This is a genomic window from Brevibacillus sp. FIR094 (assembly GCF_050477165.1).
GTDB lineage: Bacteria > Bacillota > Bacilli > Brevibacillales > Brevibacillaceae > Brevibacillus.
In genome coordinates, this window is sequence record NZ_JBEAES010000022.1 from 1 (window position 1) to 105,617 (window position 105,617).

Sequence of the window (105,617 nt, forward strand, 5' to 3'; positions counted from 1 at the left end):
GTAATGCACTCTTGTGCCCATAAAGAAGCACCTCCTTAGAATCATATTTGGAATACGATTCAGGAGGTGCTTTTTCCTTGTCTCAATTTATTGGGTCACTTCAATCCTCCAGCATAAAGGGATTTTTGAATCGACCTTATTTAAACAAATTAATCGTGGTAATAATGATCGGCATCGCGAACACGTCAATCAGGAAGGCACCTACGATCGGAACGACCAGGTATGCTTTTCGCGAAGGACCAAATCTTCCCGTTACTGCCGCCATATTCGCCATTGCGTTTGGTGTAGCGCCAAGACCATGTCCTGTAAAGCCTGCGACCATAACTGCGGCGTCGTAGTTTTTGCCAAGCAAACGGAACAAGACGAATATCCCAAACAAAACGATGAATACTACTTGAACAAACACGATCACGAGCATTGGAAGCGCAAGATCGGCAACTTCCCACAGCTTGATGCTCATCAGTGCCATGGACAGGAAGATTCCAAGCGTCACATCACTGATCAGGTTGATGCTCTTCATATCGATTGCCTTTGGATTGAGCTTGTCTACAATGTTACGGACAATCACCGCTACAAACATCGCTCCCACATAACCTGGCAAAACAAATCCGGTTGCAGTCGAGAACAGCTCTCCCAAATACGTTCCCAATGCCATACAGAATGTAATCAACAGGACTTGGATGAAGAAAGTATTCGACGTAATCGGTTGTACTTTTTCCTCAACTGTTTCTACTGCTTCTTCGGTTTCAGTCGGCTTCAGATCGTATTTGGTAATCAAATATTTCACAGTCGGTCCGCCAACCAAGCCCCCTGCTACGAGACCAAAGGTTGCTGCTGCGATCCCAATTGCCAACGCAGATTGAATGCCCATGTCCTCAAGCGTTTGTCCAAAAGCGCCAGCCGCTCCATGTCCACCTTCCATGGAAACTGCCCCTGCCATCATCCCGATCAATGGATGAATGCCAAACACGGAAGCCAAAGACACACCAATTACGTTTTGTGCCAAAGCAAGAAATCCACAGGCGATCCAGTAAATAACGAGCAGCTTACCACCAAGCTTGATCAGCTTAAAGCTCGCTCCCAATCCAACGGTAGTAAAGAACGTGAGCATGAACAAGCTTTGCAAGGAAGTATCCAATGTAATCTGTAAAATTCCAGTCGCTTTCAAAGCCGTTGCAATGATAGCGAACAACAAGCCCCCAACCACTGGTGCCGGGATACAAAACTTTTGCAAGAAACTAGCCTTTTTTACGAGGAATGTACCTAATACGAGAAGTGCTACTGCGAGAAAAATCGTCGTTACTTGATTAAGTGCTAACGTCATAGTTGTCTCCCCTTAGTTGTTCTCTAGTAATCCCATGATGGCTTCATTCGTCAAGTAAGCACCTAACTTTACTGTTCTTCCGTTTTCATCTAAAACCGGATTCACTTCACAAATATCAAAAGAAAGCGTTTTCTTATGAGCGGCAACAGTACGGATCAAAGTGCGGACAACCATTGGTGTCAAGCCAAACGGAGATGGTGCACTTACTCCCGGTGCAAAAGCTGCGTTTAACACATCTGTACATAGTGTCAACATGACATGATCGTGTTTTCCGATGAATTCACTTACAGATAAAGTAATTTCATCCATTCGTGCGTCTGTCATCTCTTCTTCATACACATAACGAACACCGAGCTCATCCGCTTTATCAAATAGCTCCTGCGTATTTCCGAAACGCTGAATCCCTAACACATAATAGCTGCTATTTTTGTCATGTTCTAGTATTTGCCGAAACATTGTCCCCGATGAAGGATGAACTTCATAGGAGCGCAAATCGAAATGAGCGTCAATATTGATAATGGCCAGAGAAGCCTCTTTTCCAATATGCTTTCGGACACCTACGTAATGTCCATACAAAGTCTCATGGCCTCCGCCTAAAATAATAGGCTTCATGGCTTTGGAAAAGATTGCAGAGACGGCGTTCCCCAATTCTTCCTGGGCAGCTTCTAGCTCTTCGTTTGGACAAGCAACATTCCCCACATCAACAATCCGTTTTCCTTCCTCTACTTTCCAAGGAAGGCTTGCAAGCGCTTGCCGAATTGCGTTTGGAGCTTTGGCTGCACCTAATCTTCCTTGATTGCGCCTCACTCCCTCTTCGCATTCAAACCCAATGATAGCGACTGTGCGATCCTTGGCAGCTTGCAATGTATCCAAGTCCGTTACTTCTACAATCTGATGGTAGCGAAAACTACTTCTTCTCTCCGTATGGTCAGTCCGGCCGGTCCACAAATCTGCTGATACATTCTTTGGCAAGCTATTCATCCTTTCTGAACCTTTTGTTTATTGATTATATAATGACAAACTTATTATTTCTAATATATAATTTAAATAAATTGATAGCTTCAAGCTATAAATAAGGGTAGGCGATCCAGTTGGACATCAAACATTTGCACTATTTTGTGACAGTTTGCGATCAGTTGAGCTACTCCAAAGCCGCACAAAAACTGCATATTTCACAGCCTTCCTTAAGTAACGCGATCAAAAATCTGGAGCAAGAAGTCGGCTCTCCACTGCTCGAGAGAAACACGAGAAAAATGGAATTAACGGATGCTGGTAAAATTTTGTATCAGAAATCGTTGCTGCTTCTTTCCCAAATGAACATGCTGAAAAAAGAAATGGAAGAAGTAAAGCTAACCGGAAGCGGAGATCTCATCATCGGCATCATTGAGTCCGTGAAGCATTGGATTCCAAAAGTCATTCGCGAATACCAAAAGCGTTTTCCCTCTATTAACATCAAGCTAATCGAGGTGTTGAGTGGGAAAGCTGTCAAGGAATCACTGCGCAAGTATCATACGCATTTACTCATAACCAACCAATTCATCGATGAAGAAGATATCGAATCATTTCCCTTGTATGATGAGCGCTTAATGCTGGTGCTGCACAAGGATCATCCGTTGGCGGAAAAGGAATCGATTCGATTGAAAGACTTGGCTAGTGAGCCATTCATCATTAGTACAGAGGGATTTCAGACGAGGGAGGATATATTAACGGCCTTTTCGTTTGAACAAGTCAACCCGCAAATCAAATTTGAGATTGAGCGCTTTGAAACCGCGTTGACGTTAGTGAGGGAGAATCTGGGGGTTACGATTATTCCTGAGAACTATTTGTCTGGATCAACAGATGCTTCACTTGTTCGGAAAACGATTGATTCGCCTGCGTTGGAGCGGACGGTTTATTTGGCGTATTTGAAAAATCGTTATTTGGCTCCTGCGGTGCAGGCCTTTTTGGAGGAGGTTCGGGGGAAGTTTCCAGCCCGGTGATCGTTACGAAAATGGTTCATAAATAGATTTCACAATTCCCTCATCCTTTTATATAATTGGGAAAGTCTTGAAAAATTTCAAAAGCAGGTGATCCTTTGGTTCAAGTAGGCGATGCTCCCTCTAGCTTTATTGTGTTCCTTCCGTTACTAATCATCTTATTTTTAAACATCATTAACATTGTCATCAGTATTTGGGTATACCGCGATGCAAGGAGACGAGGGAATAGCAAGGAATTCGCTATCATCGGGCTTGTTGCTTCCTTGTTTTTTCCGATTATTGGGTTGATTATTTATTTGGTGATTCGGAAAGATAAATATTGAAACGTATGGAATTCTATTTTCCTTCTCTCCAAATAAAAAAAAGCAGTTGAACAGAGATAACCTTCCTGCTCAACTGCTTTTTTAGAAACGAAAACGGGCAAACGCTAGGATTAGCCTCTGGTCACATTCAGGATTAGATCGTTTTCATATCCACCAATTGAGATGTCAGAGTAGCACTTGATCATTTCTGTTAGCATCACCTTTGCTTCCAGTCTGGATAGTGGCGCGCCCAAGCATAAGTGGCAGCCTTTTCCAAAGGATAAATGCTTATTGCTATTAGGTCGATGGATATCGAATTGGTCTCCTTGTGCAAAGGTATTTTCATCACGATTAGCAGAACCGAGCCATGCCATGACGATTTCGCCTTTTTTCATCATACTTCCGAACATATCCGTATCTTCTTGAACCTTGCGCATCAATACCTGTGCTGGCGGACGGAAGCGCAATACTTCCTCGATCGCTTGATCTACCAGCTGCGGATTCTCTCTTAATTCACGATAGACGCCTGGTCGATCTAGTAAAAAGCAGTAGAAAACACTGAACAAGAGCGTACTTGTCGTTACATTTCCGGCAAGCAGCAAGCTGATGGCAATATCAATAATCTCGCGGTCTGATAGTTTTTGGCCTTTATATTCTGTTTGCGTCAAATCGGAAAGAAAATCTTTTGCCGGGTTCTCTCTTTTTTCTTGAATGATCGGAGAGAGATAAACGGCCATTTCCTTCATAACTTCTTCCTTTTTGAGGTTAATATCCTCATACGTCTCGCGGGTCCCGGAAGAGATGAGCACATCAGACCATTGTTTGAACAGCATCCAATCACTGGACGGTACACCGAGCAAATCGGCAATGACAATCACCGGCATCGGGGTTGCCAGATCACCTAAAATTCTGATGCTTTGCTTTTCTTTTACTTCCTCTAGCAAATGACGTGAAATTTCTTGAATACGAGGTTCCCACTCCTGGAGTGTTCTTGTTGAGAATGCCTTTGTATAGAGAGCTCTCCTTTTTCCGTGATCAGGCGGGTCCATCTCTGTGATGCCCTTTTCTTTCAATGCGAGGGAACCAGCGATTCGTTTGCCGGTATCGCTTGAAAAGTGGTGATAATCGGTCAGCACACGCTCTACATCCGCATACAGAAATACGTTCCAAACCTGTTGCTTTTCATCGTAATGTACCGGGCTATTTTTTCTCATTTCCGCATACCAGCCGTAGGGTTCAAACTGTTGTTGCAGATTCTCGGCACCCGATATTTCATTAGGGAATACTACTTTATTCATTTCATTCACTCCTTATTTAAATGGGTAGGTAATTGCTGTAAGCTGGCTACTCTCGGTATGACTTGATGTCCTCTAACATGGTATCTAGGAGTTTTTCTATTAACCCAATGTCTGTATTCGATTCAAAGAAGGAAATGTTGAGGGTTATGCAATCTTGATACGTACTGACTCCAAGCATCAGTCCTGGAGCGTAATAGGCTGGTGAGACGATATACGCACCTGCGACTTTGACATCATCGAATGTTATCTGATTTGTACCAATCATACCGAAATTGGATAATATTGGTGTGCTGTTTCCATCCGCTACAATTTGTTTTCTTACATCCTGTATGATCTTCAATGTCTGTTGAAACTCAAAATTTTCCACAAAGGCAAACGTGTTTACCGCATCATATAGAATCTCTTTGTTATCGCGTTGACTCTTCATGAATTCCGCCACTTCTTTCACCTTATCTGCAAATGTCCCTGTTGCTTGATTCATGGAAGCGTGAACAACGCCAGACAAGTTGTAAATGGCGTCTGCCTTGCCCGTGGGCAAGAATTTTCTTACATTAACAGTCACCATGACTTTGAGTTGCCGAGCCGCAACACTCTCCATCTGTTGAGATAAAGCGCGCATGTAGGCAGCCAATAACACATCATTTACCGTGAACCCTTTTTGTTTAAATCCTTGCGCTAGCTCCAACCACTCTTCGCGCGGTATTCTGCGAATGGCTTGTCTCCTTTTCACTGGTTCTCCAGGCGTAAAAGGAAGTGTTGGTCCCTGCGGTTCTGGAGCTTGCGGCATCCCGCCATTTGGGATACCCATCTCCTTGAACAAACGACTCTGATCCCTGCCCTCAGGGTTTGACTTGGGAACGTAGCGAGGGTTTTGGGCAAGCTCACTATATAGCGAAGCTAACAAGAGGACATACTCTATCAACCCTGCACCATCACTACATAGATGATTTAATTTGATGCCTACGATATCTTTGGTCGAGGACCGCAGAATGCGAACTTTGACCATCGCATCAGTATCGATGTCTATTGGGCTCGACAGCCACTCCTGTATGGCTTTCTCTTCGGAATCGGACTCACTGAGAAGTTGCAAGGAACACCAACCGCTTGACGCCAAATCGCTGCGTCGCTCCCAATAGGGGAGGACTGGATCTTTTATAAAGTGGCAACCAATGATCGGTTCAGCAATGATGCTTGCCTCCATCGCTTGAAGCAATCGCTGTTGATTCACATGTCCGTCCATTTCCAGCACCATTTGAAGTTGGCAATCGGAAAGATAGCTGACCATGTAATTAAACCTGTCACTTCCGTTTGCAGGCAGTCGTTGTGGGATTGCCATGTTCTGATTTGCCTCACTGACATTCATTTACTACACACCCCTTCAACTAAAATTTTGGAAAGAAAAACAGTCAGGAAAAATCATCCTGACTGTCCTTTTTATCAGCAAATCCAAGGGCTTCTATCGAATGGAAATCTTGTATTCCTCTAGCCACATATTTATCTGAACGAGGTATTCGATCAGCTTCGTTGATTGAGCTAGATTCATAGGTGCTTTTCCATCCAGTACAAATTGGATCACAGACTTATTAATCAATGGTAGTAGAGGCGAATTAGGATTCGCTAAAATTTGTTTCATATGGTCTAATATCGCATGGTAATACTCTGGATGATAGGTCATCGGATATGCGCTTTTGTTGCGGTACAATACTTCTTGCGGCAAATATCCTTTGTACGCTCTGCGAAGCAAGCCTTTTTCGATTTGATCAATATTTTTTACTTTCCATGGGACATTCCATAAATATTCAACCAGACGATAATCACAATAAGGAACACGCACTTCAAACCCCGTATACATGCTCATTCGATCTTTGCGATCCAATAGTAACGGAAGAAAACGTGTGATAAAGAGGTACGACATTTTGCGCTGTTGCGCTTCCAATGCTGTCTCTCCTTCCAAAGGATGCACCTCTGAAATCCCTTCTTCATACCGCCTGCGAAGATAGTCTTGTGGGCGAATCCTTTCGATGGCTTCCTCATTTAAAAATGTACTCCACCCGTCATGCTCCATCCAAGGAAATTTGCCTGAATTCAAGAATTTCTCCTTCTGAAACCAAGGATACCCGTTAAACACTTCGTCTGCCGATTCACCTGATAGCGAAACGGTCGCTTTTTTCTTCATTTCCCGGCAGAACAAATAGAGCGAGGTATCCGTCTCCCCTAATCCCGGGAGATCACGCGCTCTCAACGGCATATGAAAATGAGTAATCAGATCTTGAGCGTTGAAAGTAATCTCTTGATGCTTCGTTTGTACATGCTCTGAGACTGATTTCGCCCATGGCGCATCCAAGCTAATGTGCAGCAAACCTTCTTCAAAATGCTGATCATTGTCAACAAAATCTACTGAATAGGTGTGCAACGTCTTCCCTTTTTTACGAAGCTCTTCAGCGGCTAAAGCCACCAAGCCACTGGAGTCCAAACCGCCAGACAGCATACTAACCAATGGCAGGTCAGAGATTAACTGGCGTTGTACCGTGTCTTGTAAGAGGGCTCGTATCCTTTCTGTCGTTGTATCCATATCGTCAGTATGCACTTTACTTTCCAGTTTCCAGTATGGCCTTGTCCTGATTTGATCCTTCGTAACTGTTACACAATGTCCAGCTCGAACCTCATTTACATTGCGGAAAATTCCAAATCCAGGCGTTCTCGCCGGACCGAGTCCAATAATATCTGCTAACCCATCCGCTTCTACTTCAGGCTTCACTTTTGGATGGGCGAGCAAAGCTTTCAGTTCAGAGCCGAACAAGAACGAGCTCCCTCGTTGGCAATAAAATAATGGTTTAACACCTAAGTGGTCACGCGCTAAAAACAATCGATGATTTTTTTCGTCCCAAATGGCGAATGCAAAAATGCCATTGAGATGACGGACACATTCCTCCCTCCATTCCAAAAAAGCGTGCAGCAATACCTCTGTGTCAGAATTGGTTTGAAAGGAGTGTCCAAGCAGCTCTAACTGGCGGCGCAGTTCCAAATAATTATAGATTTCGCCATTAAACGATAAGACACACGTCTGATCTCCTTCTCGGTAGATCATTGGCTGCTTGCCGCCTTCTGGGTCGATCACGATCAGGCGCCGATGCGCAATCGCTGCCCGAGGAGACAACCAATAGCCCTCTTCGTCTGGCCCGCGATGTTGGATCGCTTGAGCCATTTTGTGCAAAATAGCATGCTGGGATGACAAATCGTCATCCCAATCAAGCCATCCCACAATTCCACACATAGTAACCTCTCCTCTTGTTCGCCAATTTAGTGTTGGGGATGAAACGTTATCGCATTGACTAACTCGCTTACCTTTTGCTCTGGGTTCGCTACCAATCCTTCTAAAAGAGTATTCAAGTGCTGTAGCATACTACTAATCTCCTTATCGTTGAAGAAACGTCGATAGTAGTTGATATGCAAGACTAGCACTTGTTCATAGAAAAGGATTTCCACTCGTAACGGATGCTCCGTCTGAGCGATAGAATCATAGATGGTAGCACCGAGGACATCATTAAATCCTCTAAACACGGAAGAGAAATCAGGGAGCTGCTCGCTCACCAGATAACTGTCAAACAAAAGCTGATCTCGTGGGATATCGCACCACTCGTATATTTTTTTCAACGGCGTGTATTCGTACTGACTCGTCTCTACTACCTTGGACTGCATGCTTTGGAGCCAAGACAAGAACCTCATGTTTTGCTCAATGCTCACGCGAATGGGCAGAATATTGAAGAAAAGCCCGACAGAATGCTCAACCTCCATCATTGCAATGCTGCGGCCGGAGAAAATCGTACCAAAAACAACGTCTTCCTTGCCGCTGTAATGATGGAGCAGCAATGCCCAAGCTCCCTGTACCAATGTATATGGCGTCAGATGATACTTCTTGGACAAGGATAACAGCGCTGAGGAGACCTCTGGCGATACGATGAATCTCTCTTGAGAATAGGGAGGCTCCTCGGCAGAAATATTCTTCCTGCTCGCTTGCGCCCATTCAAGGGTGGAGCTGGTCATTCCTTTCAGATTTTTCTTCCAGAACAACTCGGCATCCGTTAAGTCCTGTCCTTTTTGTAGCGCAACATAATCCCGATAAGGATAGACAGGCACGATATCAATCGCTGTCCCTTGGGAAAACGCTTGATAATATTCGAATAGTCTCTTCACGATCAACGTATAGCTCCAGCCATCCTGCAACATCAGGTTGAAGACATAAATAAAGTAGTAGACATCCTCTCCTACTCGAAGCAGAGCAAGATGTGCATGTGGTGCATGGCCCATCTCAAATCCTTGTTGTCTCAGCTTCTGAATGTAGAATTGCAATTGTTCATGTTGATTATCTTCTGGAATGCCACGCCAATCTTCCTGTTTGATGTGTATATCCACTTTTTCATGCACGATCTGCATCGGCTCATCCAGCTCTTCCCAGATAAAGGAGGTTCGCAATGCAGGGAATTGCTGGATGAGATGCTGCCATGCCTGCTCAAAAGCAGCTACATGGAAAGGGCCACCCTCTATGCGAAAAGCGTGATGAACCACATTCAAACCAGGCTCCGGATGATGTTTATATCGATAAAGCATATTCTCTTGCATGATCGTCAGCGGATAAACATCCTCCATGTATGGGTTATCTGCTTTTATCCGATCCAGCTGATGCTTATCCAATGTTGGTAACTCTACTGCCGTTGGAGTTCGCTTCGCACTTTGGGTGGAAACCCCACCTACAACCTCTGCTAGTTCAGCTATGGTCTGGAATTGGAAAATTTGCTGTGGAGTCAGTTCCAGACCGAATTGTTTTGCTCTCGCAACCACTCGAATGGTATGAATGGAGTCGCCGCCCAATCCGAAGAAGTTATTATGTATGCCAACCTTATCCAAGCCCAATATCTCAGCCCAAACATTGGCAAGAATGTTTTCCGTCTCCGTCGCCGGTGGTACAAAATCTCCCTCCATCTCTGGCACTTCCAAAAGCGGCACAGGAAGCGCTTTGCGATCCAATTTCCCATTCATGTTCACTGGCATTTCCTTGATAAACTCAAAGATAGACGGAACCATGTAATCTGGCAGCTTATCCCGTAAATAACTGCGCAGCTCTGGAATGAACTGGCGAGCAACTCTGTCTGTCAAAGGATCGTTCGCATACGTTTCGATCGGCTGGTAGTTTTTCGCTGGACGATACCACGCGGTGACCACTGTGTTACGCTGTCTTTTTTCTAGTAAATGCTCAGGTCTCAGCACAGCTTCATAGCTGCCATCCTCTCTATCACCCATCCAAGCGATATCCACGCTGTATCGAAGCTCAGCGCCCAACTGCCAAAGCTCCTCTGGGTCAATTCCACTGTATGAATCGTTCTGATCTGTTCTCAGTTCTTCTACCGTTTTGAGAACATCTCTGTCAGTAAGCAACGACTGGTATCGATTCGCCCTGTCCAACCGCAAATTAGGGATATTCGTAAGCCCTAAGATTTGCGGTTTATACTTGGTCATGATTTGACGAAGTCCATCAATATTTTGGAATCCCTCCTCATGCCAATCCAGCCAGGAAAAGTCCTCAATCGGCTGTACTTTTTTGCCGAGATGAAGAACCACATCATAGCGATAGCGAGTTAATTCGTTATGATGACCTCCACGCTTCAACTTGATTTCTACATGGCTGATCTGATGCAACTGCGCCTGAAGCGCATAGAAAAATGCAGGATCTATAACCAGCTCCTGCTCTTGTCTCATTCGCTTCTGCACACGGCGCTGCAATTGATCCATAGTCAACGTCGCCGGTGACTTTTCCATCTCAACCTCAGTGTGGAAGGTTTCCAGTAAAGAAAGATTCCGAACATCCCCGACAAAGATTGCTCCTTTGTCATTCATGGCGTGTATGGCCTTTTTCAGCACATCCAACAGATAGCTCGCATCCGGGAAATACTGCACCACAGAGTTGAGCACGATCACATCGAACTTCTGTCCCTTTAGTCCATTAAAATCATCCGCATAGCTCTTACGCAGTGTGACATTGGATAAATCCTCTCTTTGGTTGATCAGATTCGCAGTAAGATAATCCAACGCCATCGACGAAAAATCCGTTCCCCAATACTGTTCACAATGAGGCGCTATCCGGGATAATAGCAGCCCTGTACCGCACCCGATTTCGAGTACCTTTTTCGGTTGCAAGGCAAGGATACGATCAACTGTCGAATTGACCCATTCACGCATTTCTTCTGCTAAAAGGGGCTGACCCGTATAACTGCTGTTCCAACTGGTAATGTTGAAATCGGCCTCATATTTATTTTCATCATCATAGGCTTTATCAAAGACATCCTGCCATTCTGATACCTGTTCCGCAGGAAGTGCTTCTTCTGTTGTCTTTTTCAGTTTTTCCTTGGTCTGTGAATCTGGCACGATATAAGAAACCAACTGTTTATGCCCTGGTCTCTGCTCGGATTCATGAACGATCACAGCCGCTTTTTGTACATGTGGATGTTCATCTAATACAGCTTCAATCTCACCCAGCTCGATACGGAACCCTCTTAATTTGACCATAAAATCAATTCGTCCCAGATACTCGATCGTTCCATCCGGCATGTAACGTGCCAAGTCACCTGTTTTATAAAGGCGTGCTCCCTCTTTTTTGCTGAATGGATCAGGGATGAATTTTTCTTCTGTCAGCTCAGGTCGGTTATAGTATCCGCGAGCCAGCTGTACACCACCGATGTGCAGCTCACCTGCAACACCCACGGGAACAGGATTCAGGTGCTCGTCTAACAGATAGATTTGGGTGTTTGCCACAGGGCGTCCAATCGGCACGGTTCTAAGCTTGCTTCCTTTTTGACATGCCCAGTACGTGACATCAATCGCCGCTTCTGTAGGACCATAGAGGTTGTGCAATTCCGCATCGAGACACTCGAAAAAGCGCTCCTGCGTTGCATAAGATAAGGCTTCACCACTGCAAATGACTCGTCGCAGCGTATCGCAGCCGCTAATTTCCGTCTCCTCCAGGAATACCTGAAGCATGGAAGGAACAAAGTGCATGGTTGTGATTTTCTCTTTTTTGATCAAGCGTGCCAGATAGGTCGTATCTTTATGACCTTCTGGACGAGCTACTACCATGCAAGCGCCCGTCATTAACGGCCAGAAAAATTCCCATACCGACACATCAAAGCTGAAAGGCGTCTTTTGCATCACCCGATCGGTTTCACTCAGCTGATATTGTTCCTGCATCCATATAAGTCGGTTGACGATACCACGATGAGCATTCATCGCACCCTTTGGCTTTCCAGTAGAGCCTGAGGTGTAAATCATGTACGCCAAATTCTCGCTGTTGACTCCGCTTGCAGGCGCCACACGGCTCTCCATGCTAATTGTCTCCCAATCTGAATCGAGGCAAATGAGTTGTCCACCGTATTCAGGGAGCGTGTTCTTCAGCCCCTCCGCAGTCAAGAGGAAAGAAGGATTCGCATCCGTGATCATAAAGGCAACCCGGTCTTGCGGATAGCTTGGGTCTAGGGGAACGTAGGCTCCACCTGCTTTGAGGATACCTAACAGCCCAATGACCATCTCAAATGAGCGCTCCATATAAATGCCCACAAGCGTTTCCGCTCTTACACCCTGTTTTACGAGATGGTTAGCCAGTTGATTCGCCCGTTGATCCAATTCACGGTAAGTGAGTTGCTCCTCTTCAAAAATAACGGCTGGGGCATCCGGTGTTTTGGCAGCCTGTGCCTCGATCATTTCATGAAGGCACCTATCTTGCTGTGGGTAGTACGTCTTCGTATCGTTCCATTCGACCAACAGCTTTTGCTGTTCAGCAGCGGTCAAAATCGGCAAATCTGAAATCGGCTGGTTCGGATTCGCGACAATGCCTGCCAGCACGATTGTAAAGCTTTCTAACATGCGACTGATTGTCGATTCATTAAAAATATCGGAATTGAACTCAACGTCTAGGTCAAGAATATCCCCTTTTTCTACAACCTGAATCCAGAGGTCAAACTTGGATGTGTTGTTCCGGAACTCTTCAAATTTGACCAAAGAAAAACCTAATGCAGACATGTCCGATTTTTTCGGCATAGGAAAGTTCTGTAACACAAAGCAGACTTCAAACAGTGGATTTTGGCTCATATTACGCTCAGGCTGCAATTCATCCACCAATCGTTCAAACGGTACGTCTTGATGCCTGTATGCGCTGTTCGCTGTTTCTCTCACACGTGACAATAGTTCTCTAAAGCTTTGATTGCCAGAAACATCTGTTTTGAGAACCAACGTATTTACAAAAAAGCCGACCAGATTCTCCAATTCCACTCGGTTACGATTCGCTACGGGCACTCCAACCCGGATATCATTTTGCCCGCTGTAACGGTGCAACAATATCTTTAACGCGGTGATCAAGACCATATACAGCGTGGCATTTTCTTGCTCACTCAGCGCTTTCATGGCATGTGAAAGCGAAGCGGGAATTTGTAGTTTTAGGCTCCCTCCTTGAAACGTTTGGATAGGAGGTCTTGTACGATCTACTGGCAGCTCTAACGCACTGCTTTCTTTTCCAAGAGTTTCTTTCCAGTAAGAAAGCTGTTTCTCCAGCACTTCTCCTTGAAGCCACTCCCGCTGCCAGCTTGAAAAATCAGCATACTGGATCGGAAGCTCAGGCAATGGTGAAGGCCTGTGCGCAAGATAGGCCTGATAAAGCAAAACCATTTCTCTGAAGAAAACCCCGACTGACCATCCGTCTATGATGATATGGTGAACGTTCAAAAGTAGAATATTCAAGTCTTCGCCGAGTTTGAATAAAGTAACACGCAACAAGGGTCCCTTGGTTAAATCGAAAACATACATGCTTTCCTCTTTCGCGAGTCGGCGAAACTCATCCTCCCTTTCCGTCTCGGGATGTCCTGTAAGATCGACAATGGGAAAAGGAATGTGCAAGGCAGGAGCAATTAGCTGATACGGCTCGCCATTTGCGACTTGAAAGGTGGTTCGCAGGGCTTCATGGCGCTTCACTATCTCATTAACGCACTGCTCCATGATGTTTGTGTGAAGCTCACCCGATAGATGGAAAGCGGCAACCACATTATAGGCAGGACTGTTTGGCACCAGCTGATCTAAAAACCATAGTCTTTGCTGGGCAAAAGAGAGGGGCACGAAGCCCTCTCTTGAACGCCGCGGAATCCCAGTCTTTTTCGACTCCAGTTTTGAGCCTTTCAGCTTCTCCAACAATGCCAGTTTCTTCTCGGAAAGCTTCGATTTGCTCTCGGCAAGTATCTCATCTCTTGATTTAGCTGATTCCTTATCATTGATCATCGGATTGCTCCTTCCCACATGGTGATTCTGCTGCCTTTTTTATCGATGAATTCATCAGCTTAATAGCTCCAAAATTGCCTCTTCTGGAAGCTCATCAATAGCAGCAATCAGTTCCTCTTCAATCAGCTCCGCCATCCCTGCAACAGTTGGTGTCGAAAAGAGATTGTCTAAATTCAAATCAACCGGGAAGCTATTCTTCAATCTGGAAATAATCTGAGTGGCCATGATTGAATCGCCGCCAAGGTCTTGGAAGTTTTTGTGGATGTCAACCTTTTTCACGCCAAGTACCTCTTCCCACGCAGCAGCAATTTTTCTTACGAGTTCGTTACGCGGTGTATCATCATCGTCAGCAGGTATGACATCATGATGGATCACCGAGTTTTGGATCTCTGTCTCCCTCCCATCAGCTTCTTCCGCCTGAACACGAGTTACCTCCGTTGAGTTGGCTATGTCTGCTGCTCTGTGTTCATGTTTTTCTGCTGTCAGCTCGGAGGTGGCGGCGGCTTCTTGATGGGTTCGGTTGCCTACGACAACTTTGGGTAAACGGTATCGTTCCTTGGCAAAAGGATAACTTGGCAGACCTGATAGACGGCTCACCATTCCTTTTGGATAGAGAGCTCCCCACTCTATTTCGTTACCATGAACCCATAGCTCCGCCAGCTTTTTGATCTTCTTGTTCAGAGCGAGATTGCGGATAAAATCCCTTCCCTCTTCGGTATCGCCGATCTTGATTCCGCCCGTTTTGTTTATTTCTCCGATAAACAGATCAGCCGTTTTCGCCCCATTACTTTGTATGAATGGCTCTAACTGTGCAATCAGCTGTTCTTTACTGTCGACCACGACCGCTATTCGATGAGACATCGATTCCCTTGCAGTCTGATAGGTATACAAGAAATCTGCCAGCTTCACATCATAATGATTCTCTACAAATGCCTTTGTTTTCTTGGCATAGGCCACCAATTGTTCACGTGTTTCAGCGGACAGCACAAAGACTCCCGTCACTATCCCTTGACCCTCAACAGGAGCTGCCGTTCTGACTTTGCTTTTACTAAACTCTTCGATCACCAGATGAGCATTGGTGCCGCTGAAGCCAAAAGAGCTGACGGCTGCCAATCGAGAGCCTTTGGAATTGGTCTGCCAATCTTGCAGCTTCGTATTCACATAAACAGGGCTGTTTTCAAAATCAATGTGTTCATTCTCTTTGACAAAATGGATCGAAGGAGCCATCTTCTTGTTTTTCATGCTGAGTAAAACCTTGATGACACTCAACACCCCAGCCGCTGCTGTGGTATGACCGATGTTGGCCTTCAAAGAACCAATTGCGCAAAATCGTTTCTTCGGCGTGAATTGGCGGAAGGATTCACTCAGCGCATGAATCTCTACAGGGTCCCCTAATTTGGTCGCGGTGCCGTGTGCCTCGATATATTGAATGTCTTCCACATCCATCTGTTTTTTCGCGTAAATGGATTTTTGCAGGTCGCTTTGCGCTTGGAAGCTAGGCACGGTGATGCCCAATGTCCGTCCATCCTGATTGGTTCCACTGCCACGGATGACACCATAGATGCTGTCGTTATCTCGTAAGGCCTCTTGCAATCTTTTTAAGATCACAACGCCAACGCCATCCCCAACGACAATGCCATTGGCTCCATTGTCAAATGGGCGGCACTCTCCTGTAGGAGAAAGCATCCTTGCGTTACTCATCGAAATAAACGGAGCAGGATGGGAATAAATCGTAATTCCTCCTGCGATGGCCAAATTGACCTCTTCTGTCTTCAGCTTTTGGCAAGCAATATCGATCGCAACCAAAGAGGATGAGCAAGCTGTGTTCACAGCCAGAGCTGGTCCTTTTAGGTCAAGGAAATACGCGATGCGCGAGGCGAGTATACTCGTATCCGACCCGAGCATGCCAAAATGAGAGAAATCTTGTTCTACTGTCATTCCCGCCATTGCGCCAATGACGGTTCCAACGGGTTGTCCTCTCAGCATGGACGGGGTATAACCTGCGTCCTCTAATGCTTTATAGCTCTCTTGTAAAAGGATGCGTTGCGTGACATCCATCGATTGGGCTTCGGTAGGAGAAATTTTGAAAAACGCTGGATCAAAATATTCAATATCCTCCATCGCCCCGTATTTCATCGGAATATCTCCTAATGCATTTTCTTTGAAAAAGGCGCGCCAGTCTGGATTTGTCACTTCTCTGATGCAATCTTTGCCCTGACTGACGAGCTCCCAGAATTCATCTTGCCCCTTTGCACCTGCTGTGCGGCAGGAAATCCCAATGATCGCAATATCATCGGAGGCAGCTTTAGGCGGTTCGTAGGCAATATTCCGCGTTGAGACTCTCTCTGTATAAGCAGGCTGCGCTGATTGGCTCTCTGGTAGATAAGTAGCGATGTAGCTCGCCAATGCTTCTAGCGTATTATGCTCAAACACAACACTTGTCGGTAGTTTTAGATGAAACTTACTATTGATGGCTTCGGATAATGGAACGGCATTGAGCGAGCCAATTCCTAAATCTTTAAGGGATTCTACTTCTTCCAGCTCTTCTTGTCTCAAGCCTAAAACAGTAGAAAAGACCTCGATCAGACTCGCTTTGATTTTTGCCCGATCTGGAATGGACTGATCTGCCGCAAAAGCGCGTTTTCGTTCGGAATATTCAGATGTAATTGATTGATTTTGAGCGTCCGACACGAATGGTTTACTTGCATGGAGCTGGCTAGGCTCGTCTTGCTGCAAATGGCTAGCAATATAGCTTGCCAATGCATCTAGCGTATTATGTTCGAACACAACGCTGGTCGGTAGTTTCAGATTGAATTTGCTATTAATCATTTCGGATAAGGCAACGGCGTTAAGCGAGCCAATTCCCATATCCTTTAAGGTCTCGACTTCTTCCAGTTCTCCTGGTTGAAGACCTAAAACGGTGGCAAAGGCCTCGACCAAGGATTCTTTCATTGCTCGCCTATTCCAATGAAAGCTTTGCTCATGCTGATTTGGATTCGAGATAGTTCTCGTTTGCTTTTTCGGATAAGGAATATAACCGCTGTTTACCATTTCCGCTAATGCTTCTGGGTAAGGTCTTTTCTTCGATATTTTGCTAGCATTCCATTCACAACGCTTCGTATCCGCAAGATGCGGAGCCTTTTTCAGCTTAAACAAGCAATAGCTGATCCACCCTCGTTCGAGTGAGATAGATTGATTCACCGTATTGATATACAAATCTTGAACGGCTTTAGGCAGATGCTTGATGTACTGTTCTACATCAGGATCGTGCAAGGCGTTAGCAATCTGTGGCGATACGTCAATGATTTCATCAATCACCAATTGATGCTCCGCTAAAAGCTCAATCCACTCTTGCACAGTAGGAATGCTGACTTCTACGTTCTGGTCTACGATCGGTCCTCGCGTATTCGCTATGTAATCGATCAACAGAACCGTTCCCTCTTCGTTCAGAGAAGAAGAGATATTTTGAAAAAGTCCATGTTTATTTCGAATATGGAAGCTCACTTCAATCCCGACAATTATGTCGTAGAGATCGGGAAAGGCATCCTTGGAGCTGTCTTTGTTGAAAATTTTCGCACGAGTCCCCAGATTTTTCTTCGTGATTCTTTGATTGCCAAGCTCTGCTTGCGCCTTCGTAATCGTAAATCCGTGGGTTTCCATATGCGGATAAAGCTCTGCTATTTGAATCACATCTGTCCCATGACCGCACCCGAAGTCCAACACTTTTTGCACGCGCAAAAAATTTTCTTTGCAAAAAAGTACTTGGCGCATCTCTACTTGCTTCTCTCTTACCATTTCTCTTTCCAACGGATATTTTTCCGGGTTCAAAATGACACGACTCATTGAAAAGCCTGGAATCTTCCTTTCAAATGGACATACGGTCAAGTAATCCTCTGAGAACTCCGTTTCGCTGCTGTTAGCACTGTAGGTGTAAATCTCAACGGCCTTATTTTCGAATTCTGGATGAGCGGATGTCATGCTCGTCTCCCTCCTAGGGCGATTCGTTTGATTGCGTTCTATCCAGCATGTTCTCCTCTTAAATGGATAGGTTGGGAGCTTAGCTACTCGGGATAACTCCTTCCCTTCATGCAGCTTCTGCCAAGGGATGGGATTGCCTAGAACCCACCATTTTGCCAATTCCTCTATATCTCTTGGTTCGATTGCCTGAGCAACTCGGTCTGGCATCAACTCTTTGTTTTCCTTGAGATCGCCAAAAAAGCAATGTTCCGTCCCTGCTTGATGTTCCAACCAGCGTTCCAGTTGCTGGTAAAGCTCTGTTTGACTATGGGTAATGACAGCCAAACGGGAAGGCATTTCTTCTCTTCCGATTTGAAGGGTGTAGGCTGTATTCGCTAGATCGATATGCTGGTGCTTTTGTAAATAACCAGTCCAGCGATGAATGTACGCTTGCAATCTCTCTTTCGTTTTGGCCGAAAAAACAAACAGCTGAGGTTCTGAATCATTTACGCTGCTTGGTGAATTTCGGTTGTATTCCTCAACGATAAGATGGGCATTCACTCCACCGCCGCCAAAGCTGGTAATGCCTGCTCGTCGGGGGACTGTCTGCCCGTCTACTGTGACATGCTTCCATTCCGATACCTCTCGCTGTAATTGAAATGGGAGTTGATCAAAAGCAATATTTGGATTCAATTCGTCAGGAACCAGGGTTGGAACTAGCGTCTGATGCTGTAACGACATGATCACTTTCATCAGCTGCGACATACCGGAAGCTGATTCACAATGCCCGATATTCGGTTTGACCGAACCGAGTCGATAATCCCCTTCTGTTCCTTGTCGGTTGTGAAAAGCTTTCGTCACCGCTGTCATTTCTACGGCATCAACGATGTCTGATCCATAGGCAGAAGCTTCTAGATAACTAATGGATCGAGGGTCCAATCCGCTTTCTTCCAACGCCTCTTCCATCACGTCTGCAATTGGGTTGGGGCTTGGTGTCATGTAGCCATTGGCTTTGCCCTTATGGTTGACGGCGGTTCCTCGTATCACAGCATAGATATGGTCCAGGTCCTGTACAGCCTGATCGTAATCCTTAAGAACAACAGCACCTACTCCCTCGCCAGGCACAAAACCTATTCCGCCGTTCCCAAAGGCAGCACTGTCAGAAGTATGGGAGATGAGCTGTCCCACTGTCAGACCGAAGTAGGTATGTGGATGGGTGTACAGATTCACCCCACCAGCAATCGCCATGCTTCCCTTCCCGTTTCGAATGTATTCACATGCTTCATGAATCGCTACTAACGCTGAGGAACACATCGTATCGATCGGCATGCTCGGACCCTGTAAGTTTAGATAGTAGGAAGCCCGATTTACCATCGATGAATATGAGGTTGTCGGAAAGTGATGGGTGGTTTCCGTGCTATATAGATGAAAACCTTGTTTCGTAATGCCACCAAATACCCCTGTTCGCTTTCGCAGCTCCGTAGACATCTTCGATGAGGCATAGCCTGCATCTTCTAACGCCTTCCAACACTCTTCTAAATAGAGGCGCTCTTGAGGGTCTATATTTTCTGCTTCTCGCGGAGTCATATTGAAAAATAACGGATCAAACTGATCAAATTCCGCTAAGAAGGCTCCCCATTTGCTATAGCTTTTTCCTTGGGAAATGGCTTCCTCCCGATTTGGATGATAATGCTCTGTCCAATCCCAACGCTCGGCTGGAATTTCAGAAATAGACTTTTTACCCTGTACTAAATGCCCCCAAAACTCGTCCAAGTTGTTCGCTTGAGCAAAGCGCCCACTCATGCCAATAATCGCTATTTTACCGGAGGACGCAGGCTTGGACACCGTCAATTGCGAATGAGCAGATGACGCAAATGCTCGCGTTTTTCCTGGGTTTCGTTTCCCTCCGGTTTTCGGCAATAGAGCAACATCAACATGATCTTCCGTTCGATTTGGCACCTGTTTGTGATTATCCAATCCTGTGAGCGAAATCAGCGCTTCCCTTTGTGTCTCTAGTAAATGCTCGACTAAGTCATCTACAGTCTGATATTCAAAAAACAACGTACCGCTGATCGTTTCACCGAAAATTTTCCGAAATTGATTGATCAGTTGTACAGATAAAATGGAATCCATGCCATATGCCTCTAAAGGCTCGGAAGCATCCATTTGGTTACTTGGCATTTTCAGCGTTTCAGCGATCAGCTGTTTGATGTATTCCGTACTTTTTTCGCGCAGGGCATCCTGGATTGCCCTTCCTTCAGGCGCGGAATGTATGTTCACTCTCTTTGCTTTTGGCTGTTCCGCATTTATACTCGTTGCAGGTTTAGGCTGTTGTTTTTGCTGTTGGCGAATCACGCCGTCGCTTTCGGTAACAATAATCTGCTGCCCCATTACGTGCGCCTCTTCTGTTGGGAAAAAGACCGACTGAAATCCTTCTTCCTCCAATACTCTCTGCCACGTTGACGAAGATAACCCAGGGCAGCCTGAAAGGCGCAGCTCTGGGTCTTCGTACAGCCACCATCCCTCCAGCAAACCAAAGGTAAGATGGAGGAAGATGGTGTTTTTACTCATTTCATTTAGCAGTAGCAAGCCGTTCTTCTTTAAAACAGCTTTCGCGTTACGTAGCGTTTGGCGAATATTTTTGGTGGCGTGCAGGACATTTGCTGCAATGACAATGTCATACCCGCCCAGATCGATTCCTTGTCCCGTCACAGACTCTTCTACGTTAAAAATCTGATAGGTCAAATAAGGATTGCTTGGGCCATACTCTTTTCTGCATGCATGAAAAAGGCTTTGGAGAGGTCTGTGTAGCAATATTCCTGGATATGCTTTTCATGCGCCTTTAGTTTTTGGAAAACGACGGTACTCGTTCCTCCTGTACCTGCACCAATCTCGAGAATGCGAATTCGGACCGCAGAATCTTGGTGCAGCTGTTCCTCAACAAAAGCACCCACTGTATCAGCGAGCACCTCATTGAAGTAGTCGGAAACCGTGTTATTTTTGTATACCTTCTCGACTAATTCCATCGACGAATTGGGAAAGATGACTTCTGTGGCCCGCACTTTTCCAGTGAGAATTTGCGGTAAAGCACGCAGAGTTGCCTCGACTAGCTTGACTTGCGCATTCGTATCCGAGTTTTTTAGCCAGACTTCTTTTTCTTGCTCCCATTCTTGCCAGACAGCCGTACTGGAAATGGGAGCAGTATCGATCACGGTAGATGTTGCGCTATCGTAAACGAGATAGTCATTCCGGGCCAAAACAGAAGCCGTTTCTTCGAGCCACATGTCATATAAGTCAAGTAGACCGCTTTTTCTTTTGAGATCGCTGAGCGCTTGATTCTTTTCCGTAAAGCAGCCAAGCGACTGCATTTGGCCCCACAGTAACTTTAAGAGAAGCTCGTCCATTTTGTTCATTCTAGGCACTCCTTCGGCTTACACGTATAGAACCGGTTTGTCCTGTTCTCTTTCTGATTGAGATTTCAGGGTGGTATTGACTAGAAATTCAGTGATGTGCTTCAGCGTTGGATAGTCCATCATCACAGCAGGTGTCAGTTCAAGCTTGTACGTCTGATTGATTTTGGTAGAAAATTCGGTGAGCTTGACTGGATCGAAACCGTACTCCTTTAGTTCAATATCCATATCTATTTGTTCGCTCTCTACCTTGAGGATTTGAGAGGCGAGTTGAATGATCGTTGCTTGTACGTTATCAAACATGCTCCCGTCGGTATCTGTTTCTGATGTAAAATAGGCTGCACTCGGCATCTCTTTTACTTTTAACTTGTTTTTAATGCTTGCCATGCTGGAAGAAATTTTGGTTGAAACGACTGTAACAGATTCGCCCGTATGGATTCCTTCCATATCGAGTGGCTTGGTAGTTTTCATTAGCGCCAATTGATTCATCGGACCTGATAGCAAAGCTTCCAATGCCTCCATCCCTTCTGAAGGTTCAATCGAGCCAATGCCGATCTGTTCCATTCGTTCCTGATAGCCCTTGGACGCAACGATTCCAACACTGCCCCAGTATCCCCAGTTCATTACTTTCACCGCACATGTCCATTCCTCGGCAAGCTGATGGGCGAAAGCATCTTTAAAGGCGCAGCCTGAAGCATAATTACTTTGTCCAGGCGATTTCGTAAACGAGTTAATCGAGGAGAAAAACAGGACAAAATCCAGTGGCTCCTCGCCAAATACTTGGCTCATCCGCACACTTACCTCTACTTTTGGTACCAGTCCGGCTCGGAAGGTTGCCTCGTCCATATTCGCCAGACTTCTATCAAGGAGAACAATAGCGGAATGAATCACGCCGTTAATCTTGCCAAATCGTTTCTTGCTCTCTTCGTAAGCAGATTGCAGCGACTCGCGATCCGTAGCATCAGCTTCGATGTAGAGCGGTGCGGACCCTAGAGTAGCAAGTTGATTTATTTTGTTCTGAATCGACTCATCTTTTTTGCGGCGACCGATCCAAATGATTTGTGCTTGATAGGTGCGGATCATGTATTCGCTCCACGCGTGTCCAATACCACCCGCGCCTCCAATCACAACATAGACTCCATGCTGTTTGTAGACGGTTTGGTCGATGGAAGGAATCTGCACGGGCATCAGCTGTTGGCGATACCACGCGTGTCCACGGTATGCCCAAGCGTTTCCATGCGCATCGACAGGTAAAGCAAAAATATCACGTTGCGGCCACTCGGCATGCGCTTCCAAATCGACGAGTCTTACCTTCCAGTTCGGATATTCCTTCGCCATCGATCCAATCAATCCGTGGATGCTCGCATGCGTTGGATGAACGATATCTTTTTTGTAGATAGCCTGTGCCTGAACGGTAATGATCGTCCAGCCCAAGTCTCTCGTCTGATATCCCAACGCAAGCAAAGCCTTGATCAAGCGGAAAACTTGAATAACGCCCCGCTCCTGCCCGCTCATCAAGGACTCCTCTTTTACAGATTCCACTGGACTGTTAGGAGCCACCCATATGATATGATCGATCACACCCTGCTCTTCCAGCTTACTTGCGATACCCTCAATAGAGTCATCTGATTGAAGCGGTAAAACAGTCGCTTGAGGGTAATGACGTTGAAGGAGACTTCTGTCCCTTTCTTCGGCGCAAACGATGACTACTTGTTCACTTGTTGCTGGAATGACTTCCCCTTTTTCTACAGACACGGCGTTCCATACTGGAGTGAGCATCGTGGTTCCCATCAGCGGTGGTGTGGAAGTCACTATTTCCTGAGTCTCTCTCACCGTCGCTCCAGGCTTTTCACTTCCAATTGCAAATCCTTTCATCCTCACGCCTATTCTGCCTGCCTCATCACATAAATCGATATCGATTTTCTTGTTCTCCGATTCATCACTGGATCGAATGAGAGCATACATGACAGCAGGATGATTCTCGAAGATCTCCAGCTCTTCAAGGGTAAACGTACCATCTGGTTGGATGGAGCTGATGTTGTCAGATGATATAGACTCCGTGGTGAGATAACGAGACGACTGCAACAGAGACTCCAACAGGCTAGGATGGAGAACGAATAGTCTTGCTGTCTCCATAGCAATCGAAGGCAAGGAGAGCTTTACCAGTACTTGTCCCCGCATCCTGTATACCTGGTCAATCCCTCGAAACAGCTCGTAGCATTGTCGGGAAGTAAGCATCTCACTGCTCTCGTCTTGCATGGCATTCAGATCCAATGTTGGTGCTTCCACGAGCGAAGTGAATTCGACCATACCTTGGCTGTGTACCACAGACCTGGTATCCTCTTCTTTCGATTCGCTGTAGATTTCATAAGCAAGCGCTCCAGTTTCCTCTGGATAGATACCCAGGTGTACCTGAACCAGAGCATCGCCCACCAATAGCGGATGATCTGTAGCAACATGAGTCATTCGGATTCCAGATAAAGTCCCCTCTCGATCTCCTGCTGCCTGTTTCACTGCCGCTCGTGCCATTTCCAGATAAGCAGTGAGTGGAAAGAGGCGCTGCCCATTTCCAAGATGATCTACCAAGAACGGCTCCTGCCCTGAAAAGCTGGAACTGTATCTCAGCGCATAGAGGTCAGAAGTGTTCTTATGAAGCAATGGATGGAGGATATCACCGCTAACGGAAGAAGCTTCCGTCCTACCAGTTGCCATTGGTTTTTGAACGTCTATCCAATAACGCTCCCTGGCAAAAGGATAGGTAGGTAAACTGACGCGACGTGGCTTATCTTCGCTATATAGCTTATTCCAGTCAAAAGAGACGCCCTTGACCCAAAGATTCAGCAGTTTTGCGTATTTCCCCTTGGCAATCCATGTCTCCACTGTTTGCTTCATATCCTCATCAGCAAAAAGAGCTACGGTTTCATGATTGCTCTTCACTCGCCCACGATACAGCTCGGCAATGTTCCCTGTGCCTTCTACAAACTGCGTTAGTTTTTCCTCGAGGTCATTCACTGAACGGACGATAACAGCCAAGCGTTCTTCCAGTGCTTCCCGCCCTACTTGAAGCGTAAAAGCGACGTCAGTCAATTGGGCATCGGTGAATGATTCTTCTTTGATCGCCTTCAATATTCGATTCACTTGAGCGAACAGTCTCTCTCCGTTCTTCGCTGAGAGCACGATCATTTTTGGTTGCTGTGGCTGAAAGCTACCCTCGGGCTGTCTATCTTTTTCGAGATACTCTTCGATGACAATATGGACATTGGCTCCTCCCGCCCCAAATGAAGATAGACCAGCGATTCTCGGATACTCCTTGGTTACTCCGTTGATCTCAATGATGGGTCGTTTCCATTCAGCCAGCTGTTGCTGAACCATAAATGGCGTTTGACTGAAATCAATGTTTGGATTCATTACCTCAGCGTGCAAGGATGGTGCGATTTGACCGTACTTCATCTGAAGCAATATTTTGGTCAATCCTGCAATTCCTGCCGCGCTCTCCGTATGCCCAATGTTCGACTTGGCCGAGCCGATGGCACAGAATTGCTTGTCTTTCGTATCTTGTCCAAATGCGCGAGTCAGTCCTGCAATCTCGATTGGATCGCCCAAAGCGGTCCCTGTACCGTGCGCTTCGATATAGCTGACGGCACGAGCATCCACTCCTGCGCGCTGCAATGCTTCGTTGATTACCTGCGACTGCGCGATTGGGTTTGGAACCGTATATCCATTTGTTTTGCCGCCTGCATTGAGCATGCTTCCCTTGATTACGCCGTATATGTGGTCACCGTCGGCAATCGCCTTTTGCAGAGGCTTCAATACAATCGCTCCCACACCTTCTCCATCTACAAAGCCGTCCGCTTGATCGCCAAACGACTTGCAGCAGTCACCAGCAGAAAGCATAGTCGCTCCAGACAGTCGAATATAGTGGAACGGATCGACAATTAAATTGACCCCGCCAGCGATAGCACATTCACTTGTACCGCTATACAGGCTTTCCAAGGCTAAATGGATCGCCGTCAAAGAAGAGGAGCACGCCGTATCCACTGCTAGACTTGGTCCTTGGAAATTGAACAAGTAGGAAAGGCGATTCGCAATCGACCAGTAGCTCGTTCCTGCTGGGTAATTTCCATTCATGACACCAACAAACACACCAATTCTTCTGCTTTCTCCTAAAGTGGCAGGAGTGTAGCCCGCGTCTTCCATACTGGCGTATGCCGTTTGTAAAAATAAGCGCTCCTGAGGGTCCATCTGCTCCGCTTCGTTAGGCGAAATCTGGAAAAATAGCGGGTCAAATTTATCCATATCCTCGATGAAACCGCCCCATTTGGTGTACATGTATCCTCGTTTTCCTTTTTCTTCGCTGAAATATGTTTGCCAATTCCAACGATCCTCCGGTACTTCCGTGATACAATTCTTCCCTTCTTTCAGGCGAGACCAAAACTCCCAGACATCCTCCGCTTGCGGATAACGACCTGAAAGACCAATGATCGCCACATCCTGTCTGGACGGCGCTGCTGGTTTTTCCGCTTCCATATCAATAACTTGCAGGAAACGGCGAGACTTTGCTTTACGAAATGCCGAGCCAGCTTGCTCGCTGGTTGGCTTTGCAGAAGCTGCTGAGTTGGTTATTTGCTTTTGAACAGACTGCTGTTCATCTATTCCTACTAAAGCTAGTAATTCATCCGTTTGTGTTGTCATGAAATGCTCGACAAGCGCATCAATCGTTTGATATTCAAAAAAGAGGGTCGTGCTGATCTGATGCAATTTTTTCCGTAAGACATTCGTCATTTGCACAATCATAATCGAATCAATGCCATACTCCTCCAGGGCGGCAGAAGAGTCGATCTGGTCAAATGGAATTTTCAGTGTTTCACCGACCAATTGCTTGAAATAGGCGATGCTTTTCTCCCGAAGCATAGCCTCCGTGCTTGTTCCTCTGTCTGTAGCTGGAGGACTTGGCTGAGTAGAAGCTCGTGTCTCTATTGATTTCTGCTGTTGTTTGGACTTGCGGACAACACCGTCACTTCCAGCAATCATCAACTGTGGATAGGAGACAACTCGGTAGCCCTCATCTCTCAATACTTTCTGCCAAGCTTCCGGAGGTAGTGAAAGTTCTATTAGAAGCAGACCATTCCTTTTTAAGAGATTCTTGCAGGTACGCAGGGTTTGGCAAATTTGTGGAGCTTCGTGCAGTTTATCAGCTGTGAGAATCAGGTCGTATTCACCAATATGCATTCCTAGTTCACTTAACGCCGCTTCTGGATCAAAAACTTGGAAGCTCATAAGCTCTTGATAGGCATGTAATTTTTGTGGAATCAAGGAACTGGTAGATTCTGCACCGACCCCGATTTCGAGAATCCGCATTCGCGCAGATGGATCCTGCTTCAATCTCTCCTCGATAAAGGCAGCCGCTACATCAGCAAGCCCTTCATTTTCATGGGCAGACAGCTGTTGCATGGGTGGATAAAGTGCAGGGTGAACATCCACCCATTCTTCTACCTTCATCCCTTCAATGACAATGGGCTTCGTTATCTTCATGAAAGCAATTTGATCCATGGCTCCTGCGAGAAGTGTCTCTATGGCCTGCATAGCTTCTGGAGGCTGAATAAGGCCAATGCCAATTTCCTCCAAACGACGATAGGTTTCTACCATCTCTTGATGAGACTCTTCCACTTGCCCACTGCTCCAATATCCCCAATTGATCAGTTTCACCGCACATGGCCATGCTTGGGTCAATTGATGAGCATATGCATCCTTAAAGGTACATCCAGCCGCGTAGTTGCTTTGCTTCGGAGCTTTCGTAACTGCCATGAGCGAAGAGAAGAATAATACGAAATCCAAAGGTTCCTTCTCAAACACCGAAGCGATGTTCACACTCACATCAACCTTTGACGAAAGCACTGCTCGGAAACCTTCCTCTTGCATATTTTCCAAGCTTTCCTCAACCAAGACCATGGCAGAATGAACAACTCCGTCAATCCGTTTATACGTTTGCTTTATTTGTTCATAAGCTTGTTGCAAAGCGTTCTGCTTCGTTGCATCCGTAGCTATATAGTGTGGTGCTGGTCCAAAAGCGGCAAGTCTATCCATTTTCGCTTGAATCTCTTCATTTTTTTGACGACGACCCATCCATATGATCTGGGCTTGATAGGTACGAATCATATATTCGGTCCATGCTTCGCCAATGCCACCAGCACCGCCAATCACCAAATATATGCCACCTTGCTTCAACCGTGTCTGATCGATCGGAGGATGATCGACGGCAAGCAACTGCTGGCGATACCATTCACCCTGACGATAAACCCACGGACGACCCTGACGATCTCTTGGCAGCCTCAACATATCATCCAACGGCCATTCAGATTCGGCCTCTACATCCATGAGTCGAATCTTCCAGTTTGGATATTCCTTCGCCATCGAACCAATTAACCCGTGAATACTAGCGTGGCAAGGATTCACAACATCTGTATTCCGAATGGGCTGGGATTGAACCGTGATGACGCTCCACCCCAACTCCTTACTTCCGTATCCCAAACGAAGCAAGGCTTTGATCGTTCGGAAACATAGAATCACTCCCTGATCTTGCCCCGCGATTAATCGATGATCCGCCAAGGAATCTATCGCATCAAAAGGAGCGATCCACACCATATGATCAAGGGAACCAAGTTCTTCTAGTCGGTGTACGATTTCCTCAATCGTATTCTCAGCCGTAATGGACAACACTTTTGCTCGTGGATAGTATTGTTGAATCGCGCTGCTATTCGCTTCATTTCCACCCACAATGACAACCTGCTCATCAGCAGTAGGGAAAAGCTGCCCCTTCTCAACGGGAGTCACATCCCACACAGCGGACAGCATGAGATTCCCCACCGGAGGCTCCAGTGCGGCTACGGAAGAAGCTATGCTCGAAGAAACATGGCTCGCTGGTTTCCCGTCCTCCAGCACTCGCATGGAATATCCCTTCATTTGTACACAAATGGTTCCTTGGTCATCGCACAAATCAATATCCAGCTTCTGTACCTTGTCATCTGCGCTGCTGTTGGCACTGTAACGAACGTACGCCCACATCGAGGAAGTGCACTTGTTGTGAATTTCAACTTCCTCCATAGCAAAAGGCAAGGAGGGCTTTCGAATGGAATGACCATCCGTTGATGGGGTATCTTCCCCACCCATCATGAGCCCGATAGATGCCTGCAAGGCAGAATCCATTAAGCTTGGGTGCAAGACAAAAGGGTTCTCCATCTCGGAGACGAAGGCTGGCAAGGATAGCTTGGCTAATACTTTGCCCTCCCCTACATACAAGGTGTCAATTCCTTGATGTGCCGAACCATAATCCATACCTATTGAATGAAAAATGCTGTAGCATTGTTCGGATGAAAACTCACGTTGACCGCATTTTGCTTGTAAGGATGGCAGATTCAAGACCTGTTTCTCAGCAACAGAATGAAGCATGGCGCTGCCCTGACTGTGTACGACGGGTTCTGCATCCAAAGCCTCTGACTCGCTATAGATTTCAAAACGAATTTCACCATTCTCTTCGGGAACAAGACCGATATGTATCTGTGCGGGTTGGTCCCCCACAACAATTGGCCGTGTCCAAACCACGTTTTTAAGTTGAATCTTGGCTGGTTCTTCTGTCAAGGCAGCCGTTGCTTGCTCTGCTGCTGCTCTCGCCATCTCCAGATAGGCAACTCCCGGCAAGATTCTCTGATTCTTCACAACATGATCTGTTAGGAAAAACTCCTGACCTGTAAAAGTGGAGCTAAACCTCTGTTCAGAAAAATCAGAGGTATTCCGATGCAACAGTGGATGAATCGCCGTTTCGCTCGTGAATGGAGCTGCTGTCTTGACGCTTACAGATTTATTTTTGCTCTCTGGAATCCAATAACGATTCTTCGCAAATGGGTACGTCGGCAAGGGAACACGTCTAGGTTTGTTATTCAGATAAAGCAGTTCCCAATCCACTTCATAACCTGTCACCCATAATTCAGCCATTTTTCTGATGTCGCCTTCTGCTACCCAGCTTTGGAATCCAAATGACTCGTTGTTAGGCTTCAAGCTCCCTTCCCAACAAGTATCGATCGTATTCTCGCCTCTCGAATAAGCTTCCAATTTTCCGATCAGCTCAGGTATATCCTCGACGACAAAGGCTACTCGTTCTTTCATCCCTTCTCGTCCAACTTGCAAGGTATACGCCACATTTTCGAGATTGATTTGCGCTGCTGGATCAGCAAAAGACTGAACTTCACCCTCTATATCGTCTCGATGGTTATCCATGAGAGAAGCGATGACGGAAGCAATGGAGCTGCTTTGATCGAACTCCTTGATATCAAGCTGAATATGCAGCTCCTCTTGCAGTTTTTGCTTTAGCTGTGTGATATGAACGAGGTCTACTCCGTATTCATGCCACTCTTGATCCAATTCAATGCTGTTTTCTCCCACGTGAATAATACTGGATAAAATCTTGCGGAGCTTTTGCTCCAGCATTACTTGCAGCTGTTTTCGCTTCTCTTCCTCACTTGGTTGAGGGTGATTGTCTATAGATGCCCCTTTTAGAAACGCCGCTACTTTTTGCACATAGGCTTGCAATCGTTCCTTATTCTTGGCAGATAGCGGAATCATCACTGGGTGATTATTATGACCAATGGCTTGCGTTTTCGGCTTTGTTTTAGCTGGGATGTATTCTTCCAAAATAATATGGGCATTGGACCCCGAAGCTCCAAACGAGCTTACCCCTGCTCGTCTCGGAACGGTGACTTCTTGACCGTTTTTCATGCTCACCGATTTCCATTCTTCTGTCCGTTGCTGTACATAAAAAGGAGATTGCGCAAAATCAATAAACGGATTCACTTCCTTGGCATGTAAGGAAGCAACGAGCGTTTTATGGTGGAGCTGAAGAACAGCTTTTTGCAGACCGCTGATACCCGCAGCAGATTCTGCATGCCCGATATTCGATTTCACCGAGCCAATAGCGCAAAACTGCTGATCCTCTGTATAGTGACGGAACGCTTTCACCAATCCTTGAATTTCAATTGGATCGCCTAAAGAAGTTCCGGTCCCATGCGCCTCCACATAATGAATCGTTCGCGCGTCCACCCCGCTCTTTTCCAGGCATGCTGTAATCACTTCTGCCTGTGCAACAGGGCTTGGCACGGAAGGCCCGCTCACCGATCCGACGTGGTTCACACTGCTTCCTTTTACCACGGCATAAATATGATCTCCATCCTCAATCGCTTTGCGCAATGGCTTTAACACGACGGTACCTACGCCTTCTCCAGAAACATACCCATCGCCATCCTTGCCAAAGGTATGACAATAGCCATCACTAGCGTGCATATCCATCATGCCATAGGACAAGTATTTTCCAGGATGCAAGGATAAATTGACGCCACCCGCCAATGCTACCTCACATTCTCCTCGCTTGATGCTCTCCAGCGCCAAATGAACAGCCGTCAGCGAGGAGGAGCATACGGTGTCAATCGCCATGCTCGGACCATGAAAATTGCAGAAATAGGAAACGCGATTAGCAATCGGTGCATAGTTCAAGGATAATGGGAACATTTCTCCCCGAGACATCGCTTCCGCTCCGATTAGGGAATAATCCTTGTGCATCACGCCAACAAAGACACCAACCTGCCGCCTGTTACTGCTCCCCTGAGGCGGAACAATCGTCTTCGGCGTATAACCCGCATCTTCCATCGCTTCCCAGCACGTTTCCAAAAACAAACGCTCTTGGGGGTCCATCGTTTCTGCTTCCCGCGGCGATATTCTGAAAAATGGAGAATCAAAGCAATCAGGGTCTTCAATAAACCCTCCCCATTTGGACATCTGCTTTCCAGAAGGGGATTTGAGTTCTCCAAACTTCTGCCAATCCCAGCGAGATTTCGGGACTTCTTTGATGCAGTCTTTGCCCTCTTTTAAATTCATCCAGAACTCTTGGAGATTTCTTGCCTCTGGATAGCGTCCTGCCATCCCGATGATCGCCATTTCTTCATTGGCATTCGCTGATTGATTCTCAGAAGGTGCTGATGAATCTACGGCCCTTGCAGGTTGCGGCAACTCTTGACTACCTTCCTGATTCATCAAATCAAGCCCGCTGAATACGGAAGCATGATTCTCGGCAAGATAGGCGGCCAATTCAGCGATATTCGTATATTCAAACAATAAAGTAGGAGCCAACGGCGCTCCTACTTTCGCTTCGACAGCCTTCACCACTTCCAACAAGCCTGGTGAGTTAAGCCCCATTTCATAGTAACCAATCTGGGTATCAATCAACGTAGCTGGAACTTGTAATCGATCTGCCAGCAGTTGTTGCAAGAAAGTTTGTGCTTTACTCACAAAGACAGATGGCGACTCATTCGATTCATGAAGGGGTTCTTTCGAGAGAGATACCGTTTGCTTCGGTGGTTGAATATCCGCTCGAAGCAGAGGTACTTCTTTTTTATTGGGATTGATCAGACCAGGATCACGAACTAGCTTGCCCGCAAAATTTTGCAAATGCGCAATTTTTTTGCCCGAACGATCAAAGAACTCCATCGTCATATACATCAGTTCATTTTTTCGCTGGATGGACGAAGTTTGTACTCTGGCATAGCAATGTTGTTGTAATAGAGCTGTGGCCCGAAAAGATTCATAAAAAAGCGGCAAAAATAGTCGTTGTTCTTCTTGGATTATCGAAGTGAACAATACCATCGAGCCGATAGCGGACCCATCGATCAATGTCGGGTGAAACATGAACCCTTCCGCACTGGGAAGGGCATGTTTACCGAGTGAAATATCCATCACTGCCGCTGAATCAGTTTCGTAAATCGTTCCTTCTGCCTTCATAAAACCTGTATGCACCAATTCCTGACGACGGCATTGCTCATACACGTCATGCAGATTGATCTTTTTGTTTACGGCTTGCTTTAGTATGGGAAGATCCAGTGTTTCATCGAACTGCGCAGAAGCCATTTGATGCATGTCAGCAGTGACATACAGCTTTTTCTCCGAATCTAAAATGCCGTTGCGCTGTATCTGACCCTCCATCCGAATCTGCCACTGTCCTGCTTTGCCTTGCGTGCACCAAATGCTCAGCATGACATCATAATCTTGTCCCACGATGATCGGATGATAGATCGTTAGATTACGAAGCTCAAGCTCGCTGTAATCATGACCATTTTCTCGAAACATTTGATACAACAGATCAATATGGGCTAATCCGGGCAACAGTTCCTGACCGTGCGCTTTATGGTTTTTGAGGATTGGATGGTTGACCGTTATGAGAAACTGATCATGCACTTTTATCCCTCCACTATTTGTAGCTTCCAAATACTGGTCGTATGGTTTGGTTTCTGGCTCAGATATGTCAGTGTTTTTGTTGAACGACCTGCCTCTTCACGGAAGACGTCAAATCGGTTTAACTTCGGAGGTGCAATCGAATGTCGTTTGTTCGGACGTGAGACTGCCTCCTCCCAGGATTGTAAAACGACGTTGGCGTTGGTTCCCCCATCTGCAAAACAATTAATCGCTGCTAATCTGGGCGAATCGTTCCATTCAGAAAGTTTTCGCTGAAAATAAAAAGGCGTTGACTCCATATGGAAATGTGTCATCGGCTCTTGCCCCGACAGGAACGGAACCAATTGCTGGTTTTTGAGCATCAGCACGACTTTTATCAAACTGGCAATCCCTTCTGCACATAATGGATGACCGATATTGGGCTTGATCGATCCTAATCCGCAAGCGGCCATATGAGATGAGCGATAGATAGACTGAATGGCTTTGAGTTCAAGTAAATCTGTCACCTCTGAACCCGAGCCATTCGCTTCAATATAGCTGATTTGTTCCGGCTTCACGCCAGCTTTAGCCAGTGCCGACTGCATAACCTCTTTTTGAGCTTGCAAATTCGGGGTGGCAGGACCTGCTGTTCGTCCATCATTGTTGACCGCTACGCCCTTGATGACGGCATGTATTTCATCACCATCTGCCAGTGCTTGCTCCACAGTCTTCAATAAAACCATTCCTACGCCTTCTCCCAATACGAGGCCGCCCGCACGTTTGTCAAAAATATGGAAGGCTGGCTCTTCACTCAAAATTCCTCTTTGGTGGAACATCTGATGCGCTTCATCACCGCTTAACACGTTAACCCCACCGATGATAGCGGCCTCAATCTCTCCACTCCGAAGGCAATGAATCGCCATATTCATCCCGACCAGCGCCGAAGAGCATGCGGTATCGATGACCATACTAGGACCTCTAAGATCGAAGTACTGGGAAATATTTGTAGCCAAATAGTTTTGTCCCACGGTCATAATCGGGTTTTGGGTTTGATGAAGACGATCTTTACTTGGGCGATGATTACTTCTTGCCCCGATGTAGACGCCTACCGCTTTTCCCTTGACGTCCTTCGTTGTGTATCCAGCCTGATGCCATAGATGAAGACTTTCCTCCAATACCAATAAGGCTTGCGGGTCCATGGCCTTCGCATCTTCTTTTGCTATCAGGAAGAAAGAAGGATCAAAGGCAGTAATGTTGTCCAGAAGTCCTGCATGATAGGAATTTTCATAACCCCATCGTTCTTTGGGTACAGCACCAATGGCTGAACGGCCCTCCGCTAACAAATTCCAATATTCTTCCACGTTACGAGCACCCGGAAAACGGCAAGAGAGCCCCACTACTGCAATATCAGATGGTTTTGCTTCTCCCTCCCTATACGGAGTAGCCTGACTACTCACCCTCTGACTTTTCACAGTCTCACTCTGGACGTGCTGACTCTTCGGATCGTCGTTCATTTCAGGAGAAGTCAGCGTCAGATTGTCTGCGATGGAATCTCCGTGATTGCTAGTCAGCCATTCTGCAAGTGTTTCGATGGTGGGATATTCATATAAAATCGTCGGGTCCAAGTCCTTGTCCAACCATTTACTGATCTCATTCATGACTTGAGCCAGTAACACCGAATCGATCCCATAGTCTGGAAACTCTTTGTCTATCTCCAATCTGGCAGGATCTATTTTCAACTCCTTCGCAAACAAGTCAATCAGTCTTGTTTGTGCTGTCTTCACAAGATCCACTACGCTTTGTGTCGGCTTGCCTGCTGTTGGACGACGAGAAGACAGGTTCGCAGCAGAAGCTTCTTGCTTTTTGTGTTGCATCAACTGATGAGGCTCCCACAGCTCTTGGTTAATGACTGCCGGGAAAACAACAGGACCTATCTTTTCCAAAAGAATATGATCCAGTAATCGCAGTCCTTGCTCGTCAGTGAGGTGTACCAGACCTGTTTGTTGATAGGCTCTGGTCGCAACGGCACCGATTCCTGTTTCCTTCCAACTCGGCCACTGAATGCTCATGATCGGGCAAGAATCTGCATGTGCCTCTGCAAAATAATCCATATAGGCATTGGCTAACGCATAATCACTCTGGCCCGAAGCCAAGGACGGAATGATTGCCGAAACAGATGAAAAGAGAACGAAGAACTGTAAAGGCTCGTCCTTGCAGTTTTGGTAAATCGTTTGCAGCCCAGCCAATTTCGGTTGTAATACCTGCTGAATTCCATCCATCGATTTCCGAATAAACGCAGGATTTTGGTCATCGCTAAAACCAGCGCAATGAATCACTCCGCCAATTGGCCCCATTGTCTGTTTCAACTCATGCAATTGCTGTTGCCAAGCCTCTTCATCGCTTAAGGATACAGATAAGACTTGAACCTGGACGCCTTGCGCTTCCAAAGCTTGTATCGCCTGAATTTTCTTTGCTACAGAAGTGCTTTGCGGCTGATGGGCTCCCCATTGTTCGCGCGGCGGCAGACTTTCTCGCCCTGTGAGCACCAGTTTTTTGACACCGTAACGCTCGACAAAATGCTTGGCGCATAGATACCCAAGCCCCCGTGTACCGCCTGTGATTAATAGAACATGGCTCTCAGGGAAGACAAGCGCTGGTTCTTGACTGTCTGCTACTATCTCTTCCTGAAGATAAGCGCGATAACGCTCACCTGATCGATAGCAAACCTCTGTTTCCTGATCATCAATGAGAAACTCTGCTACAATCTGTTGCGCCAGTTCTTCTCTATCAGCCAATGAATCTAGATCCACATGGCGTGATTGCAGATGCTTATATTCACTTTGCAGCATACGGTACAAACCAACACGTGAGGCACCCGCCAAATTGATCGAGTCATTCCGGTAAGACTCCAAGCCTTTTGTCACACCCAATAGCTTCAAGCCTTCCTTATGACCATGCTCAATGAGCTGTTGCAGCCATGGAATCCAATCCAGCGTATCGGTCTGCTGATGTCCACAACCGACCAAATCTACGATGCCATCATAGTTTTTCCACTCACTCTGATCCTGATGGAATCGTGATTCGAGCTCGTTCAGCTCTAAGATTTCACTCTTAGCGAAATGATTGGACAGTTGAATCGCCAAAGGCTTCGTTTCATCCGTTGTGAAAATACCTACCGTTCGATGAGCTACCTTCGTTGGCATCGCTGGGCAAGCCTTCCATTGCTTTTTCACGATGCGCATGTCTGGACGAAAGAGAAGCTTTTCATCTGTGGATAGGGATGCTCCACCTGTAAATGACGTATGTCCACCTGGCACCCAATACGCTTCTCTGCTAAATGGATAGGTAGGCAGACTAATCCGGCGAGGCTTTCTCTCCCCATACAAGCTACTCCAATCCACGTTCAGCCCTTTGACCCAAACGTCCAGCAATTTGCCGTATTTGCCTTTGTTCATCCAGGAATCAATCATTTGCGGCATATCATCATCTGCGGCAAAGATTGCCAAGGTCTCTTTATGACGTTTTACCTGTCCGTGGTACAGGTCTTCTCTGTCCTTCTGTCCTCCAATGAATTGCTTTAATTTCTCTTCCAGCTCCATCATCGAGCCCACGATCACAGCCAAACGTTCTTCCATCGCTTCTCGTCCCACTTGAAGGGTATATGCCATTTCAGCTAAATCCGTATCGGACAATCCCTGTTCATCAATGGCTCTGAGCAGTCGTTGTACCCGTTGATGAAGCTGTTCTTCATTCTTGGCTGATAAGAGAATCAATGCAGGATTCTGGGGACTTGTCCGTACAGTAAGCTGCTCTTGCATGTTGGGAATATATTCTTCTATCACCACATGAGCATTCGATCCGCCCGCACCAAAACTGCTCACACCGGCACGTCGTGGAACTTCCCGTCCGTCCATGACAGGGCGTTTCCACTCCGCCAGCTCTTGCTGAACCACAAACGGCGTCAAGCTGAAATCTATATTCGGATTCAGGACTTCGGCATGCAGGGATGGTACTACTTGTCCATGCTTGAGCTGCAATAAGACCTTTGTAACCCCAGCAATGCCCGCTGCACTCTCGCAATGCCCGATGTTGGACTTCGCCGATCCAATGGCACAAAACTGCTTGTCATTTGTATACGTTTCGAAAGCCTTCGTTAAGCCCGTAATTTCAATGGGATCACCTAAAGAAGTTCCCGTACCATGTGCTTCTAGATAGCTGATCGTCCGTGGATCGATTCCGGCTTTTTGGAAAGCACGTCCAATAACCCGAGCTTGGGCATTCGGGCTAGGTACATTGTATCCGTTTGTTTTTCCTCCATGGTTAACCGCTGTTCCTTTGATCACACCATAAATTTGATCTCCATCGGCAATCGCTTTCGCCAGAGGTTTGAGCAGGACTGCTCCCACACCCTCGCCAGGTACATACCCGTCACCGCCGATACCAAAGCTTTCGCATCGTCCCTTGCTGGATGCGAATTTGCCCTGTCCAAGCATCAAGTATTTATTCGGGTGAATGGAAACGTTGACACCACCTGCAATAGCAGCCTCACATTCCCCTTGCTGTAGACTTTGGCAGGCCAAATGAATGGTTGTCAGTGAAGAGGAACACATCGTATCGACCGCCATGCTAGGTCCATGAAAGTTGCAGAAATAAGAAACCCGATTCGCAATGGAGGCTGGACTTCCTGCCAGCGCCATCGGTCTGCCAAGCATCGTTTCTTGGGCTCCGTAGAGCTGGTATTCTTCATACATGACCCCGACATAAACTCCGACATTACCGCCTAGACCCATGCCAGGTGTTGAGCCGAGAGATTCACGAGTATACCCAGCATCCTCTAACGTTTCATAGACGCATTCCAAGAACAAGCGCTCTTGCGGGTCCATGATCTCAGCCTCTCTTGGTGTGATATTGAAAAATAACGGGTCAAATTGATCTACACCGTCTAGGAAGCCTCCCCACTTACTGTAGGTTTTTCCTGGCTTTTTCTTATCTGCATCAAAAAACAGGCTGTGATCCCAACGCTCTTCAGGAATTTCTGTGACACAATCCTTGCCATCACGCAGGTTACGCCAGAACTCATTCATATTTCTGGCTTTCGGATAACGACCGGAGACCCCAATTATGGCAATATCCAAGGTGTCGTTTGCTGGTTTGGTTTCTCTCGTCGTTTCTATCAATGCGTTACCTCTGCTCCTACGGTTGTTACTGATCGGTTTTGCCGTTGCAGCAACCATCGCTGGTGCAACGCTCGACTTTTTAACAGGGGATGCCGTTGGTGCTTCTTTCTCATCTATACCAAAGATCCTCATCATTTGCTCTCGATGCGATGCCAGGAAGTATTTCGCAATTTCCTCGATGGTTTGATATTCGAAAAATAACGTTTTCGACAACGAACCAAACGTTTTTTCTAATTCATTTGTTAATTGCATGACCATAATCGAGTCGATTCCGTACTTTTCCAACAAGGCGTCTGCTTCCATGCGGTCTATTGGCAGCTTGATCACGGAAGAGACGAGCTTTTTGAAATAATAGATCGCTTTTTCCATTGGCAAATGATGACTGGATGGTTGTATGACGGTAGAAGCTTTGACGTCTTGTTCTGTTGTCTTCGGTCTTCCCACCACTGCTTCGTGGAGGCGTTGCAGGTCTCCTTCCATTACCATCACCTGATCTTCTCGAGAAGCTACGGCTTCATTAAAAGCACGAATTCCCGTCGCGGTCTGCAAAGCGATCATTCCAACCCTTTGTTTCACCATCTCCTCAACTGCTTCATCTACTTGCATCCCACCCGCTTTCCAGAGTGGCCAGTTGATAGAGACTGTTTGACCCTGACGTTGCTTTGCCTGCACCAGTTCATTCCGATATTTCGCATATCCATCCATAAAGGCATTCGCGCAAGCATAGTCTGCCTGACCAACATTTCCTATACTTCCTGCAATCGAAGAAAAGAGGACGAAGAAATCGAGAGGCTGCTCTTTACTTGCCTCATCTAAATTCGTAAGGCCGGCAACTTTTGGAGCTACCACTTGGTTCCATTCTTCTATCGTTTTCTTGAGGATGAAGTTATCTCGAACGACACCCGCGCTATGGATGATGCCGTGTAACCCTCCGAATTCCTGTTGAATACTTTGGATGAGCTGGACGACTTCCTGCTTGTCCGTCACATCAACTTGACGATAGACAACGCTCGCCCCTGACCTTTGCAAATCATGAAGCATCGCTTGTTTATCTTCTCGCAAAAGGGAACGTCCTGTGAGAATTAAGGTTGCCTGTTTCGCTTGACTCGCGATTTCCCTAGCGAAAATCAACCCTAAACCACCTGCTCCACCCGTAATTAGATAGGTTCCATGATCTCTCCACGGAATGGTGCCCTCATCATGCAATGGCTTGGTTTCGCACCAACCCAGTACATAGCGGTTACCCGCTTGATAGCGAATTCGGTCGTCCATAGGATGGCAGGCATTCTCTTGCAGCTTGTTTACGATTTCTCCCGCATGTTCACCTGGGTTTATTTCCATGAATTGACCGACTACATTTGGATTCTCCTGCTGAGCTGTTTTCAGCAAGCCAGAAAGTCCACTTACGTATGATTGCTCCGCTTTGTCGGAAACGACGACCTGCACCAACACTTTGCCAAGTATCTTTTGTTGAAGGATGCTTTGGATTTCCAAAAATACTTGGGAAGCATAGGCCTCGAACTTGTCCGCAATGCTATCCTGTTGGGACTGCAAGGGAACCAAGCGCACTTCGTTCATCTGTGCTGCTATACTAGCAAGCGACGATTCAAAGCCTTCCGCCATCATCACGATATGCTGTGCATAGGTAGGAGTGTCCGTGTTCTGAACACCTTCCTGTTCCTTCCAGCAAGGATGAACCATCAGCATTCCTTGTTCCTTTGTGGTTTCGAGGTCTTCCACTTTGCCATCCAGCTTACGAGATGAAAATCGCTTCATTCTGACGCAAACATTTCCTTGCTCGTCACATAAATCAATATCCAGCTTCTGCACATGATCAGAAGCGTTGCTGCCATCACTGTAGCGAATATACACCCACATCTGCGGCGTGCATGGACTGAAGATTTCCAACTCATCCAGCGCAAAAGGTAAGATTGGCTTCAGCGAACCAAGATGGTGAGTGAAATCTGCCCCCATAAATAAACCAATCGCCGCCTGCAAAGCAGCATCCATCATACTTGGGTGCAACACAAACTGCTCTTCTGTCCCCAAAACAGCGAAAGGTAAGGACAGCTTTGCCAACACCTGCTCTGTGCCCTTATACACTTGCTCAATTCCTTGCAGCGCTGGACCATAATGGATTCCCATTGCTTTATAACCGTCATAGCATTGGCTGCCACTCAAGATGCCATGGCTACACGCGGCTTGTAACATAGCGAGATCAAGCATTGGCGTCTCGGCAATCGTATGGAATACGGCACTTCCCTGACTGTGAACACTCTCTTCTACTTCATTTCCTATATGCTCACTGTAGATTCGATAGCCAATCTCTCCACTGTCTTCCAGTTGAAGACCAATGTGAACATCGACAGGCTGATCATCGACAGCTATTGGCTTGGCCCACACTATATTTTTGAGCGTCAAGCCATTCTGACCCGCTCTCAAGGCTCCCGCTGACTGATCGATTGCCTCTCGTGCCATTTCGAGATAAGCAACACCCGGCAAGAGCTGCTGTCCATTCACAACATGATCTGCCAAGAAAAATTCCTGTCCCCGGAAGGTAGAACTATACCGCTGCTCCAACAATTCAGACGTGTTTTTCTGGAGCAATGGGTGAAGGAAAAGCGTCCCTTCTGATGTTGCTGCAACTTCGCGCACAAATTGTGTATCCATCTGAGGAATCCAATAACGTTCTCTTGCAAACGGATACGTAGGCAAGCTCATGCGACGAGGTTTCTTCTCACCGTAGAGCTTGTGCCAATTAACCACGCCTCCACTTACCCACAGCTCCAGCAGCTTGGCGTATTTTCTTTTGCTTATCCAAGCATCGAATGCCTGTTTCAAATCTTCATCCGCTTCGAACACCGCAATCGTCTTTTTGTTGCCTTTTACCTGTCCTCGGAATACATCCGTGATGCCTTCCTGCCCATCTACAAATTGCGTAAGCTTTTCCTGAAGCCCCTGAATGGAGCTGGCCATCACAGCCAAACGCTCTTCCATAGCTTCTCGTCCAATTTGGAGCGTGTAGGCAATATCCGCTAAATCTAGGTCAGAAATGGACTGATCCTTGATCACGGCTAACAAACGCTGCGCCTGTTCGTGGAGCTGGCTTTCATTCTTCGCTGAAAGGAGAATGATCGCAGGATTCATGAGACTTACTTGGATAGCTGGACGTTGTTCATGTTCCGGAATGTATTCTTCGATGACGATATGAGCATTCGAGCCACCCGCACCAAAGCTACTCACCCCCGAGCGTCTTGGAATTTCCTGACCATCAATGACAGGACGTTTCCACTCCGCCAGTTCTTGCTGAACGACAAACGGAGTCGAGCTGAAATTGATATTCGGATTTAGTACCTCCGCATGCAAGGTTGGTGCTAGTAGTCCGTGTTTGAGCTGTAGAAGGATTTTCGTTATCCCGGCAATTCCCGCTGCACTCTCACAATGCCCGATATTGGACTTCGCTGATCCGATTGAGCAAAACTGCTTGTCTGTGGTGTACGCTTGGAAGGCTTTCGTCAGTCCTGCGATCTCAATTGGATCACCTAAAGAAGTGCCCGTACCGTGAGCTTCCAAATAACTAATCGTCCGTGGATCAATTCCAGCCTCCTTCAAGGCACGTCCAATGACACTCGCTTGTGCATTCGGATTCGGTACGGTATAACCATTTGTTTTGCCGCCATGGTTAATGGCGCTTCCTTTTATCACACCGTAAATTTGATCTCCATCGGCGATTGCTTTCTCCAGAGGTTTAAGCAGTACTGCTCCGACACCCTCACCAGGTACATAGCCGTCACCACCAACCCCAAAGCTTTCGCATCGTCCCTTACTAGAAGCAAATTTCCCCTGTCCGAGCATCAAATATTTATTTGGATGAATCGAAACATTGACACCACCCGCAATCGCAACCTCGCATTCACCTCGCAGCAAGCTTTGGCAGGCAAAATGGATGCCTGTTAGAGACGAGGAACACATGGTGTCTACAGCAACGCTAGGACCATGGAAATTAAAGAAATAAGAAACACGGTTCGCTACCGATGAGAAGCTTCCGCCAAGGGCCATCGGTCTGCCCATCATGGTTTCTTGTGCACCATACAGTTGATACTCTTCATACATAATGCCTACATAAACACCCACATTACCGTCAAGTCCGAAGCCTTGAGACGATCCGAGCGATTCGCGGGTATACCCTGCATCCTCTAAGGTTTCATACACACACTCCAGGAATAAACGTTCCTGCGGGTCCATGATTTCTGCTTCCAGAGGCGAGATGTTGAAGAACAGCGGATCGAATTGATCAACACCGTCTATGAATCCGCCCCATTTGCTGTAGGTTTTCCCTCGTTTGTTCTTATCCTCATCAAAATACAGGCTGTGGTTCCAGCGCTCTTTAGGGATTTCCGTAATGCAATCCTTGCCATCGCGCAAATTGTTCCAGAACTCTTGTGTATTCCGTGCTTTCGGATAACGTCCAGAAACCCCAATGATCGCAATGTCCAAAGCTCCTTTGACTGGTTGGGTTTCCTTCTGTGTCGAAATGAACCGTGAGCCTTTGCGACTTTTTCCTCGATAGCTGTTCCTGTACCTTTTAGACGTGTTTTCTTCTTTTGTCACGGATGCTGTTTCTTGGATAACAACTGTTTCCTGCTGTTCCGTAAGTCCCAAGATTTCAATAAATTTGTCTCGATAGGCGTCCAAGAAATATCCAATCAATTCTTGAATCGTTTGATATTCAAAAAATAACGTTTTCGGCAGTGAGCCAAAGCTTTTCTCTAATTGGTTGGTTAATTTCATGGATAGAATCGAATCAATTCCGTATGTCTCCATCGCGGCATCTTCTTCGATTCGATTTATGGGCAGTTGTAGAACCTCGGCAAATTCCTTTTTAACAAAATGAGTCGCTTTCTCATGAAGGACATTTTGTTCCACAGTGGTGATCGTTTGTCTTTCATTTGTCGCTGCCCCGGTTGGTGTGATCGATACCACTGGCTGCATCTGTTTGACCAGAATCTCTTCAAATTCTTCAAGTAAATAGGAAGCAAGCTGCTGAAGCGTCGGACACTCCACGAATACAGTCGGAATTAGCCCAATGCGATATTGCTGACTTAGTTTGTTGGCGAATTCAGTCAGTAGAACCTGATTAAACCCGAGTTCAGACAGCTCCACTTTGACATCGATATCCGTCGGTTGAACCTGAAGCAGCTCCGACACGGTGTGCATCAAAGCAAGTTCCACTTTTTGCAACAGACTACCGGTACCCACCGTTACAGAAGCTTCCGATCGGACAGGAGCATGCTTCGATTGAGAACTGTTGACTGGTGTTTGCAAAAACAGTATTTGCTTGAGCTTAGCCAGATCACCTTCCATCACCATGACCTGAGCTTTTCCGGAGGCTAAGCCTTGGTACATAGCTGCAATACCCGTCGAAGTCTGCATAGCGACTACTCCCATACTATGCTTCAACATGTCACCAGCCTCTGCGTCAGCCTGCATTCCGCCCTCTTTCCACAACGGCCAATTCATGGACAATGTCTGTCCGTGACGTTGCTGTAACGCAACCAATCCATTGCGATAGTGAGCGAATCCGTCCATAAAGGCGTTGGCGCAAGCATAGTCAGCTTGTCCGATATTTCCCAAGCTGCCTGCCACCGAGGAAAACATCACCAGGAAATCCAGTTCTACATCCTTGCTGGCTTCATCCAGATTGATGAGACCCGTAACCTTCGGATAGAGAACCGTTTGGACCTCCTCTCTGTTTTTCTTGAGGATATAGCTGTCACGAAGCACGCCAGCACTATGAATAATGCCATGAAGACGCCCATAGTCCTGTTGAATCGTGCGGATCAATTCTGCCATTTCCTGTTTCTGCGTCACATCAACTTGGCGGTATTCAACTCTTGCTCCCGATTTTTTCATTTCCTGGAGTTTACCTTGCTTCTCTTCATCCAACGGGGAACGTCCTGTCAGAATCAGGTTTGCATGTTGAACCTTTTGTACAATTTCGTTGGCAAAAAGATACCCCAGTCCGCCTGCCCCGCCAGTGATGAGATAAACCCCACCGTCTTTCCACGGAATGCTCGCCCCTTGTGTAGCCTCCAGTTCTACCCACTCAGATACATATCTCTTACCAGATTGATATCGAATCTGAACATCCAATGGGCATTGTACATTTTCCTTTATTTTTTCAGCAATCTCGAATTCGTCGTCGCCTGATTCTACCTCCATTACCTGACCAAACACGTTAGGATTCTCCAATTTCGCCGTTTTCAGCAATCCAGAGAATGCAGTGAAAGACGGCTGTTCTGCTCGCACGGGAACGACAAGCTGAACCAATACCTTGCCGCGAACTTTTTGCTTAAGAATCTCTTGAATTTCCTCCAATACCTGCGTCGTATAATCAATGAAACGCTCGGCAATGGCTTCTTGTGAGGAACGCAAAGGATTGCAACGAACTCCATTCAAGTAGCCTTGGAGATTGTTCCAAGAAACGCCATCCGGTTCTACAATCATCACGACTCGCTGTGTATAGTCAGGGGCTTCGGCGTTGCTCACAACCGCTTGTTCCTTCCACTCAGGATGAACCAGCAGGGTTCCGAGTTGCCCTTTTGAATCCACCGTCTCAACTTCGCCTTCCAGCACTCGTGCGGAGAAACCCTGCATACGCACGCAAACCGTTCCTTGGACGTCACACAAATCAATGTCTACTTTCTGTACCTTGTCTCCCGTCCTATTGCCGTCAGCCTGTCGAATCCATACCCACATCTGGGAAGTAGTCTGGCTAAAAATACTCAGCTTCTCCAGTGCAAAAGGCAGGATTGGCTTCAGAATGGCCTTATCGTCTGTACCAAGCAATAATCCGATAGAGGATTGTAAGGCCGAATCCAGCATGCTCGGATGCAAGACGTATTCTCCTTGCGTCTCGGCAACTTTGGAAGGCATAGCTAACTTGGCCAATACTTGTCCCTCTCCCACGTACACATGCTCAATTCCTTGCTGGGCTGGACCATAGACAAGTCCCATTGTTTGAAAAGCTTCATAACACTCACTTGCATGAAGCGTGCGATAGCTGCATCGGGCTTTGATCCCATCGAGATTATGCGTGGGTGCAGCATTGATCGCTGTAAACACCATACTTCCTTGACTGTGTATGACCGATTCAGCCTGTTCTTTCTGTGGTTCGCTGTATATTTCATAACGAAGGTCGCCGTTATCCTCAGGATAAATCCCGATGTGGACCTGAACAGGCTTGTCTTCCACCACGATCGGTTGCGCCCATATTACATCTTTAAGCTCCATCGCGTATTGCTCATCTTCCAGCACTCCCGCTGCTATTTCCGCAGCAGCTCGAGCCATCTCAAGATAAGCAACCCCTGGCAGGATTCTCTTTCCTTTTACAACATGATCCGATAAAAAGAATTCCTGACCATCAAAAGTAGAGCTGAATCTTTGCTCACTGAGATCCGAAGTATTTTGATGCAGCAAAGGATGTAGGGAAGCAGTTAGACCACGTGTACCTTTTGTGTTGGTTGACGGTTGTTTCTTTGGTTCTGGCAACCAGTAATGCTCTCTGGCAAAAGGATACGCAGGCAAGCTAATCCGACGAGGCTTTTCTGCTTCATAAAGTTTATTCCAATCGAAATGCAAACCCTTCACCCAGAAATCGAGAAGCTTGGAGAATTTTTTGCGTTGCATCCATTTTTCAATCGCTTCTTGCAATTCCTCATCGCCTGCGAAAATGTCTGCTGTTTCTTTGCCGCGTTTTACCTGACCGCGATAGAGGTCGGCAAAGCCGTCATCACCTGCAAGAAAGCTACGCAACTTCTCTATCAATTCTGTAAGTGAGCTCGTCATCAGGGCCATGCGTTCTTCCATTGCCTCGCGTCCCACTTGGAGCGTATACGCAATATCAGCCAGGTCCACATCTGTAAAGGACTGCTCCTCAATCGACGCTAACAGTCTTTGCACTTGTTCAATGAGACGCTCCTTATTCTTTGCTGAAAGGACGATGATCGCCGGATTTTGCGGAGTGATCGTAATCGAAGGCCGTTCCTTGGCCTGAGGAATATATTCCTCAATCACGACGTGTGCATTGGACCCGCCTGCACCAAAAGAAGAAATCCCGGCAATTCTCGGGAATTCTCTCGTTTCTCCATTCACTTCCATTTGCGGTCGTTTCCATTCAGCCAAGTCCTGCTGAACGACAAAAGGCGTTTTCGAAAAAGGAATATTCGGATTCAATTCTTGCGCATGCAGGCTTGGGACCAGTTGTTGATGTTTCATTTGCAGCAAAATTTTTGCCACTCCTGCTATTCCAGCCGCCGCTTCTAAGTGACCAATATTGGATTTAACGGAACCAATAGCACAATATCCCGTATCCTGCGTGTCCTTGCGGAAGGCTTGGATGAGCCCCGTAATTTCAATTGGATCGCCAAGCTCCGTGCCTGTTCCGTGCGCTTCTATATAGCTTACGGTTTTGGCATGAACGCCTGCCTTATCCAACGCCTGACGAATCAGCTCTCCTTGAGCAGTTGGATTCGGTACCGTATAGCCATTGGTTTTTCCGCCGTGATTCACGCTGGTTCCACGAATCAATCCATAGATATGGTCGCCATCCGCAATTGCTTTTGACAGTGGTTTGAGCAGCACTGTACCTACGCCTTCTCCCGGTACAAAACCGTTTCCGCCTTGCCCAAAGCTTTTGCATTGTCCATCTACGGAAAGCATATGCAGCGCTGACAAAAAGACATAGCTGGAAGGATGCAAATACAGGTTGACTCCGCCGGCAATCGCCAGTTCACAATCCCCGTTATACAGATGCTCGCACGCTTCATGAATCGCTGTGAGCGAAGCGGAGCACATCGTATCAATCGGCATACTCGGACCTTGAAGATTGAGGAAATAGGAAACACGATTCGTCAGTGAGCTAAAAGATGTGTGCGGGTAAATCAATTCACCCTGCTTCCATAAATCAGGTCCATACAAGCTGAACCCTGTTTTTGTGATCCCTCCAAACACTCCGACTCGTCGATTGTACTTTTCTGCAAGCAGTTGTCTCGTATAACCTGCGTCCTCCAATACTTCCCAGCAAGACTCCATAAACAATCGTTCCTGTGGATCAAAATGCATCGCTTCCCACGGGGACATATTGAAAAAGAGAGGGTCAAAGTCTGCGAATCCGTCTACAAAGCCGCCCCATTTGCCATAGCTTTTTCCTTCTGCCACAGCTTTGTCTGGATCAGGTTCGAAAAAGCCATCCAGTGACCAGCGTTCCTCTGGAATTTCTGCAATGCAATCCTTTCCAGATTTCAGATTCTCCCAATACTCGTTCAACGATCGCGCTTTTGGATAACGTCCGCTCATGCCGATAATGGCAATCGGCTCCCTCGCGATCTGATTTCCTGATTGCACGGCTACACTGCGAGTCGGTTCATAGCCGAATGTTTCACGGTCGTTACGCGCCAGTAGTGTTGGCGTTCCTCGATTGACCACAGCCTGACGATCAAGCCCCGTCCACTTCACGCATTCCTGATGATGATCAGCGACGAGATAATCTGCAAGGGTGTTAAGAGTCTGATATTCATACAAGATGGTCTTGGACAATTCGCTAAAGACATCACCTAGCTTTTTATTCAGCTGGATCACCATTATCGAATCGATTCCGTATATTTCGAACGGTTCATCGACAGCGATTTTACCTGCTCCAAGCCTCGTCTCTTGACCGAACATCACTTTTAGCTGATAGAGCGTTTTCTCTTTTAACACGCCTGCATCGACGGATAGCTTCGCATCCTGCATCGGTGTGGAATCGAGCTGCGACACGACAGGAGTACCTAGCAATTGTTCCTTGAGTGCTGGCAGATTGCCTTCGATAACTAGCGTTTGCACAGAGCCAGAAGCCACCCCTTGATACAGCGCCTGAATGCCGCTTGCAGTCGGCATCGCTACCATGCCTCTACTCTCCATGATCTTCTCTGTCGCTTCATCAACACGCATACCGCCATCTTTCCACAGCGGCCAATTGATGGAGAGTGTTTGGCCCTGTCGTTCACCTGCTCTCACCAAGCCACGGCGATACTTGGCGTATTGATCCATAAAGGCATTGGCAGCAGCATAATCAGCTTGCCCCGCATTCCCGAAGCACCCCACCCCAGAGGAGAAGAGAATAAAGAAATCGAGCGCCATATCCTTACTTGCCTCATCGAGATGCACGAGTCCAGAAACTTTTGGCGCCAGCACTTGTTCCAGTTCATCCGTTGTTTTTCTAATGATGAAACTGTCACGAATGACTCCCGCACCATGAATGATGCCAGTGAGGCTACCACACTCTTGCTTGATAGCTTGGAATAAGTCCTCTACCGCCTGCTTTTGTGTGATATCAGCCTGACGATATTGAATATTGGCTCCTAGTGCTTTCCATTCCTTACATTTGGCTGCCTTTTCTTCATCCAAGGGAGAACGACCCGTGATAATTACAGTCGCTCCCTTCGTTCGCTGGGCGATTTCCTTAGCAAAAATCAAGCCTAATCCGCCAGCACCGCCCGTAATCAGATAAACCCCATCTTCTTTCCATACATGCTCCGCTTGCCCAGAAGATTTCATTTCTGTCCAGCCGCTCACCCAGCGCTTGCCATCCTGATAGCGAATGTGCTTACTTTTCTCATCATTGCTGTCTTGTTGCAGCTTCTGTACCAACTCTATTGGATTGACCTCTGCCACCACTTCAATAAGCTGTCCAATCAGCTTGGAATTCTCCAATTGAGCCGTTTTCAGCAAACCAGAGAGAGCGGAGAAGCATTGCTGTTCCTCTTTGTCAGGTACAACGAGCTGAAGCAGAACTTTTCCCTTTGGTTTATTGGCAAGCACTCGCTGGATTTCCGTGAATATCTGGACGCTGTAGGTATGGAACCGTTCTGCGATACTTTTCTGTTGTGATTGTAAGGCTAGGCAGCGCACTCCGTTCATTTCGGATTCGATACGCTCTCTGATTTCCTCTGCCCATTCACAAAGGATCACGAGATGCTCTGCAAAAGCAGGTGAACCAGCCTTTTGACTGACCTCCTGTTCGTTCCAGCACGGTTGGAGAAGGAGCGTTTCTGTCGTTGGAGTTGCTGAAGAGATTGGCGAAATCTGTACAGAAGCAGCTCCCGACTCCGTATATACATTCATGCTCGTTTTCGTCTCCATCTCAGGAACCCCATAGGACTCCTCAACAAAAGGATAGGTAGGGAGGCTGATGCGACGTGGTTTTGCATCGTTGTACAGGACTTCCCACTCGATATCCAGACCCTTGCTCCACAACTCGGCTACTTTTTCTCCTTTGCCTTCTGCAAACAGCTTGGAAATCAGCTCACGATTATGGTTTGCTTGTTTTACGTTTCCTCTAAAGCTACCTGCTGATTGGCCCTCTCCACTCAAAAAGTCACTCAGCTTTTGAATGAGTTCTGCTGTATTTTTGACAATAAAAATAGCCCTGCTCTCCATCGCTTCTCTTCCCACTTGGAGAGTATAGGCCAAATCTGCTAGATGGACTTGTCCAAGATTTCCTCTAAGGAAATCAACCAGTTGCTGAGCATACGCTAGGACACGATCATCGTTTTTGGCGGATAACGGCACGAAATAAACGTGCTGGTTGTTACCCTCACCCACGCTGACACGCTTAGCCTCTGCTCCATTCTTCCATTGTTCAAAAATCGCATGAGCATTCGTCCCACCAAGACCAAATGAACTTAACGCCGCTCTGTGGGGAACAGGCGCATCCTCCCATTTTTTGAGCGTATCAACCACATAAAACGGCGACTGTTCCAAATTGATATTCGGATTCGGCTTTTCATAGTTTAGCGATGGAGGAAGCTCATTATGGTATAGGCTTAATGCTACTTTAATGCAACCTGCTAACCCTGCGGCTGTATCAAGATGTCCAATATTGGTCTTCACCGATCCAAGTCCGCAGTACTGTTTATTTGTTGTGTATTTTGTATACACTTCATTGAGCGCCGCAAATTCTATCGGATCTCCTAAATAAGTGCCCGTTCCATGCGCTTCGATATAGCTAACTGTTTCAGGATGAACCTTGGTGTCATCTAATACTTGCTGAATCACCTCAGCCTGACCTTTTATACTTGGCGCATAAAATCCGACTTTATCTGCTCCATCATTGTTGATACGAATTCCTCTCATGAGGGCATAAATATGATCGCCGTCCTTGATCGCATCGGAAGCTTTTTTGAGGACAACCACGCCGACACCTTCTCCACCGATCATACCGTCTGCTGACGCGTCGAACGTCTTGCAGTGACCATTACTGGAAAAGTTCAATCCAGCTTGATAGACATACCCTGTATAAGTCGTAGGGAAAATAGTTGCGCCCCCTACTAAAGCCACCTTTGATTCTCCCGATTGCAGGCTGCGATAAGCCAGATGTAATCCAACCAGCGAGGAGGAACAATTGGAGTGGACGGCAAAGCTCGGTCCCTTCAGCCCCATTTTATGAGAAATCATCGTTGGTATGGTTCCACCCTGCGCCAAAACCCACGAGACATATTCATTGGGGTCCTTCATGACTTTCGATGATTCCTTGGTGAAATGCGGCAAGAGTGCTTGATAATAACTATTGCTCGCCGACATAAAAACACCCGTCTGCGGAACCTTTTTCGGTGTATACCCTGCATCCTCCAATGCCTTCCAGGAATGGGTCAATAACAGACGAAACTGCGGGTCCATAAATTCTGCGTCTCTAGCTGAAAGGTGAAAGAATCCTGGATCAAAGTGATCCTTTCCTTCGATGGTGGACTGGACCGGAATAAAGTTCGGATTCTGTAAGTATTCATCAGGCAGGTGTAATTGATCGATTTCCTCATCCGAGAAGAAACGTACACTTTCTACACCGTTTCGTAAATTCTCCCAAAACTCTCTGTGATTTTTCGCTCCTGGGAAGTGGCAGGATATTCCAATAATCGCAATGCTATCCTCATAGTATTCAGGATAAGTCTCCTCCACTTGTCCTTCGCTATACGCCGTTGCCTCTTTTGGATTGACAAAATCCATTTGCTCATCCGATCCATTCTCTTTCCTTGTTGCGATATACTCGCTGATTTCTCTAATATTGACGTACTTAAACAGCGTGGTCACATTTAGATCGCACTGAAACTCTTCCGTCATTTTGGCTACAACCATGGTAGCGAGAATTGAGTCTCCACCCACATCGAAAAAGCCGTCTTCTGTGCTGATCCCCTCTACATTCAGGGCATCCTGCCAAATTTCTAAAGTCCTTTGTTCAATATCAGATTGCGGCCGGCTCTGCTTCTTCGCCTGTGTTACCATAAGCTTTTGATTCAGAAGCTCTGTGCGATCCACTTTTCCATTAGCGGTTAACGGGATTTTATCCATGGAAACAAAAAATGCCGGGAGCATATACTCTGGCAAATTCTTTCTCAAATAATCCCGTAATTTGGAGGGCTCAAGCCGTTCATGGTTCGCACCTGCTTTCGGAACATAATAAGCAACCAACCGCTTATGATCTCCCTCTTCTTTCACCAACACAACAACGCTTTGAATCTGTGGATGAGCCATTAGTTGGCTCTCGATCTCACCCAATTCAATTCGAAAACCTCGAATTTTTACTTGATGATCGATTCGGCCTAAATACTCAATCGTTCCATCAGGGAGCCAACGTGTTAAATCACCTGTTTTGTACAACTTGGTTCCCGATGTAAAGGGGTTATCTACAAACTTCTCTGCGGTAAGCTCTGGGCGATTCAAATAGCCGCGAGCCAAACCTTTTCCTGCGATACAAAGCTCTCCTGGAACACCAACTGGCACGGGATTCATGTGGCGATCAACGATGTACAGTTGCGTATTTGCGACAGGTCTACCAATCGGTGTATTGCTGCTGACCAATTCATTTTCGGAGCAGGAGAACCATGCCGCATAAATAGAGGCTTCTGTTGGTCCGTAAATATTTTCAATCTTTGCCTTTTGAAAAGTAGCAACCGTCTTTTTCACCAACTCTTTTGGAAAGGCTTCACCCGCAACCATCACATATTTTAGCGGACAATGCTGTAGGAATGGCTGATTCTCTCCAACGCCGTTGACGAAAGCATTCAGCATCGCTGGAACAAAATTGACATGCGTCACGCGATGCTTCACGATAGATTCGGCTATCATTTCTGGAGACTTCTCCCCATGTGGCGGAAGAATGACTAGACGTCCTCTACCGATGAACCATCCAAACAGCTCGGACAAAGAAACATCAAACACATAGTTGGTTTTGAGCAAATAAACATCGTTTTCCATGACGGGATAACGGGATTCAAGGAAAAAGAGGGTATTGATGATACTTTCATGACTCACCATGACCCCTTTGGGTTTCCCTGTGCTTCCTGATGTATAAATCACATAAGCTAGATTGGTTGGGTTGACTACCCGGTTGAGCGTTTTTTGTCGCTGGGCTGTCTGCTCAACCTCTTCCCAATCCTTGTCTAACACGAAGCATTTCGCATTTCCTCCTTCCGCTGAAGATACCTTGTCCCAAAGGCGAGCTTGGGTAAGCACCAAACGGCTCTTACTGTCTTCCACCATGAATGCCAACCGCTCTGTGGAATAGGTTGGGTCCAATGGAACATAAGCTGCGCCAGCTTTCAGAGTTCCTAAAATGCCGATGACCATTTCCAAAGAGCGTTCGACACAAATCCCTACTGTAGCTTCAGGACCTGCTCCCTCGGTCTGCAAATAGATCGCCAGCTTGGTAATTTGTTCATCCAGTTCACGGTAGGTCAACGACTGATTTTCATAAACAACAGCCACGGCATCCGGCGTTTGTTGGACTCGCTTCTCGAACAAATCATGGATGCATAAAGCCTGTGGGAATGCCGCTTCCGTCGCATTCCACTCAACGAGCAGCATGTTTCGTTCTTCAACAGAAATAAGTGGTATCTCATCCAAAGCGATGTCAGGATTTTGGATGACTTCGTTTGCGATATTGTGATAATGCTCTGCCATCCGCTGTATCGTCGCTTGGTCAAATACATGTGGATTGTATTTCAGATTCAATACAAACTCGGCTTCCTGCTCAAACACCTCTAACTCAAATTCATACTCGCCCTCTTGATGAACACCCTCCATCAATTCGATGGCAAGCTTGTTTTGACATTCATCATAAAATCGCTGCAAGTTTTGCGATTGCAGGAAATTTTGGTACGTAAAGATGATATCGAATACAGGTGAATTCCCATGAAGTCGAGGAATATTTGCCTCTCGAACCATCGCTGGAAAAGGATATACAGCGTGATCCATCCCGTCAATCAGCGTCAGCTGCAATTCCCGAATGAACTGGGAGAAAGACTTTTCCCCCGTTACCTGACTGCGAATGGGGATCATATTGACAAAATAACCGATCAGAGAATCGAATCTTTCTTCTGGGCGTCCCATCGTAGGCATGCCGACAATCACATCTGTTTGACCTGTATAGCGATACAATAAGGCTTTAAAAATCCCTAACAAGAGAACAGATGCGTTCATGCGGTAATGCTTGGAGAGCTTCTTCACATGTTGACTCAACTCTCTTGAAAATACGTGCGTAAAAACCTGCCCCTCAAAGCTTGGTGCAGAAGAACGCGGGCGATCGGCAGGAAGCTCCAGTTGTGGAAGCGTCCCTGACAATTGCTCCAGCCAGTAAGAACGATGTTCCCCACCTTCCGCGCTCGCCATCATGTCCTGTTCCCACTTTACGAAGTCGGCGTTATTGGTTGAATTCGGTGTTACTTTTGGCTGCTTTCCTTCAACCAACTCGATATAGGTATGGACCAATGCTTGTAGTAATAACAAGGAGGAATGTCCGTCAAAGATCATATGATGAGTCGTAATCAGGACAAAATGCTCTTTTTCCGAACGCGACAATAGATGAATGCGAAGTAAAGAACCCTTCTCCAATGAAAAGGGTTCTTTAACTTTTTGCCTGAGATACGGCAATACATCCTGAGACGTTAAGTGTGAGATGTCCTCCTGCTCAATTGGAAGCGATTGCTCCAGGCGTTGAAGTAGGTACGGAACACCATGGTCTTCCATAATCGAACTCTGTAAAATCGGATGCTTTTTTAGCACAAGGTAGCAAGCTTGTTTCCATAACGCTACGTCTAATTTCTGACGGATGCAAAAGCATAACGGAACATTGTAAGCACTCATCGTAGGAGACATTTTTTGCAACATCCACAATCCTTGCTGCCCGACGGACAGAGGACTTGTAAACGATGGGTTTTCCAGCTCCAGAAGCTTCTCTTGGACTTCCGCAGCAGACAGCTTACCTTCTTTGTAAGCCATGAGGATTTCCCGTCGCATCATAGCATCCCTCCTTTGTCGATTACCTGTTCGATTTCTTCTAGACTTAGCAGGCCTTCTTTGAATTTTTGCAACAGATTCTCTGTCCGTTCACTGCGAATCTGGGACGTTGTTTCTAAATCGGTAGTGGAAGCAATCTCTTTATGACTCAGCTCTCTTATTTTTAATGCAAGTAGATGAGCTAAAGACTTCATCGTCGGGTTCTCCAGCACGTCCCGCCCTTTGATTTTGATATTCCAGCGCTGCTCTAAATGACGAATCAGCTTGGTAACCATGATCGAATCCATGCCATAGTCCAAGAAATATTTGTTTAGCTTGATTTGCCCTTCCGAAAGGTGTAACTCCCGTGAGAGAAATTGTGCCATATCCCGCTGAATGGTTTCCTCTGTTGGGCTGTCCGGGTTGATATCAATCGCTAACGTCGCTTTTTCCATAGGTTGACGGATCGTTTCCGTTCCAAGCTGCTCCTCCTCACCCTCGGAAGTGGGGAGCCAATAGCGTTCTCTGGCAAAAGGATAGGTAGGCAGAGATAGCATGCGACGCTCTTGTGGATACAAGGATTTCCAAGGGATTTTACCTCCCTGCGTCCAATGAAGCGCAAGCTTTTCCAGATTATTTTCTGCTAAAAGAACCTGCAACACCGTATCTCCTACGTTGCCTGAAAGAAGATTTCTCACTCCTGCCTGGTCTTCTTCGAGATCTCCTGTATAGATAGGAATCAATACAGTTGGCTCACTGCCTTGTTCGACCGCTTCCAAATACGCCGATAATCCTTGGATCAAATCCTCTCGATCTTGAACCACCATAGCCAACCTGCATTCCATGGCTTCTCGTTTCACTTGAAGCGTATAGGCAAAATCCGCCAAGGAAAACGCTTGTTGCTTGGCAAATACAAGCATCTGCTGGGCAACGGCTCGCAATCGCTCTGCATTTTTTGCCGAGAAAACCACGATCTGAGGTGGAGTGGCAGAAGTAATCGATTTCATCTCTGTCTGCGGCGGTATATATTCTTCGAGAATCAAATGAGCATTTGACCCGCCTGCTCCAAACGAACTGATCGTCGCCCGGCGTGGAACCTCTCGTTCTTCCCCATTGATTCTCACCACGGGTCGCTCCCACTTTTGTCGATCTTTTTGCAGATAAAAAGGCGTTTCTGCAAAATTGACATGCGGGTTCAATGGCTCCACTTTTATAGAGGGAACCAACTCCTGATGCTGTAGCTGCAAGATCACCTTTGTCAACTGAGAAATACCAGAAGCTGCTTCGGCGTGTCCGATATTCGATTTCACCGACCCAATCGCACAAAACTGAGTATCATCCGTCTGCTTCGAAAAAGCATTTGCTAACGCCTTCAACTCAATCGGATCTCCCAACAGCGAGCCATTAGCGGCGGCTTCGACATAACTGATCGTCCGTGGATCAATGCCTGCTCTAGCAAAATTATCTTCCATCAACTGCGCTTGTGCCTGGGGATTCGGCACCGAAAATCCATTGGTACGTCCGCCATGATTAGTCGCGGCTGATTTAATAACGGCTAAGATGGAATCTCCATCTTCCATCGCTTTGGCTAAAGGCTTCAATAGTACAGCCCCTACGCCTTCTGCTGGTAAATATCCGTCTCCATCTCCAAAGCTTCTGCTGTCTGAGTGGCTTCCAATCATTTGTGCCTGACTTAAGCCTAGGTATTTCTTAGGATGGATCGAAACATTCACGCCCCCTGCGATAGCAAGCGAGCTTTCTCCCTTTATCAAGCTTTCGCAGGCATGATAAATGGCAATAGCAGATGAAGAACACGCTGTATCAATCGCCATACTCGGACCTTGCAGATTAAAGAAGTAAGAGACTCGATTGGCAATCGAATGGTAGGAAGTCAGGGAAATGATAGAGTCCGTTTCCAAATCCGTATCAAATGCGTGATACGGCTGATACATCGCCCCTACATAGACGCCGACCCTATTATCATATTGACGATGTAACATCTCTCGCGTGTGCCCTGCATCTTCGAGCAGATTCCACACGGTTTCCAGGAAAAGCCGTTCTTGAGGGTCCATCATTTCCGCTTCCCGTGGAGAAATATGGAAGAACAGCGGATCAAATTGATCGACACCGTCTATGAAGCCGCCCCATTTGCTATATGCTTTTCCTTGTCGGTTCCGGACCTCGTCAAAATACAAGCTGTGATCCCAGCGCTCTTGCGGAATCTCTGTTATACAATCCTTGCCGTCCCGCAAATTGTTCCAGAACTCTTGTATATTGGCAGCCTGCGGATAACGACCCGAAACACCAATAATGGCAATGTCTAGATCAGATGTTGTTTGTTTATTTGCCTGCTCTCGCGTCACATACCGTGAGAAACGACGACGATGTTCTGTTATGGAGTCAGTAGGAGCAAGTACATTAGCGACATTCTCTGCTGTTCTTGTCTCTGCTGTTTTCCCATCCCCCATGATTTCGATGAATTTGTCTTGATGATGAGCAAAAAGATAGCCTGCCAAATCCTCTATGTTTTGATATTCATAGAGTAACGTTTTCGACAGCGAGCCGAATGCTTTTTCCAATTGATTGGTCAATTGCATCGCCATAACCGAGTCGATCCCGTATTTCTCCAGCGGAGCATCCTCATCGATTTTATAAGTTGGGAGCTTGATAACGGCAGAAATTTCCTTTTTCAGATACTCCCTTACTTTTGCCCGAAGCACATCTTGTTGTCCAACGGAAACAGGCTGTTCGTTCTCCGTTTTTGCAGAGGTATTTGCGCTCTCTGCCGGTTGGAACTGTTGGATGAACCGATTCGGGTAGGCATCCATCAAATGTTGCGAGACAGCAAAAAGCGTCGGGTACTCTACCAATACAGTTGAAGTAAGTTCAAGCTCATAGAATTGATTCAGCTTGTTGGTAAATTCGGTCAGCTTCATCTGGTCAAAGCCATACTCATGGAGCTCAGCGTGGATATCAATATCCGCTCTATCAACCTTGAGCAAATCAGCAACTATTTTCAGCAAAGACGCTTGAACTTCGCTTTGCAAGCTGTTCGAATGAGCTGTTGGTGTCGACGAGGTCACAGCGCTCCCCATCAGCCTTTGCTTCATTCGTACAGGATCGCCTTCCATGACCATCAACTGATCTTGTCCCGAAGCTAACCCCCGATACAAGCAGTTGATACCCGAAGCCGTCTGCATAGCAACCATGCCAAGGTCGTCCCACAATCTCTTTTCTGTCTCTTCGTCTACCTGCATTCCGCCCTCTTTCCACAGAGGCCAATTGATGGAGATAGTCTGACCCTGCCGTTCGCCTAACGCGATCTGTTCGTTACGGTAAACAGAGTAGGAATCCATAAAGGCGTTGGCAGTCGCATAATCTGCTTGGCCCATATTGCCTAAGCTTCCAGCCGCTGAAGAAAAGAGCACAAAGAAATCCAGATTAAGCCCCTTCGTTGCTTCATCTAAATGAACGAGTCCCGCAACCTTTGGCGCGAGAACTGCTTGTACTTCTTCTTTGGTTTTCTTCAGGATAAAGTTGTCGCGAGTCACGCCCGCACTGTGAATGATGCCGTGAAGATCGCCAAACTCGGATCGAATGCCTTGGACCAAATCTTCTACTGCCTGTTTCTGCGTGACATCCACTTGGCGATATTCGACTCTGGTTCCGTTGTCCGCAAGCTTACGAAGCTTTGCTTGCTTCCCCTCAGTCAGCGCAGAGCGTCCTGTCAGAATCAAGGTGATACCACGGGCTTTCTTCGCCATTTCTTCGGCAAAAATAAGTCCCAAGCCACCTGCTCCGCCCGTAATCAGATAGATTCCGTTGTCTTTCCATGGCATGCTTACTTCATGCTGTGGAGCTGCAACCTCATTCCATTCTGCCATGTATCGTTTCCCTAACTGATAGCGGATATGGCTATCTGTTGGGCATAAGCTGTTTGCTCTCAGCTTCTCCGCCAATCCCGCTGAATCTTCTGTTGCATCGATTTCGATCAGCTGTCCGATTACTTTCGGGTTTTCGATCTGTACCGTTTTCAACAGACCAGCGATTCCAGCGAACAGTCTTTGTTCCGATCGGAGAGGAGCAACAATCTGAATCAGCACCTTCCCCTTTGGTTTTGCTTGAAGAAGGGCTTTTATTTCTTCGAAAACTTGAACTGCATACGTTTGGAATCGTTCCGCTATGCCTTGCTGACCGGATTGCAACACTAGGAATCTTGCACCGTTTAGCTGAGAGGAAATGCTTTCCCAAGTAATCTCCCCTGGTTCGCAGAGCATCACCACATACTGTTCATATTCAGGAGCTTTGGCTTCCTTAGGAATGGCTTTTTCGATCCAAGCAGGCTGCAGCATCAATGTACTCGTGATTTTATCTGACTCTCCGGCAGCTTTTTCAACTTCGAGGCTCCTCGTTGTGAATCCCTTCATGCTTACACAAATCTTGCCTTGCACATCACACAAATCAATGTCGAGCTTCTGCACTTTTTGGGTAGCTGCATTGCCGTCACTGTATCGAACCAAAGCCCATACAGCAGCTGTAGAAGCACTGTAAATGTTCAATTGCTCCAAGGCAAAAGGCAAGGACGGCTGAAAGTCGGTCGTGCCCATCATGAAACCAAGCGATGCCTGTAATGCGGCGTCCATGATACTCGGATGGAGGACAAATTTTCCTGCTGTACCCGTAACAGAGGAAGGCAAGATCAGCTTCGCCAGCACTTGGTCTGACCCGACAAACAGCTTCTCAATTCCTTGGTGTGATGGTCCGTATTCCAGTCCTATCTCATTGAACGTTTCGTAACATTGGCTAAAGCTATAACTACTCTCTGTGCACTGTGCTTGAATGGCAGAAAGGTCGAGCGTTGGCGCTTCCATAGCTGATCGTAGTACTGCTCTTCCCTGGCTATGTACTACTAGATTCTCCTGAGCTTCCCTGGACTGACTGTAGATTTCAAAAGCGATTTCACCATTCTCTTCCGGGTATAGTCCTGTGTGTACCTGGATCGGTGCATCTTCCACGATAACCGGTTTCGCCCACACGATGTTTTTCAATTGAATCACTGACTGGTTATCCGATCGACACCTGCTGCCAAATCCACAGCCACTCGTGCCATCTCCAGATAAGCTACCCCAGGCAAGACCTTTTGTCCCTTCACGACATGATCGCTAAGGAAAAACTCCTGCCCTGTAAAAGTCGAGCTGTGCCGTTGTTCCGAAAGTGTCGACGTATTTTGATGCAGCATGGGATGCAGGGTAGTCAGCGCTCCTGCGGTGAAACTAGTTGCTTGTGAATCCATCTTTGGCAGCCAATAGCGCTCTCGTGCAAAAGGATAAGCAGGTAAGCTGATTCGGCGAGGCTTCGTATCCCCGTAGAGTTTGTTCCAGTCAAAAATCAGTCCTTGTACCCACATCTGCAAAATCTTTGCGTATTTCCCTTTTGCGATCCATGTATCGATTGCCTGTTGTAAATCTTCATCTGCGGCGAAAACATCCATCGTTTCTTTATTCCGCTTTACCTGACCCATGAACAGGTCTTGTCTATCATCCTCCTCTTCCAGATAACCCGTTAGCTTTGCTTCCAACTCGGAGATCGACTTGACGATCACAGCGAACCGTTCTTCCATCGCCTCACGTCCTACTTGGAGCGTGTAGGCAATGTCTGCCAGATCGTTGTCCGTCAGTACTTGCTCCTGAATAGCAGACAACAAACGCTGCACCTGCTCCCGCAGACGGTCTTTATTCTTCGCTGACAATACGATGACAGCTGGATTTTTTGCCGAGATGCTGAATGGTGGGCCGTGTTCCTCTTCGATGTATTCTTCCATGACGAGATGAGCATTTGCCCCTCCCGCCCCAAAGGAGGATATCCCCGCAATCCTTGCATATTCTCTCGTTACCCCATTGATTTCAATTACCGGTCGCTTCCATTCCGTCAGCTCTTGCTGCACGACAAATGGAGTCTCGCTGAAATCAATGTTCGGATTCAGTGTGCGGGAATGAAGGGACGGAACTAGCCTCTTGTATTTCATTTGCAGCAATATCTTGGTCAACCCTGCTATCCCTGCCGCACTCTCAGCATGCCCGATATTTGACTTGGACGAACCAATCGCGCAGAACTGATTCTCCTTGGTGAATTCCTGAAAGGTCTTTGTTAATCCGGCAATTTCAATCGGGTCCCCCAAGGAAGTCCCTGTACCGTGTGCCTCTATATAGCTGACTGTTCGCGGGTGAATTCCTGCTTCTTCAAAAGCCCGGCGAATCACTTTTGATTGAGAATGTGGATTGGGAACCGTGTAACCGTTTGTTTTTCCACCATGATTAATGGCGCTTCCTTTGATCACACCATAGATGTGGTCTCCATCAGCGATGGCTCTTGTCAGCGGTTTGAGCAATACCGCTCCGACACCTTCGCCAGGTACATATCCGTCGCCGCCCTCCCCAAAGCTTTCGCATCGTCCTTTGCTGGAAGCGAACTTGCCCTGCGACAAATACAGATATTTGTTTGGATGAATAGAAACATTCACACCACCTGCGATCGCAACCTCACATTCACCGCGTTGCAAGCTATGACACGCTAAATGAATTCCCGTCAACGAAGAAGAACACATCGTATCGACCGCCATGCTCGGACCGTGGAAATTGCAAAAATAGGAGACGCGGTTAGCAATGGAAGCTGGACTTCCCGCAATCGTAAGCGCTCTGCCCAACGCCTGTTCAGCGGACGCATAGAGCTGATATTCCTCGTACATAACTCCTACGTAAACCCCTACATTGCCTCCCAAACCATCGTGCTTGCCAAGAGCATCGCGCGTATACCCTGCATCCTCTATCGTTTCATAGACACACTGTAAAAATAACCGCTCCTGTGGGTCCATCAGCTCTGCTTCCCGTGGGGAAATATGGAAGAACAGCGGATCAAACTGATCGACTCCGTCTATGAAGCCGCCCCATTTGGAATACGACTTACCGGCCTTGTCCTTCGCTTCATCAAAGTACAGACTGTGATCCCAACGGTCTTTTGGGATTTCGGTAATACAATCCTTGCCGTCGCGCAGATTTTTCCAAAAGTCTTGTACATTCCAAGCTTGCGGATAGCGTCCAGAAATACCAATAATGGCAATGTCCAACGCTCCTTTTGCTCGTTGGGTTTCCATGCGCAGGGACGCGAATCGTTGAGACTTGCGTTTTTTGCTCCTGCGCTCTGTCTGTGCGATCCTCTCGTCCACAATCGTTGCTTCTGGCTCTTGCGTGAGGGAGACTTCCGCATTTTCCCCTATCCCCAGGATGCGCATCAGGATTTCACGGTAATTTTCAATGAAGTATCCCGTTAATTCTTTAATCGTTTGGTATTCAAAAAATAACGTTTTTGGCAACGAACCAAATCTCTTTTCCAACTCCTTGGTCATCTGTATAGCCACAATAGAATCGACACCGTATGTTTCCAGCGAGGCGTCTGCTTCCATTTTCGTTGCTGGCAATTTGATGACGGAGGAAAGCAGCTTTTTAAAATAATGGGTTGCCTGTTCCATTTGAGAGGAGGAACCCAAGGCCTTCTCCTCTTTGAGAGTAACGGAAGCTTTTGACGCTTCTACTCCTGATCCGGCAGATTCACCTGCGATCTTGCGCGTAGAAAAGCCCTTCATCCGCACACAGACATTGCCGTCCTCGTTACACATGTCGATATCAAATTTCTCCACTTTATCTCCAGCGCTACTGCCCTCACTATAACGAATGAGTGCCCACATGGAAGCGGAGCAAGCACCTACGATCTCCAATTCCTCAAGAGCAAAGGGAAGGATCAGCGCCAAGTCACTGGTTGCCATCATCAAGCCAAGCGACGCCTGTAGAGCTGCATCGAGCAGACTCGGATGCAGACCAAATTGTCCTTGGGTCTTCATCACGGAAGAAGGCAGAGACAGCTTCGCCAGCACCTGCCCCTGACCGATCAATATTTGCTCTATCCCACGATGGGCAAGCCCATAGTTGACTCCCATCTTTTTGAAAGTCTCATAGCATTGTTCCGCGCTGAGTGTGCTGAGGTTGCACTGTTCCCGCAAGGCGGTGAGATCGATAGGTAGAATATCTGGAATCGAACACAACACGGCACTTCCCTGACTGTGTACAATCTCCGCTCTTTGATCCTGGTCTTGTATGCTATCGCTGAAAATTTCAAAAACAATCTCACCATTCGCCTCAGGATACAATTCGATATGTGCCTGAACGGGCTCTGACCCAACAGCCAAAGGTTGAGTCCAGACCACATTTCTGAAACGAAGCCCTTCCTGTTCTTGCTCCGAACTCAAACCTCCCGTCGCCAGCTGTATCGCTGCCCGTGCCATCTCCAGATAAGCCGCACTTGGCAAGACACGTTGTCCCTTGATAACATGGTCACTCAGGAAAAACTCCTGTCCCGTAAACGTAGAGCTAAACCGCTGTTCCATGAAATCGGATGTATTTTGATGCAAGAAAGGGTGAATCGAGCCCACCCCTGCGCTACTACTAACAGACTTGGCTTCGATCCAATAAGATTCCTTGGCAAAAGGATACGTCGGCAAACTGATACGACTGGGTTGCTCTTCCTGATAAAGCTGATTCCAATTAATAGGTAAGCCCTTCACCCACAGGTCGAGAAGCTTGCTGTATTTACCGCGTTCCATCCATCTCGCAATCGTTTCTTCCCATTCATCATCGGACGTCAAAATATCCAGCATTTCCTGATTTCGGTTTACCTGACCACGATACAAATCATCAATATGCTCTTGCCCTTCTACATAAGCTGTTAGTTTTTGTTGCAGCTCCTTCACAGAGCCAGCAAGGACAGCAAGACGCTCTTCCATCGCTACACGTCCTACCTGAAGCGTGTACGCCATGTCGGCTAAGTTCGCATCAGATAAGGAGTGTTCTTGGATAAAAGCTAACAACTGCTGTGCATTCTCATACAGCCTCTCTGCATTCTTTGCTGACAAAACAAGAATGGCCGGGCTCTGCGGTGTGATTTTTATACTCGATTGCTGTTGCTCTTCCGGAATATATTCTTCAATAATCACATGGGCATTGCTTCCCCCCGCACCAAACGAGGAAATCCCTGCAATTCGTGGATATTCATTGATTGTGCCATTGATCTCAACGATCGGTCGTTTCCATTCCGCCAACTCTTGCTGAACCACAAACGGAGTCTTAGTAAAATCAATATTGGGATTGAGCGTGCTGGAATGTAAGGATGGCGCTAATTGTGCGTGCTTCAGCTGCAATAATATTTTCGTTACGCCTGCAATCCCTGCCGCACTTTCGCAATGTCCAATATTTGACTTTGCTGATCCCAATGCACAGAACTGCTTGTCCCGGGTGTCTTTTTCAAAGGCGCGAGTAAGTCCAGCAACCTCGATCGGGTCTCCCAGTTCCGTCCCTGTTCCGTGTGCTTCCAGATAACTAACCGTTCTTGCATGTACGTTGGCACGTTGTAAGGCATCTGCCACTAATTGCGCCTGTGCCTGCGGATTCGGAACGGTATAGCCATTCGTTTTCCCACCGGCGTTCATCATACTTCCTTTGATGACTCCGTAAATATGGTCACCGTCGGCTATCGCCTTATCCAAAGGCTTCAAGACGATAGCTCCCACACCCTCTCCATCCACAAAGCCATCCGCTTGATCGCCGAAGGACTTGCATTGATCCGTAGGAGAGAGCATCGTCAAAGCTGACAATTTCATATAGTGGACGGGATCGACAATGAGATTGACTCCCCCTGCGATTGCACACTCGCTTGTACCGCTATACAAGCTTTCCAAGGCGAAATGAATCGCTGTGAGAGAAGCAGAGCAAGCGGTATCTACTGCCACACTCGGACCTTGAAAGTTTAATAGATAAGAGAGTCGATTCGCGATCGACCAATAAGTGGATCCCGTCGGGTAATTGCCGTTCATCACGCCGACAAAAACGCCTACTTTTCTACTTTCACACAGAGTGGTAGGCGTATATCCAGCGTCCTCGATACTCGCATAGGCTTCTTGTAAAAATAACCGTTCCTGCGGGTCCATCTCCTCGGCTTCTTTTGGAGAGATTTGAAAAAATAAGGGATCAAATTTATCCATATCATCGATAAATCCGCCCCATTTTGAATACATAGATTCCTTTTTGCCTTTTTCTTCGTCAAAATAGTTCTTCCAATCCCAGCGATCCTCAGGGATTTCCGAAATGCAGTTTTTCCCCTCTTTTAAACGATTCCAGAATTCATCCACATTTTTCGCCTGCGGATAACGCCCGGAAAGACCGATGATCGCCACATCCCGCACCACAGATGAAGGCGAAATGGTTTCCTTGCTTTCTTGCTCTCGAACGGATAAAAAGCGTCTCGCTTTTCTCACAGGAAGATCGGTGTATTCCGTTGAAGCAGCGACGGTCATTTCCTCATTCTCTATCTCGCTCTGATATGTTTCGTCAACTGCTTCTTGTGCTTCTAATCCTATTACCTTGATTAACACTTCCTTTTGCGTCTCTATGAGATACTCTACCAAGGCATCAATCGTTTGATACTCGAAAAATATCGTACTGCTCATATTCGCAAAATCTTTGCGAAGAGAATTGGTCAACTGCACAACCAGAATCGAATCAATCCCATATTGCTCTAATGGGGCTGATGATTGAATCTGTTGCGTCGGTATTCTAAGTGTTTCGCCAATTAGCCTTTTGATATAAGCCGTACTTTTTTCGCGAAGCAATTCCTCAGTGACTCTGCCTGATTTTTTCACTGGTGATGTGCGTACAGGCACTTGTTTTTTGAGTGGCTTCTCCTTCATCTTTGCAGTTTGCTTTTTTACAGTCGGATAGGCAACTGCAACTGCCGACTGCTTCGGTTGGCTGTTGCGACGAATAACCCCATCGCTTTCTGCAACAATAATCTGTTGGCATAATTCCAACTGCTCTTCTGCTGGCAAGAAAACCGATCGGTATCCTACCTTCTTCAACATCTTTTGCCATGTTTCAACCGTTAACAAAGGGCATCCAGGAATACGCCATTCTGGATCATCATAGCGCCACCAACCATCCAGCAGCCCAAACGTCAAGTGAGCAAACAAGGTGTTGCTCGTTAACTCATTCAGAATCAGCAAGCCATTTTTCTGTAAAGCTGTTTTCGCATGGAGCAAGGTTTGGCTAATATTTTTTGTCGCATGCAATACGTTTGTGGCAATCACCAGATCATAAGTGTCCGTAGGAATTCCCTGATCCTCAACAGGCTTTTCCACGTTAAAAATCCGATATGTGAGATATGGGTTTTCTGCTCCGTACTCTTTTTCGGCATGTAGTAAAAAGGCTTGCGAAACATCGGTATAACAATATTCCTCGATTTGCTTCTGAAATGGTTTCAGCCTTGGCAGTACGATCGCACTGGTTCCACCTGTACCCGCCCCGATTTCCAAAATTCGAATCCGTGCAGAAGCATCTTGCTCCGTACGCTGCTTCACATAAGTGACAATCGTATTGGCGAGCACTTCGTTAAAGTAGTCCGCAACCTCGTTGTGTTTATAAATCCCTTCCACCAACTCCATCGAGGAATTAGGGAACATGATCTCTGTAGCTGGAATCTTTCCTAGTAAAATCTCTGGCAGTACACGCATGGTTGCCTCTACCAGAATCGCCTGAGCTTTACTATTCGGGTCGTTGAGCCATGCTGTTTTTTCTTCCTCCCATTTTTCCCATGCTGTATCGAGATTGATAGGCGTGGTATCGTTTGCGATGATTGACTCTCCATCGTACACAAGATAATGGTTTTGCACGAGAACGGCTATGCTTTCTTCCAGCCATTTGCCATACCTATCATGCAATTTGGCTTTGAGTTCTGCTATTGTCTGTTTTTTTACAGTGAACATCCCGATTGACTGTAATTGACCATAGAGTAGTTCACTGAGAAGCTTATCCATTGTATTCATTTATAAGCCTCCATTTCAGATTGTCTGCGCTGAGACGAAAACTCTAGTTTGGGCATATCCTTCTTGACACTTTCGATGTGGGATTCCAGTTTTTCTGGATAGATGTGGATCGATTTATCCGGATTTATCGTAAGCATGGCCTGTGATTTCGTTGTTTTCACCAACGCGACTTGATTCATCGGTCCAGCAAGCAGGTTTTCCAAGGCCATCATCGCTTCGCTAGGTTCAATGGAGCCTAACCCTGCCTGTGCCATCCTCTCCTGATAATCCTTGGTGGCAACAATGCCTACGTTCGCCCAGTATCCCCAATTCATCACCTTCACTGCACTGAGGCTATGCAATGAAAGCTGGTGCGCGAATATATCTTTAAACGTACAACCTGACGCATAATTGCTTTGCCCAGGCGACTTGGTAAATGAGTTGATCGATGAGAAGAACATGACAAAATCCAACGGCTCCCGATCAAATACTTGCGCAATCCGCACGCTTACATCTACCTTTGCCGAAAGTCCGGCACGGAAGCGCTCTTCGTCCATATTCGCGAGGCTTTTATCTAGCAGGACAATCGCGGAATGAATGACTCCGTTCACTTGTTTGTATCGCTTTTTGATCTCTTCATAGGCAAAATACAAGGACTTGCGATTCGTCGCATCCGCCGCAATATAGACAGGTGCAGGTCCGAGCTTGGCAAGTCGATCCACTTTGGCTTGGATTTCTGCATTCTTTTCTCGGCGCCCAATCCAGATGATTTGCGCTTGATACGTGCTGATCATGTATTCGCTCCAGACTTCGCCAATACCGCCAGCACCTCCAATCACAACATAGACTCCCCCCTGCCTGTAGGAAGCCTGTTCCCATTGCGGTTGGCGTAATGGAATTAATTCCTGACGATACCAATTCCCTCCGCGATAAACCGTTGCATTCCCCTCAGCATCTGGCAAAAGGGTGAAAACCTCTTCCATTGGCCAAGCACGATCAGCTTCCAGATCAACAAGGCGGATACGCCAGTTTGTGTATTCTTTTGCCATCGATCCGACTAATCCGAAAAGACTGGCATGGATAGGGTTGACCACATCGTTTTGATGAATCGGTTGGGTCTGGAAGGTTACGAGACTCCATCCTAGCTCCCTTGTATCGTAGCCTAGCTTGAGCAGGGCTTTTAACAAGCGAAACATATGAAATACACCGCGCTCCTGCTCGATGATGAGTGCCTCTTCTGCTAGGTATTCCAAATCAATCCACGGCGCAATCCAGATGATATGATCAATCGAACCAATCTGCTCCAGCTTCACCGCTATTTCATCCATACTTTCTGCGGGCGTAATCTCCATAACAGCTGCCCGAGGATAGCGTTGTTGAACAAGGCTTCGGTTCTCGTCATCTGCACAAACAATCAGAATCTGATCGCTTGCAAGTGGCGTTTCCGAACCACGGTCCATCGCAACCTCTTCCCATACAGGACTGAGCAGCATCGTTCCAATCAGCGATTCGTTAGAGGCCTCAACTGGTGCTTTCGTAGCTGTCCGATCTGTTTGGATGTCCCTTTCCAGTACCCGAGATGTGAATCCCTTCATTCGTACACAAATCGTTCCTGTGTCGTCACATAGATCGATATCGTATTTTTCTACCTTATCCCCCGCTTGGCTCCCGTCGCTGTAGCGCACGTATGCCCACATCTCAGAAGTGCACGGGCTGATAATTTCAATCTCCTCCAGAGCAAAAGGCATCACTGGCTTTCGCTTTGCCATACGATCCGCCGACATTACGCGGCGGGAAGAGAGCGTCAATTCCACAGAGGCCTGCAATGCTGAATCCATCAAGCTAGGATGCAAGACAAACTGATCCTTTGAGCCGGTGACCGACAACGGTAAAATCAGCTTTGCCAAGACTTGTCCAGGCCCGACATATACCTTGTCGATTCCTTTATGTCCGAATCCATAATCAATCTGAATCGCTCTGAAGAACTCATAGAATTCCTCGGATGAAATCACATGCTCGTTGCACTGCTCTTGCAAAACGGGCAAATCAAGCATTTGCAATTCCGAAAGCGGACTAAGCACAGCATTTCCTTGACTGTGTACCACGATCTCAGCATCATTGCCATCTGCCTCGCTATAGATTTGGTAGGAGACCTCACCATCTTCTTCGAGAACGAGACCCGTATGTACCTGAACAGGCTGATCGTCTACAACGATCGGACGAGCCCATACGACATTTTGTAGTTTCATCACCGTATCCCCGTGGACTCTCTCTCCTACAGCGTGCTCCATCGCGGTTCTTGCCATCTCAAGATAGGCAACTCCCGGTAACACCCGCTGCCCTTTGACTACGTGATCCGCCAAGAAAAACTCTTCTCCCGTAAAGGTGGAGCTAAACCGTTGCTCGGAGAAAGTGGAAGTGTTCTGATGGAGCATGGGATGGATCACGGACGCTGTGTTGTTTTTTACTGCAACCCTTGCATTTGCTATTGTTTCACTCTCAAGTACCCAATGACGTTCCTTGGCAAAAGGATACGTGGGAAGTGAAATACGAGAATACAGATCGTTTGCAAACAGCTTGTCATATTCCAATCCATATCCCTGCACAAACAATTCCGCGATCACAGACAACTGTTCCAAATATTCGCCCACCTGACTCGTCACATGCAAATTCTCGATGCTTTGATTTCCGTAACGTTTCAATGCGGTTTGTTCGCGATGGTCTTTTTCATTTAACTCGGAAACAAAAGCCTGAGATGCCTTTCCTGTTTCCAGCCACTTTTTCAAAAGCTGGACAAGCTCGGCTGTATGCTGAACGATGCAAGAGAATCGGTGATGGAAATGCTTTCTGCCTACTAACAACGTATAGCTGATATTTCCACAATCCGTCTCCGGTGCTTTTTCACAAAACGAAAGCAATTGGGCAACCTGCTGGCGTAGCTGTTCAAAAGTGCGCGCCGACAACACCATCAAATAGCCCGGCTTTTTCGCATGATTCCGCTCTACCTGAGGCGCCTCTTCGATTACCATATGCGCATTTGTACCACTGGCTCCAAAGGAACTGATCGCCGCACAACGTTTGGCTTGCGGCTCCACTGACCATTCCTTCAGGCTTGTATTGACATAAAACGGGCTGTCTGCAAACTTAATGTTGGCGTTCCCTTCTTCAAAATGCAGGGATGGCGCTATTTGTTTGTGTTTCAATGACAAAAGGATTTTGATGACACCTGCAACGCCTGCTGCGATTTGGGTATGACCAATATTCGTCTTGATCGATCCAATCGCACAATATTCTTTTTTATCCGTATATGCCCGAAAAGCGCGAGTGAGCGCTTGATACTCAATCGGATCTCCCAGCTTGGTTCCTGTTCCATGAGCCTCGACCATCGTAATTTGCTCAGGATGGATGTCGAATGTATTGTAAACATTGCGTTCCAAACGCTCCTGAGATTTCGCACTCGGTGCAGTAATCCCATTCGTCGTCCCATCCTGATTGATTCCCGAGCCACGAATGACACCGTAAATATGGTCACCGCAAGCGACCGCTTCCGAGAGACGTTTCAGTACAACGACACCAGCGCCTTCCCCCGTCGCAAAGCCATCTGCACGCTCATCAAACGTATGGCAGCGCCCTGTCGGTGACAGCATACCTGCTCGCTTGGCAGACAAATAAAATCCCGGCGTAGATTGAATGAAGACACCACCTGCCAATGCCATGTCAACCTCACCTGTACGCAAAGCTTGGCACGCCATATGAATCGCCACCAAGGAACTGGAGCACGCAGTATCAATCGTGACGGCAGGTCCCTGCAAGTCCAAATGATAAGCAACCCGAGCAGGCACAATGGACTCCATATTGCCCCAAAAGGCTTGGGCAGGAGGATTCTCTCCCACGAGACGATCGTAATCACCTTTGGCACATCCTGCGTAGACGCCGCATTGGATTCCTTGCACGCCTTGACCTGCATAGCCAGCATCCTCCAACGCCTTCCAAGACTCCTCCAAAAAGAAGCGTTGCTGCGGGTCCATATAGTCAGCTTCCAGACCAGAGATGTTGAAAAAAAGCGGATCAAACAAGTCAATATTTTCTACAAGCCCGCCGTATTGATAGCCTTCTGCCTCGTCTAATCCGTACGCTGATAAATCCCAACGAGTCACTTTCGCAAGTAAATCCGAACCGTTCACCAAGTGATCCCATAAGTCATCAGCGTTGCCAGATGAAGCAAACGTACCGCTCATTCCAATAATCGCAATGGGTTCAGTGAGGAACGAAGCTTTTTCTGACACGCTCCCTTTTTCCTCTAAAGGCATACGAGCTGCTTGAATGAATGGCTCGGGCTGAATAGCAGAGACGGAGTCATCCCTCTGCTCGGATAGATTGACTTTCTGCCCCAGCGCATGAGCAATGACCTCTTTGTACTCAGACAAAATATAGCTGGCAAGTTGATTGACTGTACTGTAATCAAAAAGAATCGTCGTCTCTATTTCAATCATCAAGGCTTGATTGATCTCTTGAACCAATCGAACGCCAAGGATGGAATCCAATCCATAATCTCTGAAAGCGTCATCCACATCGATCGAATCGACATCGACTTCCAATGCGGTGACCAGCTCTTCCATAATCATATCCTTCACATAATCCATCACCGTCTGCTCGGTCACCACAGACTGGCTTGGAATGCTTTGGGATGCTGGCTGCGAAGAGACTTTCCCTTCTGCTTTTTCCTGATGGACAGTCTCTCGCGCGATAGGTGAAACAGTCGTACCGATGCGAATATCAGGGTGAAGGACGCCATCACTTTTTCCAAGGACAATCTGTTGTCCCAGATCATGAGCTTTCCGCGCTGGAAAAGAGATCGCGTGAAATCCTTCCTTTTCCAGTACTGTTTGCCAGCATGTCGGAGTTAAGGCAGGAGAGCCAGGAATACGTACATCCGTATCCTCAGACAGCCACCAACCCTCCAAAAGACCAAAAGTCAGATGAAGGAACAAGGAATTACTACTAATCTCATTCAAAAGAACCAAACCGTTTTCTCGTAAAACAGCTTTGGTATGGCGCAGGGTTTTACGAATATCTTTGGTGGCATGCAACACATTAGCCGCAATCACCAGATCGTAATAGCCCTCTCGAACACCTTGCTCAGCAAAAGGCGCTTCCACATTAAAAATTTGATAGGTCAGATACGGAACGTGCGGTCCATATTCCTTTTGCGCGAACATCAAAAATGCTTTGGAGATGTCGGTATAGCAATATTCTTCAATAACCTGCTGATAAGGCTTCAGCTTTTCAAAGACAAACGTGCTCGTTCCGCCTGTCCCCGCACCAATCTCTATGATGCGAATTTTTGCAGAAGGATCTTTTTTCAAGCGTTCTTCCACATAGGTCGCAACTGTCTCCGCTAGCACTTCATTGTAGTGATCTGCCACCGGGTTATTTTTATAAATATGTTGTACCAATTCCATAGAAGAGCCTGGAAACATGACATCCGTAGCAAGTCGCTTGCCTGTTACAATGTGCGGCAGAGATTTCATCGTTGCTTCCAGCAATCTGATCCGCACTTCCAGATTGGCATCTTCTCGCCATGCCACCTTACGTCGATCCCATTCTTCCCATACAGCTTCTACCTCGATCAAAGTCGGATCAACCACCATGCATTGCTCTCCATCAAAGCCATCGAGGTAGCCATGACGTGTTAACATCGCTATACTTTCTTCCACCCATTTTTCATAACGGTGATGGATGCCTGTTTTTGCCTTGAGGTCGGCGACATTCACACTCTTGTTCGTAAACCAACCGATGGATTGCATTTGCCCCCATAACAGTTTGCAGAGAAGCTCGTCCATCTCCTTCCACAATTCAGGGTGGGTATTGGGCAAGCGATCTTGTCTCGCGGTTTTGGGCAGCCAATAGCGTTCCCCTCTAAATGGATAGGCTGGCAGAGGCACCCGGGTGTATTTTCCGTTTTTATAAAAGGAACTCCAATCCAGCTTGTATCCTTTTACGAATAAATCGGCAAGCGTGGTGAACGAGCTGTTCTCTGCTACTTCTGCCATTACTTTTTCTCCGAATTCTTTCAAGCTCTTTTCTAGCCGCACAGAATCCGTTTCATCATGGACAAAATAGTCAGCAGTTGTTCCCGTTTCTTTTACTTCCGCGATTTTTTGCCGCAATTCATCTACGTCCTTGGCAATAAACACGCAACGGTGCGAAAAATGACTTCTTCCGGTGAACAAGGTAAAGGAAATATCTTGTTCGTGAAAGCGTCCCGCTTCTCTTGCTAACCATTGGGACATTTCATCCATTTTTTGCGTGAGAGCTGACTCGCTCTTGGCTGAAAATGGGAACAAGTAATAAGCTCCTGCTTGCTGATTGCTTGAGTGAGGGTGTACCGTCGGTGCTTCTTCCAGAATCAGATGACAATTGGTTCCGTTCGATCCTAAAGCGCTCACTCCTGCTCTTCGCGGAGTCGCTTCACTGGTATTCCATTCGATGAGCTCAGTATTGATGAAAAAGGGACTTCCGCTCAATTTGATATGCTTATTGACTTCCTTGACGCTGATCGTCGGAGCGATCTTCTTATATTTCATCGCCATGACCACTTTAAACAGACTTGCCAGTCCCGATGCCATCGTGGTATGACCGATGTTCGGCTTATGTGAGCCAATCGCGCAAAATTGTTCTTTATCGGTAAACGTACGAAATGCTTCCATCAATGCCTTCACTTCAATAGGGTCACCCAGTTGCGTTCCTGTCCCATGCGTTTCGATATAACTGATCGTCTCCGGGTCAACCCCTGCATTTTCATAGGCATCCACAATCAATTCTTTTTGGGCAAGCATGCTCGGTGCGGTAATACCGTTTGACTTTCCAGTCTGATTTACAGTCGAGCCTTTGATGATCGCATAAATATGATCGCCATCTTCCATTGCTTTCGCAACTGGCTTCAGTACAACCGCTCCCACTCCTTCTCCAAACACCATTCCATTCGCATGATCGTCAAAGGTGTTGCATGTCCCATCGGGTGAGATCACGCCCATTTTGGAGGACATCACAAAAAATTCAGGGGAGCTGTGAATCGCCACTCCGCCTGCAAGAGCCATTTCGGTTTCTCCTCTGCGAAGACTGTCGCAGGCTAAATGAATGGCTACCAAGGCAGAGGAACACGCTGTATCAACAGCAAGACTCGGTCCCTTGAGATTTAAAAAATAGGAGAGTCTTGCCCCTAACATCGACATTTCATTGCCTAGCATCGTTTGGGAAGAGACACCTTCGGCCAACACGGATTTCTCTTTGTAGTCTGAAGAACGTCCCCCGACAAACACGCCTACTTTTCTCCCGGATAACTGTTCCACCGAGTATCCGCTATCTTCAAAGGCTTTATAGGATTCTTGCAGGAACAACCGTTGTTGAGGGTCCATACTTTTTGCTTCGTCAGGCGAAATATTGAAAAAGGCTGCATCAAATTGATCAATGTCCTTGAGAAGCCCGCCGTAATATTGATCTGCTTCCCAACCACTGCGCGATATTTCCTCGATACAACTGTCGCCAGACGCAAGATGCTCCCAGAACTCTTCCACTGAATCCGAGCCAGCAAATCTGCCTGCAATTCCGATGATCGCGATATCCGAGTGGCGAATTTCATTTGCTAAAACAGTAGGCAAGAATTCGCTGTCCTCTGCTGCCACCTCTGTTGCAAATTGCAGAGAGATATACTCAGCCAGCTCACCCACCTCTGTATAATCAAAAATAACTTCTACGCCAAGATGAATCCCCAAGTCGGCATTGATTGCTTCTATTAATTCGACCGCTAGCACAGAATGAATGCCCAATTCTATGAAACTTTTATCGAAATTCAGGGTTTCCACAGGAGTATCTAACAGTTGAGCCATGATTTTACCTATCTTGCTCGCAATCATGGATGAACCGTTATCGGCCTGGGTACAATCTGTTGTTGGAGCGATTTCTTGTAGCGTTTCATTCGCACTTGCTGGCTGATATTTTCGAAAATGTGCGTGGCTAGTTGTTTCGTATTCTCATGATCAAAAACGACCTCAATCCCTAAGTCAATACCTAGCTTCCTATTAATCATCTCTACCATTTCTACAGACAATACCGAGCTGATACCTAATTCCACAAAGCTTTTATCGAAATCCAAGGGATTCGTCGTATCTTTTAATAAGTCGGTCATTACTTCTTTCACTATGGTTTCCATATCATGAAATGAATGAAAAAGTACCTTCATACTCGACTCCCCCCTTTCTTCTACACCGATTTCTCACCAACAGCCATGTATAGCTGTCTGAGAATAGAATGACCTTCCGTATTCAGCATGTTTCGCCATGCCACAGATAGCTTGCCCAACGCCTTGCTGGATAAATAACCGTCACGCACCAACTGCACAGGAATGCCTACACCTTCCGACTTGAGAAACATTTCGTACCCGAGGAGCTCACTGTGAGCGCAAATGACTTCGAAATCTATTTTTCCAAGTCCGCCTTGCTTGAGGACCGTCGGCAGTTCACGACCGATTTTCGGGTTGCCGCCTTCCGCATAGCGTGCCGCACAGTAGGCATCATAAAGCTCTCGCAATTCGGGTACATGTGGGGTGGTCATGATGTGCATCTCGAAGTCATTGTCGATAAATACCGCTTTGCCACCTGGCTTTAACAACCTCGCTACTTCACGAACCGCACCGACTGGGTCGGGTAAATGTTCCAATACGAGTCGAGTAATGGCAAAATCATAGGAATCACTAGGTAAGCCAGTTTCCATAATCGATCCCGCGACTATCTCAAATCGATCAGATTGCTTTTGTGTCAAATAGTTTCTTGAATAATCAACGAGAAGCGGATCAAGCTCCAATCCCGTCACTCTGCAATTAGAAAACTCCTGCATGACCTTTTCCAATACGAAACCTGGCCCAGAGCCTAGCTCTATGACCGACATCCCATCTGTCAGACCAAACTCGATATAATGCTTCAGCTCTTTATCCCAAAACAACTCCACCTGTGATTTCAAACGTTCTATTTCTACCTCAACATTCGTGGCAATGTTTGCGATTTGATAAGAACCTTCCATGTTATTCCCTACCTCCGCCATTCAGATATAGATTCGTTTAAAAAATCCAAAATGTGGCCAGCAACGTCTTCCCATTCAGGATCAAGCATCATATCATGACTGATATTTTGGAACAGAACGGGTTCGATTCCGTATGTTTTGCCAATTCGGCGCGTTGTTTTCTCAGAAATCATCCGATCCTGCTTGGAGCCGAGAACCAGTATCGGAGTTTTCGCACTGACTGTTTTTGGAACAATTTTTCCATTCATCTCGGTTCTTGCTTTCAGTGATTCAGGCTGCAAGAGCTTCACCCACTCGTCCTTTTTTTCAATCGGCAGCTCCTTGGAAAAAAAGACATTGGCGAGCAATGAGGCATCTCTTTTTTCGTTATATGTAAATAATCGCATAGCTTCTTTAAAATTCTTGAACATCAACCGGAATAAGTCACCCATTCCGCCATGCGGAGGAATCGAGGCAACCAGAACGGTACCTGAGATGATATCTGGATGCTGGTGCAAGATCTTCTGCACAATTCCACCACCCATGGAGTGTCCGACCAGCACTGGCTTGCTTTTTAGACGCCCGATCACTTCAAGAACATCATCCGTGTAATCCTGTAGTGTGTAGGTATGTAGATTTTCATAGCCGTCACTTTCACCGTGTCCACGAAGACTCAGCGCATAGGAAGAAAAGCCTTTGTCAGCAAAAAAAGGAAGGAAGTTTTTTTCCCAACACCATGCTCCGTGACATGCTCCATGCACAAAAAGAAGAGACGCTTCGCTAGAAACGCCTTCAGGATGGTATTCTACTAGTTCCAAGTTCATTTTCGCCGTTCCTTTCTTATTTGAGAGTCATTGCTTCTTTACTTGCTTGAACCTGTTAAGGCGTGAATACGCTGATTCAAAAGGTTAGCTGTCTCTTTAATCATCATTTCACCGATTTGATCAACATGACGGTCTCTCCAGTTTTCAACAGCCGTTCCCTTCACCCATTGATTAAAAGAACCTAACGCTGGACCGCAGTAAATCTGATAATCCACTTTATAGCTTTCGGCTCCATCCAAAGCCCAGTCAAAACAGCGGTTAAAATACCATTTGAAAAGTAACGCCATCTTGTACTTAGGTGTTCGTTCCGCTCTTTTCAGTTCCTGAGGTGGGCAAGTCGTTTTCATCTGTTCATACACCTCTTCAAAGCTACGTTTAAAATACTTTTCCTGGAGCTGCTTCTTGGTTTTCTCATCGATTTCATCAAGCGAGTTGTATTGACGATAGAGGTCGTGCAATTTGTTCGCTCTCGCTGGAAAGAATAATCCTTTTTTCAACACTTGAATTTTGGCTCCCATTTCAAACATTTCACCGGCAGGAGCATACTCTGTGTCTTGAACATTGGCCAACTGCAACGAATCCTTCACCGACTCGCTGGTTGCCGCTTCCACTGTGCACTGGTTAATCGAGCCTGTAACAATATAATCTGCCCCAAGCATGAAAGCGACCGCTGCAGCCTCAGGAGTTCCAATCCCTCCCGCAGCCCCGATTCTGATCGGCCTCCGGTATCCATACTTGTGCATCATGTTATCTCGTAGCCTGATCATCGCTGGCATCAAAGCAGAAGCTACACCGTGATCGGTATTTCCGCCCGAATCGGCCTCTACCGTTAACTCGTCCGCCATCGGAACTTCTCGTAACAGACTCGCTTCTTCCGTCGTAAGCTTATGTTCTTGCACCAATTTTTCTATGAGGTACTCAGGTGCGGGACTTAAAAAGGCTTCCGCTACCTCAGGCTGTGATACCTTGGCAAAAATTTTGTTTGCCGCCTCCACTTGCCCGTTCATCCCCCGCTTTAATCCCTTGGCCCGATAGATGATCAACGCAGGGGTAATCGCCATAAACGCAGATGCTTCAATCACCCTCACTTGATTGGCAAGATACAGCTCGACGATTTTTTCTTCCATGGACGTGTCGCTTGGATGATGGAACAAATTCATACCATACGGCTCGCCATGCTGTAGTTCACGTTGAATCTGTTGGATGGCACGCTCGATTCTATCCAGCTGTAAGCCACCGCTTCCGAAAAAGCCCATCATCCCGGCTTTCCCCATTTTAATGACCAGCTTTTCTGATGAGATTCCCTTGTACATCGCTCCTGCCAGGTAGGGATATTTCAGATTGTAGTCCTGTTTAAATTGCTGATTTCCCAGCGAAAAAGCGGTAATCCCTTTTGGTTGCTCCATGTTTTCTTTCTCTGCTTCCTCTTCTATGATCAGCGGTTCTGCTTCATTTCGGATCGTAGTAACTAATTTGGTCAACACAGTACCAGGGCCAACCTCTTCTATTTCGTTTTCTCCCAAGGCTAGGAGATATCGAATGGTGTCATTCCATTTCACTGGGTGTGTAATTTGTTCCACCAAATTTCGTTTTACATCGCTCTGTTTATAGGGTCTTGCGTGAACATTAGAAATCACTGGAATGGTCATACTGGAATACGCAAACTGATTCAAATAGTCCTCAAAGCTCTGCTTCGCATCACTCATGTAACGGGAATGGAATGCTCCGCTCACCTTTAGCGGTATGTATACTTTTACGCCCGCTTCCTGAAAAACAGGGTTAGCACGCTCTATATCTTCTTTCCGACCTGCAATCACAAATTGGGAGGGAGAATTGTGATTGGCAATATCGATGCTGGTCAATTTATTCTCATGTAATACGCGTTCTACTTGCTCCAGAGTAAACCCGATCACAGCCGCCATGCCTCCACCGACTGCTAGACTCATCAACTCGCCTCTTTTTTTCACCAAATGCAGCCCTGTCTCAAAGTCAAACACCCCTGATGCAAAAAGTGCGTTGTACTCACCCAAGCTGTGCCCCGCCACATAATCTGGTTTTTTCCCGGTTTCCTGTACCCTTTTAAGATAGCTAAGCGCATTTACCACGTACAAAGCAGGCTGGGTAAACTGGGTTTTACTTAACTCTTTGTCTGGATCATGCAGACAAAGCTCTTTGATGGAATAACCTAATATCTGATCAGCTTTGGCCGTTATTTCTGGAAACTCATCAAACAGAGAGCCCCCCATTCCTTTTATTTGGGAGCCCTGCCCTGGGAAAACATATGTGGTCATTTTTCTGTCTTCCTTTCTGTTTGTATGCAAACTTTTAGTTGAGAACAGTTGCTTGATGCGCTCTACATTTTCGCCATCCTTTTTAAAAGGAGTGATAATCGAGTAGCATTCTGATTGTGAATCTTGCCTCAGATTTCGCTTTGTAAAATTACTCAAATTTCCTGCTGGTCCCAAATCCAAATAGATGTAGCTTTGCTGTTTCTCCAGCTCTTGAACAGCTTTTGGAAGCTGCATTGGTTTTCTTACCACTTGCCAAAAGTAGTCAGCTGGCAGTTCCTTCATGATTTCACCGTGAACACACGAAACAAAGGGAATCTGGGGAATTCCAAACGATTTATGTTTCAATACCTCCCGATAATGTGGTTCAGCTGGATCGATGTAAGCTGAGTGAAAAGCATACGATACGGGTAGTCGTTGACAAATAATCCCCTTGCCTTTGATATAATCCTCCATTCGTTGTAGCTGATGACTGCTCCCGGCAATGACAAAATGCGAATGAAAATTCACCGCTACCAATTCACTATTTCGATGCAAGAGCGGGTCTTCATCATACAAATCGGGATTGTGGAGAATCGCAAGCATACTCCCTTTCTGACAATACGTTTCGTAAAGGGTGGCTTGTTCAACCACAAGTTGTAGCAATTCTTCCACAGGCATGATCCCAGACACAGCAGCCGCCGCAAACTCCCCCAAACTGCTCCCCAGACAATAGTCAGGCTTAATTCCGCTTTCCATGAGATCCTGGGCCAGAGCGTATTCCACCATAAAAATGGCGGGATGCGTAAAAAGGGTGCGATCGAATATATTGTCTCGACGCTTCGTGTCATCATATAATTGGGCAAGGATAGACTCCCCGATCAGGGAATGTACCTTTTCATCTAACCTAAGCATCCATTTGCGAAATACTGGATTCTGATCAAAAAGGTCTCTCCCCATCTGATAGTACTGAGACCCCTGTCCAGAAAACATAAACACAACAGGCTTTTCCATGTATGATGCACCCCTTGTTTTTAAAAAGGTTTTTATAAAGAAAACTCCCCACAGCCTGGTCAATTGACCGCCTGTGGGGAATTCATAAGCGATTTGTCATGGATTGTTCTATCTCCTGAAGTACATCCTTTATGATAGCAACACTCCACTCTGTCTTTTTCGGGTAGGTGATCGAACACACATAGTCACCAAGGATAAAGGATGCTGTACGGTATTGAGGGAAGTTTTCAAAAAGACTATAAACAACCCCATCCCTTGCCTCCACTTGGCTTATTTCATAGATATGAAAAGAAGTGGTTAAGCCTGTTTTTAGAATTTTGGATAACGCTTCCTTGACTGTCCAGAAAAGAGTGAGAGTCGCTTCATAGGAATAAGGCAAGCATGACAACAAGCTGTTCTCTTTCAAAGTCATTTGCGTCTCCAGCACTTTATTTCTATCACCGCTAATTCTCTCTATATCAATCCCCATCGGTAGTTCTTCCGAAAAAGCAATGGCGGCTGCAAGGTCGTCACAATGGGTGATACTCACCTGGACATTGGTTGTATTCGGTAAGCTCACGACAGGGTGATGAAAAATGCCCTGTTCAATACATATTCGCTCTAAGCTTTCTTCTCCAACCAAAAACGAAACGGCTCTTTTGGCGACATATCTCCCTGTCAGGTAGCTTTTTACTCTCCGCTCAAACTCTAGATGAAAATAGTACTCGAATTCTGTTGGGTGCAGAAATTTTACTATTTTTAAAAAATCAGCTGGAACAGAAAAATGGCCCATGCACAAACTGGCACGAAACTCTCTATCCATACCTTTTATAACGAATTCTTTCGTAAAGATCTGTGGAAATACATGCAATTCAATCTCCGCCTTCTCTCGTTCTACTACTATGCCAAAGGGCAGAGCTTCCCCGGTTCGTGGGTAAATAATTATACACACTACCGTTTCTCCGTATGACCTCCCTACGTTCCTTTAACGTGCCGAAACATCGGTTAAATTCCCCAAGGGATTTTACTTTCGATAAGAAACTTCCAAAGATCGTTATCCATTTTTATCCAACAATACCATAATACTACATTTATTGCATAATAAGAAAGTATTGGATATATTTAGTATACTACCACAATTTTCAAAAAGATATCTACTACATCATTCCTATTTTTGGGGGCTACAAAACTCATAGAAACAGCGATCAAGATACTTACGAATACACTTCAAAATGAAAGGATGACTCACCTTGAAATGGTATGCCATCTTTGTAGAATCAGGTAAAGAAGAAGTCGTTCAAAAGTACCTCAAACTCAATTTTAATGAGCAGTCTTTAATGTCCTTTGTACCGAAGAGATTGGTTCCTGAGAAAAAGTCAGGCATTGTGTATAAAGTCGTGAAGAATATTTTTCCTGGATATGTACTTATTAAGACTGAAATGACTAACGATATGTTCCATAAAATCAAAAAAATTCCTGGGAGTTTACGTTTGGTCAATAACGGTAGTTACTATTCGCAGGATGAGGGCGCTTATTATTCGAGCATTGACGAAAAAGAAATCACCCCGATACTCCAACTCATGGGAAACGGTGAGGTTGTCGATTATTCAAAAGTCTATCTGGAGAATTCAAAAGTAATCGTAGAGTCTGGTCCCCTAAAAGGACTGGAAGGCATTATCAAAAAAGTGGATAGGCACAAAAATAGGGCGAAAATATTTTTAACCTTCATGGGAGTAGAGAAAACAATTGATGTGGGGATTGAAATCCTTTCAAAACCTTTGTAAATGGAGAACGTTGCGTACGCCTCCCCTTTATTTTTGCTTCATACAAGCACGCATTCCATCGTAAAAACATAGGCTCATGGTAAGCGTCATTCGAGTAGGGTTCCCCTGCTTTCATTTGGGAGAGACAGACAAGAATTCCGATGTAAGACCTTTCAAAAATGTTAAATCTTATTCTTGTTTGGAAAGGAATTTGTATGCATGGTTTTTTCGGACGAAAACAACATGTTTACTAGTCAAGCTGCCATTTTCCTTGCAGCCATGAGCTATCAGACCTATCCATTATATTTTGAAGGGAAGCTTACCTTACCCAAAGGTTTTCAACTGCGATACACAATACAGGCTTTCGCAAATGTAGAGAATCCAACAGAACATGTATATGGTTTTGTGGCAGAATCAAAAGATGAAATCATCATTGCCTTTAGAGGGTACGCAGCATATCCGGCAGACCTTTTGGCAGCCTATGACATCCTACAAGTCCCCTATCCTTTTGTTACAGATGCAGGGAAAACCTCACGTGGATTTACATGCCTATATCAATCAACACGGGATCGGTTCATTAGAAAAATCAATCAGTTTCCTTCATCAAAAAAGCTATTTATAACTGGCCACAACTACGGCGGCGCGCTAGCTGTACTGGCAGCTTTAGATATTGCGGTAAACACGAAGTTTAGGCAACCAATCGTTTATACCTATGGCAACCCACGTATTGGTGACCCCCACTTCGCTTCACGCTTCAATAAAGTCGTTGCAAATAGTCTACGCATTGTAAATGTCCACGACTCTTTTCCTACATTCCCCGATCAAAAGTATCCGCCTCCTTTTACCCAGGAAGGTATCTATTATCAACATGTAAAAAACAAGTTTTCGATCTCGTTTCAACTGAATAATACGCCTCGCAACGATAGTATCGCCTGCTATTTTCATAGCCTCACTCAGCTTGACCCTGATTATGCCCAAACGCTCTGCGTGGAAAACCCGGGGTTTTGTCCCGCTATCGATACGTGTATTCCGTTTCAAGGCAAATGCTAGCTATTACAGCTTTGAAACTCAGAAAGGGAGACACATCAATGATCGATCGTATTTATAAATGCAAAGATGCGATTTTACTTGCGGCCATGGTCCATCAGGCCTATCAGCTTTTTGAAACAGATTCACTTGTCTTGCCAAAAGGATATCGTCAGCGCTCGACTATTCGAGCACTGGCTGGTGTTGAGACTCCGGAGCCAGAGGTATTTGGTTTTGTAGCCGAGTCATCCGACAGTATCGTTGTTGCTTTTCGGGGAACACGCACGTTTAACGATAATGAGTCTGATCAAGATTTGTATCAAGTCCCTTATCGATTTGTCAGAAAGGCAGGAAAAACCCATCGTGGGTTTACTTGTATTTATCAATCAGCGAGAGATGACTTGATTCGGGAGTTGAGCAAGCTCCCAAGATCGAAAAGACTATTTGTCGCGGGGCACAGTTTAGGAGGAGGGTTGGCCGCCCTTGCTGGTTTGGATATTGCGGTGAATACGAAGTTTGCCCATCCTTTTGTGTATACGTATGGGAGTCCTCGTGTCGGAGATCCTGTCTTTGCTTCACGGTTTAATGAAACTGTAAAGAACAGTGTTCGGATCGTGAATGTTCATGATATTATTCCGACTTTGCCGTCCAAGGTGTATCCGCCTCCGTTTACGAAGAAAGGATTGTACTACCAGCATGTGGATCGGAAGTATTTATTGAATTTCCAGTTGAATAGTTTAGCTGTAAGGAATCATGAAATTGTTTGTTATTTTAAGTTTCTGGCACAGGAGGAACCTGGGTTTACGGAGAGGTTGTGCGGGGAGAATGCGGGCTTTTGTCCGGATACGGGGATGTGTGTGCCGTTTTTAGGGGGATGTTGATTCAATTGAATCACTCTCTTTTTTTATGCCCTCTTTTTCACGGCGTGAGAGGTAATCTACAAAAAAACTTATTGATAACTGTTATCAGCAGGATTATAATGGATGTAATTTCCAAATATTTACTTTTACTCTAGGATGATTAAAAAGGGAGGCATTACGATTATGAAAAAAGCCATTTTAGCAGGTGCATTAGGAATTGCAGTACTTACGGGTGCAAATTTGCCAGGATTGGAAGTCTCAAAAGCTAGCGCAGCAACAACGGCATTAGACATTCAAGAGGTTACGAAATACTATTCTCTGAGTTCATACGAAGTGACGCAAAAAGAATCTTTTCCGCTTAAAAAGGGAGAAGAACTTACGATATTTGTAAACAATTCAGGATTCCCGATCTCTTATACAGTCTTTGATGCGGATAATCAAGTGATTGGTACATACCATGCGAATTCACCTTACGGACGAGTATTCCAAGCACAAAAAGACGGCAATATTTCTGTACAATTTCAAGCCGGAGCGAATTCTTCCTATATGAAAAAAATGAATTTCACAGCTAAATTCGCTCTTTCCAAGTTTTAATCAGCGTTATGCGTATGTAAAACAGTAAGGGGCTGTCTCAAAAGTGGATTTCTCGCCAGAGAGACAGCCCGCTTGGATTCATTAACAATTCGAAAATCAACGTTGTTGACGCCAATGAACTAGGCGAAAAAAAGAACCCCTCTTGTCTACCAAGGGGTTGAGGTTATTAGTCACGATCTGAAAAGAAGCAGTCGATAAGTACAATACAATCATACGAGGAACCAGTTTTCCCCGTTCGAAGTTAAGTCGAGTGAGATATGGTCTGTGTCGTTCATTGCTCCTTATTTCTTTAATTCCTCTGGAATCTCAGGTTTCCCCACGAAACCAAAGGATGCTGTAGTTACCGCCAATACCGCAACAAATGAAGCAATTGCAGAAACATGTTTCGCTACGAACATCATCGCTTTATTTTTCATCTTTTCCACCTCCTTTCAGTGGAATTAGCGTCAGTGATTGCACAAAGAAGGTCTTAACCAGTGTCTCGCTGTCTATGAAAAATAATGAACTGACGATGAGAATTGAGATGGTCTTGAGGAGCAACGTCTGATTCTGTTTGAATAGTCGTGATTGCAATTCCATTTCTTGAGGTGCAAAAAGTGCTACTAGGACTAATGTGATGATAATAATCGGGGTGACAAAATCATTAGGTAGGGGAATTAGAGGGATTAATACAGCTCCCACTATACTTGTCATGGTGCAGTAGACAGACGATGAATAGTGAAATCCTCCTGAAAATTGGCGTAGTACTAAAAATCCAGCCAATGTGATTACTGTTCCTTGAAATGTCCCTATCATGAGTGAAATGGTAAGGCTACTCGTAATGATGAGAAGCATGTTGATGATAAGGATTAACCCAAATTTCATTGTAGGCACTGACTTCGTTTCATGTGGATTGATCGACTTTAGTTGGATTGCTATTCTTTCAGCAAGAGTTTCAATCATATTCCCCATCCCTTTTTATAGCCAGCCATGCCAGTATCGTGATTCCGATGGCCATCCCAAAGAAAATCCAGACTATGGAAGAAATTCCATATGTACTTGCTAATTTAAACAAGACCGTTATCAACACACCTGTTACAATGATCAGCGACAAAATAACCATGTTAATTCTATGGTAAATAAAGAAAGGCGCTCCGTCTCTGACAAATGTAAATTGTAGTCTACATTTCCGAAGTCCATAGCATAAGGCAAAGGTAAGTAATGCGGAGATTGTCTGGAATATGAACCCCGTGTTGATGGTTCGATCCCGTAACGATTCAATTGTCTCTAGTGCTCCTATGATGGTCAGGAAGAACACCTCCACCATCTGAATTCCCAAGTAGATTCCTGATGTTATCATAGTCATTAAGGCAGCATGTCCCCAATTCACGTTCCATACCAGGATTAATGCCCCAAAGATTATGACGACTTGGGCTATAGTTGCATAGTCTCCATATGGCGTAAATTGTCGTAGCCCAAACGAGAAAAGCATTAATACCAGACTCACAAAGAGAATCCGGTTGATATGCACCAAAAAGCCAAACCTAAATAGCGTAGTCAGAAGAGCAAATATCGCGAGGTATTCCAATGTTGAAAATAGGACAAACAGCATTTAACTTTTTCACCTCAATTACTTATTGAGTGTAATATTCTACGAAAAACGACAGATTCCTGCTTTTATTTACCAGTTTTGACATTTTAGAGTGATGCTGCGTCACACCCCCAAACTCGGCAAGTAGAAGCTCTATATTGCTACGTCATTTCGTTTCTGTATCGAGGTTAAATTGCACAATTTATACAATCGAGTACTATTATAGGCTCTCTATTGAATATCTGAGATAGCCCATTCACGTTAAATCAGCATTCCACAAAAAAGAATGCCATTTTGGCATTCCTTCTTCTTCATAATAATTCATTTAGGTGGAGCCCCTATGTTCTTCATTATTTGCGATAACATTCCGTCTGGCATTGCAGGACTTGAATCCCCCTTCAAAAGCCCCGTATCAGCACGACTAAACAGTGCCTGTAAAATAATTGATCTTTCAGCCTCAGATGCACCTTTTTCTTTGATTAATGCAAGGTACACGTAAGTCAATTGATATCTTTCCTTGGCATCTCTTGATAGATGGTAGGCACTCTGGGCAAGTAATACAAATAATCTAATCAGGTAAATTGCTATTGAAGTAAACAACACCAGCAATAAGCTAGCTTTAATAGAATTTGCTGTAAAGTGATTACCTTCGAAAATAGTTTCAGGTTTCCAAAACAGAATCGAAAGTAGCACAGTTGATAAAATGCTTGTCGCAACAATAGCCCATAGTCGCCACTGATTCCCCTGAGCATTATAGTGTTTACTTAACTCATCCCAATAAGTTGCTGGTGCTTCTAGCATTAATTTCTGCTGATATAATGACTCTAATTCTATTAGTTCTGCTTGCTTATCTAGTACAAATTGAGATAATTCATTTTGATTATGATCTACATATTCTTTGGTGCTGACACTTATTTCATTGCGCCATGCCTCCAACTCATCTTTAAAAGCTTTATATGTATCAGAGACTTCTCGGTGTTTCATTTTGAAGTCGCCATATAATTCGTCCCTATCTTTCGAAAAAGTGCTCTTTAATTGAGTTAAAGCTTTCTTATGCGCAGTGAGCTTTGGGTTAAATGTATGATCTTGCTCCTCCCACACATATGAATTCATTATCCCTTTAAAATACTCCTTATTTGTTATGCTATTGGTTGAGTTTTCAATTAGATAATTTAGCGCCGATATTCCCTGAGTAGTATTTTTTTCACATTGCTCCTTTAAAAATTGAGCAACCGCTGTAGAGGAGTAAATACGGTAATTATTGGCTTCATTCATCTTATTAATTGCGTTCACTATTAATCCTTGAGCGTGATTAACATTACTATCTTGATAGGAAACTGCTTGGTTAAGTTGATCAACTACTGCTCTAAAATAATTCTGTATATAAGTAAATCCCCCACCGCTTAAAAATGACCAATATTCAACTTCTTCTTTCATAAATCTATAAAAATATTCAATATCTCCATTAAAATCCTTTTCAATGTCTTCTGGATACAGAATGGTTTTTACTTTTAGCTCTTGAAAGTGTTTTTGCATTGCCTCATTAAAAACCTTCACTTCTGTAGTAATCGCCATCTATCTCCCCCCTATATCAGTAAGCTATGATGCCTTACAATTCGACAAGGCAGGGAGTTTTCCCTACATTTAGCATAGACATATTGGCTATTTTTCTGAATACGCGCACAATAGTCACATTCTAATGTAGGAGAGTTTCCTTAGGAATTATTGATTTGAATACGTAAGTGAACAAATCCATCATGTATTTGGCAAGTAAAAAGTGCAGAGTTCGGCAACCATTTTGTGCATAGCCTTGCCAGGCTAAATTTTTCATTATTAACGATGGGAAAGAGCATGCCGAAGGCGATAACTCTCTCCTGTGAAAGCTACGATGTGAGCATGATGCACAAGACGGTCAATCAAGGCAGCGGTTAAACGGTTATCTCCGAAAACCGTATTCCATTGGCTGAATTCCAAATTCGAGGTAACAATGACACTGATTCGCTCATAACATTCTGAGATTAGCTGGAAAAGTAGGTCAGCACCATCCTTGTGAAACGGAACAAATCCTAACTCATCTAAGATTAGTAAATCAGCATCCATTAATTCCTTCTGAAATCTCGGTAGATTACCAGCATGAAACTTGGTTTGCAAAATGGAAACCAACTCTGCAACCCGATAGAACCTCACATTTTTCCCCTGTTTACACGCCTCTACACCAATTGCCGTGGCCAGATGCGTCTTTCCTGTGCCTACGGCACCCAGCAAAATAACATTTTCCTTCCGTCCTACAAACGAGCCTCTCTTCAATTCCTCAATCGTTACACTGTCAGGTAACGAAACCGACTCGAAAGAGTACCCTTCAAAAGTCTTTATTTGCGTAAATCTTGCTTTCTGTAACAATCGTCGTATTTTTCCCTGCTCACGGGAACTTCGTTCCGCTGATAGTACCGCATGAAGAAACTGAGTTGGGTGTTCAAATGGTACTTGCTCGTAGATATTCATGACATGTGCTAATCTCATCTGCTTGCATAGTTGACGTAATTCTTCTCTCATTTTCGTACCTCCGTCCGTTGAAGTTGATCATATCTCGAAAGATCTGGCTGATACCCAACGAAAACAGAGGGTGTTTGATTGTCTTTCATAGGTGTTGGGATGATCTCTGGATGACGTAAACGGTACAGAACATGCTCCAAGCGACTCGCATCATCCTGCTTTTCTTGTGTTAGGCATCTTTCGATCTCCTCAATCTGGTATGTTTTTAGCATTCGAATGATCCAGCCGATTCTTGTTTTGCGACTTTTCCCTTCCACAGATTGAAGAAAAGCTTTTGTTTTGCTAGGAAGCAAAGCAAGGACAGAACTGTAATCGAGAGCCCTCGGCTTATTATAAAGTGGCTCTAACAGCGTTTGCAGATCAATTGGGATTGGCTCGTCTATATATCCCCTTGGCAGTGAAAGGAGGACTTCATAGCTGTCACTTAGTACATCTACTTTGTTCCACCAATACTTCAACCATACTCGTTCGTGAGAACGGATAGATGGAACCTTTAACGTTTTTTGATCAACGAGAACCTCACCGTATCCATTGGCTTTTAGAATTCTAAACGGAAAGCCTCATAAGATACGAGAGGAAGTTCCAAAAGCTTGATTTTCTCTTGCTCCCAAAGCTCTTGCTGTAAGACTCCCTTCGCATTATGGAGTCTTTTCAAATCCTCAAGGGCTTGCTGATTAATAACATTTTGTAGTTGTTCCATATCATTGGCTACAGGTAATGGAACACACCAATTTCTTCGAGCATAACCAACTTTGTTTTCAACATGTCCTTTTTCGTTCCCCTGAGCTGGATTGCAAAAGACAGGCTGGAAGCGATAATGGAGAGCAAATCGTTGAAATTCATCTGTAAGCTTTCTCTTTCCATCGGTTCCTACAGATACAACTGCAGCTGAAAGATTGTCAAACCAGATTCGATTGGGCACTCCGCCACACATCTCAAATAACTGCCGTAACCCTTCCAAGAAACACTCGGTGTTCTCCTTCGGAGTAACAAAGACAAATGCCGCATTACTGTAAGGGTAGGAGAGGATTAACATTTTCCGCTCTACCAGTTCACCGCCAATAATTGCTTGAAAGGTTCCAAAATCCGCCTGAGCTTCTCCCCCTGGATGTTCTAGACGAATATAAGGTTCCGACTTTTCGATTTGCAGTTCTAACTTCCGTTTGGCAACGTAGTACCGTACGGTACGGTCTGATCCTGCAAAGCCAAATTCGGAAACAAGACGATCATAGATACGTTTTGCAGTGTGCCTCTGCTTTTTGGGACGGAGACGGAATTGATCTTCTATAAGCCAGGTATCCACTTGCTCACGGTAAGCTTCCATGATGGGGAATTTTCCTCTAAGAGGACGCTCTGCTTTGTTCCAATCCGAACAGTCTGCATATTTCTTCGCTGTTCTCCAATTAACACCCGTTTGCTCTGCAATCTGGGAGATAGATTGATCTTTTACATCCCTCAAGTATTTGATATAGTGTTGTTGAGCCATTGCCAGCATTCCTTTCATCCCTCTCCTATCTGTTCGCCAAATAGAAGAGTAGGGGGTTGTTAGTTAGCTGGCAAGGCTTTTTTCATTTTCGGAAATGGCCTGCACTTTTCGGTTGCCAAAGTGTGTACTTTTATTTTGCCAAACACATCCATCACCCTAAAACAAAAGAATTCTTTAAAGAAGTATTGCAATCTTATCAATCTGGAAACTATCTAGTCGTTTACTCCTTGATTAATAGTAAAATTGGTCAACAATCCGTCAACAAGTTCTAAAAACACAGTTGTTGATGCGAATGAAACATACGAAAGAAATAACAAAAACCCTTGATTCCTCAAGGGTTCTAACGTTTGTATTATTGTGATCCGGACTGGGTACGAACCAGCGACCGCCACCCTGTCAAGATGGTGCTCTCCCAACTGAGCCTTGCTGTCATTGATATATCAGGGTTTCTCCAATGTCAACCACTTACCTTGCTGTTTCGTACACAATCATAAGGTGGTCTACTTAGTTAGTCAATCTTTAACCAACTATAATATTCCATGCTTGTTTAGTTAAAAACTTATTCTCCATTGCACACCGTAAATCAAGTAAAATTAGTATCTACTCCTCTTCATAACCGCCTCTCTCTCCGTACTTACCTTATATTCATTCAAATAATTACTACAATCACCGATTATTGAATGGATGTCTCTTCTTATATAAACTATGAACTGATTCTGATTTTGACATCTATATGAAAAATCTGAACCAAGTGTTTTTAATATTAATCCGCTTGGAATACCCGTATCTCTTATGTATTCGAACTTAAAGGTGACCCTTGCTTCATCCTTCCAAATATCTGTTAACTTAATGACTATACCATTTTTAGGGTTCTTGCTATCATTATAATAGACACCCAGTATTGTTATATCTTTCAAGCTTCCATTTTCTTTACATAATAAAAGGTGATTAACTGCTGAATTGCTAAGTTCATTTGCAATATAGGTTAAAGCATAGTGCCCCGAATCCAATCTATGCCATATATCCGAAAAGCTTGGATGTGTTGCACTTGCATAAAATATATATGTAAGGTTTTTTCGACTATCATAATTGCTCTTTGCTTGGATTGTTTCTTCAATACTTTTAAACTTTCTTGCTTCTGCAGTTAAATCGCTCTTAACTTTATCTCTTAACTCAGCTTTGCTGTTAAAATCTTTATATATACCCTTATTTGCATAATCTCTTTTAAATTTTCTTAGTCTTTCTAGCTCAATAGTGTCAACATTATCAGGATGCCCTTCAGTCGAGAAGTAAAGTTTAATGGGTTTATTCAAACTAATAAATTCCTCAATTTCCTCCACTGTTCCTGATTGTGACTTTCGTGTTGGTGTCCCCAGTTTACTTCTCATAGCACCAATTAAAACGTCACATTCTCTCACAAATTGTCTATTCAGTATTTCTTGTGTACTATAACCATCATATTCTGTGTTAGCATGAGTCTCCCATCTTACAGGCATAAAAACAATACTATAGTCCTTAGAATGCTCAGTATTCCAATCACGAATTGCTTTTGTAATAACATCGCGTTCATCCTTTACATCAGATGGAGATGCGATTAGTACTTCTATCACTTTTGCAAGATACCCCATTATTTTGTCACTCCTGTATAAAAGTATCCCTCTGAGTGGATCAATGCGACCTTACAAGCAGAAGGAATGTAGAATTTATTAAGAAACTAGTTTAGAATACACACCAAATATATAATCGAATGGTCAGTTTGCAAATAGAGAAGCGTGCGTTGGCAAAAACGGTGACGTATTTCAATTTGGCTTGTAACCTTGTTCGAAAAGTTGTATTCATATTTTGACCATACCCCACGCTTTAAATTACTGTCACCCCAACACAAAACACACTTATCGCTACTGTTCAGGAGATTAAATATCTGCTCTCTTCAAAAATCCAGATTCCTCTTGGTATTCAAATTCCTCATTCGTAAGAAGTTCCAACATAACAGCAATGGACTCTTCAAGTCTTTGTTGCTGCTTCTTATTAAAGTTGTTCTCCCCTGGTCTAAGAGGAAAAGCCCCAATCGATGGTAGACTAAACGAGTAGTCGGACTTTGGATGACGAGTAAATATACTTGCATTCTCAATATTATCTGGATAGAGAATAAATACACCTCTTGTTCCTAATATTGCATCTCGATAAGTATGTGCAGTATGAATATCATTTCTTTTGAAGTTTCCTTTCTGAAATTTTAACAATTCAGAGTCAATGGAAACACCGCTTTCATTACTTCTAAACATTGAAAGAAACTTGTTGTAATCCAGTTTGTACTTTGCGTCGAAATGAATCCAATGGGTTTGACTTCGACTAATTACTTCTAAACTGAAATCTGGATGGTACAATCCACCATCGTAACTACCATTCCAATCTTCGTTAACAAAATTCTTGAAATCACGATTGTAATAAAGATTGATCTCCGAATCATTATAATTAAAACTGACTTTACTTTCACTTTTTTCTCTTAAATTGAGCGTAAATCCCCTATCTGCTCGTTTTAGTAAATTTGAATATGTAGTCTGTCCACATATGCTTTCCAAGATTCTTATAAGTGAGAAAAAACACCAATATTCATAAAGTTTATGAATTGGACGTAAGTCCCCATTGACATTATCAAATTCTGAAGCATCTGTTTCTAACTGAAGTCCTAATTCAAACTCTTGAATCAATTTAACAAGCTCTTTATAGCCTCTGCTTTTCTGCAATATCATTGAATTGGATATGCGCCTAAAAGGACTAATGTTTCCAAAGAAAGGTTCATTCAAATACCCCATTAATTCATCCAAACAGTTCCCTAAAAAGAGCTTACTGTTTTGAAATTTTAAAGGTAAGGTTATTAAAATCATTTCAATGTTATTCACTAATTCTTCAAGACAAAATTTTACAAATTGGTTTTCAAGTGTATCAAATGTAAAATCAATATACTCTTCTGGTAACGATCTAGGTGTATATCCTTTGAAATGTCTACTCAAGTTTCCACCATACCCCCACTCCAAACTACTCGGATTTGAAGTGATCTCGTAAAGATTAGGGGCTACAATCAGAGGGGTATTATCTATAAAAATGTCATGACTTTTCTTAGAATGTGGATTTGCTAGTATCGTTTCAATTGCTAGTGGTAGGTTATTTTTTTCCATCAATCTTCGCAATTGGAAAATTAAGACCTGTGGTGAGCTTTCAGCCATTTGATCTAAACCTAGCGAGACTTCAGATGGTTGATCTAACGAGAAAATCAGCTCACTATGATACTGTGCTAATTCATATAAAAGAACTCTAAAGTCGTCCTCGTAGTTAAGTTTATAACTTACTACTTCAATTTCTATAGCTTCAATCGCTAGATGAAATTCAAATATAACAATACCCGCAAAACTTCTGAAATTGAGTCTACCAGATATTCTTGTTACATCATCTGCGATCTCTTGCCATGCTAATGGATTATTAAAAGAGATATAGTTCTTCAATTTTCCATTTGTAAAAGGAAAGACTTCATAATGTGGTACCCTACGCTGTTGCAGAATCTCCTTTTTACTCATGGGATAATCAAGCACAAAATCAAATTCTGTTTCTTCACGAACACATATATCTCTAAAAATATCCGAAACTTCATCTCTAATAAACATTAAGGGTGGACTTGTTTTAGTAAACAAAATATCGTTAGCATCCACATAATTAAATTCATATTCACTTAGCCGTTCAAAACGAAATTCTGGACCAATATCAGAAATGTTATTCAATAACAATGAAAAAGTAAGAGGTTTCCCTAACAGAGTTTCGATTCTTCTTGAAAATTTGCTTATTAGCATATAAACCCACAGTAACCCGTAATATTAAGATTTCTCTCCATTGCCATCAACTTAATGTGCGATTTCTTATATCTAATTACATCTCCATCTTTACAAAACGCAGTCAACCTCTTTATTAAATTTGATATCTGTTTCCGATTTCCATGTATCTTAGGCAGTATCTTCTGCATAAGGATTTCGTCGTACAACTGGTCGTCATCCACTAACCACTCTAATTTAACATTTAAATCCGTATGAAGTTCTTTGGCTTTTAAAACGTATTCGCAACACTCAACAACAATTCGATACCCAAATGTAAAGTCTTCAACCAAGTTGTATACTTGGTCTAAAAAATCAGTGATTGGTTTCAATATTTCCTGATCTATGCTAGTAAGATTATTCAATAGCTTCCTTACATTATATTGAGTTAATAGATACTTGTTTACTTCACTGATACTTAGCATTGCTCTGACTTCATTCTTAATAAGCGACTGATTAAAGATAGTAGATGGAGCATCAGTTGCTTTTTCAATAACGAATGAACGATCCAGAACCTTTGGTGAAAACATGTAAGTCGTTTCATCAATATTAACAGTACCGACAAAAAAGAGGTTTTCAGATATATAGAGACCCTCCCTTTGAATTGCTTCATATACATACTCAAGAAATTCATTGTTATTTTTGTAGTATTTTTGCAACAATAATAACTCGTTCTTCGGTAATAACGGTACATTACTTATTCCCTCATGTCTTGATGTTTCAAGAAGAGCAAGAAAACGGGCAAAATACATTTCCACGTGGGATAAATTCATTTCATCAAACAATACAAAAAACGGAATTTTCCTATATTGAATTGAGTTCGCCTTTAGTAACATATTTATCAATGCGGTTGGCTGATACATTTCCCCCTCATCTCCGAAAGGATTTTTATAACCAAGAATGTTTCTACCGTCCTTCCAGCCTGCTTCAACAGGAATAAAGGTACTATTGAAGTTCTCATCAATATGCTTTAGGGGATTTATGGAGTTAGCCAGTTGGCGTATTCCATATGTTTTTCCGGTTCCACTTGCACCTGTTAGAATCAAAAAAGGCTTGGTTGCAAGCGAAACCAATAAATGAGTATCAACCTCAACTCTATCATCCAAATCAAGCTCAATAGGTCTACTGTTTTTGTTTCCAAGTCCCTCCCCTTCCAACCACTTACGAAACTGTTCGGCAGTTAAAGAGAATACTCGATGGAACTCATAAGCTATGCACTGTTCGTAAAAAGTTCTAATGTGTTCTTTATTGTTTCCAGATGGATTCTCCACCCAAAATGTCTTCTTCAATCTATCAAACAAGAGCATTTTTACGATTTTGCCTACTTCACCCGACTTAATCAGTCTGGAAAAATCATATGAAACGATATCTTCTCGAATAGCTGATTCTGGCGAAGCACCTGAAGTAACTAAGACACCCCGAATATTTGTAAATGCCTTTTCATTTTCAAATTGGCTTCTTCTAATTACTCCTTTCATATTTTCAGTGGACGAGGCACTAAAGACATGTATGAAACTTTCATGTGTAAATAGTATTGCTGTTAAACAAAACAGGCCAATTTGTTCAGGATACTGTTGAATTTCATCCCAATATGAAGGGAGTTCATTGGTTTCATTTAGACCTAGTGTAGCACGAAGTTGAGGTTGATCTATTGCTAAGTCACCCCTATATGACCCATTAACGTATTCCCTTAAGCAACCTTCTTTTACTAAGCTGATAATATTTACAATTCCGTATTTTGTTTGTGAAGCATTGATTTTAGAAAGCATTCCCTTTGCCTCCATTACCTTCGTTATGTTCTCAATAGCTTTATAAATCAAAACAAAAATATATTCACAAATTAATGGATTTATGAAATAATAAATCCAGGTAATTGAAAGAGTCTGTTTCTTCCCCAAGCAATAATAAAGTGATATAATTTATCCTTGAAAAGCGAAAGGATGTTCCTATATGAATAACAATATTACCCAACCAATCATAGCTATTAACAACAGAATAGCGTATGACGAGAATGTCCCTCACATAATTAAGTATATGGGTTCAAAAAGAAACATCTTGGACTTTGTTATTCAAGGAATTGAAGACTGTTATTTAGGTGGAGCAGTCTGTGACCTTTTTGCAGGTTCAAGTGTACTTTCAGGTTCATTAAGAAGTTCTGTTCCTGTTCTTTCAAATGATATACAAGTTTATTCTGCTATTCTAGCAAAAACGTATCTCTCAAATTATGATTGGAATAAACATCCCAACATTTTAAATGAGATTGTTGAAGAGGCGACAGAACGTGCAGAAACATTTTTCGCGGCTTTTCCAGACTTGGTCTTTGATTATAATGTTCCTTTAACAATCGAAGAGTTTAATGAACTAGAAAAGAAGCAACAGAAATTAATAGACAAAGATTTCTCTGGGTTTCAATATCACCTGTTTGCTAAAGATTTTTCAGGAACTTATTGGTCATTCAGGCAATGCGTATGGATTGATGCATTACGTTCGGTTGCGGAAGATTACAAGAAAACACCATTCTTTTATGCTATTATTTCAAGTTTGATGTTTGCAATGTCTTACAATTCACAAAGCACCGGACATTATGCACAGTACCGTGATGCAAACACTGAATCCTCAATGAATGACATTCTGATTTATAGACAAAAGGAAATATTGCCTTACTTCATTCGGAAGTTTGAAGAATTTCAACAGGTTCTTGGGGAAAACACTCTACCCCACCAAGTTATTTCAATGGATTATTTGGATTGTTTGGATATGCTTGAACCGGACACAACGGTTTATGCAGACCCACCATACTGTTTTGTCCATTATTCCCGCTTTTATCATGCAATTGAAACTTTGGTAAAATACGATTACCCAGAAGTAAAATATAAGGGAAGGTATCGTACAGACAGACACCAATCCCCTTTCTGCATTCGTAGTAAGGTTACCAAAGCATTTCAAATGATGTTCGTGAAAATCAAAAACAAACATGCAAACCTTGTACTAAGCTATAGTAATACAGGCATGATTGAACTGGATAAGCTTCAAAGCTTAGCAGAAAAATGCTTTGGGAATGCCTATACTGTTGAAGTACGTTCTCAAGGATATTTACACAGTACAATGGGACGCAGAGACGACAAGAGCCGCGAAGTAAAAGAATGGTTACTTCTGGCAAAAAGACGAATATAAAAACGATAATTAGGTCGTCGTGTAATTTTGACGACCTTTTTTATGTCCTTCTAACTCTATACACACTATCTGTAAGTCCAATTACAATAATTGGGCAGCTACACCGGTTTGCTTGTAAAAGTTTATATAACTTGTCAGTATGTGTATGCGTGGAAGCGAATTTCTTTGCTATTTTCTCTCTAGTAGCAATGTAATAACCTAATGTATCAAAGAAAGCATGAAGACTAGTATGTTTTGTAATAATAATGCCTAAATCAATTATTCCAGTTTTATAAAGGTAATCAAACGTTTCCAAGTCGCGTGAATAGAATTGATGCTTATTGTTCCACTCAATTTCTATAGCAACTTTTTCTTTAAATAAATCGATTTCGTGAGTTTGAGAATTTATGTTAAATTCATCTTTTATCTGTTCATTACTCGTTCCAATATTCTTCCCCATTCTTAATGTGTTTAACTCTTGAAATTCAACCGCTTCCCAACCTTTGTGTTTGAATAAATTTTCAAGACGTTGTGTAACTTGCGATTTCCCTCCACCAGCATTGGCAATTTCATCGAAGTAAAGTCTGAAGCCTTTAAGTACAAACTTAACTTCCTTCCATAAGTGTGAATACTTGTTTTGCAAAATCACAAGACCATTTCTACGAGAATCAATAAAATAGTTATTTTGAACCCACCTATCACTAATTAAGGGCATTCGTTTACCTCCTAGTTTTTATTATGCAAACTGTTTAAAATAGCGAGTACCAAAATAGGAGACCCTCAATTACACTAATTACGTCATCGCATTCATTTGGGAAATCTTACTTTAGAATTGCACACTCATGTCTCCATTCATGTACTTCATAAAGTTCCCTAATACTACTTGGTAGTAACTCCTTTCTTCATCTTCCACTCCTAATAATCTGGACAATAACAGGATAATATTACCACACTTTTAATACTGTCTTCGTAGGAAGTCTGTAAAGAAGGCGGTGACTGTCGTCCATCATTAACGATTATTCCGTCACATTAAGACTCGTTAAATTCGCCTTTTCCCTTATCTAGGATAGTACAACAGCTATTAATGACTCAGTTCTTGGATAGACAGGGCTGTACCATCAGTATTTGGGCAAATAAATTCGGCTGAAATTATAAAGATAATTATTTTTATGAGAACTAATCCATTTTATAAATTTATGTATTGGGGTATAATCCCTATGAGGTGGTTTAAATTGACTATAAACTTAAAACTAAAAGACCTTTTGCAAAAACGTGGAATTACACAAAAACAACTTGCGGAAATGACTGGCTTACATGAAAGTACTCTTTCTGACATGGCAAGGGATTCAAGAACTGCAATAAATAAAAAACACTTACAATTAATAATGTCTGCATTGAATATAGATGATTTCAATGAGATATTGGAAAAAAAGTGATATGTATGATTTACGCAAAAAAACTAAGCATTATATTTTTATTTTGTTTTTTAATGCAGTACCTCACATAGCTAAGTATCTTTGAGTCGTACCTATATTATTGTGTCTAAGCATTTTTTGTAATATAAAATCATCAAAACCATTCATCAGCATTCGATGGGCGAACGTATGTCTGAATATATGGGCTGAAAGTCGTACACCCTTAAAGTTCATGATTTCTTTCAGTCGTTTAATAGCATTAGGAGTTAGGGGCATTCCTTCCCTATCAGTAAACGAATTAATCAGGAACCTCTTTGAACTGATGCGAACAAAAGAGTCTGTAGAGGCTTAATTCTTTCAGAAGTTTCTCGGTAATAGGTATCGTACTCTGTTGTCTCTTCTATCCAAACACGACGATACTTCCGTTCATTAAGTCCACATCATTCCAAGGAATATTACAAAGTTCCCCCAACCTCATTCCCGTTCCTCGTCTGAAATAACCAAGCATTTGGTTAATCTGATTAACTGTAAATACACCTTAATATTTATTTCCTCTTTTGCATATCCTTTTTTCTTTGTTGGATTTTGCTTGTCTCCTATGATTTCATTGTATTACAAGTAGTTAAAGAAAATTTTCAGCGTAAGCAGTTTAGAGTTCGTGGTTGCATGGTTATTCTGATTTTCCTTCTGACAATACAACAATTGGTAAACTAAGGGAGATACGATAATCTTTAAAAAGTTGGAGGAAATAACAAGGGAGAAAGAGAGAATCGCAACCTCCGTAAAATTTTCGACAAAGTAGATGAATGTAAAAACACTTCCCGAAGGACTGTTGCCATCATAAGCTATAACAAACTTATCATGTGCCAGAGCCACTATGTAAAGAACAATCAGATAGAGACTTTCGACCAGGTTCATTTTGATATCGCGGAATTTAAAAGTATTTTAGCCAAGCTGCTTGTGTAAGAGAACAACCCGCCAAGATGTTAAGCCTGGCGGGTTGTTTGCTATTGTAATTATTACAAGTCTGTTAATATTAATTCAATGGTGCCCGTGTTTAGTTTTGCTTGAGAATCAAGATTTCTGTAGTAATTAACATAATGGTTATGCTTAAAAACTATCCCTGCATCGTTATTTGTTACACGAACACCTGGTTCATATACAAAGTTACTTTTTGCTGTCCTCGTTCCTAACTTAAAATCGACAATCCACTTCGTATAATTATCGGATAAGCTTGATTCATCCTTAATACTTGCTGATTTAGTGTTGAAAGTCCAACTCACAGAAGGAACTAAACCTGATAATCCAACAGAAGCAGATGAGTCAGTGTCAGTTGTATATGGCCCATATGAGCGAATTGTCTGTTCGTCAGCATCACTACCACTATGTCTATATCTCATTGCTAATTCTCGAGTTTGGTAATTATTTCTTGGTTCTGTTTGATTGAAAAACTTAACATCCCAAACAGAGACTTTCTCTCCCTTTAATGTTGATGTACCCTTTCTTATATAGTCTACATTGCTGGTATAAACACCCGCGATTTCATTTCGATTATCATCTCTCACTCTATACGTGTAAGAATCGGAATATGTATCATCATCAGAACTCGCAGAAGCATTTAATGATATAATATTCCTTGCACCTTCATTTTCAGCAAGTTCAACTTTTTCTTCAATTTCTTCACGAATTTCTTCTAAAGGGACTTCATCTAGTTGATCAAAGATGTAATCAACGTGTCTAGTGCCATCTTGTTTATAAACACCTACACCCATCAGTTTTGGTGCAGCTCCTTCGTCTTCAGACGAGCGATTTATTTTGAGTTCAGTCTTTATATATTCCTTTATATCTTTGGGATCTATTTCTTCACCTTCATTATGGATGAAGTAATAAGTTTCTTCGCTATCATTATTATTCAACGCTTTTAACGATCGCGAGGAACGAGAGTCATCTAATGCGATCTCAACTATTTCTAGTTTTTTCAAGCGTTCTTTTGCCAATACATTGTGACTTATCCCAGGAGTTAACACTAATGTTGTAGCAAGGCAGACACACAAGAAAGATGCCAACTTCTTCATATTATTCCCACCTTTTTCCATTTTTGTTCTGTGTTATTATATACGTCAAATTCTAAAAAAGGAAGATGAATAACGATGTTCAAATTATTAGAAATATTTATAATAGTTGTTTTAGGACTCTTTACCGGATTATTCTTTGGAGGAGGTAGCAACATAATACTAGGAGGTATATTTTGGGTTTTAATATTTATTTTACTTAAGCTATATGACAAATAATTAAAACAGCCCTCCCCCAGACTATGTATCCGAAGGAGGGCTGTGCCACTATTTAGAAATGCCTACTGCATCACGGAATGCCTTCGCCGCATAATGAGCCGCATCCCTTACTTTGGGGTCCGGGCTGGCTGTCCAAAGTGCACCAAGGACTCCGATCACTTTTTCTGCTGATTCTTTATCGAGTTTGGTATTCACAGGTTTATCCTTATTCTGTGGATGAGTATTCCACTAGCCTTCAACACCGAGCGTATCATTGTAGTCTACGGTGCGAGTTACTAGGTCTGAAATGGAAACACATCGAAATAGACGACGGGGTTGGAACAATCGACGTTAGACAATCCTTAACTTATGTGAAGGATGTTGGTAATAAAATCTTAGATCCGAAAACCAAAAATTCTAAACGGAAAGTATCCATCCCGCCATCCCTTATTCCAGAGGTTATGGCCCTTAAAGTGCAATCAGCTAAGACTCGGATGCAAAGTGAAGAATTATGGGAAGAAGGGGAACGCTTATTTGTTTTTTCAAGCATGAACGGAAAACCACTGTATCCATAACATGGTGGAGCCGATTTACAAAGAGACACAACCTCAAATATATTCGTTTCCACGATCTGCGCCATACCTCGGCTACACTGCTCATTAAAAAGGCGTTCATGCAAAGATCATTTCTGAACGGCTTGGACATTCAAATATCTTAACGACAATGAACGTATATGGTCATGCCCTGCGCTCAGCTGATCAAGAAGCAGCGAAGCATTTTGATTCGCTTTTTGATTCCCCAGTAACTAAATCCAAGAAACAAGTCTGATTGATTCCGTCAACAATCCGTCAACAACTCTGTTTTTTGGACTTGTTGACGCGAATGAATCAGGTGCATAAAATAAAAAAAACCCTTGATTACCAAGGGTTTCAGCATTCGATATATGGTGATCCGGACTGGGTTCGAACCAGCGACCCCCACCCTGTCAAGATGGTGCTCTCCCAACTGAGCTACCGGATCATGGGATATGTGTGTGATCGTTTAATGGTGGGCCCTGTAGGACTCGAACCTACGACCAATCGGTTATGAGCCGACCGCTCTGACCAACTGAGCTAAGGGCCCGAATCGTATCGGACGTCGATCACATTTATTACTATACAGCATCGTAAAATGGATTTCAAGAGGAAATGAATAATTTCTTGTAAAAATTTTCACTCGTACCAAAAGAACACTAAGAAACCCAGTGATATCAGTCTTGCTTTTACCTTGCAAAAAGCCAAGACCATCTCGTTTCAGCTATATGTGCTTACCCAAGCCCCCAACAAAAAAGCCATTCCTCACCGCTGCTGCCCACATCCCCTACAAAACAGGGGATTACCTACTTGATGGCATCACATCAAACATGACGCCATCAAGCACATGAGCTACACCCGTGAAGAATTGGCTCAGCCAGACAAAAGACTATCCACTAAAGGTTACAACAACAAACAAGATAATTAGGTAACGATCGAAACAAACTCCCTCATCGCAACCCTAGCCTACCCCGCCTGCTCCGTCCCTTTCCCTTTCTCCTCGACACGTAGCTCCGCTTCCTGTTGCTTCAACGCCTCACTTCGTGTCAACTCCGCCTCCTGCTCATCTCTCATCCGATGTGCCATGCGGCTAGATGCATTGGCTGCCACACTCGCCACGAGGTCGTCCAAAAATGTGTGAACACGTCCCTCTGCCGACTTGGTATCCAGCCTTTTAATCACCCCGACCTTGTGCTTATCCAAATGTCCAAAGGTGGTCACCGCGATACTTCCATATCCAAATACGGAGCCTAGTGCCAATGTTTCGTCGCATCCGAACAGTCCTTCATCTGCTGCGATGATGGATTGGAGCGGCTCGGACAAGAGGCCCTTCTCTGCTAACGTATCCAACTCAACGCCAACCAGGATGGCGTGCTGCATTTCCCTTTTTTCCAAGACCGCTTTCACGCTCTCGATGCACTGCGCCATTGTGAGATCTGGATGGTATGGTGACTGCATGAGATAGACGATCTCTGCGATATCATCCAGCGTCACTCCGCGTTCTGCCAAACGTGCGAGAGCAGCGTTTCTGACTTCGATGCTGTGTACTTGCTTCTTCATATAAGAGACAACCCCTTCCACAAATCGAGTGAAGTCGTTTCCTACCATAGTATCACACGCTGGCCAAATTGCGACAATCTTTCGCCCACAGCCTGACTGACCCTGCACCCAAACTGTTGGGCATGCCCGCTCGCTCCTGTATAATGAAAGGAATATCCAAATAAGGAGGACACCGTAGTGGCCCTTGAGGAAATCATCTTGGAAAGCCGGCATTTGGGGACGCCGGAAAAGCTGGTTGTCTACACACCCCAACGCTACTCGCCACTCTATTCGTATCCAGTCCTCTACGTACAAGATGGAGAAGATTACTTGGCAATGGGCAGGATGGCTTCTTTGCTGGATCAATTGAACCAGGACAAAGAATTGCCTGATATCATCGCTGTCTTTCTCCCTGTCGAGAAAAGTAAACGGAATGACCGTTATCATCCGGATGGCAAGGAGCATATGGCCTACCGTCGCTTCCTCGCCGATGAAGTCGTGAGCTATGTCGATACGCATTACTCTACACATCCTTTGGGAAACGCACGAACACTTCTTGGCGAGTCATTGGGCGGGGTTGTCTCTCTTTTTACTGCTCTTCACTATCCACATACGTTTGGACAAGTTGCCTGCCAGTCGATTGCCATGGACGCAAAGTTAAATCGTCTGATAGCTGACGCTGACTTTTCCGTACCGCAAACCATTTATTTGGAGATCGGGACGGAGGAAACGGCAGTAAGCACGGGTCGTGGCACATTGAATCTTCTAGCGGCCAATGAAGAACTGCGCGAGATTTTGGGCACGAAAAAAGCCACCCTCGTTTATGAAACGTTTGAGGGTGACCATACGTGGGGCCACTGGCAGCGCAATCTACCGCGTATGCTTAAGACGCTTTACGGGTAAACTTACCGTGGCTGTTCTTCTTGTGGACCTTCATCCTTAATAGTCGATACGAGTGCTTCTTCGAATTCTCCTTTTCGTATCGCAGTCAAGATCGTGAAGGTCAGCACAGACAGTAGAAGCAGAACCAGAAAAATGAATGTGATCATCATTGCCGTATACATGCAGTGCGGCACCTCCTTGCACTACACAGTCTTTCCTTTGACACAAGGAATATACAGACCCACGCTTAACATTACACAAATGAAGAATTTTCTGTTAAAATAATATCTTGTAGAGCATGATAGATAGTAAGGAGGAGTGGTTCTGATGATGTACAGTATCGTAATATTCCCATCTAGCAAGGTGCAAGAAGTAGCGAACTCTTACCGGAAACGTTATGACCCAGGCTATGCTTTGGTTCCTCCGTATATCCGTTTGAAGGAAGCCTTTGAGCTGGACGAAGCCAAGCTTCCTGAGCTGGTGAGCCATCTGGAGCAGGTTGCCTCCTCTACCGACAGCTTTTCGGCTCATTTCCATCGGGTATCTTCTTTCCACCCTACCAACAACGTGATCTATTTGGCTGTGCAAAACAAAGAACCATTTAACGAGCTGCATTTAAAGATTGCCAATCAGTGTGTGAATGAAAAAGAAACCTACGCATACGTACCGCATCTGACCATCGGGCGCGACCTGTCCGACGATGAGCTGCGGGATGTAACCGGTCAACTGAGCATGGCAAAAATTGACCTGAACAGCGAGATTGATCGCTTCCACTTGGTTTATCAACTCGAGGATGGCATCTGGAGCGTTTACCAGACTTTCCTTCTCAAAAAATAAACAACCTTTCCTCAATCATCAACCCTCCCTGCGTATCCGTCGTAGGGAGGGATATTTTCTAACAAAGGACGAATACCGATGAACCTGCAAACCTACCAGATCCAACGAGTCACCACTGAACAAGAATTGGCGGATGCCCTGTCCGTACGCCGAGCCGTTTTCATCGAGGAACAGGAAGTACCGGAAGAGTTGGAAATAGATGAGCACGACACACTGCATGGCGGAACGATTCATTTTGTGGCCTACCGCGATGGAAAGCCAGTGGGCGCAAGCCGTGTTCGTAACTACGCACCTGGGGTGGGAAAAATTGAACGGGTGGCGGTTGCCAAAACAGAACGCGGTACTGGGCTCGGCCGCCAAATCATGCTCGCGATAGAAGAGCTGGCCAAACAACACGGGTATGACAGCCTGAAGCTGAACGCGCAGACGCAAGCCCAACGGTTTTATGAAAAGCTCGGCTATGAGCCTTTTGGCGACTTATTTGATGATGCGGGTATCGAGCATATTGCGATGGTCAAATCCATTCGCGAATAACAGAAGCTACGTGTAGCTCCATTCCCTCAGATAGAAAAACAACCTCGTTTTCGCTATGATCATCATGCGAAGCGAGGTTGTTTTTCATTGGTACCCGAGATCACCTTAGCCCTCTGCTACTTTCTCCATACACAATTCAATGCTTCTTGACACTTCACACCCGGTGGAATAACATGGAACCAGAAACATACGATACCGTATCTTTTGAGGTGAACCATGCAATACGTACGTGAAGATTGGATTCGGGCAGGGCTCGAGATGTTGGCTGAAGCAGGCATTGACGCTGTTCGTGTGGAACCTCTCGCCAGAAAGCTGAAGATCAGTAAAGGGAGCTTTTATCATCACTTTCCAGATCGTCAAGCGCTACTGGACTCCATGATCGATTATTGGGAGGAGCATGCGACTGAGCGGATCATTCGAGCGCCACACGCGGACAGTATGTCGCTGGAACAGTTGTTGTCGAGCGTTTTTAGTAGCGAGCGAAAAATCGAAGCCGCTATGTACAACTGGGCGAAGCAAAATCCTGCCCTTTGCAAACGTCTCGTGGAAATCGAGAAGCGTAGGATCGACTTCGTTGCCTCTTTGTATGAGAAAAAAGGGCTGGCTCCCGCTGATGCAATGGCACGCGCTCAACTCGCATACCTCCTCTATATTGGTTGGCTCGTGCGCAGAGAGCTAGAAGCGCCTTTTGATATGTCCGAGCCCTTGCATCATTTTATGACTTGGATTTGATTAACCCTCTCTGCCTGACAGACTATACTGCGCAGGGATTTTTTTACCCAAAACATACGGACGCGTATCTTCACAAAAATCATTACGAATCAGTAGGAGGCATTCCCATGATGCATGTTTTTCCTATCTCATCTGCTTTGTTCTTAGTCTTAGTATCCTTGCTCCATTTTTATTGGGCCTTCGGAGGAAAATGGGGGACCGATTCTGTCATTCCCACAACAGCCGATCATTCTCGTCGGACTTTTTCCCCTCGGAAAGGCGGAACCATCGTCGTTGCTTGCTTGTTGACTTGTGCCGCTTACCTTTTGCTTGCCCAGAGCGGTTATCTCTCGCCCGTTATAGCCCCTTCTTTGATTCAATGGGGATGCATTGTCTGTGCCGCTGTATTTGTCCTGCGGGCTGTGGGAGACTTCAACTACATTGGTTTTTTTAAAAAAGTAAAAAATACGAAGTTTGCCCGTCAAGATACGGCATTGTTCACCCCTCTATGCTTGTGGTTAGGGATATCATTTCTGCTCGCATTGTTTTAAGTTCACAAAAAACCCTCTTCCCATAAATGGTCAAGGCCCCGTTTAGTGGACAGTAAGAAAAACCCGGGCCGTTAGGCCACT

At 45.0% G+C, this 105,617-nt stretch carries 46 protein-coding genes and 3 tRNA genes; 13 read left to right on the forward strand and 36 right to left on the reverse strand.

The window, feature by feature from the left end:
* Window positions 1-136: 136 nt before the first annotated feature.
* Window positions 137-1,324 (reverse strand): sodium/glutamate symporter, encoded by a 1,188-nt coding sequence (gltS, locus tag ACQ5DJ_RS19400; RefSeq protein ID WP_429843894.1) that lies wholly within the window; start codon window positions 1,322-1,324, stop codon window positions 137-139.
* 12 nt (window positions 1,325-1,336) lie between these two features.
* A complete protein-coding gene (gene hutG, locus ACQ5DJ_RS19405) occupies window positions 1,337-2,305 on the reverse strand; it encodes a formimidoylglutamase (RefSeq protein WP_429843895.1) in 969 nt (322 codons plus the stop codon).
* Between the two features lie 110 nt (window positions 2,306-2,415).
* On the opposite strand from hutG, the gene ACQ5DJ_RS19410 reads away from it, so the two are divergent.
* Together ACQ5DJ_RS19410 and ACQ5DJ_RS19415 are read left to right on the forward strand one after the other, a co-directional pair.
* Window positions 2,416-3,303, forward strand: a complete 888-nt coding sequence (locus tag ACQ5DJ_RS19410; protein ID WP_429843896.1) for a LysR family transcriptional regulator — start codon at window positions 2,416-2,418, stop codon at window positions 3,301-3,303.
* Between the two features lie 95 nt (window positions 3,304-3,398).
* Entirely contained in the window at window positions 3,399-3,623 is a 225-nt protein-coding gene (locus ACQ5DJ_RS19415; protein ID WP_429843897.1) for a hypothetical protein, read from the forward strand.
* Between the two features lie 110 nt (window positions 3,624-3,733).
* On the opposite strand, the gene ACQ5DJ_RS19420 is transcribed toward ACQ5DJ_RS19415, so the two are convergent.
* The 16 genes from ACQ5DJ_RS19420 to ACQ5DJ_RS19495 all read right to left on the reverse strand — a co-directional run bounded on the left by ACQ5DJ_RS19420 (window position 3,734) and on the right by ACQ5DJ_RS19495 (window position 80,228).
* On the reverse strand, window positions 3,734-4,900 hold the full coding sequence (locus ACQ5DJ_RS19420) for a cytochrome P450 (RefSeq protein WP_429843898.1): 1,167 nt from the start codon (window positions 4,898-4,900) through the stop codon (window positions 3,734-3,736).
* Between the two features lie 46 nt (window positions 4,901-4,946).
* Window positions 4,947-6,263: a condensation domain-containing protein gene (locus tag ACQ5DJ_RS19425; protein WP_429843899.1), complete on the reverse strand. Its 1,317-nt coding sequence runs from the start codon at window positions 6,261-6,263 to the stop codon at window positions 4,947-4,949.
* A 93-nt stretch (window positions 6,264-6,356) separates the two neighbouring features.
* Window positions 6,357-8,174, reverse strand: coding sequence for an asparagine synthase (glutamine-hydrolyzing) (gene asnB, locus ACQ5DJ_RS19430; protein ID WP_429843900.1), 1,818 nt, complete (start codon window positions 8,172-8,174; stop codon window positions 6,357-6,359).
* A 26-nt stretch (window positions 8,175-8,200) separates the two neighbouring features.
* Window positions 8,201-14,212: an amino acid adenylation domain-containing protein gene (locus ACQ5DJ_RS19435; protein WP_429843901.1), complete on the reverse strand. Its 6,012-nt coding sequence runs from the start codon at window positions 14,210-14,212 to the stop codon at window positions 8,201-8,203.
* Between the two features lie 54 nt (window positions 14,213-14,266).
* On the reverse strand, window positions 14,267-20,914 hold the full coding sequence (locus ACQ5DJ_RS19440) for a beta-ketoacyl synthase N-terminal-like domain-containing protein (RefSeq protein ID WP_429843902.1): 6,648 nt from the start codon (window positions 20,912-20,914) through the stop codon (window positions 14,267-14,269).
* Window positions 20,911-21,582, reverse strand: a complete 672-nt coding sequence (locus ACQ5DJ_RS19445) for a hypothetical protein (RefSeq protein WP_429843903.1) — start codon at window positions 21,580-21,582, stop codon at window positions 20,911-20,913. Before ACQ5DJ_RS19445 ends, ACQ5DJ_RS19440 begins: the two co-directional genes overlap by 4 nt.
* 18 nt (window positions 21,583-21,600) lie before the next feature.
* Window positions 21,601-32,853 (reverse strand): SDR family NAD(P)-dependent oxidoreductase, encoded by an 11,253-nt coding sequence (locus ACQ5DJ_RS19450; RefSeq protein WP_429843904.1) that lies wholly within the window; start codon window positions 32,851-32,853, stop codon window positions 21,601-21,603.
* 2 nt (window positions 32,854-32,855) lie between these two features.
* On the reverse strand, window positions 32,856-54,338 hold the full coding sequence (locus ACQ5DJ_RS19455; protein ID WP_429843905.1) for an amino acid adenylation domain-containing protein: 21,483 nt from the start codon (window positions 54,336-54,338) through the stop codon (window positions 32,856-32,858).
* Window positions 54,335-59,371 carry an SDR family NAD(P)-dependent oxidoreductase gene (locus ACQ5DJ_RS19460; protein ID WP_429843906.1) on the reverse strand — a complete coding sequence of 1,679 codons (5,037 nt, stop codon included), beginning with the start codon at window positions 59,369-59,371 and terminating at the stop codon, window positions 54,335-54,337. Before ACQ5DJ_RS19460 ends, ACQ5DJ_RS19455 begins: the two co-directional genes overlap by 4 nt.
* On the reverse strand, window positions 59,368-66,237 hold the full coding sequence (locus ACQ5DJ_RS19465; protein ID WP_429843907.1) for a beta-ketoacyl synthase N-terminal-like domain-containing protein: 6,870 nt from the start codon (window positions 66,235-66,237) through the stop codon (window positions 59,368-59,370). Before ACQ5DJ_RS19465 ends, ACQ5DJ_RS19460 begins: the two co-directional genes overlap by 4 nt.
* Window positions 66,234-74,105 (reverse strand): SDR family NAD(P)-dependent oxidoreductase, encoded by a 7,872-nt coding sequence (locus ACQ5DJ_RS19470; RefSeq protein ID WP_429843908.1) that lies wholly within the window; start codon window positions 74,103-74,105, stop codon window positions 66,234-66,236. The genes ACQ5DJ_RS19465 and ACQ5DJ_RS19470 overlap by 4 nt, the downstream gene beginning before the upstream one ends.
* Window positions 74,106-74,128: 23 nt before the next feature.
* Window positions 74,129-74,458, reverse strand: coding sequence for an acyl carrier protein (locus ACQ5DJ_RS19475; protein WP_429843909.1), 330 nt, complete (start codon window positions 74,456-74,458; stop codon window positions 74,129-74,131).
* Window positions 74,459-74,478: 20 nt separating this feature from the next.
* On the reverse strand, window positions 74,479-75,294 hold the full coding sequence (locus tag ACQ5DJ_RS19480; protein WP_429843910.1) for a methyltransferase domain-containing protein: 816 nt from the start codon (window positions 75,292-75,294) through the stop codon (window positions 74,479-74,481).
* A gap of 8 nt (window positions 75,295-75,302) precedes the next feature.
* On the reverse strand, window positions 75,303-76,097 hold the full coding sequence (locus ACQ5DJ_RS19485) for an alpha/beta hydrolase (RefSeq protein WP_429843911.1): 795 nt from the start codon (window positions 76,095-76,097) through the stop codon (window positions 75,303-75,305).
* A gap of 38 nt (window positions 76,098-76,135) precedes the next feature.
* Complete coding sequence (gene fabD / locus ACQ5DJ_RS19490) at window positions 76,136-79,378, reverse strand: ACP S-malonyltransferase (RefSeq protein ID WP_429843912.1); 3,243 nt, start codon at window positions 79,376-79,378, stop codon at window positions 76,136-76,138.
* An 82-nt stretch (window positions 79,379-79,460) separates the two neighbouring features.
* Entirely contained in the window at window positions 79,461-80,228 is a 768-nt protein-coding gene (locus ACQ5DJ_RS19495) for a 4'-phosphopantetheinyl transferase family protein (protein ID WP_429843913.1), read from the reverse strand.
* Window positions 80,229-80,607: 379 nt separating this feature from the next.
* Here ACQ5DJ_RS19495 and loaP point away from each other — a divergent pair, with 379 nt between their 5' ends.
* The 4 genes from loaP (at window position 80,608) to ACQ5DJ_RS19515 (ending at window position 83,600) form a co-directional block, all read left to right on the forward strand.
* Window positions 80,608-81,141: an antiterminator LoaP gene (gene loaP, locus ACQ5DJ_RS19500; protein ID WP_429843914.1), complete on the forward strand. Its 534-nt coding sequence runs from the start codon at window positions 80,608-80,610 to the stop codon at window positions 81,139-81,141.
* A 198-nt stretch (window positions 81,142-81,339) separates the two neighbouring features.
* The gene (locus tag ACQ5DJ_RS19505; protein WP_429843915.1) at window positions 81,340-82,170 is read left to right on the forward strand and encodes a lipase family protein; all 831 of its coding nucleotides are present in this window, start codon (window positions 81,340-81,342) and stop codon (window positions 82,168-82,170) included.
* A gap of 38 nt (window positions 82,171-82,208) precedes the next feature.
* Window positions 82,209-83,027, forward strand: a complete 819-nt coding sequence (locus ACQ5DJ_RS19510) for a lipase family protein (RefSeq protein ID WP_429843916.1) — start codon at window positions 82,209-82,211, stop codon at window positions 83,025-83,027.
* 162 nt (window positions 83,028-83,189) lie between these two features.
* A complete protein-coding gene (locus ACQ5DJ_RS19515; protein ID WP_429843917.1) occupies window positions 83,190-83,600 on the forward strand; it encodes a hypothetical protein in 411 nt (136 codons plus the stop codon).
* Window positions 83,601-83,881: 281 nt separating this feature from the next.
* Here ACQ5DJ_RS19515 and ACQ5DJ_RS19520 read toward each other — a convergent pair whose 3' ends face one another.
* The 10 genes from ACQ5DJ_RS19520 to ACQ5DJ_RS19565 form a co-directional block, all read right to left on the reverse strand.
* Window positions 83,882-84,016, reverse strand: a complete 135-nt coding sequence (locus tag ACQ5DJ_RS19520; RefSeq protein ID WP_007716823.1) for a cyclic lactone autoinducer peptide — start codon at window positions 84,014-84,016, stop codon at window positions 83,882-83,884.
* Window positions 84,006-84,542 (reverse strand): accessory gene regulator ArgB-like protein, encoded by a 537-nt coding sequence (locus ACQ5DJ_RS19525; RefSeq protein ID WP_429843918.1) that lies wholly within the window; start codon window positions 84,540-84,542, stop codon window positions 84,006-84,008. Before ACQ5DJ_RS19525 ends, ACQ5DJ_RS19520 begins: the two co-directional genes overlap by 11 nt.
* Window positions 84,543-85,491: 949 nt before the next feature.
* A complete protein-coding gene (locus tag ACQ5DJ_RS19530) occupies window positions 85,492-86,745 on the reverse strand; it encodes a DUF6161 domain-containing protein (protein WP_429843919.1) in 1,254 nt (417 codons plus the stop codon).
* 258 nt (window positions 86,746-87,003) lie between these two features.
* Complete coding sequence (gene istB / locus ACQ5DJ_RS19535; protein WP_429843920.1) at window positions 87,004-87,723, reverse strand: IS21-like element helper ATPase IstB; 720 nt, start codon at window positions 87,721-87,723, stop codon at window positions 87,004-87,006.
* Window positions 87,720-88,181 carry a hypothetical protein gene (locus ACQ5DJ_RS19540; protein ID WP_429843921.1) on the reverse strand — a complete coding sequence of 154 codons (462 nt, stop codon included), beginning with the start codon at window positions 88,179-88,181 and terminating at the stop codon, window positions 87,720-87,722. Before ACQ5DJ_RS19540 ends, istB begins: the two co-directional genes overlap by 4 nt.
* An 80-nt stretch (window positions 88,182-88,261) precedes the next feature.
* Complete coding sequence (gene istA, locus ACQ5DJ_RS19545) at window positions 88,262-89,227, reverse strand: IS21 family transposase (protein ID WP_429843922.1); 966 nt, start codon at window positions 89,225-89,227, stop codon at window positions 88,262-88,264.
* Between the two features lie 343 nt (window positions 89,228-89,570).
* Window positions 89,571-89,632 (reverse strand) — tRNA-Val (locus ACQ5DJ_RS19550).
* A gap of 170 nt (window positions 89,633-89,802) precedes the next feature.
* A complete protein-coding gene (locus ACQ5DJ_RS19555) occupies window positions 89,803-90,837 on the reverse strand; it encodes a hypothetical protein (protein WP_429843923.1) in 1,035 nt (344 codons plus the stop codon).
* 285 nt (window positions 90,838-91,122) lie between these two features.
* Window positions 91,123-93,054: a DUF2357 domain-containing protein gene (locus ACQ5DJ_RS19560; protein ID WP_429843924.1), complete on the reverse strand. Its 1,932-nt coding sequence runs from the start codon at window positions 93,052-93,054 to the stop codon at window positions 91,123-91,125.
* Window positions 93,048-94,841 (reverse strand): McrB family protein, encoded by a 1,794-nt coding sequence (locus ACQ5DJ_RS19565; protein WP_429843925.1) that lies wholly within the window; start codon window positions 94,839-94,841, stop codon window positions 93,048-93,050. Before ACQ5DJ_RS19565 ends, ACQ5DJ_RS19560 begins: the two co-directional genes overlap by 7 nt.
* A gap of 181 nt (window positions 94,842-95,022) precedes the next feature.
* Here ACQ5DJ_RS19565 and ACQ5DJ_RS19570 point away from each other — a divergent pair, with 181 nt between their 5' ends.
* Window positions 95,023-96,246, forward strand: a complete 1,224-nt coding sequence (locus ACQ5DJ_RS19570) for a DNA adenine methylase (RefSeq protein WP_429843926.1) — start codon at window positions 95,023-95,025, stop codon at window positions 96,244-96,246.
* Between the two features lie 40 nt (window positions 96,247-96,286).
* Here ACQ5DJ_RS19570 and ACQ5DJ_RS19575 read toward each other — a convergent pair whose 3' ends face one another.
* Entirely contained in the window at window positions 96,287-96,940 is a 654-nt protein-coding gene (locus tag ACQ5DJ_RS19575) for a BglII/BstYI family type II restriction endonuclease (protein WP_429843927.1), read from the reverse strand.
* 517 nt (window positions 96,941-97,457) lie between these two features.
* Between ACQ5DJ_RS19575 and ACQ5DJ_RS19580 the strand changes: the two genes are divergently transcribed.
* A complete protein-coding gene (locus ACQ5DJ_RS19580; RefSeq protein WP_429843928.1) occupies window positions 97,458-97,661 on the forward strand; it encodes a helix-turn-helix domain-containing protein in 204 nt (67 codons plus the stop codon).
* Between the two features lie 63 nt (window positions 97,662-97,724).
* Here ACQ5DJ_RS19580 and ACQ5DJ_RS19585 read toward each other — a convergent pair whose 3' ends face one another.
* The 6 genes from ACQ5DJ_RS19585 to ACQ5DJ_RS19610 all read right to left on the reverse strand — a co-directional run bounded on the left by ACQ5DJ_RS19585 (window position 97,725) and on the right by ACQ5DJ_RS19610 (window position 102,042).
* Window positions 97,725-97,916, reverse strand: a complete 192-nt coding sequence (locus ACQ5DJ_RS19585; RefSeq protein ID WP_429843929.1) for a tyrosine-type recombinase/integrase — start codon at window positions 97,914-97,916, stop codon at window positions 97,725-97,727.
* Window positions 97,917-98,659: 743 nt separating this feature from the next.
* Entirely contained in the window at window positions 98,660-99,715 is a 1,056-nt protein-coding gene (locus ACQ5DJ_RS19590; protein ID WP_429843930.1) for a hypothetical protein, read from the reverse strand.
* A 264-nt stretch (window positions 99,716-99,979) separates the two neighbouring features.
* Complete coding sequence (locus ACQ5DJ_RS19595; protein WP_429843931.1) at window positions 99,980-100,126, reverse strand: hypothetical protein; 147 nt, start codon at window positions 100,124-100,126, stop codon at window positions 99,980-99,982.
* A gap of 728 nt (window positions 100,127-100,854) precedes the next feature.
* Window positions 100,855-100,930, reverse strand: a tRNA-Val gene (locus tag ACQ5DJ_RS19600).
* 25 nt (window positions 100,931-100,955) lie between these two features.
* Window positions 100,956-101,032, reverse strand: a tRNA-Ile gene (locus ACQ5DJ_RS19605).
* 416 nt (window positions 101,033-101,448) lie between these two features.
* Window positions 101,449-102,042: a phosphatidylglycerophosphatase A family protein gene (locus ACQ5DJ_RS19610; RefSeq protein WP_429843932.1), complete on the reverse strand. Its 594-nt coding sequence runs from the start codon at window positions 102,040-102,042 to the stop codon at window positions 101,449-101,451.
* A 177-nt stretch (window positions 102,043-102,219) separates the two neighbouring features.
* Between ACQ5DJ_RS19610 and ACQ5DJ_RS19615 the strand changes: the two genes are divergently transcribed.
* A complete protein-coding gene (locus ACQ5DJ_RS19615) occupies window positions 102,220-102,924 on the forward strand; it encodes an alpha/beta hydrolase (RefSeq protein WP_429843933.1) in 705 nt (234 codons plus the stop codon).
* A 2-nt stretch (window positions 102,925-102,926) separates the two neighbouring features.
* Here ACQ5DJ_RS19615 and ACQ5DJ_RS19620 read toward each other — a convergent pair whose 3' ends face one another.
* The gene (locus tag ACQ5DJ_RS19620; protein WP_017250308.1) at window positions 102,927-103,085 is read right to left on the reverse strand and encodes a hypothetical protein; all 159 of its coding nucleotides are present in this window, start codon (window positions 103,083-103,085) and stop codon (window positions 102,927-102,929) included.
* Between the two features lie 145 nt (window positions 103,086-103,230).
* Between ACQ5DJ_RS19620 and ACQ5DJ_RS19625 the strand changes: the two genes are divergently transcribed.
* The 4 genes from ACQ5DJ_RS19625 to ACQ5DJ_RS19640 all read left to right on the forward strand — a co-directional run bounded on the left by ACQ5DJ_RS19625 (window position 103,231) and on the right by ACQ5DJ_RS19640 (window position 105,536).
* Window positions 103,231-103,740, forward strand: coding sequence for a YjcG family protein (locus ACQ5DJ_RS19625; RefSeq protein WP_429843934.1), 510 nt, complete (start codon window positions 103,231-103,233; stop codon window positions 103,738-103,740).
* A 78-nt stretch (window positions 103,741-103,818) separates the two neighbouring features.
* Window positions 103,819-104,274 carry a GNAT family N-acetyltransferase gene (locus tag ACQ5DJ_RS19630; protein ID WP_429843935.1) on the forward strand — a complete coding sequence of 152 codons (456 nt, stop codon included), beginning with the start codon at window positions 103,819-103,821 and terminating at the stop codon, window positions 104,272-104,274.
* A 216-nt stretch (window positions 104,275-104,490) separates the two neighbouring features.
* Entirely contained in the window at window positions 104,491-105,006 is a 516-nt protein-coding gene (locus ACQ5DJ_RS19635; RefSeq protein WP_429843936.1) for a TetR/AcrR family transcriptional regulator, read from the forward strand.
* Between the two features lie 107 nt (window positions 105,007-105,113).
* Window positions 105,114-105,536 (forward strand): DUF3995 domain-containing protein, encoded by a 423-nt coding sequence (locus ACQ5DJ_RS19640; protein WP_429843937.1) that lies wholly within the window; start codon window positions 105,114-105,116, stop codon window positions 105,534-105,536.
* Window positions 105,537-105,617: the final 81 nt, after the last annotated feature.

Bases quoted from the DNA above. Each gene is read 5' to 3' on its own strand.
- ACQ5DJ_RS19480 (WP_429843910.1), bottom strand. From the start codon at position 75,294: ATGGAAGGTTCTTATCAAATCGCAAACATTGCCACGAATGTTGAGGTA.
- ACQ5DJ_RS19630 (WP_429843935.1), top strand. From the start codon at position 103,819: ATGAACCTGCAAACCTACCAGATCCAACGAGTCACCACTGAACAAGAA.
- asnB (WP_429843900.1), bottom strand. From the start codon at position 8,174: ATGTGTGGAATTGTGGGATGGCTTGATTGGGATGACGATTTGTCATCC.
- ACQ5DJ_RS19505 (WP_429843915.1), top strand. From the start codon at position 81,340: ATGGTTTTTTCGGACGAAAACAACATGTTTACTAGTCAAGCTGCCATT.
- ACQ5DJ_RS19575 (WP_429843927.1), bottom strand. From the start codon at position 96,940: ATGCCCTTAATTAGTGATAGGTGGGTTCAAAATAACTATTTTATTGAT.
- ACQ5DJ_RS19515 (WP_429843917.1), top strand. From the start codon at position 83,190: ATGAAAAAAGCCATTTTAGCAGGTGCATTAGGAATTGCAGTACTTACG.
- fabD (WP_429843912.1), bottom strand. From the start codon at position 79,378: ATGGAAAAGCCTGTTGTGTTTATGTTTTCTGGACAGGGGTCTCAGTAC.
- ACQ5DJ_RS19560 (WP_429843924.1), bottom strand. From the start codon at position 93,054: ATGCTAATAAGCAAATTTTCAAGAAGAATCGAAACTCTGTTAGGGAAA.
- ACQ5DJ_RS19475 (WP_429843909.1), bottom strand. From the start codon at position 74,458: ATGAAGGTACTTTTTCATTCATTTCATGATATGGAAACCATAGTGAAA.
- ACQ5DJ_RS19510 (WP_429843916.1), top strand. From the start codon at position 82,209: ATGATCGATCGTATTTATAAATGCAAAGATGCGATTTTACTTGCGGCC.
- ACQ5DJ_RS19435 (WP_429843901.1), bottom strand. From the start codon at position 14,212: ATGATCAATGATAAGGAATCAGCTAAATCAAGAGATGAGATACTTGCC.
- ACQ5DJ_RS19465 (WP_429843907.1), bottom strand. From the start codon at position 66,237: ATGAATACAATGGATAAGCTTCTCAGTGAACTACTCTATGGTCAATTA.
- ACQ5DJ_RS19635 (WP_429843936.1), top strand. From the start codon at position 104,491: ATGCAATACGTACGTGAAGATTGGATTCGGGCAGGGCTCGAGATGTTG.
- ACQ5DJ_RS19610 (WP_429843932.1), bottom strand. From the start codon at position 102,042: ATGAAGAAGCAAGTACACAGCATCGAAGTCAGAAACGCTGCTCTCGCA.
- ACQ5DJ_RS19620 (WP_017250308.1), bottom strand. From the start codon at position 103,085: ATGTATACGGCAATGATGATCACATTCATTTTTCTGGTTCTGCTTCTA.
- ACQ5DJ_RS19530 (WP_429843919.1), bottom strand. From the start codon at position 86,745: ATGGCGATTACTACAGAAGTGAAGGTTTTTAATGAGGCAATGCAAAAA.
- ACQ5DJ_RS19520 (WP_007716823.1), bottom strand. From the start codon at position 84,016: ATGAAAAATAAAGCGATGATGTTCGTAGCGAAACATGTTTCTGCAATT.
- ACQ5DJ_RS19445 (WP_429843903.1), bottom strand. From the start codon at position 21,582: ATGAACAAAATGGACGAGCTTCTCTTAAAGTTACTGTGGGGCCAAATG.
- ACQ5DJ_RS19525 (WP_429843918.1), bottom strand. From the start codon at position 84,542: ATGATTGAAACTCTTGCTGAAAGAATAGCAATCCAACTAAAGTCGATC.
- hutG (WP_429843895.1), bottom strand. From the start codon at position 2,305: ATGAATAGCTTGCCAAAGAATGTATCAGCAGATTTGTGGACCGGCCGG.
- ACQ5DJ_RS19455 (WP_429843905.1), bottom strand. From the start codon at position 54,338: ATGATGCGACGGGAAATCCTCATGGCTTACAAAGAAGGTAAGCTGTCT.
- ACQ5DJ_RS19640 (WP_429843937.1), top strand. From the start codon at position 105,114: ATGATGCATGTTTTTCCTATCTCATCTGCTTTGTTCTTAGTCTTAGTA.
- ACQ5DJ_RS19470 (WP_429843908.1), bottom strand. From the start codon at position 74,105: ATGGCTCAACTGTTAGATACTCCTGTGGAAACCCTGAATTTCGATAAA.
- ACQ5DJ_RS19420 (WP_429843898.1), bottom strand. From the start codon at position 4,900: ATGAATAAAGTAGTATTCCCTAATGAAATATCGGGTGCCGAGAATCTG.
- ACQ5DJ_RS19565 (WP_429843925.1), bottom strand. From the start codon at position 94,841: ATGCTTTCTAAAATCAATGCTTCACAAACAAAATACGGAATTGTAAAT.
- istA (WP_429843922.1), bottom strand. From the start codon at position 89,227: ATGAAAGGAATGCTGGCAATGGCTCAACAACACTATATCAAATACTTG.
- ACQ5DJ_RS19425 (WP_429843899.1), bottom strand. From the start codon at position 6,263: ATGAATGTCAGTGAGGCAAATCAGAACATGGCAATCCCACAACGACTG.
- ACQ5DJ_RS19485 (WP_429843911.1), bottom strand. From the start codon at position 76,097: ATGAACTTGGAACTAGTAGAATACCATCCTGAAGGCGTTTCTAGCGAA.
- ACQ5DJ_RS19585 (WP_429843929.1), bottom strand. From the start codon at position 97,916: ATGCCCCTAACTCCTAATGCTATTAAACGACTGAAAGAAATCATGAAC.
- istB (WP_429843920.1), bottom strand. From the start codon at position 87,723: ATGAGAGAAGAATTACGTCAACTATGCAAGCAGATGAGATTAGCACAT.
- ACQ5DJ_RS19590 (WP_429843930.1), bottom strand. From the start codon at position 99,715: ATGAAGAAGTTGGCATCTTTCTTGTGTGTCTGCCTTGCTACAACATTA.
- ACQ5DJ_RS19570 (WP_429843926.1), top strand. From the start codon at position 95,023: ATGAATAACAATATTACCCAACCAATCATAGCTATTAACAACAGAATA.
- ACQ5DJ_RS19625 (WP_429843934.1), top strand. From the start codon at position 103,231: ATGATGTACAGTATCGTAATATTCCCATCTAGCAAGGTGCAAGAAGTA.
- gltS (WP_429843894.1), bottom strand. From the start codon at position 1,324: ATGACGTTAGCACTTAATCAAGTAACGACGATTTTTCTCGCAGTAGCA.
- ACQ5DJ_RS19555 (WP_429843923.1), bottom strand. From the start codon at position 90,837: ATGGGGTATCTTGCAAAAGTGATAGAAGTACTAATCGCATCTCCATCT.